Raw genomic sequence first — 113,217 nt, forward strand, 5'->3', positions numbered from 1 at the left:
CAGGCGTTCGTTGATCTGGGTCAAGTTCTGCGGGGGTCTCGCCCCTAACCTGCGCTCATGGAATAACTTTCTGGAGCGCAAACCGTGACTCAACCGCGCGTAAAACAAGGTCTAGTGCTGGGTATGAGCACGCTGGCCTTCACCGTGTGCTTTATGGTCTGGATGATGTTCGCCGTGCTCGGCGTGCCAATCAAGGAACTGCTGCAACTCAACGAAACCCAGTTCGGCCTGCTGGCTGCCACCCCGGTCTTGACGGGTTCCCTGGTGCGCCTGCCCCTGGGCCTGCTGACCGACCGCTTCGGCGGGCGCATCGTCTTCTTCGTATTGATGATGACCTGCGTGCTGCCGCTGTACCTGATCACCTACGCGACGGCCTATTGGCAGTTCCTGGTGCTGGGGCTGTTTGTCGGCCTGGCCGGTGGTTCGTTCTCGGTGGGCATCGCCTACGTTGCCAAGTGGTTCGACAAGGAGAACCAGGGCTTCGCCATGGGCGTATTTGGCGCCGGTAACGCCGGTGCGGCAGTGACCAAGTTTCTTGCGCCTGCCTTGATTGCCTTTGGCACCTGGCACCTGGTGCCCAAGGTGTTCAGCGCGATCCTGTTTATCACCGCGCTGCTGTTCTGGTTCTTCACTGCCGAGAATAAGACCCACCGCAGTGCCGGTGGCGCCACCTTGCGCGAGCAGTTGCTGTGCCTCAAGGACCCGGCCGTGTGGCGCTACTGCCAGTACTACTCGATTGTCTTTGGCGGCTATGTGGCCCTGGCGTTGTGGATGACCAAGTACTACGTCCAGGAATACGGCTTCAACCTGCAAAGTGCTGCACTGCTGGCGGCCTGTTTCTCCTTGCCGGGCGGTGTGCTGCGGGCGGTGGGCGGCTGGATGTCCGACCGCTGGGGCGCGCAAAGCGTGACCTGGTGGGTGTTGTGGGTGAGTTGGGTCTGCCTGTTCCTGCTGTCGTACCCGCAAACCCAACTGCAAGTGCAGACCGTCAACGGCCCGCTGGATTTCCATATCGGCCTTAACGCCACGGTGTTCACCGTGCTGCTGTTCGTGATGGGCATCGCCTTCGCCTTTGGCAAGGCCTCGGTATTCAAGTACATCGCCAACGACTACCCGCAAAACATGGGCGCGGTATCGGGCATTGTCGGCCTGGCCGGCGGCCTCGGCGGGTTTGTGCTGCCGATCATGTTTGGCGCCCTGGTGGACCTCACCGGCGTGCGCTCTTCCTGCTTCATGTTGATGTACGGCGTGGTCTGGGTGTCCCTGACCTGGATGTACTTCAGCGAAATTCGCAAGCAGCCGCTGCTCGGTAAAGCGCCTGCGGCCCAGCCTCTCCAAGGAGAATGAACATGACCCTTTTGCAAAAGCCCGAATCGGGTCCGGTGATCCACGACTGGCGCCCTGAGGACCCGGCGTTCTGGGGCCGCAGCGGCAAACAGACGGCCACCCGTAACCTGTGGATCTCCATCCCTGCGCTGCTGTTGGCCTTCGCCGTGTGGATGGTCTGGAGCACGGTGATCGTGCGCCTGAACGCCATCGGTTTCAGCTTCACCACTGACCAGTTGTTCTGGCTGGCGGCATTACCGGGCTTGTCCGGCGCGACGTTGCGGGTGTTCTACTCGTTCATGGTGCCGATTTTCGGCGGGCGTCGCTGGACTGCCCTGAGCACCGCATCGCTGCTGCTGCCATCGTTGTGGATGGGTTTTGCGGTGCAGGACCCCAACACGTCTTACAGCGTGTTTGTGCTGATCGCCTTGTTGTGCGGCTTTGGTGGCGGCAACTTCGCCTCCAGCATGTCCAACATCAGCTTCTTCTACCCCAAGTCCCAGCAAGGTACGGCCCTGGGCTTGAATGCCGGCCTGGGCAACCTGGGTGTGTCGGTGATGCAGTTTTGCGTGCCGCTGGTGATCACTTTCGGTGTGTTCGGCCTGATGGGCGGCCAACCGCAAATCCTGGAAGACGGTAGCCAGTTGTGGCTGCAGAACGCCGGGTTTATCTGGGTGCCGTTCATTATCGTCGTCACTGTGTTCGCCTGGTTCGGCATGAACGACCTGTCCAGCGCTCGCGCTTCGTTCAGCGACCAGGCGGTGATCTTCAAGCGCAAGCACAACTGGCTGATGTGCTGGTTGTACCTGGCGACCTTCGGTTCGTTCATCGGCTTCTCCGCTGCCTTTCCGCTGCTGATCAAAACCTCATTCCCTGATGTGATTGCTTTGAAATTCGCCTTCCTCGGCCCATTGGTTGGCGCCCTGGTCCGGCCGCTGGGCGGCTGGCTGGCAGACAAGCTGGGCGGCGCACGAGTGACCTTGTGGAACTTCGTGCTGATGATCGTGATGGTGTTCGGCGTGCTGCACTTCCTGCCGCAGAACGGCGAGGGCGGCAACTTCTACGGCTTCCTCGGCATGTTCATGCTGCTGTTTATCACCACCGGCGTCGGCAACGGTTCGACCTTTCGCATGATCCCGGTGATCTTCCGCACCCTGCATGAAAAAGCCAGCGCCGGCCAACCCGCTGAACAGCGCGAGCAAGCCCTGAAAAACGCCAGCAAGGAATCGGCCGCAGTGCTCGGTTTCAGCTCGGCCATGGGCGCCTTTGGGGCGTTCTTTATTCCCAAGACCTTCGGCTCGTCCATGGCTTACACCGGCAGCCCGGCGATGGCCTTCTACATGTTTGTCGGCTTCTACCTGAGTTGCATCGTTGTGACCTGGTGGTGGTACGCCCGCAAAGGCGCCGAGACCCCCTGCTAGCCGACCCCAATTCACCCTTTGCGTGGGCGGGGCGTAGACCCCGCAGCAAGCCTGAGAGGAAAGCATCATGAGTCACTTACTGGATCAACTGCGGTTCTTCAACCGTAAGCAAAACGAGTTCTCCGACGGCCACGGCGAGACCCGCAAGGAGTCTCGCGACTGGGAAAACGTTTACCGTTCCCGCTGGCAGTACGACAAGATCGTGCGTTCCACCCACGGTGTGAACTGCACCGGCTCGTGCTCGTGGAAGATCTACGTGAAGAACGGCCTGATTACCTGGGAAACCCAGCAGACCGACTACCCGCGTACCCGTAATGACCTGCCCAACCATGAGCCCCGTGGCTGCCCTCGTGGTGCCAGCTACAGCTGGTACATCTACAGCGCCAACCGACTCAAGTACCCGAAAATTCGTAAGCCATTGCTCAAGCTGTGGCGTGAAGCACGTCTGACCCTGGCGCCCGTTGAGGCCTGGGCCAGCATCGTCGAGGACAAGGTCAAGGCCGACTCCTACAAGAGCAAGCGCGGCATGGGTGGCTTCATCCGTTCCAACTGGGAGGAAGTCAACGAGATCATAGCCGCCTCCAATGTCTACACCATCAAGCAATACGGCCCGGACCGCATTGTCGGCTTCTCGCCGATCCCGGCCATGTCGATGGTCAGCTACGCCGCAGGTTCACGTTACCTGTCGCTGATCGGCGGCGTGTGCCTGAGCTTCTACGACTGGTACTGCGACCTGCCACCGGCCTCGCCAATGGTGTGGGGCGAGCAGACCGACGTGCCGGAATCGGCCGACTGGTACAACTCCAACTACATCATCGCCTGGGGTTCCAACGTCCCGCAGACCCGTACCCCGGACGCCCACTTCTTTACCGAGGTGCGCTACAAGGGCACCAAGACCGTCGCCATCACCCCCGACTATTCGGAAGTGGCCAAGCTCACCGACCTGTGGCTCAACCCCAAGCAGGGCACCGACGCCGCGCTGGCCCAGGCCTTCAACCATGTGATCTTCAAAGAATTTCACCTGGACAAGCCGAGCGCCTATTTCACCGAATACGCCAAGCGCTTTACTGACTTGCCGGTGCTGGTGATGCTCAAGCCCATGACCGGTTTTGCACCGGGCGCCGGTTTCCAACCGGATCGCTTCCTGCGCGCTTCGGACCTGACTGGCAACCTGGGCCAGGAAAACAACCCGGAATGGAAAACCATCGCCCTCGATGAAAGCGGCGAACTGGTCTCCCCGCAAGGCTCCATCGGCTATCGCTGGGGCGAGAAGGGCAAGTGGAACATTCTGCCCAAGGAAGGCGGCGAAGGTCGTGAGATCGACCTCAAGCTGAGCCTGATCGGTGATGACGTCGCCGAAGTAGCCTTCCCGTATTTTGCCGGTGAAGCACAGGAATACTTCCAACACGTGGCCGGTGATGCCGTGCAATTCCGCCGCGTGCCGGTGCACAGCGTGACCCTGGCTGACGGCAGCGTCGCCAAAGTCGCCACCGTGTTCGACTTGTCGGCGGCCAACCTGGCCATCGACCGTGGCCTGGGCGGCGCCAACGTGGCCAAGGACTACGATGACGCCAGCGTACCGGGTACTCCGGCCTGGCAGGAGCAGATCACCGGCGTCAGCCGTGAGAAAGCCATCCAGATTGCCCGTGAGTTTGCCGACAACGCCGACAAGACCAAGGGGCGCTCGATGATCATCGTCGGCGCGGCGATGAACCACTGGTACCACATGGACATGAACTACCGCGGGCTGATCAATATGCTCATGCTCTGCGGTTGCGTCGGCCAGACTGGCGGCGGTTGGGCGCACTACGTGGGCCAGGAAAAACTGCGTCCACAATGCGGCTGGTTGCCACTGGCCTTCGGCCTGGACTGGAACCGTCCGCCACGTCAGATGAACGGCACCAGCTTCTTCTACGGCCACAGCTCCCAGTGGCGCCACGAGAAGATGAGCATGCACGATGTGCTCTCGCCATTGGCCGACAAATCCCAGTTCCCGGAACACGCGCTCGATTACAACATCCGCGCCGAACGCGCCGGCTGGTTGCCCAGCGCACCGCAACTTAACACCAACCCGCTGCACATCTGCCGCGACGCTGCTGCCGCTGGCATGGACCCGAAAGACTACGTGGTCAAGTCCTGGCAGGACGGTACCCTGCGCTTTGCCTGCGAACAGCCGGACAGCCCGGTGAACTTCCCGCGCAACATGTTTATCTGGCGCTCCAACCTGCTGGGCTCCTCGGGCAAGGGCCACGAGTACATGCTCAAGTACCTGCTGGGCACCAAGAACGGGGTGATGAACGAAGACATCGGCCATAGCAGCGAGTGCAAGCCTACTGAAGCTGAATGGGTCGAAGACGGCGCCATCGGCAAGCTTGACCTGGTGACCACGCTGGACTTCCGCATGTCCTCCACCTGCGTCTATTCCGACATCGTGTTGCCGACCGCAACCTGGTACGAAAAAGACGACATGAACACCTCGGACATGCACCCGTTCATTCACCCGTTGTCGGCTGCCATCGACCCGGCGTGGGAATCGCGTTCTGACTGGGAAATCTACAAAGGTATCGCCAAGGCCTTCTCGGCCATGTCGGTCGGGCACCTGGGTGTCGAGCAAGACTTGGTCACCGTGCCGTTGATGCATGACAGCGTTGGCGAACTGGCCCAGCCGTTTGGCGGCACTGACTGGAAAAGTGCTGGTGTGGCCCCGCAACCGGGCAAGAACGCGCCGAACATGGCCGTAGTGGAACGGGACTACCCGAACATCTATAAGCAGTTCTCGTCGCTCGGCCCGATGCTGGAAAAACTCGGCAACGGCGGCAAGGGCATCAACTGGAACACCGATGAAGAGGTCGAGTTCCTGGGTGAGCTGAACCACCACGAAAATGACGCCGGTATCAGCCACGGTCGGCCAAAAATCGACACGGCCATCGACGCCGCTGAAGTGATCCTGTCCCTGGCCCCGGAAACCAACGGCAAGGTCGCCTTGAAAGCCTGGGCGGCGCTGTCGGAGTTCACCGGCATCGACCACAGCCACCTGGCGATTTCCAAGGCCCATGAAGCCATCCGCTTCCGCGATATTCAGGCGCAGCCGCGCAAGATTATTTCCAGCCCTACCTGGTCGGGCCTGGAAGACGAACACGTCAGCTACAACGCCGGCTACACCAACGTTCACGAAGGGATTCCATGGCGCACCATCACTGGCCGCCAGCAGTTCTACCAGGATCACCCGTGGATGCAGGCTTTCGGCGAGCAGCTGATGAGCTACCGGCCACCGGTCAACACCCGCACCATCGAAGGCGTGAAGGGCAAGCGCAGCAACGGCGAGACTGAAATCGTCCTGAACTGGATTACGCCGCACCAGAAATGGGGCATCCACAGCACCTACAGCGACAACCTGCTGATGCTCACCTTGAGCCGTGGCGGGCCGATTGTCTGGCTCTCGGAAATCGACGCCAAGCGTGCCGGGATCGAGGACAACGACTGGATCGAGTGCTTCAACGTCAACGGTGCCCTGACCGCACGGGCAGTAGTTAGCCAGCGGGTCAAGGAAGGCATGGTGATGATGTATCACGCCCAGGAACGGATTGTGAACGTGCCCGGTTCGGAAACCACCAAGACTCGTGGCGGCCACCACAACTCGGTGACCCGCGTAGTGCTCAAGCCGACCCACATGATCGGCGGCTATGCCCAGCAGGCCTACGGTTTCAACTATTACGGCACGGTCGGTTGCAACCGCGATGAGTTCGTCGTGGTGCGCAAGATGTCCAAAGTCGATTGGCTCGATGGTTCCAGCGGCGATGACTTGCCGCGTCCATTGCCGACCGATATCGAGGAGAACTGAGATGAAGATTCGCTCACAAATCGGCATGGTCCTGAACCTGGACAAATGCATCGGCTGCCACACCTGCTCGATCACCTGCAAAAACGTCTGGACCAGCCGCGAAGGCATGGAATACGCCTGGTTCAACAACGTTGAATCCAAGCCCGGCATTGGCTACCCGAAAGAATGGGAAAACCAGGACAAGTGGAAGGGCGGCTGGGTGCGCAACGCCAATGGCTCGATCAACCCACGCATCGGCGGCAAGTTCCGGGTGCTGGCGAATATCTTCGCCAACCCCGACTTGCCGAGCCTGGACGACTACTACGAGCCGTTCGACTTCGACTATCAGCACCTGCACACCGCTCCTTTGGGCGAGCACCAGCCGACCGCGCGCCCGCGTTCGCTGGTGTCCGGCAAACGCATGGAAAAAATCGAGTGGGGCCCAAACTGGGAGGAAATCCTCGGTACTGAGTTCGCCAAGCGCCGCAAGGACAAGAACTTCGACCAGATCCAGGCCGACATCTACGGGGAGTATGAAAACACTTTCATGATGTACCTGCCGCGCCTGTGCGAGCACTGCCTTAACCCGGCGTGCGCGGCATCCTGCCCGAGCGGTGCGATCTACAAGCGTGAAGAAGACGGCATCGTCCTGATCGACCAGGAAAAATGCCGGGGCTGGCGCATGTGCATCAGCGGCTGCCCGTACAAAAAGATCTACTTCAACTGGAAAAGCGGCAAGTCCGAGAAGTGCATCTTCTGCTACCCGCGTATCGAAGCCGGCATGCCCACCGTGTGTGCGGAAACCTGCGTCGGTCGTATTCGCTACCTCGGCGTGCTGCTGTATGACGCCGACCGCATCAGCGAAGTGGCGAGCACCGCCAATGAACATGACCTGTACGAGAAGCAGCTGGAAATTTTCCTCGACCCTAACGACCCCGCGGTGATTCGCCAGGCTCTGGCCGATGGCGTGCCACAGTCGGTGATCGACTCGGCCCAGCGTTCGCCGGTCTACAAAATGGCCGTGGACTGGAAACTGGCACTGCCGCTGCACCCGGAATACCGCACCTTGCCGATGGTTTGGTACGTGCCGCCACTGTCGCCGATCCAGAACGCTGCGGCTGCCGGCACCGTGGGCATGAACGGGGTGATCCCGGATGTCGACAGCCTGCGCATCCCTTTGCGTTACCTGGCCAATATGCTGACGGCGGGTGATGAAAAACCGGTCAAGCGTGCCTTGAAACGCCTGCTGGCGATGCGTGCCTACAAACGCTCCCAGCAAGTGGACGGGGTACAGGACCTGCAAGTGCTGGAAGACGTCGGCCTGAGCGTGGACCAAGTGGAAGAGATGTACCGCTACCTGGCGATTGCCAACTACGAAGACCGTTTTGTGGTGCCAAGTGCCCACCGTGAAGACGCCATGAGCGATGCCTTCGCCGAGCGTTCCGGTTGTGGCTTCAGCTTTGGCAGCGGTTGCAGCGGCAGTTCCGACACCAACATGTTCGGCGCCAAGAAGGCCAACCGCCGCGACGTGCTGAAAACCGTACAGATTTGGGAGGATTGAATATGCGCATCCTGAAAGTGATTTCGTTGCTGCTGGACTATCCCACCGAGACCCTGGTGGCCGGCCGTGACGAACTGGAGCGGGCGATCATCGAGTCGCGGGAAATCAGCCCCAAGCAGCGCGGCGCGCTGTTCGATCTGCTGGAACTGATCTGCGGCAATGACTTGATGGACGGCCAGGAACACTACGGCGCGCTATTTGGCCGAGGCCGTTCGCTGTCACTGCTGTTGTTCGAACACGTCCATGGCGAGTCCCGCGACCGGGGCCAGGCCATGGTCGACATGATGGCCCAGTACGAGGAAGCGGGATTCGCCATTGGCGTCAAGGAACTGCCGGACTACATCCCGCTGTACCTGGAGTTTTTGTCCACCCGCGAAGACATCGAGGCCCGCGAGGGCCTGGCAGATGTGGCGCACTTGCTGGCGTTGCTGGCGGCGCGCCTGGACGAACGCGAGAGCGGCTATGCCGCTTGCTTTCGCGCGCTGCTGCAGATTGCTGGCGCCGAACCGCACCAGGCTGTTGCCGAGTTGCGGGCGCAAGTAGCGGCCGAGCCTCGGGACGACTCCCTCGAAGCCCTGGACAAGATCTGGGAAGAGGAGGCCGTGGACTTTATGCAGGCCGAGCAGCAGGACCGTTGCAGCTCGATGCCCAGCGCACAGGGCAAGGCTCGCGAGGAAAGCGCAGTGCCACTGCACTGGGTAGATTTTCAGCACGAAGGGCTGGCCGCCGCGCCAGCCAAGGAGGTGGGTAATGTCTAAGTGGAATTTGCTGGTATTTGGGGTTTACCCCTACGTCGCCCTGGCGATCTGCCTGTTGGGCAGTTGGGCGCGCTTTGACCTGTCCCAGTACACCTGGAAGGCCGGCTCCAGCCAAATGCTCAACAACCGTGGCATGCGCGTGGCGAGCAACTTCTTCCATATTGGCGTGCTGTTTGTGCTGGCCGGGCACTTTGTCGGGCTGCTGACGCCGGCATCGATCTACCACCATGTGATCAGTACCGAGAATAAGCAGTTGCTGGCGATGGTCTCCGGTGGCTTCTTTGGTCTGCTGTGCCTGGTGGGCTTGCTGATGCTGGTCAAGCGCCGCCTGGGTGACCCGCGTGTTCGTGCGACATCGAGCCCTTCGGACATCATGATCCTGCTGGTGCTGTTGGCGCAGTTGCTTCTTGGTTTGCTGACTATCGTTGCCTCCACCGGCCATATGGACGGTTCGGTAATGGTGATGCTCGCTGACTGGGCGCAGAACGTGGTGTTGCTGCGGCCGGTGGAAGCGGCAGCGGCGATTGCCCCGGTGAGCCTGATCTACAAGGCCCACGTGGCGTTGGGCTTGACGCTGTTTGTACTGTTCCCGTTTACCCGTCTGGTGCATATGGTCAGCGCGCCGATCTGGTACCTGGGTCGTCGTTATCAAATCGTTCGGCAGAAGTATTGAGGATATCGTCATGACTACTGGATGCGGATGTGGTGGCAATGGTGGCGGTGGCGGCGGCGGTTGCGGATCGTCGGCCAAGGAGCCGGTAATCGAGGTTCAGGTACCCCTGGAGGTTGAGCCCCAGGCGGTAGAGTTGATCGCTAGCAGTGAACAGGAGTGGCCAATCGTCAGCGTCAACGGGGTGCCCGTCACCCCGGAGGCGATGGCTCAGGAACTGCAATATCACCCAGCGCAAAGCCGTGAAGAGGCGGTGTTCCTTGCCGCCCGGGCTTTGGTGATCCGCGAGCTGTTGCAGCAGCGGATTTGCGAACTGGGACTGCTGCTGGACGTGGGGGCCGGCGAGAACGAAGAGGAAGCGGCTACCCGTATGTTGCTGGAGCAGGAGGTCAAGGTGCCCGATTGCGACGAGGCCACCTGCCTGCACTACTTCGAGAGCAATCGCGGGCGCTTTCATAGCGCGCCGTTGTTGGCGGTGCGGCATATCCTGCTGGAATGCGCGCCGGACGACGCCGAGGCACGCCATTTGGCGCACTCCCAGGCCGAGGTGTTGTTGCTGAGCCTGGAAGCAGCCCCCGGCAGCTTTGCTGAACTGGCTCTTAAATATTCGGCCTGCCCATCAAAAGCCCAGGGTGGTTCGTTGGGCCAAGTCAGCAAGGGCCAGACTGTGCCGGAACTGGAGCGCCAGTTGTTCACCCTGGCGCCGGGCATCGCCAGCAAACCGCTGGAAAGTCGCTATGGCTGGCACGTCATCAGCGTCGACCAGCGCATCGAAGGCCAGCCGTTGCCTTACGAAGCGGTGGCGGTCGCTATTCGCACCCAACTGCAGCAAGGGGTGTGGCAGAAGGAGTTGGTGCAATACCTGCAAACCCTGATTGGTGCGGCGGATGTACGCGGTATCGCCTTGCAGGGCGCCGATTCTCCGTTGGTACAGTGACATGAGCCTGGTGGATGGTGTGGGCCGCCCCATTGATTACCTGCGGTTGTCGGTGACCGACCGTTGTGATTTTCGCTGTGTGTATTGCATGGCGAAAAACATGACGTTCCTGCCGCGCCAGCAGGTGCTGACCCTTGAGGAATTGCATCGACTGGCGGCGCTGTTCGTCGGCCAGGGAGTACGCAAGATCCGCCTGACCGGTGGCGAGCCGCTGATTCGACCGGGCATTGTCGAGCTGTGCCGCAACATCGCCGCCTTGCCCGGCCTGCGGGAGCTGGTGATGACCAGCAACGGCTCGCAACTGGGGCGCCTGGCCCGGCCATTGGTGGAGGCTGGCGTCAAGCGCATGAACATCAGCCTCGATAGCCTGGATGAGGAGCGGTTTCGTGCGATTACCCGCAACGGCAATCTGCGGCAGGTGCTCGACGGTATTGAGGCCGCGCGGGATGCAGGGTTTGAGCGGGTCAAGCTTAACTGCGTGGTGATGAAAGGGCGCAACTTCGATGAAGTCCCTGTGCTGGTCCAGTACGCCATCGACCAGGGCATCGACATCAGTTTTATCGAAGAGATGCCGCTGGGGGATGTGGGGCGATCAAGGGGTGAAACCTTTTGCGCCAGTGATCAAGTGCGGGCGCTGATTGCCACCCGTCATGAGCTTCTGGACAGCACCGAAAACAGCGGCGGCCCGGCGCGCTATGTGCGTTTGGCCCGGCATCCGCAGACGCGTATCGGTTTTATCTCGCCCAACTCCCATAACTTCTGCGCCAGCTGCAATCGGGTGCGGATGACGGTGGAAGGGCAGTTGCTGCTGTGTTTGGGGCAGGACAATGCGGTGGATTTTCGCGCGTTGGTGCGCAGGTACCCGCTGGATGATCGGCCGCTGGTTGAGGCGCTGCAGAAGGCGTTGAAGGGCAAGCCGTTGCGCCATGATTTTACGGGGGAGGGTGAGGTGCAGGTTTTGCGGTTCATGAACATGAGTGGCGGATGAGAACAATCATCCAATGCGCTTTTGAAAACTTGACGCTGGTCAATTGCAGCCTGTGCTTTTCTCCGTACCCTTACTGCATGTTGTGTCTTAAAGATTTAAAACACCTATATGTAGTGTCTGGAGTCTCCCAATGCATAGCACGCTGAGCCCCTTGGTCAGTAACCGGTTGCACAAACGCGATGGCAGCCTGGTTGCCTTTGATGCCGATAAAATCCGTCAGGCGCTGATTGCCGCCGGCAACGCCACCGGCGAGTACAGCGAGGCTGAGGTCGACCTGTTGCTCGGCTCCGTATTGGCCCGGCTGCGGGGGGTTACTCGTCTGGATGTCGAACAGGTCCAGGACAGCGTCGAACGGGTATTGATGGACGCCGGTTACTTCTTCTCCATGCGCGCCTACATCGTCTATCGCGAACAGCACGGCCGCCTGCGCCGGGATCGCAAGACCCTGGTGGAAGTCGCAACCTCGATGAACGAGTACCTGGACCGCGACGACTGGCGAGTCCAGGCCAATGCCAACCAGGGCTATTCCCTCGGTGGGCTGGTGCTCAATGTGTCGGGCAAGGTCACTGCCAATTATTGGCTGGACGAGGTCTACAGCGAAGCCATCGGCCGTGCCCACCGCGAGGCGGACTTGCATATCCATGACCTGGACATGCTCGCCGGTTATTGCGCCGGCTGGTCCCTGCGCACCTTGTTGCATGAAGGCCTCAATGGCGTCCCTGGTCGGGTTGAAGCCGGTCCCCCCAAGCACTTGAGCAGCGCCCTGGGGCAGATGGTCAACTTCCTTGGCACCCTGCAAAACGAGTGGGCCGGCGCCCAGGCGTTCAGCTCCTTCGACACCTACCTGGCGCCTTACGTGCGCAAGAATCAACTGAGCTTCCCCGAGATCCGCCAGGCGTTGCAGGAGTTCATCTACAACCTCAACGTGCCGTCGCGCTGGGGCACCCAGACACCGTTTACCAACCTGACCTTCGACTGGGTGTGCCCGGAGGACTTGCGTGAACAGATCCCGATCATCGGCGGCGAAGAAATGCCTTTTGCCTATGGCGACCTGCAGGTCGAGATGGAGCTGATCAACCGCGCCTACATTGAAGTGATGCAGGAGGGCGATGTGAAAGGCCGGGTGTTTACCTTCCCGATTCCCACCTACAACATCACCCACGATTTCCCCTGGGACAGCGAAAATGCTGACCTGCTGTTCGAGATGACTGCCCGTTACGGCCTGCCGTATTTCCAGAACTTCCTCAATTCCGATATGCAACCCAATCAGGTGCGTTCCATGTGCTGCCGCCTGCAACTGGACGTGCGCGAGCTGCTCAAGCGCGGCGGTGGCCTGTTCGGTTCGGCGGAGCAGACCGGCTCGCTGGGGGTGGTGACCATCAACTGCGCACGCCTGGGGTATCTGTTCAAGGGCGATACCAGCGGCCTGTTGCAACGCCTCGACACCCTGATGGAATGGGCGATGGAGAGCCTTGAGGTCAAGCGCAAGGTGATCCAGCGTCACATGGACGCCGGGCTCTATCCTTACACCAAGCGTTACCTGGGCACCTTGCGCAATCACTTCTCCACCATCGGCCTCAATGGCATACACGAGATGTTGCGCAATTTCAGCGGCGACGAGCAGGGCACGCACACCGAGCAGGGCCGCCAGTTTGCCCTGAAACTGCTGGACCATGTGCGGGCCACGCTGCTGCGCTTCCAGGAAGAGACCGGCCACCTCTACAACCTCGAAGCCACGCCGGCCGAAGGCACCACTTACCGATTTGCCAAGGAAGACCTCAAGCGCTACCCGGACATTCTCCAGGCCGGCAGCCTCGATGCGCCTTACTACACCAACTCCTCGCAGTTACCGGTCGGCTATACCGAAGACCCCTTCGAAGCCCTGGAACTGCAGGACGAACTGCAATGTAAATACACTGGCGGCACCGTGTTGCACCTGTACATGGCCGAGCGGATTTCCTCCACGCAGGCCTGCAAACAACTGGTGCGCAAGGCTCTGGGGCGATTCCGCCTGCCGTACCTGACGGTGACGCCGACCTTCTCGATCTGCCCGGTCCACGGCTACCTCGATGGCGAACATGAATTCTGTCCCAAGTGCGACGAAGTCTTGCTGCTGCGCGAGCAGCACCAGGGCGCGGTGCATTGACTATCGGTTTCCCATCCCCCCCAAGGAGTAATACCACCATGAGTACCACCAAGGCATCGCCCGTTCTAGAACGTCAACGTTGTGAAGTCTGGACCCGGGTCATGGGTTATCACCGTCCTGTCTCGGCCTTCAACCCTGGCAAACAGTCCGAACACCGTGAGCGTGCGCACTTCACGGAAAGCGCGGCTGCGGCCGGGCGCAAATGAGTCGAGCCCTACGGGTCGGGGGCCTTGTGCCCCTGACCACCCTCGACTACCCCGGCATGCTCGCTTGCGTGCTGTTCTGCCAGGGCTGTGCCTGGCGCTGTCGCTATTGCCATAACCCGGACCTGATTCCCCCACGCGGCAGCGAAGAGGTGGATTGGCGCCGGGTATTGTTGTTTCTGCAACGGCGCCAGGACCTGCTGGACGCCGTGGTGTTCAGCGGCGGCGAGCCAACCTTGCAGGAAGGCCTGCCGGGGGCGATGGATGAAGTGCGCGAGATGGGCTTCCGTATTGGCCTGCACAGTGCCGGGATCAAGCCTGCCGGGTTTGCCAATGCGTTGGTCCATGCTGATTGGGTGGGTTTCGACGTCAAGGCCCTGGCCGAGGATTGCCAGCTGATCACCCAGGTCAAGGGCAGCGGCGCCGCCAACTGGCGCAGCCTGGACATGTTGCTCAGCAGCGGCGTGGACTACGAATGCCGCACCACGGTGCATTGGCACCTGATCGATCCGCAGCGTTTGCTGCTGTTGGCCCAGCGTTTACAGGAACGTGGCGTCAAGCGCTTCGCCGTGCAACTGGTGCGTACCGCCAGAATGCTCGATGAGCAATTGCCGAGCGTTTCGGCACAGGCCTTGCTACCTGAATTATGGGAAAAAATGCGCGAGCTGTTTCCGGCATTTGTTTTACGGGGCTGATCCCGTTCGCGGACCCCCTTCAAGCGTGGTGATTGATCTCCCACAGGATTTTCAAAGGTGCCGCCCCTTGGGCAGGTATTCATCAGGGAGCTTATGACATGACTCGACTAACCACAGCCCGACGCATCGCCGTCGGTTTTGCCATTGCTCCGCTGGCACTCGCCGGCATGGTTTTTTACGCACTCGACAACCTGGCCACCCTCAAGGAGCAATCGGTGCTGATCGTCCAGCAGGACTGGCCGAAAATCGCCCCGTTGATGGTCATCGCCACGGGTGTGCGCGATAACGGCCGCAGCACCCGTGACTTGCTGATCGACCAGGAAAATCAGCAGGCCCAGCAGGCTATCGCCACCACCCGACAGCGCATCACCGACGCGTTCACCACCCTGGAGCCGCTGTTCTATGCGCCGGAAGGCAAGGCCGCCTTTGCCGCCTTGAAAACCCATCGTGAAACCTACGTGGCGGCCTTCACTCAGGTGCAAGCGCTGATCCGCCAGGGGGCACGGGAAGAGGGGCTGATGCAGCTCAAGCAAAAGGTGATGCCGGCGGAGCAGGAGGTGTTCAAGAACCTGGATGCCTTGATGGCCCTGCAAGGGCGGATCTTCGCCGAGCGTGAACAGGCCGCGCAGTCCTTGTACAGCGAGGCGCGACGCAACATGCTCGGGCTATTCCTGTTGTGCCTGGCCCTGGTAGCAGCGGCGGCAGTGATTGTCACCCGCAGCGTTACCCGCCCCTTGGGTGGTGAGCCCGATGAGGCGGCGCGAGTCTTGAGCCAGATCGCCCAGGGCGATTTGACCACCGAGGTTGCGCTCGGCGCGAGCCTGGAGGGCAGCGTGATGATGAACATGCATCAAATGCAGCAGAGCCTCAACGAAATGGTCCGGCAGATCGCCGTTTCGGTGGACCATGTTGCCAGTTCGTCCGAGGAATTGAGCGCGGTCAGCAGCCAGACCAGCAGCAGCTTGCAGTTGCAGGGGATGGAGATCGAACAGGCGGCCACGGCGGTCAACGAGATGACTGCTGCCGTGGATGAAGTGGCGCGCAATGCAGTGAGCACCAGCGAGGCTTCGCGGCTCTCGGCGCAAACGGCCCAGCGTGGCCGTGATCAGGTCCAGGAAACCGTGGCCTCGATCAACACATTGGCCGAGGGTGTGACCGATACGTCGGTGCGTATCCAGCAACTGGCCGGGCGCGTGCAGGACATCAGTGGTGTGCTGGAAGTGATCCGCAGCATTGCCGACCAGACCAATCTGCTGGCCCTCAACGCGGCGATCGAAGCGGCTCGGGCCGGTGATGCCGGGCGCGGGTTTGCGGTAGTGGCGGATGAGGTGCGGGCGTTGGCCCATCGCACCCAGGCCTCGACCCAGGAGATTGAACAGATGATTGGCAATATCCGCCTGGATACCGAACAGGCGGTGACGGCGATGCAGGACAGTAGCCAGTTGGTGCAAACGACGTTGGGCGTGGCGCAACGTTCGGGTGAGGCGCTGGAAGAAATCACCCGCTCCATTTCCCAGATCAATGAACGCAACCTGATGATCGCCAGCGCGACGGAGGAGCAGGCGTTGGTGGCGCGGGAGGTGGATCGCAATCTGGTGGGGATTCGTAATTTGTCGGAGCAGGTGTTGTTGGGGGCTCGGCATACGGATACGGCGGGGCAGGAGCTGGCGCAGATGGCCGGGAATTTGCACCTGACCGTGGCGCGGTTTCGCGTTTGACGTTGGGTTGGGTTTACTGCGAGCCCTAAAAGCAAAATGCGCCCATTCGGGCGCACTTTGTCATGTGGCAGCTATCAGGCGATAGCATCCCACGCGCGATCACCATTCTCGTCTTTAATCCGAGTCGGCAACCCCATCATATCCAGCGCCTTGAGGAACGGCCCAGCTGGCAGTTCTTCAACGTTGGCCATGTGTTTCACGTCCCACTCGCCACGCGCAACCAGCAGCGCGGCAGCCACAGGTGGTACGCCTGCGGTGTAGGAGATGCCTTGGCTGTCGGTCTCGGCAAAGGCTTCTTCATGGCAGGCCACGTTGTAGATGAACAGCTCGCGCGGCTGACCGTTCCTGGTGCCTTTGATCAGGTCGCCGATGCAGGTCTTGCCGGTGTAGCCCGGTGCCAGGGAGGACGGGTCAGGCAGTACGGCCTTGACCAGTTTCAGTGGCACCACTTCCAGGCCTTCGGCGGTGGTGACCGGTTTCTCGGAGAGCAGGCCGAGGTTTTTCAGCACGGTGAACACGTTGATGTAGTGTTCGCCGAAGCTCATCCAGAAACGCACGTTGGGCACGTCGAGGTTTTTCGACAGCGAGTGCACTTCATCGTGGCCGGTCAGGTACAGGTTCTGTTCGCCGACCACGGGCAGGTCGTCGGTACGCTTGACTTCGAACATGGTGTTGCTGGTCCACTGGCTGTTCTGCCAGCTCCACACCTGCCCGGTGAATTCGCGGAAGTTGATTTCCGGATCGAAATTGGTGGCGAAATATTTGCCATGGGAGCCGGCATTGACGTCGAGAATGTCGATCGAGTCAATGCGGTCGAAATACTGTTGTTGCGCCAGCGCTGCATAAGCGTTGACGACGCCCGGATCGAAGCCCACACCGAGGATCGCGGTGATGTTCTTCGCTTTACATTCTTCGAGGTGATTCCACTCGTAGTTGCCGTACCACGGTGGTGTCTCGCAGACCTTGCCCGGTTCTTCGTGAATGGCGGTGTCCAGGTAGGCCACGCCGGTATCGATGCAGGCACGCAGCACCGACATGTTGAGGAACGCGGAGCCGACGTTGATGACGATCTGCGATTGGGTTTCGCGGATCAGCGCCTTGGTCGCTTCGACGTCCAGGGCGTTCAGCGCGAAGGCCTGGATGTCGGCGGGCACTTTGAGGCTGCCCTTGGCCTTGACGCTGTCGATGATGGCCTGGCATTTGGAGATGTTGCGCGACGCGATAGCAATACGACCGAGTTCATCGTTGTGCTGCGCGCACTTGTGGGCCACCACCTTGGCGACACCTCCTGCACCAATGATAAGAACGTTCTTTTTCAATTTTTTTATCTCTCCTTTATCCGTCAGCTTACGAGAGGCTAGACAGGTAGTCGTCGTAACCAAATTCACGAACCACCTCGACTGTACCGTCGAGTTGTTTCACTACGATGGACGGCATTTTCAGGCCGTTGAACCAGTTTTTCTTGACCATGGTGTAGCCTGCCGTGTCGATGAACGACAGTCGATCGCCGATGGTCAGCGGACGATCAAATTGATATTCGCCAAAGATGTCTCCGGCCAGGCACGACTTGCCGCACACCATGTAGGTGTGGTCGCCTTCGCTCGGCGCCAGCTTGGCGTTGAGGCGATAGATCAGCAGGTCAAGCAGGTGGGCTTCGATGGAGCTGTCTACCACGGCCAGGTGCTTGCCGTTGTACAGGGTGTCGAGCACGGTGACTTCCAGCGAAGCGCTGTTGGTGATCGCCGCTTCGCCCGGTTCCAGGTAGACCTGCACGTCGTACTTCTGCGAGAAGGACTTGAGGCGCTGGCAGAAGGCGTCCAGCGCATAGTCTTCACCGGTGAAGTGGATGCCGCCGCCGAGGCTAACCCAGTTGACCTTGTGCAGCAGCGCGCCGAAGCGTTCTTCGATGGTGTTGAGCATCTGGTCGAACAGGTTGAAGTCGCCGTTCTCGCAGTTGTTGTGGAACATGAAGCCGGAAATCTGCTCGATCACGCCCTCGATCTTCACCGGGTCCCACTCGCCGAGGCGGCTGAACGGGCGCGCCGGATCGGCCAGCAGGTAATCGGAGCTGCTCACTTGCGGGTTGACTCGCAGGCCGCGGGTTTTGCCTTCGGTGCGCTCGGCGAAGCGTTGCAACTGGCTGATGGAGTTGAAGATGATTTTGTCGCAGTTAGCCAGCATCTCTTCGATTTCATCGTCGGCCCAGGCCACGCTGTAGGCGTGAGATTCACCTTCGAACTTCTGGCGACCGAGCTTGAGCTCGTACAGCGACGACGACGTGGTGCCGTCCATGTACTCCTCCATCAGGTCGAACACCGACCAGGTGGCGAAGCACTTGAGCGCCAGCAAGGCCTTGGCCCCGGACTGTTCGCGCACGTAAGCGATCTTCTGCATGTTGACCAGAAGCTTCTGTTTATCGATGAGGTAATACGGCGTCTTGATCATTTTCAGAGCCTCCGGCAGGGCCAGCCAAAAAAGGACACGCATTGTGCCCGCACTTGGTCCGGATCGAAAGGTTAGTCAGCGGATTTTGCTGGCTCGTGCCCGAAGATGGCCTGGCAATTGATCTTTGTTGCTGTGTAATTGGGTTCACAGTGCTCTGGCATTATCATGAGTAGAACTTGTGATCATCCTTAATAAAATGAGTTTGTCTCACCATCAGGCGAAGTCGACAATAGCTCCCATCGAACACATTGGAGTTGTATGTCATGGCTTTTGCCCATTCCCTTGGATTTCCGCGCATTGGACGCGATCGTGAACTGAAAAAAGCGCAGGAAGCGTTTTGGAAGGGCGAGCTTGACGAAGCTGGCCTGCGCGCCGTTGGCCGTGAACTGCGCAAGACCCACTGGGACTTGCAGAAGAAGGCCGGTATCGAGTTGCTGCCCGCCGGAGATTTCGCCTGGTACGACCAGGTGCTGACCCACTCACTGATGTTCGGTGTGATTCCCGAGCGGTTCCGTCCAACTGATGGTCAGGCCACCCTGCAAACCCTGTTCAGCATGGCCCGTGGCGTCAGCGATAGTTGCTGCGGCGGTGCTCACGCCCAGGAAATGACCAAGTGGTTCGACACCAACTACCACTATCTGGTCCCGGAATTCAGTGCTGACCAGCAATTTCAGCTGGGTTGGGATCAGCTGTTCGAAGAAGTCGAAGAAGCCCGCGAATTGGGCCACACCGTCAAACCGGTGGTGATCGGCCCGCTGACGTACCTGTGGTTGGGCAAGGCCAAGGGCGGCGATTTTGACAAGCTCGACCTGTTGGATCGCTTGCTGCCGTTGTACGGCCAGATCTTCCAGCGCTTGGCGGCCCAGGGCGTTGAATGGGTGCAAATCGACGAGCCGATCCTGGTGCTCGACCTGCCACAGGACTGGAAAAACGCCTTTGAGCGTGCCTACAACCAGATCCAGCGCGAGCCGCTGAAGAAACTGGTCGCTACCTACTTTGGTGGCCTGGAAGAGAACCTCGGCCTGGCGGCAAACTTGCCTGTGGACGGCCTGCACATTGACCTGGTGCGCGCTCCTGAGCAGTACCCGACCATCCTGGATCGCCTGCCGGCCTATAAAGTGTTGTCCCTGGGCCTGGTCAATGGCCGTAACGTTTGGCGTTGCGACCTGGAAAACGCCCTGGCAACCCTGCAGCACGCTGCCGAGCGCCTGGGTGATCGCCTGTGGGTCGCGCCGTCCTGCTCGTTGCTCCATAGCCCGGTGGACCTGGGCCGCGAAGACAAGCTCGACGCTGAACTGAAAAGCTGGCTGGCCTTCGCCGTACAGAAGTGCGAAGAGGTTGCTGTCCTGGCCCAGGCTGTCAATGAACCTGAAGCCGCACTGGTACTGGCAGCCTTGGCGCAAAGCCGTGCCGTACAGGCCAGCCGTGCTGCTTCGCCGCGTATCCACAAACTTGCTGTGCAAGCTCGTGTTACCGCGATTACCGCCAAGGACAGCCAGCGCCATTCGCTGTTTGCCACCCGTATAGAGAAGCAACGTGCCGGCCTGAACCTGCCGTTGTTCCCGACCACCACCATTGGTTCGTTCCCGCAAACCACGTCGATTCGCCTGGCGCGCCAGGCGTTCAAGCAAGGCAAGCTGAGCGAAGCCCAATACACCGAAGCCATGCACAGTGAGATTCGCCATGCGGTGCAAGTCCAGGAGCATCTGGGCCTGGACGTGTTGGTGCACGGTGAAGCCGAACGTAACGACATGGTCGAGTACTTTGCCGAGCAACTGGACGGCTATGTATTCACCCGCTTTGGCTGGGTGCAGAGCTACGGTTCGCGCTGCGTGAAACCGGCGGTGATTTTTGGTGACCTGAGTCGCCCCAAAGCCATGACCGTGGAATGGATTCGCTATGCCCAAGGCCTCACCGATAAAGTGATGAAGGGCATGCTCACCGGCCCGGTGACCATGCTGATGTGGTCCTTCCCCCGCGAAGACGTGAGCCGCGAAGTGCAGGCTCGGCAACTGGCCCTGGCCATTCGTGACGAAGTGGTGGACCTGGAAGCCGCGGGAATCAAAATCGTGCAGATCGACGAAGCGGCGTTCCGTGAGGGCTTGCCGTTGCGCCAGGCGCAGTGGCAGCACTATCTGGATTGGGCCACTGAAGTGTTCCGTCTGTGCGCCTCGGGTGTGCGTGATGAAACGCAGATCCACACCCACATGTGCTATAGCGAGTTCAACGATGTGATCGAGTCCATCGCGGCGATGGATGCCGACGTGATTACCATCGAAACCTCGCGCTCGGACATGGAGCTGCTGGATGCGTTCGAAGCCTTCGCTTATCCGAACGACATCGGGCCGGGTGTCTACGATATTCACTCGCCACGTGTGCCGGATGCCTCGGAAATGGCCAATCTGTTGCGCAAGGCCGCCAAGCGGATTCCTGCCGAACGCCTGTGGGTCAACCCCGATTGCGGGCTGAAGACGCGCGGCTGGCCAGAAACCGAAGCGGCGTTGATCCATATGGTCAGTGCGGCGCGGCAACTGCGTAGCGAGCTGGCGTAACCCCTGATCTGCAGGACCGGGCTTGCCTGGCTTACAAGTACTTGAGCCAGGCAACATCGCGCCGCCGCGCCTTCAGCCCGGCAAACCAGCGCACCGGCAGGTACAGCGCCGCCGTCAGCAAAAACGCCGTCAGCCACATCGCGCCAACGCTGTCGAAACCGAAGTAACTGCCCTGGTTCAAGCCAAAAAGCCCCACACCGATCAGATACAGCACTTTCAGTACATACAAGTGCAGCAGGTAGAAGAACATCGGCGCAGCGCCAAACACAGCAAGTACGCCAATCCACGGCCGCTGTTGCGCACGCTCGAACCCCAGCAGCAATAACAACCCGACACCCAGGGTCAAGGCGAGAAACAGCAGCGAAGGCGGGTACTTGGTGATGTTGAAAAAGCTCATCAAGGTTTGCACATCACTGTCATAGGTCAGCCATTGAGCCTCGCCATACCCGTTGAGCAGGCGCAACGCAACGAAGCCAATCAGCGCGCCAGCCCCCGCCAGCAGTAGATAACGTTGGCGCACGGCAGCGGACATCGATCCAGCAAACCACGGACCGAGGCAATAACCCAGGGCAATCACGCCAATCCACGGCAACACCGGATACGAGGTACGCAAGCGCAGGCCGTCGGTGAATTCGATCCAGCCGCGATCATGCAAAATCGCCCATGGAATATGCATCGCCGAGCCTGGGGCGAAATGCACACTGTCCAACAGGTTATGCCCGGCAATGATTGCCGCAGCCACCGCAAACAGCAGTGGCCGTGGCAGCCAGACCAACACGGCCAGCGCGATCATGCTGACGCCGATGGCCCAGATCACCTGCATGTAAATCACGCTGGGCGGCAACTGGAAGGTCCAGGCGAAGTTCACCAGTGTGAACTCCAGCACCACCAAAAACAGCCCGCGCTTGAACAGAAACGCTGAGACATCGCTACGCCCCTGGTGCCTGGCGCCGTACAGGTACGCCGAAAGCCCCGTCAGCAAGACAAACACCGGTGCACACAGGTGGGCGAGGGTGCGGCTGATAAACAGCGCAGGTTCGGTGGTGTCGATGTTCATCGGGTCGACCACTTGCCGGTGCAGCAGGAAGGTTTCGCGCACGTGATCCAGCAGCATGAACAGGATCACCAAGCCCCTGAGGGCGTCGATGGACAGCAGGCGTTGGCCCAATCGGGCAGGGGAAACAGCATCAGTCATGAGGGAGGGTCGCAAGGTCGGGCAGGGAATTTGTAGTTATCTTATAACATCATATTCGCGAATACTGTCCTTCAAACCCTTGTGTCTGTGCTTCGTCGCCGTCACTGACTATGAAATTGCCAGCACTGCCCGAGCCGGATTAGAATGCGATCAATTCTTAATTACTGCTTGGCCTGGTGCCTGGCGCGCCGGTGATTGCATGTCGTCTTCGCTCAATCTGCATATCCAGGACCTGTACTGCGAACACCATGGATGGTTGCACCGTTGGCTCGACCGCAAGCTGGGTAACGCCAGCGATGCCGCTGACCTGGCCCACGACACTTTTTTGCGCCTGCTGACCCGCCAGCCCCAACTGCTGGGTGTCGAGCCACGCGCGTTGCTGACCCACATCGCCAAGGGCCTGATGATCGACAGCTGGCGCCGCCAGGAAGTTGAGCGGGCCTATCTTGAAAGCATCGCCCACCTTCCTGAGCAGCAGGTGCCATCGCCAGAAACCCGTTGGCTGATCCTTGAGGCGTTGTACCGCATCGAAGCCATGCTGCGGGACTTGCCGCAGAAAACCCGCCAGGCGTTCCTCATGTCGCAGATCGATGGCATGACCTACCAGCAGATCGCCGACGTGCTGGATGTATCGCTGATCACCGTCAAACGCTACATGCGCGATGCCTTCCTGGCCTGCCTGAGCGTGGCATGAGCCCGCCTATTGACCCGCTGATCCTCGGCGAAGCCGCCGACTGGCTGGTGCAGCTGCAATCAGGCAGTGCCACTGATGAAGACCGCCGGGCCATTGCCCTATGGCGTGGCCGCAGCGCCCAGCACGGCCAGGCCTGGCAACGGGCGGAGGCAATCCTTGGCGATTTTTCCAGCGTACCGGGGGCCATTGCCAGCGACACTCTCAAGCGCATCGGCCACAAAAACAGCATGGGTCGGCGTCAGGCCCTCAATCGGTTGGGGCTTTTGCTGTTGGCGGGCCCGGCGGTGTGGCTGGCTTACCGGCAACTGCCTTGGCAGCAATGGACTGCCGACCAGCACACCGCCATTGGCGTGCAGAAAAGCATCACCTTGCCAGACGGCACGCGCTTGCTGATCAACACTGCCAGCGCGCTGAACATAGTCTTCAACAACCATGAACGACGAATCGAATTGCTCAAGGGCGAAGTGCTGATCACCACCGCCAAGGACCCCTTGCCGGTCCATCGTGAGTTTATCGTGCACACCCGTCACGGCACCGCCCGCGCCCTGGGTACGCGCTTCAGCGTGCGGGTCGGTGAGCAGCGCAGCAGTGTCGCGGTGATGGAAGGCGCGGTGCAAATGCTGCCGGAACACGGGGCGCGCGGGGTCATTTTCAAGGCCGGCGAGCAAGGCGCCTTCAGCAGCGACAGCGTGGCCGCCGTCGAGCCGCTGGATGTGAGCGCCTTGACCTGGGAGAACGGCATGATGGTCGCCCAGCACATGCGCCTGGCTGACTTGCTGGAGGAGCTGGGTCGCTATCGCTCCGGGGTATTGCGCTGTCACGACGCGGTAGCCGGGCTGACCGTATCGGGGGCATTTTCCCTGCGTGATACCGACGCAAGCCTGCGCCTGCTGCAGGAAACCTTGCCGATCAAGGTCAGCAGCCTGGCGGGCTATTGGGTGACCATCGAACCCCGCTGAAAACATTTTCAACTTTCGCTGATACCTTTTTCGCCGTCGTCCGGTGTAGGGGAGAACCCTCAACTTTTCTCTGCGCTGACAGGAATGCCGAATGACTTCCAGACTGCACCCGCATTTTTTCCGAATGAATCCGGCCCGTATTCCCATGGCAGCGCTGAGCCTGGCCATTGCCCTGGTGGTGGCGCCGCTGCAAAGCGCATTGGCCGCCGAGCCCGGGCAAAGCAGCACGGCCCGCAGCTACGTCATCGCGCCTGGGCCGCTGGGTAATGTGCTGGCGCAGTTTGCGGCGATCTCCGGTGTGCCATTGTCGTTCGACTCCACGCTGCTCAACGATCAACAAAGCCCCGGTTTGCAGGGTTCCTACACCGCGCAATCGGGTTTCGCGCAACTGCTGCAGGGCAGTGGCTACACCCTCCAGGGCACCGCTTCCAACGGCTACACCGTGGTGCCTGAGGCTCGCGCCGGTGACGCGCTGGAGTTGGGCGCCACTACCATCAGCGGCGAATCGACCGGCGCCCAGGCAGACACCTATGCCGGCGGCCAAGTGGCCCGTACGGCGCGCCTCGGTGTGCTGGGCAATCGCTCCATCAATGACGTGCCGTTCAGCGTGGTCAGCTACACCGCCAAGACCATCGCCGATCAGCAGGCGCGAACCGTGGGTGATGTACTGCTCAACGATGCTTCCGTGCGTCAGTCCGCCGGTTTCGGCAACTTCTCCCAAGTGTTCACCATTCGCGGTTTGCCCCTGAGCACCGATGACATTTCGTTCAACGGCTTGTATGGCGTGCTGCCCCGGCAGATCATCACCACCGAGGCACTGGAGCGGGTCGAACTGTTCAAGGGCCCCAATGCCTTCGTCAACGGTGTCTCGCCCTCGGGCAGCGGCATCGGTGGCAGCGTCAACCTGGTGCCCAAGCGCGCCGAAGACACTCCGACCCGCAGTGTGACCCTCGATTACGCCAGTGACAGCCAGGTGGGCGGCCATCTGGACCTCGGCCAGCGCTTTGGTGAAGACAACCGCTTTGGCGCCCGGGTTAACCTCGCCCAGCATGGCGGTGATACGGCGGTGGATGATGAAAGCAAGAATTCCCAGCTGATTGCCGTCGCCCTTGACTATCGTGGCGAGCGCCTGCGGGTTTCCACCGACTTTGGCTACCAGAAAGAGCGCATCAACAACGGGCGCTCCGTGGTCTACCCCAACGGTACCAAGGTTCCCGATGCACCAAAAGCCAAGCACAATTACGCCCAGAACTGGACGTGGTCGGAGCTGGAAGACACCTACGGCATGGTCAATGCCGAATACGACCTCAACGACAATTGGACGGCCTACGCCGGCGGTGGCGCCAAGCACACTCGGGAAAACGGTCAGTATTCGTCGCTGTATGTCGGTAACGACGGCAGTGGCAAGGTCGGTTTTCTCTACTCGCCCCATGATGAAGACAACAAAAGCGCCATGGCGGGGTTGAACGGCCACTTCAACACCGGACCTGTCACCCATCAGATGAACTTCGGTTTGTCGGGGGTCTGGGGGGAGCAGCGCTCGTCCTATGAGGCAATCCAGCAAGCTAATCGCGTGCCCGGCAATCTGTACAACCCGATCCAGGTGCCACGCCCGACCGTTACTTACTTCGGCAGCGACATCCATGACCCGCGTATCGTCGGCAAGAACCGCATCAAGAGCGCTGCCGTTTCCGACACCCTGGGTTTTATTGATGACCGGGTACTGCTGACGGTCGGTGTAAGGCGTCAGACCATCGAAGTCGACGCCTGGGATACCCGCACGGGTGCGCGCAACGCCAACTATGCCGAGACGATCACCACACCGGTGTACGGCCTGGTGCTCAAACCCTGGGAGCACGTTTCGTTTTATGCCAACCGCATCGAAGGCCTGGCCCAGGGCCCTACAGCCCCTTTGGTCAACGTCACCAATCCCGGCGAAGTATTCGCGCCCAAGCGCAGCAAACAGACAGAGGCCGGGGTCAAGCTGGACTGGAACAGTTTCGGCGCGACCCTGGGTGTTTACCGCATCGAACAGCCGAATAACTCCACCTCGCGCACGCCGGGCAAGGCCCTGGACACCTTCAGCGTCGACGGCGAGCAGATCAACAAGGGCGTGGAACTCAACGTCTTCGGCGAACCCCTCGACGGCCTGCGCCTGCTGGTTGGCGCCACATGGATGGACACCGAACAGAAAAACACCTCCAACGGCGCGAGCGACGGCAACCGTGCCGCCGGCGTGCCACGCTTCCAGTACAACGTTGGCGCCGATTGGGACGTGCCGGGCATCCAGGGTGCAGCCGTCAGCGCACGGATGCTGCGCACCGGTGGTGAATACGTCAACGCCACCAATACCCTGAGCATCCCCGCCTGGACCCGGGTCGACCTCGGCGCCCGCTACGGCTTCAAGGCCGATGACAAGTACGTCACGCTGCGGGCCAATGTCGAAAACGTGGCGAACAAGGCGTATTGGTCATCGGCGTCCACCAGCAGCAACTACCTGACTCAGGGCGAGCCGCGTACGGTAAAGCTGTCGGCGACGGTGGATTTCTAGGCACGCGCGCGGGCTGATGATGTTTCCAGGTGTTAGGGTAGGGCGCATAGCCTTTAACGACCCCGGCACCCATGGAGGACATCATGAATGGCTCAATAGGCATCATCGGTGGCACCGGCTGGCTGGGCCGGGCAATCGCCACGGCCCTGGTCGACACCGGCTTTGTGGGGCCTGAGTCGCTGACCTTGTCCAGCCGCGCGGGCCAACTCAGCGAGCCCAAAGGTGTGCTCGATGGCGTCCAGGTTACCGACGACAATCAACGCCTGGTGCTGCGCAGTGACGTGGTGATCCTTTCGGTGCGGCCGCAGGATCTGGGCGGCGTGCATATCGACGTGGGCGAACGGTTGTTGATCTCCCTGGTGGCCGGCGTCTCGCTGCGGGACATCGAGGCGCTCACTGGCGCTCGAAGAGTGGTACGGGCAATGCCCAACGCGGCCCTGGAAATTCGCAAGTCGTACACCCCTTGGCTGGCCAATGCCGAGGTCGACGGGGCCGGCAAGACTTACGTCCAACAACTCTTCGAAACCTGTGGCGAGGCTGACGAAATAACCCGCGAGCAGGACCTCAATTACCTCACCGGCCTGGCCGGGACGGGGCCTTCCTATCCGGCATTGCTGGCCCGCGCGCTGTACAACTGCGCCATTGAATATGGCTTGCCTGCATCTGTTGCAGGGCGTGCGGTGCACGGCGTGGTGGTCGATGCCAGTCAGTTGATTGGAGAGCAACGCGGGTTCGACGCGTTGCTCAACACCTTGATCGGCTACCGTGGCGTCAGCGCGGCCGGCATCGAAGGGATGCAGGCGGGCGGGCTGGAGGCTAGTGTGAAGGCGGGCCTGGATCGTGCCATGAGCGTGGCTTCATCCAATCTGTCGGCCCCTGCCGAAATGGCGACCGTGGGCGCGTCGCAGGCGGTCATTGCCTTTTGGAAACAGGCGGGGCCCAAGCGCTGGTTCAAAAAGGATGAGGCGTTCGATAACGCCTTTCGCGACAAATTCCAGGTGGCCCACTTTCAAGCCGCCAGGGGCGAACTGGAGCACTGGCTGGCAACGCCGCAAGGGGCGTTGGCGTTACTCCTGCTGCTCGACCAATACCCGCGCAACACGTTCCGGGGCACTGCCCATATGTTCGCCACCGATCCGCTGGCGCGCGCCTACGCTCGCCGAATGGTAGAGGTTGGAATGGACAGGTTGATCGAGCCGTCATTACGGGCGTTTTGCTATTTACCCTTTGAGCATTCGGAGTATATGGAGGATCAGCAACTGTCCCTCGCCCTGAACAAGGATCTTGATGCCAATACCTACAAGTGGGCCAAAGAGCACGCCGACATCATCGATCGATTCGGCCGCTTTCCGCACCGCAATGACGTCATGGGAAGGGTGTCCACCGACGAGGAACGGGCTTTCCTGGAGGCGGGAGGGTTTGCTGGGTAGAGGCGACTGCACAGGGTCCCAGCTCAATAAGCGTGCTTCGGACAGTCTATCAGCGCCTCAAGAAAGGTCGCCTTGTCAGTCAAGGTTCGCTTCGCCACCTCGTCCTGGTACTGCACGGCCTGAGCGGATGTAAGGTTTGTGCATTGACCAAACAACTCGTTGGATTGCTTGATCACCGCGACTTTGTCCGCCGGGGTGACGATGATCGATTGATCAAACCAGGCGGATACAAAGTTCAGCGCAGCCGTTCTTCTCTGCGCAGTGTGTGCGGCGCTGTCCTTGATGTTCGCCACATAACTTCTCGTATCGCTCTTGGCTTCGGCACTTTCCAGGCTGGCTTTAATGGCGCCAATCTTCTCGGCGGTGATCTCCCGGCTGCCAGCATCGGCGTCCAGTTGGGTTTTCAAGGCGGAAAAAACCAACTGCTGGGAGTCATTGACCACTGCACCCTCGGCCTTGCGCACCTCCAGCACCACATAGGAGTTGTCTCGGTATTCACACCCGTCTTGGGGCGCACGCAAAGCCAGGCAGCTGCCCTCTTTTCTCATCAGTCGGCCGGTAGAGGTATTGAACACCAGTGTGTCCCAAGGCGGCGGCGCGGTGCGGTCTTCGGTGCGTATCAGCACGTAATCACCGGTCTCCAGGTAGCCCGTTTTCGGGTTCATCGGGTCTACGCGGTTTTTCACCCCGACCAGATCAAATGAATAAGTGAAGGCGTTGTCATCCTGATCATCTTTGATAAACGTATCGGCAAGGGCGGAAAGCACGTTCGCCGCAGGGTGAGCGGGTGGGTAGAAGGTTTTACCCAGGCTTGCCAGACTGCCCAGCATTTGCCGCACCTGGGCGCCACCCTCATCCAGTTCAATGATATGGATATCCAGTTTGAACGGATTGCCATTGTAGGTAATCGGGCCGTAAACGTTATTGAGGTTGGAGAGGTTCAGGTATTGATTCTCCCGCACATCATTTGAGTAGTAGATGACTTTCGAGCTTCGGATGCCCTCTGGCCCGAGTTTCCTGTCGCAGGGGCTCTCACAGGTGCTGGCGACGATGGCGACATCACCGGTGGCGGGCTCAAGACGGGCCATGCGCAACGGGCTTTTCCACTCGGTCAGGTGCTTGATGAAGACCTGCTTGAGGGTGATGGCGATCGGGTCGCCTGCTTTGAGGATATGGGTGGCGTCGATGGCATAGATGTTCCGCGCGCTTAACGCTCCGTCCGTGGCGCCAGGGCGGTTGTAGCGATAGTCCACGGCGCCCTGGTTGGTAATCGCACAGCCACCGAGCGTGACTAGGGTAGCGGTCACCAGTAGATTGACATTGGGTCGCAATGCTCGCATTTGATCCTCCTTGACAAGTATTTACTGGCGGGGCGCCTCGGCGAAGAATAGCCAAAGGCCATTAAAATGCCAGTGGGCAAAACGCATCTCGTGTGACGGCCGTACAGGCCGGTTTCGACGCGTCATCACGGGGTAGGGCGTGGTATTCCCAGCAGGAATATCTCCATAAAAATCCAGCATTTTATTTATGGCGATGTATCTCGTAGCGTGCCCCTTCACCTATGGAGATCACGCCATGAACAATCGCCCGCTGCGCCTGTATGTCGACGCTCAGCTCACCAGCCCCTACGCTATGTCGGCCTTCGTGACTCTTCGCGAGAAGGGCCTTGAGTTTGAATTGAGCACCGTGGACCTCGAAGCGTTGGAAAACCAGTCTGAGGATTACACCGGTCTTTCATTGACCCAGCGAGTGCCGACTCTGGTGGAAGGCGACTTTGCCTTGTCCGAATCTTCGGTGATCACTGAATATCTGGAAGAGATTTTTCCGCAATCACCGGTGTATCCGCAGGGAGCAGAACAGCGGGCGCGGGCGCGACAGGTCCAGGCCTGGTTGCGCAGTGACCTGCTGCCGATTCGCCAGGAGCGATCAACGTTAGTGGTGTTTTATGGCGTCCAGTCACCGCTCTTGTCGCCAGCGGCACAGTCGGCAGCCGGCAAACTGATCGTCGCCGCACAAGCGTTGCTGGCCGACGGCCGCGAGTATCTGTGCGGCCAGTGGTCAATTGCCGATGTGGACCTGGCTGTGATGCTCAACCGGCTGATCCTCAATGGTGACAGCGTACCCGCCCCGTTGGTTGAGTATGCCCGGCGTCAATGGCGACGGCCGTCAGTGCAGGAGTGGGTCAATCTGCCGCGGCCTGCGCTGTAGCGATTTCCACCAACTGCTCAACCCGGCGATCCAGATCTTCCCAGTCCGCCATGCCGAGCACCCGGGTTGTGTTCAGGCCGCGCAAGTAGCCGCGAAGTTGCTGGGCGGCTGCGCTGGTTTTATCAGGATCAGCCGCCGCGTCCTGCAGCACGGTTTCATACTCGAGCAGGTAGTCGGCAACCCGTTCGCGATACTCCGGCAGCACTGCTTCGCGGATGCGGTCAAAGGTTCTCTGGTAGGGCTTCATGGATTGATCCTTATAAGTTTTGTGTGGTGCGCAGCCTGCGCGACAGTATTGGTTTAGATAATAGTCACCATCAAGGATTGCTAGTTCTGTTTTTGCGGGAAAGGCGGAAAATCGCCCCATCGAAGATGCCGCCCAAGGAACTGCGCGATGAGGATTTTTGCCCAACTGGTTTTGATGGCCCTGATGCTGGGCCATGCGTTGGCTGCCAACGTGGCCTTTGCCGATGACGCTCGGTCCTGCCATCTATTGCCCATTGCCGGCAGCGTGGTTTCCCTGCAACACGGGCAGTCGGTAGGTGTGCTCTACAGCGAAAATACCGTCGACAACCTGCACTATCTTGAACGCTATCACGCCATGGCAGTGAACGGTGCCAAAGATGCGCTGGATGGACGAGTTCGCCAGGCCTTCGTCAACAGCTCCGACCCGGAGCTGGCCATCGACTGGCTGATGAATTCGCTGCAGAGCACGTTCCTGTCGGTGACGGCCTATGACAACCTCGATGCGCTGGTGCAGGCTCACCCGGATGTGGTGGTGATGCTTGACACCTACAATCAACTGCTGACCCCGCACAACAGTCAGGTCCGGGCACGTTTCGTTGCCCGGTTCTACGACGCCAACCTGCAATACATCGCCAAGGCTGAAGGTTCGGTCGAGCAGCAAATGCCTTCGGTTTGGGTGCATGGCAAGGCCGCGTCGGAAATCGCCATGCAAATCGATCAGCAGCGTGATGTGCAACTGACGGCGTTGAAACAGTTCGACGCCTCGCTCAAAGCCTTGGTGACGGCCGGTTAATCGAAGCCTTAGTTCGGAGCCTGCTCCCGACTGAACGCATCCACTGCCTGCACCAGCCCCTTGGTCGCCAATGCGACCAATTCACCGCCTTTTTCCGGTGTCGCCAAACCCGGGTCTGAGCCCATGCGCCCGTCCGGGAAGCGTGCACGGAAGTCCAGGGCTTCGCGGATAGGTCCTGAGCCTGCGATTTGTGGCGAGTAGGCCGCCGACTTGATCGACTCCGGGTAGGCCCATTGCGTGACCGCGATCTCCGAAGGCGTGGCGTGGCTGCCGTGGCCGGTGGGGAATTGTTGGTGAGCCAGTGCGCTGACGCCTTCCAGGTCCCACCAATTGACCAGCTTCAGGGCGAACCCGGCCGGGCGGCGGGCGAAGCTGGCTTCGGCGTAAAGTTCGGAGAACGCTGCCTCAATCGAGGCAATATTGCCGCCGTGGCCATTGAGAAAGAGGATTTTCTCAAAGCCATGTCCGGCCAATGAGCGCACCCAATCGCCAATGGCGGCGATAAAGGTGGAAGGGCGCAGCGAAATGGTCCCTGGAAACCCGAGGTGATGCTGGGCCATGCCGATATTAAACGTCGGGCCGATCAGGATGTCGGCGTTTTCCTGGGCGTGATGGGCAATGATTTCCGGGCACATCCAGTCGGTCCCCAGCAGGCCAGTAGGGCCGTGCTGCTCGTTGGAGCCGATGGGAATCACGACAGTGCGGCTGCGTTCAAGAAATTGGCCAATCTCGATCCACGTTGACTGGTGCAAAAGCATTTGAGGTTCTCTCTTTTGTCAGGCTTGGCCTGACGGATACTACCTCAACCGGCACTGGCTATCTGGCGTGGCTTGCAATTGAGGTAGGCCGAGGACTTCAACCAGCGCTGGTCGGGGTACCAGGAAAACATGAACTGACCATCCTTGAGTTTATCCACCACCTGGCGCGCCACTTGCGGGCGCACGGCCGGGCAACCCTGGCTGCGGCCGATGCGGCCTTCGCGCTTGCTCCAGAGCGGGCTTACGTAGTCGGCGGCGTGAATTACAATGGCGCGATCGCGGGCCAGATCATTGAACCCCGGCTCCAGGCCATCCATGCGCAGTGAGTAGCCATGGGCGCCCTGATAGCTTTCCTGGGTACGAAACAGGCCGAGGCTGGACTGATAACTGCCTTCGCGGTTAGAGAACTGCGTGGCGAAATTTTCCCCGGACTTTTGCCCGTGGGCCACGAGGTCGCGCAGTACCAGGGTCTTTTTACGCAGGTCGAAGATCCACAGGCGACGGGCGGTCGAGGGTTGCGAATAGTCGATCACCGCCAGGCGTTCGGAACGTTCAACACCATTGTTGACCGCGCATTGCATGGCGCTCAGGGCGCTTTTAAGCACTTGGGGATTGAGTTCTGGAGCCGTGAGCGCCAGGCTGTTATACAAAGTATGAGGCTTGGCGCTGTCTGCGAGGGCAGCATTGCACAGCGCGGCCAGGGTGACGGCAGTCAGGGCGAGTCGGCAGCAAAAAGTCAGCATCTACAAAACATCTCCGCCATGGAATGGAGCAACGTCATTGTTCAAAAAACACGCATATTACTTGAGCATTTGCCTGCTCGTTGCACCATTGGTCGCGACAGCCGAAGGCCTGCTGGTGGAATCGCCCGCCCCGGTGCAGTTGGTGCTCGGGCAATTGTCCAGTGTTTGCCCTGGTTTGGCCGGGCCGATCGATGCAGCCGCCCAGACGCGGTTGCAGGCGTTTTACCAACAGCAGGGCAATGCTTCCCTGTGGACTGCCAGCGAGCGCCGGTTGGCATTGCAGGCGCAGTTGCAACTGTTGGCCGATGATGGCCTGGACCCGGCTCACTATCGTCTGCCCCTGGATACGGCGACCAGCAATGTCTTGTGTACTGATATCGAGATTAGCTGGAAATATCTGCAAGCCTTGCACGATCTGCATTATGGCCGCTTGCAGCAAGCTCATTTCGAGCCCCTTTGGCATGCACAGCCGCCGACGCAGGACCCAAGTATCGAAGTCCTGGCCATGGCCGGGCAGCAGGACATCGCCCAAGCGTTTGATCAGGCCCGGCCCAGCGCTGAGTTGTACCGCACCCTGCGCACGGCCTACGCCGCACAGCGCCAACAACCGTTGCCGCAGTGGGATGCAATCGCCAGCGGTCCGTTGTTGCGCCCAGGCAAGGATGATCCAAGGGTTCCCGAACTGGCGCGGCGGCTGTTCAGCGAAGGGTATCTGGCAGGTCAGCCGACCGGTTCCGGGAAGCAATACAGCGAAGACCTGGTCAATGCCGTGAAAAGCTTCCAGTTGAGCCATTCCTTGCAGGCCGATGGCGTTATCGGGCCGGGCACTGTCACGGAGCTGAACATCAGCCCGGCGGTACGCCGCGAACAACTGCGCATCAACCTCGAACGCTTTCGCTGGCTGGCCCAGGATTTGGAGCCCGAGGGCGTACTGGTCAACGTCGCGGCTGCGCAACTGAGCGTCTATCAGGGCGGTGTGCCGGTGTGGCAGACCCGTCTGCAAGTGGGCCGTGCGGAACGCCAGACACCGTTGCTCAAGTCGCGTATCACCCGGCTCACCTTGAACCCGACCTGGACCGTGCCGCCAACCATCATGCGCGAAGACAAACTGCCCGCCATTCGCCTGGACCCGGCCTATCTGCAGCAGCAGAACATGCAGGTGCTGGACAGCGAGGGCCACCCGCTGGACACCAGCACCATCGATTGGGATCGTCCCGGTAATATCCTCCTGCGCCAGGACGCCGGGCCACGAAACCCCTTGGGCAGGATCGTCTTGCGCTTTGCGAATCCGTACTCGGTGTACCTGCACGATACCCCCAGCCAGCCGCTGTTCACCAAAGGCCCGCGAGCGTTCAGCTCGGGGTGTGTGAGGGTTGAGCAACCGTTGTTGCTGCGCGACCTGCTGGTGAGCCCGGCCGAGCGTGCGCGGACCGAGGAACTGCTGGCCACCGGCGTGACCCACGAATTCCGGCTCACCACGCCGGTGCCGGTGCTGTTGGGCTATTGGACGGTACAAGTGGACAGCCAGGGCGCGCTGCTCTACGCGCCGGATATTTATGGGCGCGATCCAGCGTTGATAAAAGCCATGAAGAGCCCGCTTTAGAAGCGGACGAACCGCTTGATGACTGCGGACCTTTTCAGCAGGTCAAACCTTGCCCCGCGGGGTTAAAAACTCCTCAGTGATCGCTGCCACTGCCTGCGCAGCAGACTTCAGCGCGGTATCGATGGTCAGCGCAGTGTTATCCCACGGCTCATACTCATGAGCCAACACCGACTGCCAGGTGGGCGGGGTCAGGCCGGGAATATCACTCGTGCGTGTCTCCACACGTCGCTGGTGTTCCTGCCTGTCCGAGCAGATCACCTCAATATTGACCAACGCAGCTCCCGTGCGAATGGCGACCTCACGCCACGCCTCCCGACTTTCGCTGACCGGATTGACGCAGTCAACGACCACCCGGTGACCCAAACCAAGATTGCTCGCCGCCAGCCCGTGGGCAACCCGGTAACCGCTGGTGCCCACATCCCGCGCGAGAACCCCGGCATCACGGATGGCCTGTTCGATGGTATCGATGCGCAGGTACACGGCGTTTGTCTGGCCGGCAAGGTCTCTGGCAATGGAGGTTTTCCCGGTGCCGGGGAGGCCGCTGAAAACAATGAGCATCGTCGAACCTTAAAATATTGATAAAAGGGTGGCGGTCGCCAATTTCAATAAGCTGCTGTTTCATCGCAGTCAATTCTCGGTTACTTAATATCCATCACCATCTCATGCCAAACCATGCCGCCATGGTCAGAAGCCGAGGGCTGAACATAGCGATAACCCATTCGTTTATACAACTCGACATGGCGCTCTTTACACATCAGATGAATCGTCTTCTTGTCCATCGTCTTCATGCGCTGGACAAAAACCTCCATCAGCTTGCGTGAATAGCCTTGGCCCTGGTGAGCCGGGTCAACCACCACCGACATGATCACCACGTTCGGCGCATCCGTCGAGTGCCCCACCAACTCCTTGAACGACTCATCCGACATGACCACGTCGTGGGCGCATCCACAGTTGATAAAGCCCACCACAACCCCATCGACCTCCAGGATCAGAAAGCCTTCCGGGTATAGAGCAATCCGCGTGGCAATCTTCTCCTGGGTAGCAGCTTCATCACCTTCGTAGGCCGAGATTTCGATGTGGTAACAGCGAGTGGCGTCTGTTGGGGTGGCGTTGCGAAAACTGAGGGTGGGCATTGCGATTCCTGAATGCTAAAGGGGTTGATTGGGTACGAAGAACATAGATTACTTGATACGCTCGACGCAGGCGTATCAAACCCGGTCAACCAACAACCCAGGCCCAACTTCATGCCCATCATCCGCGTCATGACCCTGGACGATTACGACGCCGTCCTCGACCTCATGCAGAACACACCCGGCATTTCCCTGCGTGACGCCGACTCTCGCGAGTCCACCGCCAGGTACCTGGAGCGCAACCCCGGCATGAGCTTCATCGCCGAAGTCGACGGCATGCTCTGTGCCTGTGTCATGTGTGGGCACGACGGTCGTCGCGGCTATCTTCAGCATCTGCTGGTGCTACCCGACTACCGTCGCCAAGGCCTCGCCAACGCGCTGGTGGCGCGCTGCCTTTCAAGTCTTGCGCAGCAGGGCATCCACAAATGCCATCTTGACGTGTTCAAGACCAACGACAGCGCCGCCCGCTATTGGCAAGGCCAGGGCTGGCAGTTGAGGACGGACATTGACCGCTATTCGTTCACCCAGCGGGGTAACGAGAACGCATGAATGTGCGCGCCAGGATTGATAGTCAACGGAGATTGAAATGTTAGAGATCAGACGAGCCACCCCAAACGATGGCCAGGTGGCGTTCGATATTCGCCTTCAGGCCATACGCAGCCAATGCATCGGTGCCTACACCGAAGAGCAGATGCTGGCCTGGACCAGAGGCTCGGCTGAGGACGGTTACGGCGCGCTGATGGACAAGCACTTTTACCTGGGCTGCATCGAGGGTGAGGCGGTAGCCACGGGCATGCTGGATCTGGATAACGACGAAGTCGGTGCGTTGTTTGTGCTGCCCGGTTTTATCGGACGGGGCATTGGCAAAAAGATCCTCGATCACCTTGAGTCCCTGGCGCGGGAGCTGGGGCTCAAGAAGGTCATTCTGGATGCGACACTGAATGCGGGGGACTTCTATCGGCGCTGCGGATATACGGGTAGCGAACAGGCTATCTATCATTCGCCTTCGGGGTTGCAGTTGGCGTGTATTCCTATGGTGAAGTCACTCCTTTGACGAGGCTTGTGCCGAGGGTGGACAGCGCACGTTATCCCAAGGCAAGCCATGACTAAGCGCTGAAAGCCTCCCGCAAGCGCTCGATCACCTGTTGTATCGGCGGCCCCTGAACAGGCGGCGGAGTAGGGCTTTCACCGAACTCACGCCAAATGAACAGTGTTAGCTCGGCACCGTCGGTGAGGGTTTCCCCCTCATCGCCCGGCGCGAAAGTCTGCAGCAGCCGGTAGCGCTCGTCCTCCCAGAACAGCCCCTCAACCCAGTCGTACACCGGGATGAAATGAAAGTGCAACGGGAATCCCGGCATGTGCCCGAATCGGCTGATGTAAAGCCACTTGGGCTGGAGCTGCACCTCCATGATCCGTTGGGTGTTGGCGAGCAGGCCACCCAGCTCCGCCAACGCCTGTTCCGGTAGATCCGCCAGTGAGCTGATGGGCGTTTTTGCGCCCAGCATCAGATAACCCGGCAACGCCGACCCCAGGTGATGGTTGACGAGCCAGTGCTCGGTCTCGTGGAGGATGAAGGCTGGATCGATTTTCACAAGCGGGCGTCCATGCGGGTTAGCGCGTGAGGATAACAAGCACGCCCTGTATCAAACAAATACAGGCCATCTGTGTCTACCCCGCGTGCCATCGGCTGGATACCGTCCACCGAGGCACTTTTATCGCTGAGGCAACCATGGATCTGACGGCAATCCCCTTTGGCACCACCGACTGGTCGACCATCGAGCCGGTCCTTCACCCCGGAGAAACAGGCAGCGCCTGGTGGCGCACCTGTCAGTTCGGTTCGACCCGTGTGCGGATGGTCGAATACACCCCCGGCTATCTGGCCGATCACTGGTGCTGGCGAGGGCATATCCTGCTGTGCCTGGAAGGCGAGTTGCACACGGAACTGGAGGATGGCCGCCAGTTCACCCTGACGGCCGGCATGAGTTATCAGGTGGGCAATGACATGGAGGGGCATCGCTCATTTACCACCACCGGTGCGAAGTTGTTTGTGGTGGATTGAGGTCAGGCAGCTCAGTGCATCATGCTGTGGTCGGAACTGCCCAGCGCACGGGCCGGAGCCTTGACTTCAATCGACTGTTTTTCGCCCTTGGCATTTTCCACGGTCAGGGTCAGTGGCACCCAGTCGCCTTCCTTGATCTGGCCCTTCAGGTTGATCAACATCACGTGATAACCGTCTGGATCGAGCTTGACTGGCTTGCCCGCCGGCAGGGCCACGGAGTCCACCGGCCCCATGCGCATCACGTCGTCCTTCATGCTCATTTCATGAATCTGCACCAGCTTGGCCACCGGCGACTGCACGCTCAGCAACTTGCTGTCGCTGTCGGCGGTGACGGTCATGAATGCACCGCTCGATTGCTGCCCCGGTACCGTGGCGCGCACCCAGGCGTCGCTGACCTGGGCCTGGGCCTGGGCGTTGGCGTGTGCTGCCAGGCCCAGCAGGGAAAGGCCGAGGGCGATGCGCTTGAGGTGTTGAACGGCAGTCATTAGCAGACCTCCATGACGGTGAGCAGGTCTTCTGCGCACTCTTTGGCGTTAAGCGATGCTGACAAGCCCAGGCGCAGATTGCCCCGGGTGTCGAATACAAAACTGGTGGCGGTGTGGGACAGGGTGTAGCTGTCGCCTGCGGGGATCTTTTCATAAAAGATCCCGAACTCCCTGGCGGCCACGGCGACTTCTTCCGGGGTGCCGTAGAGCGCTTCGAAGCTGGGGTCGAAGGCCTTGACGTAGGCGTCGAGCACTTGCGGCGTGTCGCGCTCCGGATCAAGGGTGATAAAGATCACCTGCATGATCTCGCCGTCGCGACCCATCAGCTTCTTGGCCTGGGCCATTCTCGCCAGGGTGGTCGGGCACACGGCCGGGCATTGGGTGAAACCGAAGAACACCACCGGCATCAGGCCCCGGAAGGAGCTGAGGGTGACTGTTTCGCCCTGGGTGTTCTTGAGCTTGAAGGTACGGCCCATGATCTTGTCGCTCAGGTCCTTGCCGTACTTGAAATTCAGCTTGGGGCTGGTGTCACAGCCGCTGAGTAGGCCCAGGCCCAGCAAGCTCATACCGGTGAGGACTTTGCGGCGGGTAAATAACATCGTCATGCAATGTGCATCCTGTGAAGCGCCTGAAGATTGCGCAGGGCTTACCAATCAGGCCTTGAAGAGCGAGAGCGGGGAAGGCAGGAGGGCTGCCGCCGCGGCTCGTGCTCGATCATCTGCGACTTAACGCCACAGAACGGTGCGTTACCTTAACAGGCCGGGGCGGTGGGTGAGTCTGCGGCAGACTGTCGCACGAGGCGAGCGTTCCAACACAATAGGACGAGCACGCGCTGTCAGGACACCGCCGTCCTTGACCCGTATCAAGGCGCGCGCCACGACGTATCTGGCACAGTGGTTGGCATAAGGGCCAGTCCACCTGCGAGGTTTTGATGCTCTATTTCCTGTTCCTGTTGGCCCATCTGTTCGCCGCACTGATCTTTATCGGCACGGTGTTTTTTGAAGTGCTGATCCTCGGCGGTCTGCACAAACAGCTGCCGGTGCGGGTCATGCTGCTGGTGGAGCAAGGCATTGGCCGTCGCGCCAGGGCCTTGATGCCGTGGGTGTTGCTGGTGCTGTTCGGCGCCGGGGGCGGCATGGTCTGGTTGCGATACCTGCCGGTGCTGGCTTCGCCTTCGAGTTCTTCATTCGGCGCCTTGCTGACCCTCAAGCTGATCCTCGCCACCAGCGTGCTCATGCATTTCCTGTTGACCATGCTGTTGATGCGGCGCGGGCAGGTGACTGCTGCTTACTTGCGGTTTGTCCACGTGAGCCTGTTTTGCCATATGGTCGCCATTGTGTTGTTGGCCAAGGGCATGTTCTACGTGACCTGGTAGCCGTCGGTCCGTTTCATGCATAGATTCTTGCGGTCTTGATGCATATCAAGGTGCGCTGTCCGGTCGCACCGGACAATGGCCTACCGTAGCCAGACCCGGAGACCGCCATGCTCACCGTCATTCATCCCCACCGCGAGTGGCGCTTGCGCCGTGACCCAGGTGTGCTGGATCAGGGCAAGGTGGACATTGGCAAGTTTCACAGTGGCGTCGGCTCCCTGGACCTGTTGCGTGCCTTGCGCGACAGCCGCCAGCGGCAGCGACCCCTGGCGCTGAACCTGCAATGGCCGGCGTCCCACGCTTGCGACGACTACCTGCGTTACCTGGAGCAGGAAATCCACCTAATCGGTTGTCACCTGGGCAGCCGTCAACCGGTGGATCAATTCCATCTGGGTGGCGCCACTCCGGCAATAGCCGACCTGCAACGCTTGATGGCGCACCTGCGCAGCCGTTTGCATTTTCTTGACCACGATCAGGGTGACTACAGCATCGACCTCGATCCCCAGCAAATCGACTGGGCAACCATGGGCGTGTTGCGCGACCTGGGCTTCAACCACGTCAGCATCGGCGTGCCCGATGCCAGTGACGACGTCGAAACTCCGCTGGCAGGCGGCTACCAGGACCCGGCGCCGATCCAGTCGCTGATTGACGCGGCGCGCACCTTCGGTTTTCGCTCGGTAAACGTCGACCTGGGCTACGGCCATGCCTGGCAAACCATCGCCAGTTTCGAGGCGAAGCTTTCGAGCCTGATCGCCCTGGAGCCAGACCGCCTGCAGGTGTTCGACTACGCCCAGGCGTCATGGCGCTATCAGCAACAGGCACCGCGAGCGCTGTCGAGCGATGCGGATAAAAGCGCCATGCGCCAAAGCGCTTTCCGGCACCTGGAAGCGGCGGGTTATCACTACATCGGCCTGGGGCAGTTCGTGCGGTCCGACGATGACCTGGCGCTGGCTCAGGAGCGTGGGTGCCTGAGCCGCAATTGCCAGGGCTTCACCCGCCATGGGTACTGCGATCACATCGGTTTTGGCCTGGGCGCGATCAGCCAGATCGGTACGTTATATGCCCAGAACAGTGACGATCCGCAGGTCTACCGTCAGCAGTTGGACAACGGCCTATTGGCCACCGCCCGCGGCTGGCGCTGCGAGGCCGGCGACCAGATTCGCCAGCACGTCATGGAGCGCCTGGCCTGCGACCTGGAGCTGGACATCCAGGCAGTCGAGCGCCGTTACGGGCTGATTTTCCCCCGCTATTTTTCGACTATCTGGCCGCTGCTGGAGCAGTTGCACCGCGATGGCCAGATCGACTTGTCCGAGCGCTTTCTCTGTGTGTTGCCTGCCGGCCGCCGCCAGGTGGACGCGCTCTGCGCGCTGTTTGGTCGCACCGGCAGCGTTGTCCCTCCTTGCTCCAATGACGAGACCATCGACCATGACTGCGTTTGAGTTCAATCGGGCCCTGGTGCAGAAATACGACCGCCCGGGGCCGCGCTACACCTCGTACCCAACGGCGCCACAGTTTCACTCAGCCTTTGCCCTGGATGACTACCACCAGGCGGTGCAGGCCAGCAACCAGGCCGTGGCGCCCAAGGCGCTGTCGGTGTACATCCATATCCCGTTTTGCCAGAGCCTTTGCTACTACTGCGGCTGCCACAAGATCATCACCCGCAAGACCCATCGTGCGGTGGAGTACCTGACTTACCTTAAGCGGGAAATCCAGATGCAGGCTGCGTTGTTCGACCGTTCGCGGCCCCTGACCCAGTTGCATTTGGGGGGCGGCACGCCGACGTACCTGGACGATGAGCAGTTGGCTGAGTTGATGGCCAGCCTGGGGGAGGGCTTCAACCTGGATGACAGCGACCAGCACGAATTTTCCATTGAGGTGGACCCGCGCACCATCAGCGTCGAACGCATCAAAAACCTGCGCCGGCTGGGCTTCAATCGCTTGAGCTTCGGCGTGCAAGACTTTGACCCGGATGTGCAGGCGGCGGTCAATCGAGTGCAAAGCGAGGAACAGATCCTGCAACTGGTGGCAGCGGCCCGCGAGGCGCGGTTCAAGTCCATCAGCGTCGATTTGATCTATGGTCTGCCGCTGCAAACCGTGGCCAGTTTCGACGTGACCTTGAGCAAGCTCATCGCCCTGCGCCCCGACCGCGTGGCCGCGTACAGCTACGCCCATTTGCCGACGCAGATCCGCGCCCAGCGCATGATCCGCCCCGAAGACATGCCACCACCGGAGCGCAAGCTGGAGCTGCTGGAACTGACCATTCGCCGCCTGACGGAGGCCGGCTATGTCTACATCGGCATGGACCACTTCGCCTTGCCCGAGGATGAGTTGGCGTTGGCTCGGGCCAATGGCACCCTGCAGCGCAACTTCCAGGGTTACTCGACCCATGCCGATTGCGACCTGATTGGCCTGGGCGTATCGGCCATTGGCAAAGTTGGCGACAGCTACAGCCAGAGCGTCAAGGAACTGTCCCAGTACTACGCACGTATCGACGCGGGTTTGTTGCCAGTGCAACGCGGTTATCGGTTGAACGCCGATGATGTGCTGCGCCGCGAGGTGATCAATGGCTTGATGTGCCACGGGCGTATTGAATTTGCCGGGGTCGAGGCGGGGCATGACATTCGCTTTACCGAGTATTTTGCCCAGGCGCTTTCACTGCTGGATGAGCAGGTAGGGGATGGCTTGTTGCAGATCCACGATGACGCGGTGCAGTTGCTGCCTCAGGGGCAGTTGATGGTACGCAGTGTGGCGATGGCGTTTGATGCGTATTTGGGAGGGGAGCAGAAAGGCCAGTTTTCTCGCACGGTTTGAAGGCTGTCGCAGATCAAAGGCCTGAGTACCTATCCGTTTCTGCGGTAACGGATAGGTACTCAATACCCCCTGGCTCGCCTTCAGTGCGACGTCCCCTGCGCAAACTCAATCTTGTTCCCCACGTTGTACTTGCCTGACGGCTTGTTCATGGGAATGCGCTTGATCTCCTTGAGCGTCTGGCTGTCATAGACAATCAGCGCACCCTCAGTGTCCCAAATGCTCAGCAACAGATACCGGCCATCACGGGTGAACTCAACGTGGGCAGCAGTCTTGCCGGGCATCGGCCGCAGGGTGTGGGCGATTTCCAGGGTCTGTTTGTCGATCAAGTGAATGGCGTCATTGTCCGGCCCGAAGAACACATCGCTCCACACATAGCGCGAATTGATATGGCTGCGCCTGAAGAAGCCAGGCCCCAGGGTGGGGATCTCCTTGATCAGCTTCCAGGTCTTGAGGTCCAGTACCGAAATCTGGCCCTTGCTGATATTGGGCGTGGCAAACACCCATTGGCCATTGCGCTGCCAGTAGGTGCCTGAACCCAGGTGCGGCATGCCCGCCAGGGGAATGTTGGTGACCACTTTGCCTGAATCCAGATCGATCACCTGACCACCGCCGGCCTTGCGCGATGTCGCGAGCAACTGGCGGTAATCCGGGGAGAACGAGAAGTCGTCGAGCACGTCCTGGGCCTGGATGCGCCGGGGTTCGAAGCTGGGCTGGGCGTCGGTATAGGACAGCTCCCAGACTTCATTCACGTCCTTGAGGGCGACGATAAAACTGTTGCGGGGCGGCGCGGTGTAGACGGCACTGACCCGTGAATGTGTGGGCAAGGTTTTGACCAACGACAGGTCGCGGGCATCCAGCACCACCAAATTGCCCGGCAGGTAGTTGCCCACCAGTACCCAGCGGCCGTCCTTGCTCACCGCCAGGTTGCGGGTGTTGAGCCCGGCACGGATTTCGGCGATCAGCTTGAGGTTGTGCAGGTCGTAAAGGCTGATCCAGCCGTCACGGGAAGCAAAGTAGACAAAGCGGCCATCGGGAGAAAATTTCGGCCCGCCGTGCACGGCAAAGTGCGAGGCGAAGCGGTCCAGCACTTCAAAGCGGTCACCGTCGAGGATGTCGATGTGATGATCGCCCGATTCCACCACCACAAACAGGTTCAGCGGGTCGGCGTGGTGCTGCGGGATGCTCGGCAGTTGCCGCAGATCGGCCAGCAAGGCGTGGCTGCTGCGGATGTCCTGTTCGTTCCAGGTGGCAGGCGTGGCCGGGGGTTGTTGCAGGAAGCTCACCAACCCGTCGATTTGCGCAGGTGCGAGCACCGAGGCGAATGCCGCCATTTGGCTGGCGGGGCGACCCTGTTGGATCACCTGGCGGATTTCGGCCGATTTGATCCGCCCCAGGCTTTCCGGGAACAGGGCCGGGCCTGTGCCGCCGACGCGATTGATGCCATGGCAGCTTTCGCAGTGTTCTCGATAGTCCGCGGCGGCATCCAGTGCGCCATGGGCGCCACTGACCCACAACAGCGGCACCAGCAGCAGGCGTTTCATACCGCCACCCTGGACTTGGCTGGTTGTCCAGGCGCAAGGCTGGCCGGGTATTGCAGGGCCGCATCGGCAAACAGATTCACCACATGACCGATCACCGTCAGCGTCGGCACGCCGGGTTCGCACGCCATGGCCATGGCCGGCAGTTGGCGCAAGTTGCCGCGATTTACCTGCTGATCGGCGCGAGCGCCATTGCTGATCAATGCCGCCGGGGTATCAGGGGGTAAACCTGCGGCGATCAATCGGTCCGAGATCAGCGCCAGGTTCGACAGCCCCATGTAGAAGACGAGGGTCTGGCTGCCGTCCGCCAGGCTGTCCCAGGGCAGATTCAATGCCCCATTGCGTTGCAGGTGCCCGGTGACAAACCGGCATGAATTGACCAGGTCGCGGTGGGTCAGCGGGATGCCAGCATAGGCGCTGCAGCCGGCGGCGGCGGTGATGCCCGGAACCACTTGGCAGGAAATGCCCCGTTGCAGCAAGTACTCCAGCTCCTCGGCGCCACGGCCAAAGATAAACGGGTCGCCGCCCTTGAGCCGCACCACGCGCTGGCCCTGGTCAGCCAAATCCGCCAGCAATTCGTTAATCTGTTCCTGGGGCAGGCAGTGGTAGCCGCTGGCCTTGCCGACGTAGTGGCGGGCGCAAGTCGGGGGGATCAGCGTCAGCAGTTCGGCACTGATCAGCCGGTCGAACACCACGGCGTCGGCCTGCATCAACAGGCTCCAGGCCCGCAGGGTCAGCAGGCGCGGGTCGCCAGGCCCGGCCCCCACCAGGGCCACTTCGCCGGGGCTGAAGGAACTGTGCAGGACGCTCGGTATTACAAGGGGAGATGAGTGCATGAGACTTCCTTGGTTCATCATCAGGTTTGCCGCCCCCGGCTGTTTCGCCAGGTAGTCGGCCGGTGGTTCAGCATGCCGAGCAAGGAATGAGGTTGGGCAGTGTTCGGGTGATTTCTGTGTCGCTGAGGTGGCAACCGGGGTCCTGGCCCCAGAGGTCGCCGTCGGCCCAGGCGCGGGTTCGGGTGTTGCCATTGCAGATGTCCAGCCAACGGCAGTCGGCGCAGCGGCCGCCCACCACACGTGGGTGTTCGCGCAGGCGCAGCAGCAACGGGTCAGGCTGATCCAGCCACAGGCTGCGGAACGGCGTGGTGCGCACATTGCCCACCGAGTGTTGCCACCAGTAGGTGTCGGGATGCACCTCACCGGTGTTGTCGATATTGGCGATGCCGCTGCCTGAGGCGTTGCCGCCCCAGGCGTGCAACAACTGTTCAAGTTGCGGGTAGTGTTCCGGCAGGTGGCGGTGTACCCATTGCAGCAACAGCACCGCATCGGCGTCGTTGTTGCCGCTGACGAAATCGCTGTCCACGCCGTTTTGGATATCGCTCCAGGCCTGCTGGAAAATCAGCTCCATGGCATCGCGGCTCATTTGCCGGTGGGCATCGAGCTGACGGCTGCGTTTACCGCGCCCGCTGTAGTTGAGGTGCGACAGGTAGAACTTCTGCACATCGTATTCACGCATCAGCGCCAGCAATTGCGGAAGCTGGGCATGGTTTTCCTGGGTCAGGGTAGTGCGCAGGCCAACACGGATACCGACCTGGCGGCACAGGTTGATGGCGTGCATCGAGCGCTGGAAACTGCCCTGTAGCTGGCGGAACGCATCGTGGGTCGCCTCCAGGCCGTCAATGCTGATGCCCACATAGTCGAAGCGGGCGTCGGCGATTTGCTGGATATTCTGCTCGTCGATCAACGTGCCGTTGCTCGACAGGGCGACAAAAAAACCCTTCTTGCGGGCGTAGGCGCTGAGTTGGAACAGATCGTCGCGCAGTAGCGGCTCGCCGCCGGAGAGGATCAATACCTTGACCCCGGCTTCATGCAAATCGTCGATCACCTTGAGGGCGGCGGCCGTGTCCAGCTCATCGCGAAACACACTGTCGGCGCTGGTGGCGTAGCAATGCTTGCAGGTCAGGTTGCAGCGCCGCAGCAGGTTCCAGATCACCACCGGGGCACGGTTGCTGCCAGGGGACGATAGGCGGGGCGGCGGGCATTGGCCGGCGAGGGTGCGCAGGTAATGACTGATCCTCAGCATAAGGTGTTCCTTCTAAAGCATGCAATTCAGCATGGCGCAGGCGTCAGGCGCAGACCGGTCTTTTTCAGGATGCGGCTGCTCACCAGCATCTCATCGGCGGTACAGGCATCCCCCAGCAAAAAACGCAGGTGTTCTCGGTAGCTGTCGATTTCTTCGCGGCTGCGGCCGTGAACCATGGCGAACAGGTTGTAGCGCCAATCGGTGCGCCGTGGCCGCCGATAGCAGTGGCTGACAAAGGGCTGGGCGCCGATCAACTCACCGAGGCGCGGCATCTGCTCATCGGTCACGTCCCAGACGGTCATGCCGTTATGGCGATAGCCGATGCGGTAATGGTTGGGTACCGCCGCGATTCGCCGGATCGCCCCTTCGCCTTGCAGGCGCTTGAGCAGGTCGAGGGTGGATTCGACGCTGATGTCCAACTGTTCGGCGAGCCAGGCCCAGGGATCTTCCAGTAACGGCAGGCCGGTCTCGGTCAATTGGATCAAGCGTTGCGCCAGGGTTTCGTCAAACCGGGAAATATAGACCGACATGATAGGTTTGCTCCTTGGGCAGGTTGAGGACCTCCAGCCCGGTGATGGTTTCGATATGCGACAAGGTCTCGGCCAGGTCCTTGGCCGTGCTGCATGCCAGCACGAACCACATGTTCCAGGGGTGCTCTCGGCGGTAGTTGTGGGCCACTTGCGGCAGTTCATTGAGCTGGGCGGCCACCTGCTCGAAGCGAGGTTCTGGCACCGCCAGCGCGGCGAGGGTGAAGGCTCCGCCGAGACGCTCGATGTCGAACATCGGCCCAAAGCGGGTGAGCACACCGTCTTCCAGCAACAGGTGGACGCGGTCGAGCAATTCGTCCGGTGTGCTGTGCAGTTCCTCGGCCACGACTTGCCAGGGATGACGCACCAGCGGCAGCCCCAGTTGCAGACGATTGATTAACAGCCGGTCGAGGTCATCCATGGGCTCATACCTGTGACGAGGGGGGTGCAAAACGCCCGCCGCATTGTTTGAACGCTTGAGTGGTGAACAGCAGTTGATGGGGCAAGTCGCCGAGCAATTGCTCTTTCAACATGGCCTGGATGTGCGCTTTAACTGCTTCGCGTTCCCGACCGTGGACCATGCAGAACAGGTTGTAGCGCCAGTAGGGCAGGCGTCTGGGACGCTGGTAACACAGGGCAACACCCGCTGCACGGCCCAGGCGTTGGCCGATTTCATCGATCAGCGCATCGGGTACGTCAAGCACCAGCATGGCGTTGGCGACAAAGCCCAAGGCGCGATGGTTGAGCACCAGGCCGACCCGGCGAAACAGGCCTTGCTCGTGCCATTGCTGTACCTGCTGCAACACCTGATCCTGATTGGCACCGATCCGTTCAGCGAGGTCCTGATAGGGCCGTGAAACCCTGGGCAAACCTCGCTCCAGGCATTGGCGCAGGTCGAGTTGTTGTTCTTGGTTGAGCGGGGTAATCACGAGTGGACTCCCAGGGAAAATCCCAGGTCGATACGGTAGGCGCTGAGCATAGGCAGATCGAGGGGAGTAAGACCGGTGTCTTTTTCCAGCTCGTCGAGGACCTGTTCCAGGTGCTGGCGGTTAGGCCCGGTCAGTACGAACCACAGGTTGTAGTGATGCTCGCGGGCATAGTTGTGGTTGACCTCCGGGTACTGGCTGATTCGCGCTGCCACCTGTTCCAGGCGCTCGGCGGGTACCGCCAGGGCGGCCAGGGTGCTGGCGCCAGCGCGGGTGTGATCGAACACTGGCCCGATGCGCGACAGGGCTCCCGCCAGTTTCAGGCGTTGCAGGCAGGCCATGACCTCGGCCTCGCTGCAATCCAGGCTCTGGGCCATCTCCCGGTAGGGTTCGGCGCACAGCGGCATGTTGTGTTGATAGCGGTCGATCAGGCGACTGCTGAGTTCATCCAATTCCATCTTTAATACCCCATTTTTTGTGCGCGACTGCTGAAGAAAATTCCACTGGGACTGTCTGCTGGCAGGGTCTTGAGTAAGGTCAGACGATAGGAGTCCCAGACCTGCACCTGCTGGCCGTCGCGCACGGATAACCACAGTTGCTCGCCGCGCCCGGTGAATTCCATATGCAACACGCCGGGGCCGGGCCGCAGGTCGGCGACTATCTGGTGGGTTTCGCTGTCGAGTATTTGCACTCGGTCATTGTCCGGGTAGGCGAAGTTGACCCACAGTTGGCGGCCATCGGGGCGGGCGGTGACAAAAATCGGCTGGCCAGCCACCGGGATCGCGGCAGTCTGTTGCCAGGTGCGGGCATCCATCACCAGCACCTGATGACGACCCACGGCGGGCACGAACGCCTGGTTGTCGGCCACGGCCCAGCCTTCCAGGTGGGGCATTTTGTAGACTGGCAGCTTTTCCTGGCCTCGGCCGTAGTCGGCCAACACGCGCTTGACCCCGTGCTCCGGGTACCACAGGTCGAGCTGGGCCATGCCGTCTTCGCCAAACAGCCCGGCCATGTAATAGCGGCCGTCGGCGGTGATCAGTGCGTCATAGGGTTGCTGGCCGATGCCCTCGAAACGGGTGATGGCCGGGGTGTTGCCCTGGCTGAAGTCGGCGCTCCAGATTTCGCCCGTATCAAACAGGCTGAACACAAAGCGCTGGCCCGGCGCATCCACCAGGCCCACCACCCGCGAGCGCTTGCCATCGGCTAGGGGCGTTGCCGGAATATCTGCCACTTGCTGCAAGGTCACGGCATCGAACACCTTGACCCCGCCTGGCTGGTAATTGGACACGGCGATCAAGCGGCCGTCCTGGCTGATGGCGCCGCCGATGCTGTTGCCGCCCTGGATGATGCGTTTATCGATGCGCTGCCCCAGCAGATCAACCTTGGTCAGCCCGCCGTCGCGCCCGAAGATATAGGCGTAGCGCTGGTCCCGTGAGAACACCGCCGAGGCATGGGACAGATCACCCAGGCCGTCGATGTGTGCCAGCGTGGTTAGCCCACTGCTTTCAATAATTTGCAGGCTGCCCGTGGCGCGTTCCACCACCAACCCCAGGTCGCCGGAACCGCGCAACGGCGGTTGCACACAGGCCGACAACAACAGGCCCGCGGCCATTGAGACAAACAGTGGACGGATCATGGTGCAGAGGTTCCTTGCAGGAGGCGATCCACCAGCCAGGCAATGTCGTTGCTGCTGAGCAGGGGTGCCCAACCGGGCATCGCAAGGGCAGGGCGACCGTAGGTCACGGTGGCAATCAATGAATCGCGGGTTTGCCCGGCCAAGGCCTGGCGAGTCAGGGCTGGGCCCAGGCCACCGGTCAGGTGCAGGCCGTGGCAGGCGCCACAGTCCTGGGTCAGCAGGTGTTCCAGCTGGACTTGGCGTGACGGCGCCGGTGCTCCATGCACCGGCGCAGGAATGAGGAAGAGCAACGCCATTGCCGAACCGATCATCGATGTTTTCATGGCGTGCTCCTTGTGTTTATTTCAGGGTCAATACCCACTGGGCCAAAATCAGGGCTTCGTCATCCGTCACCGGATTGGCCGGCATTGGAATCGGGCCCCAGTTGCCCTGTGTGCCGTTCTTGATGCGGCTGGCCAGGGTGGTGGCAGCGTCCTTGACGCCGACGTTCTTCGCAGCGACTTCCTTGAGCGCTGGCCCCACCATCTTGGCGTCGATGGTGTGGCAGGCCGCGCAGGGTTTGCTCTTGAACAGTGCCGCGCCATCCTGGGCGAATGCGGATGGCAGGCTCAGCGCAGCGCTGAGGGCACACAGAGCAAGCAGGATATTTTTCATTGGGTTGCCTCTTGTTGATGAAGCTCAATAAATGTCGAATTGGGTGTTGTAGACATTGAATTTTCCAGTCGGCGTAATCAGGCGCTTGTCCTTGATCACGTTCTTGAGCTTCAAGGTCTTGTCATCGATCACTACCAGCGCCGATTCCTCTTCCTGGCCGCTCCATACCGAGAACCACACTTCATCGCCGGCCTTGTTGTATTCCGGTTGCACCACGCGCATTGCGCCTTGCTTGATCCCTGACCACTCGGCAATCGGCAGCACGGTGTAGCCAGCGTCCAGATTGTCGATATTGAACACGGCGACCGACTGGCTGAGCTTGGTGTCCGGGTTCAGGGTGGTGTCGACGTACAGGTGCCGCGAGTTGGGATGGGTCTTGATAAACAGCGAGCCGCCGCCCTGGCCCTTGAGCGAGACCACCTGTTTCCAGGCGTACTGGGCGTGCTTGATCGGGTCGGTGCCGATCACCGAGATGCCACCGTCACCCAGGTGGCTGGTGGCCCAGACTGGGCCGTATTGCGGGTGGATAAAGTTGGCGCCACGGCCGGGGTGCGGGGTCTTGCCGACGTCCACCAGGGCGGTGAGCTTGCGCTCCCTGGAGTCGATCACCGCAACCTTGTTGGAGTTGTTCGCCGCCGTCATAAAGTAGCGGTGAGTGCTGTCCCAGCCGCCGTCATGAAGGAACGGTGCGGCGTCGATGGTGGTGATGGTGAGGTTCTTGATGTCCTGGTAATTGACCAGCATCACCTTGCCGGTTTCCTTGATGTTGACGATAAATTCCGGCCATTCATGGGAGGCGATGATCGCCGCCACACGGGGCTCGGGGTGATATTCCTGCTTGTCGACGGTCATGCCACGGGTGGAGACGATCTGCTTGGGCTCCAGGGTTTCGCCGTCCATGATGGTGAACTGCGGCGGCCAGTAGGAACCGGCAATCGCGTACTTGTCTTCATAACCCTTGAATTTGGAGGTCTCTACCGAACGCGCTTCGATGCCCACTTTGATCTCGGCCACCTTGGTCGGCTCGGCGGGCCACAGGTCGATCATGTCGATCTTGGCGTCGCGGCCGATCACCAGCAGGTAGCGGCCCGAGGCGGATATCCGCGAGATGTGCACGGCGTAGCCTGTGTTGATCAGCTTGACGATTTTCTTGCTGTCGCCATCGATCAGGGCGATTTTGCCGTCGTCGCGCAGGGTCACGGAGAACAGGTTTTCCAGGTTCAGCGTGTTGAGTTGTTTCTTCGGGCGGTCTTCGGGCTTGACCAGTACTTTCCAGGTCTTGAGGGTTTCGGCCATGCCCCATTCCGGCGGTGTCGGCGCGGTGTGCTGGATGAAGCTGGCCATGCTGGTGATCTGCGCCTTGGTCAGCGCATTGGAGGTGCCCCAGTTCGGCATGCCGGCGGGGGAGCCGTAGGCGATCAACGCTTCCAGATAAGCCTGGCCCCTGGCCTGGGTGATGTCCGGAGTCAGTGGCTTGCCGGTGGCGCCCTTGCGCAACACACCATGGCAACCGGCACAGCGCTCAAAGTAAATCTGTTTTGAAGCGTCGAACTCGGCCTGGCTCAAATCCGGCGCGCCGGGGCTTTTGACCATGGGCATGGCAGCCGCCGGTTGCGCGGCGAAAGCGTGCGTCGAAAGGGCCAGGGCCAATGCGCAACTCAGGTTGGCTAGGCTCAGGGCGAAAGGTTTTCTGTTGCGAGTCAGCATTCCATATCTCCTCAGGCAAGACCTTTGCGATGCCCGGCGACGGCAGGGTAGAGCGCAGGTTCTTAGTGCCATAGGAGACTATGACGAGGCGGGTGATTGCTCGCTTGACGGCGATCAAGTTTGCTTGGTGTACGGCTTGCCAGGTTGTCGCAGGCGCCCGTAGCGTGGCCCTCAAACCCGCGTCGATCCAAGGTGTGCGATGACTCTCCCCGAACCGCTTGAACCCTTCTACCAACCGCTGAACAACGAACAGGTCCTGTTCGAACATGCCTGGCGCCACGGCATGCCGGTGCTGATCAAGGGCCCCACTGGCTGCGGCAAGACCCGCTTTGTCCAATATATGGCCCACCGGCTGAAACTGCCGCTGTACACGGTCGCTTGCCACGACGACCTTAGCGCCGCCGACCTGATCGGCCGCCACCTGATTGGTGCCCAGGGCACCTGGTGGCAGGACGGCCCGCTGACCCGCGCCGTGCGCGAAGGCGGCATTTGCTACCTCGACGAGGTGGTAGAGGCTCGGCAGGACACTGCCGTGGTCCTGCACCCGGTGGCCGATGATCGCCGCGAGCTGTTCCTGGAACGCACCGGCGAAGTGCTCAAGGCACCGCCCTCGTTCATGTTGGTGGTGTCTTATAACCCCGGTTACCAGAACCTGCTCAAGGGCATGAAACCCAGTACGCGGCAGCGGTTTGTGGCGATGCGCTTTGGTTATCCGGCAACGTTGGAAGAGGAGCGGATTGTGGCGCGTGAGGCTGGCGTGGATACCGCGCTGGCTGCCCAGGTGGTCAGGTTGGGTCAGGCCTTGCGTCGCCTTGATCAACATGATCTGGAAGAAGTCGCGTCCACCCGCTTGCTGATTTTCACTGCGCGCCTGATCGCCGCCGGGATGAACCCCCGTGAGGCCTGCATGGCCTGCCTGGCGGAATCCTTGAGTGATGATCCGCAGACCGTGGCCGCGCTGATGGATGTGGTTGATGTCCACTTCGCCTGAGGCCACGGTCCAGCGGCAGCTGCCGGGGGATTTGGCGATGTGGTTTTTCATCCTCGCTGAGCTGTCGGTGTTTGCCATTCTGATCCTGGCGTTTGCCGTGACCCAGGTGCTGCGGCCCGAGGTGTTTGCCGAGGGGCGAGGGCAGTTGGATGCCTCTACCGGGCTGGCGATGACCTTGAGTTTGTTGACGACGGGGTTGTTGGCGGCGTTGGCGCAGCAGCAGGTTCGTCAGGGGCACTCGCGCCTGGCTGGCGGGTTGTTGGTCCTTGGCTTGCTGGTGGCCGGTGTTTATGTGGGGATCAAGCTCGGTGAGTACGGGCACTTGGTTTCTGTTGGACTTGGGTTGGAATACAGCACTTTTTTCACGCTGTATTGGATTTTGACTGGGTTTCATTTTTTGCATGTGTTGTTGGGGATGGTGATGTTGGGCTGGATGGCGCTGGGCTGTCGGCGCAGGACTTATCCGGCGGGGCGGCAGACGGGGTTCGAGTCTGGCGTGCTGTATTGGCACATGGTGGATTTGGTATGGGTGGTGCTTTTTCCGTTGGTGTATGTGATTCGTTGAGGTGGCGATGTCTGTTTCTCAGCTGGTGATTGTTTGCTGGGCCGCGCTAGTGGTCCTCAGTGTGGGAACTGTGATGCTGGGCGCGCCGGGGCTATGGGAGATGGTGCTGGTGTTGGCGGTGGCCAAGGCCTGGGTGATTGCTGACGGGTTTATGGAGCTGCGGCATGCGCCGGGATTGTGGCGGGGGCTGTTGTTGGGGTGGCCAGTGGTGTTGGTGGGGGTGATTGCGCTGACGCGGTTTTAAGGCCGCCTGCGAGCTAATGTGGGAATCGTGCAGCCTTATGACCCGAAACTTGCTCTTGCCCGGTGAGGCTCAAGACGGTATCTACGCCCATTCCTTCTTTCGAAGATGCGTAGATACCTGTGGTTGTTGCAGGGATTACCCCGTCAGAAAGTGTACTCAACCACCCCCATTACCGATGTTTGCAACCTACGCTCGACAATCGGGCTCTTGCCTGCGTCATTGGACAAATATTGCACATCCAGCAGGGTGGAAAATTGGGTGTGGTCGCTGATGGGCAGGCTCCAACTCAGGTTCATGCCTCGGCTGACCAACCCGCCCTTGGCGTCATAAGCGCGAAAGCGGCTTTGCGCAGCTTGCCCGGTGGTGACGCCGTACCAGGTCTGTACGTAATTGCCGTCACCAAACCGACTGTTGAGGCTGGCGTCCACGGTGCCGTAGTCGCCGTCATACAGGTTGGTGCCGATGCTCAGTTCCAGGCTGGTAAAGGCTTTGCCGGCGTCTTTTTTATCGTCCTCCTCCAGCGCATGTTCCAGGGTCGCGCCGAGGATCACCGAGCCCAGGGTATAACTGGCGCTGAGGCCCAGTTGCGCCCGTGACTTGATCTCGCCCATGCCCTTGAGTCTGTCAGAGCCGGCATGACCGCTTTTCTTTTTATCCTTGCGCCCGGCACTGGGGCCCACGTAGGCGCTGAAACTGGCATTTTCCCCTTCATATCCCCAGCCCAGGCCCTTGTCGGTGCTGAGGAAAATCCCCCAGGGGCTGACGATTTCACCTCCCAGCAGCGGCGTGGTCACGCGTTCGTTACTGCCGCTGTAGCGGGGCAGGTTGGCGACACCACCTTTGAGGCTGTATTGCCAGTCTTCGGCCAGTGAGGTCTGGGCGCCGGTGGCCAGGCACAGTGAGGTCAGGGACAGGTAGATCGTTTTTGAACGCATGATGGCCTTCGTTTTGGGTTAGAGGTTCAAGGGGTTGTGGGGTGTGTCGGTGCGCTTGAAGTGGTAGCCGGAGGCGCTCAGGCCATTGATCTGGCGGCTTACGGTGTCGCCCAGGCCATAGCCGTTACCGGCGAGCACGGCATGGGCGTTGTCCACCGGCAGCAGGATGTAGTCGGTCAAGGGCTGGTCGTGCAGTTGGCCGCGAATCACCAGAAAGCCTTCTTCCAGGCGCACGCTGATGCCACTGAGCGGTGCGTCGGGTTCATGGGTGCTGAGCACCTGATAGGTGCCGATGGTGTTGGCCCAGGCGCCGGTCAGCGGCGTCGGTTCAATGCGTTCGCCCACGGGCACGAGCTGGCCGTGGCTGCGGGCGGTGAGCATCTGCCGGCCTTGAAGGGTCACTACGTCCAGTTGCACACGGCCCAGCTCACCTAGGTCCTTGAGCCAGAAGCCGAGGAATTTTTTCTGTGCCCGCAGCCAGCCGTTGTCGTCGCGCAACAGTTCGAAGCGGTCGTCGGCCAGTTCACCGTACAGCTGGTTGTTCTCTTCCTTGATCCGGAAGATGCCCCAGGCCGTGGCGTAAAAACCGGCCAGTCGCTTGCGGTCCATGGCGGCCGGTACGTGGCGATGATCAAGGCCGCCGGCGTGCGCCTGGCAATCAGCCGGGCAAATGGCCTCGCCACTCTGGGCCTGGAGCATCAGGCGCAGGGTTTGGGTGGTGAGGGTGGCGACCATGTCTTCGGCGTTGCTGTCGTTGCTCATGACGATCACCGCCAATTGCTGGTCCGGCAGCATCGTCAACTGGGCGGCGAAGTCGTCGCTTGCGCCGCTGTGCTGGAAGGTTCGCACCCCGGCGCTGACCGGTTCGTCGCCACAGGGCGCGAGAAACCAGGCCAGACCGATCTGGCAGTCGAAATCCAGGGCGTTGCCGGTGTTTTGCTGGCTGAGCATCTCGTTGATTGATGCACTGCTCAGCAGCCGTTTGTCTTTGTAGGTGCCTTGGGCGAACAGCATCTGCACGTAATGACTGAGGTCCTTGGGGCTGGCCCACAAGCCGCTGGCGGCGAGGTCGCGGACCTGGGCATCGGGGCTGATGGCGCCATCCTGATAGCCCTGGGCCCGGTACACCTGTTGCGTGGTAGTGCCGACAAAGCTCGATTGCTCCATCTCCAGGGGCTTGAGCAGACTGTGTTGCAGCTGGTTTTCGAAATCCTGACCGGCGCTGCGCTCGATGGCCGCGCCCACCAGCGCATAACCCAGGTTGGAATAGGCCACCTGGGTGCCCGGTGGCGTACTCAACCAGACCCCCGAGACGCGCATCGGCATCTGGCTCATGGCGAAGCTGCTGCGCAGGTCCCGCAAGTGTTCGCTGGGCAGCCCGGACTGATGGCTGAGCAAGCGGCGCAAAGTGATGTCGCGGTCGGCGGCGCTCTGGTCGGCATGAAAGCGCGAACGTACGTAGAACTCCTTGAGGGTGTCCTGGATCGGCGCATCGAGGGCCAGCCGCTGTTGCTCCACCAATTGCAACGCAGCGGTAGCGGTGATCAGCTTGGACAGTGGCCCGGCGCGGAACGCCGTGTTCGGCGACACCGGAACGCCCCGCGCTTTGTCGGCAAAGCCGAAGCCACGGGCCCAGATCAGCTCCTGGCCGTTGACTAGGGCAATGGACAGTCCCGGCACGTTATGGCGGGCCATCTCCCAGGGAATGCGGGTTTGCAGGTAACGAATGATTGCGCGGTAGTCGCCCTTGGGGATCGGCGGCGCAGCCGGTGGTTGTCCGTGGCAACCCATACTGCCCAGCAGACAACCCAGCAGCGGAAGACTGCGCAATGTGCGAAACATGGCAAGCACCCAGCAGGTAATTTGGATGCTTGAATGCTAGGGAAGGGGTGTCCAACAGTCTTTGAGAGCTTTGTCGGGAAACTGTCAAAGACTGTTAAGTGAGCGTCTGTGGCATCAACACCTGTTCGTGACTTCGGCGGGGCCTATTGGTCCATTGCTTTCAAGATAGCGTGGGCCGCTTTCACCCGTTCCGCATTCGGGTAGTTCTTGTTCGCCAGGATCACGATGCCGATGCCTTTGCTTGGGACATAAGCCACGTAGGCGCCGAAGCCGCTGGTGGAACCGGTCTTGTTGACCAGCGTGTCGGCCCGAGGGGGCTGCGGTGGTGTCAGCCAGTTGACCTTATGCGGTTCCAGGATCATGGCTGTCGAGTTACCGGCGAGCAAGGCGTCCAGTGTGATCGGGTAGGAGTACATCTCCCAGCCCAGGCCTTGGATGGTGCCATCAACGGTATAGAAACCCGTGTGGGTGTTGGCGATGGCCTGCTGTAGCGGTTTTTCCAGATTGGCCGGGTGCATATTCACACCGACGTAGTGGATCAGGTCCGATGGGCTGCTTTTCACGCCATAGGCTTCACTGTCCATCGCGCCAGGGCCGACGCGCACCGGCTTGTCATCCTTGCCATAGCCTTGGGCGTACAGGTTCATCTGCTCCTTGGGCACCGTGATGTAGGTGTGCTTGAGGCCCAGTTTCGGGAGCAGGGTCTGTTCCATCAGCCGGTCGAACGGCTGCCCCAGGCTTTGCGCTGCCAAATAACCGAACAGGCCCAGGCTGGGGTTGGAGTACAGGCGGTGGGTGCCAGGGGCGAAATCGGGCTTCCAGTGCTGGAAGTAGCTGATCATCCGGTCGGCGTTGTCGGCATCGCGAGGAAACTGCAACGGCAGGCCGCCAGCGGTGTAAGTCCCCAGGTTGAGGACGCTGATGTGGTCAAATTTGCTACCGCGCAAGGCTGGCAAGTACTGGCTGGCCGGAGCCGACAGGTTCAGTTTGCCGGTGGCCTGGGCGTACCCTGCCAGGGTCGCGGTGAAGGTTTTGCTGACCGAGCCGATTTCAAACAGGGTGTTTTCGGTCACCGGTTGCTGGCCGTCTTTTGACGCAACGCCGTAGTTAAAGTATTGAGCCTTACCGTTCTGCACGATGGCCACCGACAGGCCAGGGATAGCCTGCTGCCGCATCAGCGGTTCAATGGTGTCATCCACCATCTTGCGCAGATCGGTGGCGGCCATGCAGTTGCCTGCGCCGAGCAATAAGGTGAAGATTGCGACGTTGCGCATTTTAAACAAAGTCTTTTCGTACATGATTGAGTCGCTTCCATGAGGTTGATCTTGAATACTGCTACCTGCGCAGGCGCTGCAAATCTAGGCACTTTTCCCCGGATCGACAAACGATGATATCTAGCGGCAGCCATTAGAAAAATTTGGGGTTAGGTCATGCTTCGTTCTCATCTACCTCTCAATGCCCTGCGAGCCTTTGAAGCCTCGGCGCGGCATTTGAGTTTTACCCGCGCGGCCATTGAATTGTGCGTGACTCAGGCGGCGGTCAGCCATCAGGTGAAAAGCCTGGAGGCGCAGCTCAATGTCATTCTGTTCAAGCGCCTGCCCCGTGGCCTGATGCTCACCCGAGAAGGCGAAACCCTGTTGCCGGTGCTGCGCGAATCCTTCGACCGTATCGCCCAAACCCTCGGCCAGTTCGAAGGCGGGCATTACCGCGAAGTGTTGACGGTGGGCGCGGTGGGTACCTTCGCCGTGGGCTGGCTGCTGCCGCGCCTGGGGGATTTTCAGGCACGCTACCCGTTTATCGACCTGCGCTTGTCTACCCACAACAACCGCGTCGATGTTGCCGCCGAAGGCCTGGACTACGCGATCCGCTTCGGTGCAGGTGCCTGGCACGGTACCGACGCGGTTGAGTTGCTGGAGGCGCCGCTCACGGTGTTGTGCGTGCCGCAGATCGCTCGGCAATTACACACGCCCGCGGACCTGTTGAAACACACCTTACTGCGTTCTTATCGTGCCGACGAATGGACTCAGTGGTTCCAGGCGGCGGGCTTGCCTGCCGACACTTTAGTGCCTCGTAGCGTCGTCTTCGATTCCTCATTGGCGATGATGGAGGCCGCGCTGCAAGGCGTCGGTGTGGCCCTCGCTCCGGCGATGATGTTTTCCAGGCAACTGGTCACGGATGCGATCCAGCAGCCGTTCGACGTGGGGATCACCACTGGCAGTTACTGGCTGACGCGCTTGCAGTCACGGGCCGAGACGTCGGCGATGCTGGCGTTCAAGGAATGGTTGCAGGAGGTGGTGGAGGCGCCACAATAAGCCCGCTCGCCACAGGTTCTGTGCCTAAACCAGATACTTGCCAAACCACCCCAAGGTCCGCTCCCAGGCCAGGTTCGCGGCTGCTTCGTCATACCTGGGCGTGGAGTCGTTATGAAAACCATGGTTGGCGCCCTTGTAGATAAAGGCTTCATAGTTCGTGCCGGCCGCTTTCAAGGCTGTTTCATAGGCTGGCCAACCCTCATTGATCCGCGTGTCCAACTCGCCGAAGTGCAACATGATCGGCGCCTTGATGTTGGGCACATCCTTTGCCTGCGGCTGGCGGCCATAAAACGACACCGCGGCCCCCAGTTCCGGATAGGCCACGGCCGCGGCATTGGTCACGCCGCCGCCATAACAGAAGCCGGTAATGCCGACCTTGCCGGTGCTGGCGTCATGGTTCATCAGCCATTCGATGGCGGCGAAGAAGTCGTTCATCAGTTTGGTCGGGTCGACGGTTTGTTGCAGCGCCACGCCTTTTTCATCGTTGCCGGGATAACCGCCTACCGAGGTCAGGCCATCAGGTGCCAGGGCGATAAACCCGGCCTTGGCCAGGCGCCGGGCGACGTCTTCGATGTAGGGGTTAAGCCCACGGTTTTCATGCACCACCACCACAGCCGCAAGCTTACCGGTGGTTTTGGCCGGGCGAACCAGATAGCCGCGGACCTCGCCATTGCCCTTGGGCGAGGGGTAGGTGATGTAGTCGGCGACGATGTCCGGGTCAGTGAATTTAACCTGCTCGGCCAGGGCGTAATTGGGGCTCAGGGAGGCGAGCAGGGCCGAGGCGGTCAACCCGCCGAAGGTGAACAGCGCCGCACGGTCGAGAAACTCTCGCCGGTTGATCTTGCCGTGGGCGTAGCCGTCGTAGAGCTCCAGCAGTTCAGGGGCAAAGTCTTTGGCGGTCAGACGAGTCATCGGTGCATTCCTCTTCACAGGGACCGTTCAGCAGATGGCGTTGAATGTAGACCACTATCAGGCTTGCCGACCATGGGCCGCGGCTGCCAACTGTCCGATATCGACCCGCACGAAGATTGAGTCACCAATCGCCGTCAGCACGCCATCGGCATACACCTCGCAGACCACCCGGCTCTTGCGCCCGACTTCGCCCTCGACCTTGGCCCGCAAGGTCAGTGGCACGCCCATGGGGGTTGGTTTGATGAACTTGATGCCGAGGTTGCCGGTCACACAGTCGATGCGCGGCAGGCTGCCTGGGGTGCGATTTTCAGCCTGGTAGTGATAGGCCATGGCGGTCCAGTTGGAATGACAGTCCACCAGCATGGCGATCAACCCGCCGTAGACCAGGTCTGGCCAGCCGCAGTATTTGGTGTCGGGCTGGTGTTCGGCGATGACGTGGACGCCGTCTTCGTCCCAACGGCTCTTGACGTGCAGCCCGTGCGGGTTGCTGGCGCCGCAGCCATAACAGACGCCGTCCGGCGCGGTGGTGTCTTGCAGGGAAGGGGTGTGCATCGTGGTTCCTTGTTTTTGTGGGTGAATGTGACTCCCATCATCCGACGAGCCTAATGCCAGGCACTGGAATAAATCCAGCAACCTGAGCTAGCGGGCAAATTTCTTCGCCCCGGCCACGCACATAATCACCGCCACCGTCACCCCCAGCATGCCTAGGCTGACCTGCTCATGGAGCAAGGTGGCCGCCAGCGCCAGGCCGAAGAACGGTTGCAGCAACTGCAACTGTCCCACCGCAGCGATGCCACCCTGGGCCAGCCCGCGATACCAGAACACAAAGCCAATCAGCATGCTGAACAGCGACACATAGCCCAGGCTGAGCCAGGCTGGCAGGCTGATGCCCGAGAATGAGTCGGGTGCCAGCACGGCGGTCAGTGGCGCTACCACCGGCAGCGACAGTACCAGTGCCCAGCAAATCACCTGCCAGCCGCCCAGGGTTTTGGACAGCTTCGCCCCTTCGGCATAACCCAGCCCGCAGGCCAGTACCGCCAACAGCATCAGCAGGTCGCCGATGGGTGCCGCGCTGAGCCCTTGGGACACGGCGTAACCCATCACCAGCAGGCTGCCCAGTATCGAGAATAGCCAGAACACCGGTCGCGGCCGTTCGCCGCCGCGCAGCACGCCGAATACGGCGGTGGCCAGGGGCAGCAGGCCGATAAAAACGATGGAATGGGCGGAGGTCACGTACTGCAACGCCAGGGCTGTCAGCAACGGGAAACCTATCACCACACCCAGGGCGACGATGACCAGTGGCATTAATTGGCTACGCGCAGGGCGCTTTTCCTTGAACCGCCAGAGCAGGCACAGCCCAAGCAGGGCGGCGATGGTCGCTCGGGCGACGGTCAGAAACACCGGATCGAACTCCAGCACCGCCACCCGCGTCGCCGGCAGCGAACCGCTGAAGATCAGCACGCCGATAAAGCCGTTGATCCAGCCGCGGGTGCTGTGTTCAGCGGTGCTCAGGTGAGAGGTACGTTCCATGAGAGTTGCGCTCGATAGGTGGGTTGCATTCAGCGCATCCTATGATCGAAGATTAAGACAATCAAAAAATTGTCATGGATACATCGCCTATGCCTCGCGCTCGTTACAAGTCGTTGGTCGATACGTTTGCCAGGGATATCCGCAGCGGGGTCCTGGCGCCTGGCACCCGCTTGCCGACACACCGGCAGTTGGCTGCCAGCCACGGATTGGCCTTGGTCACGGCGAGCCGGGTGTATACCGAACTTGAGTCCATGGGCCTGGTCAGCGGCGAAACCGGGCGCGGCACCTTTGTGCGGGAGATATCGCTGTCGCCGGGGCAGGGCATTGGCCAGGTCGCCGTGGCAGCGGGCATGATCGACCTCAACTTCAACTATCCGTCGGTACCCGGCCAGGCCGATCTGCTGCGCACGGCGTTGCGGCAGTTGGCGCTGTCCGGCGACCTGGAATCGCTGTTGCGCTACCAGCCCCATGGCGGCCGGCCGCATGAGCGGGCAGCGATGGCGCGTCATCTGCGCAGTCGAGGGTTGACGGTTGCCGCCGAGCAGGTACTGATCGTCAGCGGTGCCCAACATGGCTTGGCGGTGGCGATGATGGCGTTGCTCAAACCCGGTGATGTGGTGGCGGTGGATGCGTTGACCTACTCCGGCTTTAAGGTGCTGGCCGAGACACTGCACCTTGAAACCGTGGCCATACCAGTCACTGCGACGGGGCCCGATCTTATCGCCCTGGAAAAGCTCTGTCGCACCCGCTCAGTGCGAGCCGTGTACAGCATGCCGACCCTGCATAATCCGCTGGGTTGGGTGATGGGAGTGGAGCAGCGCCAGCAACTGGTGGCTATCGCTCGCGAGCATGATTTGATCCTCATCGAGGACGCGGCCTACGCGTTTCTGGTGGAGGATGCGCCGCCGCCACTGGCGCAGTTGGCACCGGAAAGAACGGTGTATGTCTCAGGGCTGTCCAAGAGCGTGGCCACCGGTTTGCGGATCGGATTTGTCAGTACGCCTGCGCAGTGGGTGTCTGCCCTAGAACGCACCCTCATGGCCACCGTCTGGAATACCCCAGGGGTGATGACGGCCATTGCTGCTGCCTGGATCGACGACGGCACCGTCGCCCAGCTTGAAACTCATAAGCGCCAGGACGCCCAGGCCCGGCAAGCCCTGGCCGCCGAAGTATTGGGCGACCTGCATTACGTCAGTCATCCGTCCTCGTATTTTCTGTGGCTGCCACTGCCGGAAGACGCGCGGGCCGACCAGATCGCCATGGCGCTGATGCGCGAAAATATCTCGGTGTCGACGGCCGAGCCGTTTGCGATCTCGGCCAATGTGCCCCATGCACTGCGCCTGGCGCTGGGGTCGGTGGGCATGGCGGCATTGCGAGAGGCGCTGGTAAAGGTGCGGCGGTTGGTGCAGGCGTACTAGGCCGTTTGCCGGCGCATCGTCAACAGCATCGTCCCGAAAAAGATAAAGGTGGAGCCGATCACGCGATTAACCCATTTCGAAAATCCCGGCCGGGCCAGCAGGCCTTTGGTTTGGGAGGCGAGCAGAGCGTACAGGGTCAACGACAGCGCCGACAGCGTCATGAAGATCAGGGTCAAGACCAGAAACTGCGGCACCAGGGTCGAGTGCCGGTCAATGAATTGCGGGAACAGTGCGGTGAAGAACAGCACCGCTTTAGGGTTGGTGACGGCGGTTAAAAAGGCTGACTTGAACAACTTCATGGGTGACGGGCTGCTGACGCGCATCGGGACTTGCGGGTTATCTGAAAGCGTCGGGGTTGTCTTCAACAGATTCTTCGCCCCCAGGTAAAACAGATAGCCGGCACCCAAGATCTTCACGGCACTGAAGATCCACTCGGAACTGAGGATCAGTGCCCCCAGCCCCAACATCGCCGCCGCTGATATGCAAAACAGTCCGCTGACATTGCCCAGGGAAGACCACAAGGTGGATTTGGCTCCGTAAGTGAGGCTGTTATTGAGCGCCATTAGAGTCGCCGGGCCAGGGCTGGCGATGGCAATGCCGGCGACGAGGGAGTAGGTCAGTATCGAGTGAATGTCCATGTTCAGTCTCGTGGATGTTGAAGCGCAGATAGGAATAACAGATTGGCAGTATAGGTACCTAAACGCCCCGTGGAAACTCTGTTCACTGCCCGGAATTTCGCGTTCGCCGATATGGAGGTGCGCTTCAGATCACTGGCAACGCCTGCCAAAATAGCTGAGGCCGTCGTGCCGTGGGGTTAAGGCGTGTCCTTCACGAACTGCGTCTGCCCCTCGCTTTTGATTAGCCCGGCCTTGGGCACTTGCAGCGTGTGGAAGGACTGGCCCGACGGGTCTCCCGGCTCGCGTTTGAGCAGGTAGAACATGTCGTCTGATTCCGCTACCTGGCAGGCGGTGTAACGGTCCAGGTTACTGAAGGTCAGCGTGCGTTCCTGGCATTCTTTTGCTGTTTCGAGGGCTGCCTTTTTACCCGACTCCAGAGGGACGCTGACGGTGAAGTACCAGGCGGAGTAAGCCACGGCGGCGAGGGCGATACACACCCCAAGGAGCTTGAAAGGCGTGCTCAATTCGCTGGCACGTCGACGCCGGTTGTCGATCCATGTGGGCAAGGTTCTGGCCGGTGGAGGTTGTCTGCCGGGCTTTTCGCTCAGGGCGATGAGCATCGTCATGGCAAATACCAGAGCAATCATGAACAGGATGGCCGCGATGACTGAACTCAGCCCCGCGCCACCATAAGCGGCCAGTTTTTGTGCGCTGAAGTTCAAGCGGTCAATGGGCACGTCCAGTACCAGGTAGTACTTTTCCAGGTGGGCATAGCCGTTCAGGATGAATGCGCCCAGCATGCCGGCGATCAGCAGCGCCGCCTCGATCCTCAGGTACTTTCTATAGCGAGCCAATACGGGTTCATCCGGACTGTCCATGTTTTTATCTCCTTGTTTAATCCGCTGGCTTGCGGCGCGCTATGATTGCCCAACTCAGGACGTTGTAGGGGAAAAAAGATGGATTTTGACTGGCATAGCAGCTCTATCACTCGCGATACCGCAGTCTCCAAACACTATAAAAACACCCAGAACGTGCGCCGTTTCATGCTTGAGCACTGCGGCGCAGGGTTCAAGTTCGACCGGGCGTTCATGGCGTGGATTGGCAACGACACCCCCAAGACCATGGGCGATGTCGTTGACGAGTGGCAACGGCGGAACGGCAGTCCACAACCGTCTGCTGGCCGGTAGTTCCGGCACAATCGGCATTGAGCACTCAGATTCGCAGGCTTGAGAAGTTACTTGGCCAGCGACTGTTGCGCAGAACCGCTGCTACAGAGTGTGTAGCAGCGGTGCCAGTCACGTTTAGAAGCTGTACTTCGCCGTCAATCCATAGCTGCGTGGGTTGCCGTAGGTTTCGGTAGACCCCCAGGTAGGGCTGGTGCCAATCGCTGCGTAATAGACGCGGTCGAAGATGTTGTTGGCGTTCAGTTGCAGGTCCAGATGCTTGCTGACCTGATAACCCGCCATCAGGTCGGCGACGGCGTAGCTGCCTTGTTCGAGGCGATAGGTGCCATCGGCCACGGCCACGTCGTTGTACATGCGGCTCTGCCAATAGACGTTGCCACCGATACGGAGTTTTTCCAGAGGGCCCTGGAGGTGGTAAACGGTCGAGACCTTGAACAGATGCTCAGGCGTGTCGGGGTCGAAACGCTGCTTGTTGTTGGCCGGGTTGGTGTCCTTGATGAAGTGGGCACGGGTGTAGGTGTAGCCGGCACCGACTTGCCAGTTCTCGGTGAGCGCGCCTTGCAGTTCCATATCGATCCCTTGACTGCGGACCAGGCCGGACGCTTCGTAGCAGGTGAGCACCGGGCAGCCAAGCTGTGTAGCCGCTTCGGTGGCACGGTTTTTCTGGTCGGTCTGAAACACCGCCAGGCTGGCGTTGAGGGCACCGTTGAAGTACTCGCCCTTGATGCCGATTTCGTAGTTTTCCCCCACGATCGGGTCCAGCATTTTTCCGGAGAGGTCCTGGTTTGATTGCGGCGTGAATATGTCGGTGTAGCTGGCGTACACGGAATGGTGATCATCGAGCTTGTAGATCAGGCCGGCGTAGCGCGTGAGGTTGCGGGTAACCTTGTAGTCGTTGTCGCCTGCGCGGTCGTCGGAGTCATACCAGTCCAGGCGGCCGCCGAGTATCAGTGTGAGCGGGTCGGCCAGGCTCAATCGGGTCGTCAGGTAGACAGCGTCCTGGGTGGTGATGGTGTGGCTTTTACCGTCGCGCACGAAGTCCGGTTTCGGTGCGCCGATCGGCAATCCGGTGTCGTAAGGGCTGTAATCCTTGGTGGTGTTGTCGTAGATGCGCTTACTGGCGCCGACCACTACTTCATGGGTGCGACCGAAGGCTTCGACCGGGCCGCTGGCATAGGTGTCAAAAGCGCTTTGCTTTTCGTCTTGCCTCGATTGGTAGGCGGTGGTCTGCATCGGGCCGTTGTAGCGCGACAGGTAAGTACCCGAGAACAGGCCGTCCAGAGTCGAGGTGGAGCCTGCTACGTGCAGTTTCCAATCGTTGTCGAAACGATGTTCTACATCACCGAACACAGTGTCGACACGCAGCTTCTTGTTTTCCCAATCGGTGCCGGGGTAGGTGGAGCGGGGCAGATTAAGGTGGTGGCCGTCGGTGCCGATGGGCAAGCCGCCCCAGAAGAAGTTGGTCTGGTCTTCCTGACGGGAGAAGCCCAGGCTCGCGGTGGTGCTGTCGCTCAGGTCGGCTTCCACGATCCCGTAGAACAGACCGTGATCGCTTTCTTCCTTGTCGCGAAAGCTGTTGGCATCGCGATAGGAACCCACCACTCGCCCGCGCAGGGTGCCGCTATCGTTCAGCGGGCTGGAAGCATCGAATTCGCCGCGGTAATCATCCCAGCTACCGGCGGCACCGGTCAGGGTGACCTGTTGGTCGGCAGTGGGGCGCTTGCGCACCATGTTGATGGCCGCCGAAGGGTTGCCGGCGCCAGTGACCAGGCCGGTGGCGCCGCGAATCACCTCCACGCGATCAAACATCGCCAGGTTCGGCTGCACGCCCATGGTCCAGCCCGAATAGGCGCTTGGCAGGCCGTCATACATGATGTTGTCGATGTCGAAGCCGCGAGAACTGTAAGTCTGGCGGCCGGGTCCGCTGGACTGGCTGAGAAACAGGCCGGGCGTGTTCTTGACCACATCGTTGACGCTGGTCATGGCTTGGTCATCCATGCGCTGGCGCGTAATGACCGTCACTGCCTGTGGAGTTTCGCGCATGGTCAGTGGCAACTTGGTTGCGGTCTGCATGGCGCCGGTGGTGTAGGACCCGGTGCCTTCGGTAGTGATACCCAGCTGTTCACTGGTTATATTGGTGGCGCCCAGTTCCAGCGTGGCGGGTGGTTGTCCGGACGGGTCTTCGGTAGATTGGGTTTCGGCGGCAATGGCTGCCTGAGTGCTGACGATGCAGACGGCCATGGCCAGAAGGCCAGGTGAAAAACGCTTACGGCTTTGCAGTTGATGCCCCGGCATGAATCTGGCTCTCCCCGAAGCCGTCCCTGGCAAATAGTAATGGTGTTGATAAGTATTCTCATTAGTATGGCAGATTGTTTCGGCTCAAAAAAGACTCTGCGCACAGATACTTAACAAAGTTTTCACATTTACCGGGAGCGGTGGCCTGTTGTCGCAGAGGGGTAACTGCGTATTGACCTTGATTTCAGAGGAGAAGCAACATGGATCGATTCACGGGTGGTTGCCTGTGCGGCAACGTTCGAATTGAGGCGGCGGGACGGCCATATCGAGTCGGCCTTTGTCACTGTCTCGACTGTCGCAAACATCATGGCGCGCTTTTTCATGCGTCTGCGGTGTTCCCTCAGGATGCTGTGACGATAGACGGCGAAACACGTGATTACGCCGGACGGTTTTTCTGTCCACGCTGTGGCTCACCAGTTTTTGGCCGCACCGGCGACGAAATCGAAGTGAACCTGGGCTCCCTGGATGCCCCGGACCAACTGGTGCCAACCTACGAAAGCTGGATTGTTCGTCGCGAGTCCTGGTTGCCTCCGTTTGCGCTGACGAGACGATATGATCGCGATCGCGACGCCACGGGGCGCTTTGAGGAGTAGGGACCTCCGAGGGTAGCGTCATTACATATTCTCCAGCACGGCTATACTCCAAAACTCCTTGCACCAGACCTCAAAAAGTCGCTCCGTGGTGTTGTTCCCGTCGTCTCAGCGCCGTTGATCTCAGCCGTTCCGCTTTTGGGCCAGGAGCGGTCACATCTACACGTCAGGTGCCTGGCAAGGGCTGCAGTCAATGCAGCGCAAGGAAAACGGACAACGGGAGGTAGATTCATGAACATGCTGCTGGCACGGAACCAGAGTGGCGATGACGTAGCGGAACTTCGCAAGCAACTGGCCAGTGCACTGGCCGACGACGAGCGAGGATTTCCCGGCCTTGCAGGAGGAAGTGATTTCGACGCATTGACGGAATCGGCGGTCCGTCACTGGCAATCGGGCATCGGCATAGTGGCGGACGGAGTGGTCGGTCCTTACTGCCAGAGCCTGCTGGGTCTGCGCAAGCTCAAGGCGCTGGCCATGGAGCTCAGCGTGGATACGGTGAAGCTTCTATTCCCCGCAACCAAGGCTTCGAACATCCAACGCTACCTTCCCTATGTCGCTGCGGCACTGGCAGCTGCCGACCTGACGGACAGGCCGATGATACTGGCCGCGTTGGGCACCATTCGCGCCGAGACCGAAGGCTTCGTGCCCATTTCGGAGTTTCCCTCGAAGTTCAATACCAACCCGGGCATGCCGCCGTTCAGCGCCTACGATGGCAGAAAGGACCTCGGCAACACCGAGCCCGGTGATGGCCGAACTTCCGCGGCCGTGGCTTCGTACAACTGACTGGGCGCCACAACTATCACGTCTATTCAGAGAAGATTGACCTGGATATCAAAGCGCAGCCGGACCTTGCCAATGCTCCCGAGGTGGCGGCCGTCCTCCTGGCGCGATTCCTTGCCGACCGGGCGTCCAGGATTCGTACCGCCCTGGGCAGTGACAACTACCGCGCGGCCCGCAAGGAGGTCAACGGCGGCTCCCACGGCCTCGACCGTTTCAGTGATGTCTTCAGACTTGCAGAGCTGATGCCACAGCCGACTCGCGCCCGTCAGGTCAAGGGCGCGGCGGCGAAAAAGGCTGCAGCGGCGCCAGCGCCAGTCGCGCGTCAGCTCAATGCCAGCAAGGACCCAGTGGACCTGCGTGACCGCACCTACATGCCACCACCCTCAAGCCTGCCCGATGCCTTTCCCAGTGACGATCTGATCAAGGAATATCTGCCGCGTTACACCCAGTCAGGGTTGATACTCGACCAGGGCCGGGAAGGAGCCTGCACCGGTTTCGGGCTGGCTTGCGTGATTAACTATCTGCGCTGGCGCAAGAACGGCAACGGCAAAGTTCCGGAATCGGTCAGCCCGCGGATGCTTTTCAACTACGCGCGACGCTACGACGAGTTCGCCGGCGAGGACTACGAGGGCTCCAGTTGCCGTGGCGCCCTGAAGGGCTGGCACCACCACGGCGTGTGCCCGGAGTCCGACTGGCCCTACGATGACCAAGACACCCTGCCGCCGAAGTTCGGTTATGCAACCCGTGCAACCGACAACACATTGGGCATCTACTATCGGATCGACATCGGTTCCATCACTGATCTGCAGGCCGCCATCTGCCAGGTCGGGGCGATCTATGTGTCCGCTTTCACCCACGACGGCTGGAACCAGGTTGCAAAACCCAAGGGCAAGGTCAACGGACATGGTGCCCTGCCGGCCATTCCGTTCGACGGTAGGCCGTCGCAGAGCGGCGGACACGCCTTCGCCCTGGTCGGTTTCAATGCCACCGGCTTCATCGTGCAGAACTCCTGGGGTACCACCTGGGGTGGGGGCGGTTTCGCCCTGCTGAGCTACGCCGACTGGCTCGCCAATGGCATGGACGCCTGGGTTGCAGCCCTGGGCGTACCGGGGGTGATGCTCGGCCAACTGGCCGCAGGCGGCAGTACGGCAATGGCTGCGGCCGCTGTCGATAGCTCCCGGTGGTGGGATGAACCCAAGGCCTATGAGCACAGCGTGATCTTCGGCAACAACGGACGTATCGATCGCCACCTCACCCAGGATGAACTGAGCCGTTCACTGCTGTACCAGGCCTGCGGGCTGCCGGACCAGTGGTTCCGTTCCCAGCCGGGCAAGACCAAACGCTTGGTGCTCTACGTCCACGGCGGACTGAACGACCAGGCTGCCGCCATCGAGCGTGCGAGGGCGATGGGACGCTACTTTCTGGGCAATGGCTGCTATCCGCTGTTCATAGTCTGGAAGACCGGTGTACTTGAATCCATCACGGACATCATCACCGACATGTTCCAGCGCGAACCGGCCCGTGCCGGCGGTTTGCGCGAGAGCATCCAGGACGGAGCCGACATCCTCCTCGAGCGGGGAATTGGCCGCCCCTTCGCCCGTCCGATCTGGAGCGAGATGAAAGAAAATGCCGAGTTCTCCAGCCTACCCACCCGTGGCGGCGACAAACTGGTGACGGCCCTACAGAACCTGGCCAGGACCTGGGGCGACGATCTGGAAGTCCACCTGGTAGGACATTCGGCCGGCTCGATCTTCCTTGGCCATGTCATCGACCTGTTCGCCACACGCGGCCTCGAAACGAACGTCCGCTCGCTCCACCTCTACGCACCAGCCTGCACGGTGCAGTTTGCCAATCGCCACTTCGCTCCCCACGAAACGCTGATGCAGAACCTCTACCTGGACATCCTTTCGGACCGCAATGAGCGTGACGACAGCATCGGCCCCTACGGCAAGTCGCTGCTCTATCTGGTGTCCAACGCGCTGGAAGGCGACCTGCGCATGCCGATCCTTGGCCAGGCCAACGTGCTCGACCCCGAGTACAAGGGCTGGGACGGCTCCTCCAGCACCGGCGAGGCACTGGGCAAATGGCGCCAGACCGTCCAGTTGGCGGGCCTGGCCAGGCGCAAGCAGATCGAAATCCTCGACGCAGGCACGGTGTTCAGCTACCGATCAGACAGGCCCGACAACCGCTCCAACGTCACCATCAGGTCGACCCACGGCAGCTTCGACAACAACGTGGATGTGGTGAGTCGGACGCTCAAGCGCATAACCGGAACCGAGCCGAAGCAGGAACTCAAGTTGCCGGTGGATGATCTGCGGGGCTTCTGACAGAGGCCCCGTATTCGCCTTTAGCCCGATGAGGAAGACATGAACGGCGTCTCCCGTGGAGCCACAACATGGAAGGACTCTACCCCGCTAACACGGGAAAACTTATGAGACTAGAGGCTCCCCAATCCCTCCGCTGATTCCAGACAACCACAGCCAGAAACGGCCGTTGCCCAGGGACTGCTTCCGGCCGATTCTGTTGAAAACAGTCGGCCATGGTTTGCGCGGCAGAAAAGTATGCGTCCGAGATTGAAATCTTTACTTTCGACAGAGGCTTCCGGACTCTGATTCCACGTAGCAGCGTGCAAAAAAGGCGTTTTCACCAGTCAATGATCAGGTTGTTTGGGCGGACCGACTGTTTTCAACAGGCTAGGTACGTCTACATTACTTAACATGATGGCGGTTTCACCTTGTGGCCGAGATGATCAATTGTGGAGTAATGAGAGATAGTGATGTGGCGCACGAAGTCAGCTACGCATCTGATACAGCGTTCAGTTGAGTATATATATATTATGCTTTGGTCACTTGTTTGGGGAGGTGCACAGCGAAGCTATTAAGTGAAATCGCTTTGCTTGAATGCACAGCGAGATCAAAAAAGAACCGAAGTGAAAAAGCTCGAATTTGTATTTGGTTACGCTAAGTAATCTTGAATATCCAGGAAGTGCCACTATGTAAAAAAACATGGGCGCTTCACAGTTTTGTGAGGGCGTGATAAAAAATCTTTAATGCAAATGAAACTATTAACAACCCAATACCACCCATGATCAGCTTGTTGTCCCTGGGGTCGTATGAGTCTACTACGGTAAGCATTTGCTTCAGATCTTCACTTATGTCGTCGTCAATTGAGGTCATTGCATGGGAGTACTTTTCCAGAATTTTTTTCTGGATGGTATAAAGTGCTCGCCGCTGAGTTAGGATAGTATATGTTGGCACCAGCATGATAAATCCGCTAAGGGCGCCACAAATATCTGACAACACCTCAACACCCGCAACTAATCCAAGTCCAAGCATGTTTTCAATCACCTCTATCACCATGCAGGCTGTTCAGGTCGCTCACTATCCAGGCTGTCCAGGTCACTGTCTACATCAACATCACAGTTAACTCTGAGGCTTAGCCCCATATCAGGCAATTTTATAACAACTTCACTCAAGCTGGCTCCCTGCTCAAGATCCAGCCCGTTCTCGACCGCAAGATGCATTAGTATTTGCACCTGCTCATGGCCGCCGACGAGGTGATTTTTTTTATCAAAAAAGTGGCGATTTATCTCACCCCCATTTGCAAAGTACTCAAGAGCGGTATGCAGTACATCAAGCACGGGACGATTCTCAATGACAAAAGTCATCATGGCGTCTCTCTCGTTGCGCGGGAACGCCTCATCTAGCGCTTTCTTCTTTGTTCTATTCATGTGCTTCACCTTCGGCACTAAGGTATCCGGCTACAAGCTCTCTGCTCAGGGGGGACATGACCAGTTAACCATCCGTTACTTTCCACATCGCATACGAGGACATCCCAGCAACTGTTTGGTCCCTCTGAATACTTAACCGCTACAGTTTGCGCTAACGTTTTATCAGAAAAACTCCCTAGCCAATACTCAGCAACAAATAGTCGCCCATTATAATGTTGGGCACTACTTTGACGAAGGCCCGTCATGTCTTTTGTTCTGCACCCAGCAACCGCATCAATCCATGTGACTGTAGATGCAACTTGCTGCGTTTTTGTGCCATGCGCCAGGATCATATTTCGTTCGCGCTTAGCATCGGGATGAATTGAGTTTGGTGCACACATGATCAATCACTCTTAGAAAAAGCCTTGTTAAGTTTAATCAAACCATACTGGTCAACTACGTTTCGTATCAAGCTTCATAAATTTACCAAAGCATAGTTACTTTGAGGGGGTTCAAAATATTTTTTTGAAATAAGCGAATGCCATTTAAGCTTCATTTCAGGATTCCGCACACTTGATGGGAGTTGCTCCGGTTTTCCTAGGCGCACCCGACCGGCAGCTATCGGTAGAGGCTGTGTAAAAGCGCAGACACAGTTTTGAGGTCTGCGTTGCTACGTAAGATCTGCCAGCGTTTGGTTGGTCAGCAGGAGAGTTTCAGATTAAAAAAGCTCTAAAAATAAAACACATGGCCACTATTGTGATGACAATGCAGTAGTTGGATTTTAGCCTCATCTGAAAACGACTTTATATAAACATTCTCATCTACTCTGATCACGCGATTCCTGCGACGCTGCGGATCGCGTGATTCATCGACACCGGCGATCACCAGCACCAGCGCGAGCACGGCAATTGGCGCATGCATCAGGAACACCCACTCCCAACTCGACAACACCACGATAGCTGCGCCGATAATCGGACCGAACCCCAAACCGATGCCGAACACAATCCCCCAGGTATTGAAAGCTCTGCCGTGTGCAGGCATAGATGGGTGCCCTCGCTTACATTTCGCGATGGCAGTTGCCAGGTCTAGCGTGCAGCGCTCGATGTCACCGGGCATTACGCGCGCCTGCAGGTGCGGCGCACTCCGGCCACAGCGGTGCGCTATATTGACGAGTGAAGGTAGACAACGTTCAGGCGATCCACGGCATGTCCGGCGGTATCGCCTGACCATTGATCAAGGAGTCATGCCATGAGCATTGAGCGGTCTTACAAGGGCAGTTGTTTTTGCGGCGCAGTCGAGTTCACCGTCAGCGGCGAACCGGCCGCGATGGGTTATTGCCATTGCGAGTCGTGTCGGCATTGGTCAGCAGGACCGGTCAATGCCTTCACGCTGTGGAAACCCGAGGCGGTGCAAGTGACTCGCGGTGCTGACAACATCGGTACATTCAGCAAGACACCGCAAAGTTACCGCAAGTGGTGCAAGACTTGCGGCGGGCACATCTTCACAGAACACCCGGGGATGGGGCTCATCGACGTGTATGCCGCGGTCATCCCGGATCTCGCGTACTCACCAGGCCTTCACGTCCACTATCAGGAGACCGTGCTGCGCATCAAAGATGGATTGCCCAAACTGAAGGATGTCCCCAACGAATTAGGGGGATCGGGCATCAGCGTGGACGAATAGCGTTTGGGCGAGCGGCTGGCGCTGCGCTATCGACCTGACGTGGTGATCCCCGCAGGATTCATCAACCTGCCCTCTATACAAGCAATGGACAAAAGCCCCGGCCCAGAATAACTACGTTGTTTGACTTGCGGCTTGCAGGTTACTCAGCAACCACTCGCTGAAGCTTTGCGCATTGCTCTCACTGTCACGATGGGTCAGCAAGGCCCAGTTCGGGCCGCGAATGGTTTGCTCGACCAAGGGTTGCAATAATCCGTTGGAGCGCGCCTGGCAACTCAGTAATTGGCTGACCAGGGCGATACCGAGTCCTGCGCACGCGGCGTCCAGCAGCAGGCCGGGATCGGAGAAGTTCAGCCCCTGATCCTTCTGACCGACATCGATGCCTGCCTCCACCGCCCAGTGATTCCAGTCCATTTCACGCTCGCCGTGAAGGGTTGTGCGCTGTTCGCGTGGTAGCGCCAACAGGTTCGGGTGACAAGCCGGGTAGAGGCGGTCTGCGTGCAGCACTTTGAAGCTGCACTCGGCTTGGGAACTGATGTCATCGCGCACAGCAATGTCGATGGTCTGGCTGGTCATGTCCGGGACTTCATCGGTACTGAAAATCCAGAGATCGACTTGCGGATGCTGACGGCGAAAATCCCCCAGACGCGGCAGTAGCCAGTGACGGGCGAACGCCGGGGTGGTGTTGAGGACCAGTTGGTTGGGTTTCTGGTATTGCCCAAGGCGGCGAATGCCGACGGCCAGTTGCTGTAGCAGCGCCTGGGTGGTGCTGAGCATGTCGTGACCAGCATCGGTCAGGCTGACGCTGCGCCCACTGCGAAAGAACAAGGGTTGTTCAAGGTACGCCTCAAGGCTGCGGATCTGCTGACTGATGGCCGACTGGGTGAGGTGCAACTCGGCGGCGGCCTTGTGGAAACTGCCCAGCCGGGCGGCGGCTTCAAAGCCGCGAAGGGTGCCGAGCGGTGGCCAGTGCTTGAGCATATTGATAAGTTCTCCTAATCATTTTTCTGCAAAATCCATCGTTTGTTCCCCTGGATTTACAGCCGTAGCATGCATGCCAAGACCGCCAAGGCAGTTTTCATTGAACACAATGACTTAACTTAAAGGGCTTTTTATCATGCAGCATGTCATGCAGCAGAATGAAATTCAAAACAGTGGTTGGTGGATGCCGGCAGAGTGGGTCAGGCACGCCGCGACCTGGATGGTTTGGCCGCATAACAAGGCTCTTTGGGAGTCGGGTTGGGGCGTGACATTGGCGCTGGTGCAAGAGGACTTCGCTCGCGTGGCCAACGCCATTGCCCGTTTCGAACCGGTGAAAATGGTTGTCGACCCCTCTGCTGTCGCGAGCGCCAAAGCGTTATGTGGAGCCAACATCGAACTGATCGAGTTGGCGGTGAACGACAGTTGGTGCCGTGACTCCGGCCCGAGCTTCGTCTGCCACCCGAAACAAGGCTTGGCCGGTGTGAGTTGGCGTTTCAATGCGTGGGGCGGCAAGTCGGCGCATGACTTGGATGAAAGCCTGGCACGCCGCGCACTCAACCACCTGAGCGTACAGTGCTTTGGCACACCCTTGAGTAACGAAGGCGGCGCCATTCATGTCGACGGCGAGGGCACGCTGATCACCACCGAGTCGGTATTGCTAAACCCCAATCGCAACCCGGGCATGAACAAGGCTGAGATGGAGGAAGTTTTTACGCGTCTTCTGGGCGTGAAGAAAACAATCTGGCTGCCGGGCGATCCGGACTATGTGACCGGCGATATGACTGACGGTCATGTCGATGGTGTGTGCGCGTTCGCGCGCCCTGGCGTTTTGCTGGTGGACGCCACCCACGACAAGAGTTCGGTGTATGCCGAAGTTATACGGGAAAACCGTCGCGCGCTCGAACTGGCCACTGATTCCCGGGGCCGACAGTTTGACCTGATCGAGTTGTATGAAGCCTCCGAGGCCGTGGACACCGACGCTGAAGTGTTCTGTGCCTCCTACACCAACTTCTATATCGCCAACGACGCCATCATCATGCCGGCCTATGGCATTGATGCCGACCAGGCGGCTGCCAAAGTGTTGAGTCAGGCCTTCCCGGACCGTGAGGTGGTGCCGGTGCGGATCAATCATCTGGCGCATGGCGGCGGCGGTGTGCATTGCATCACCCAGCAACAGCCTGCCTGGCTATTGGAGGGTTGATGCCGATTGCCACCGCGAAATGAATGCGGGCCGCTGTCCAGACAGCCAGCCTTCGCAAACCATGTAATAGCAACAAACATTCAGGGAACAATACATGTCGACTCGTCGCGAGTTCATTAAGCAGGTCTCGGTCGTTACCAGTTTGGGCGCAGCAGCGTCCATCGGGCTTGGCCTGACGCCCTTGCACGTGCAAGCAGCCACCCAAGGCCGTTGGCGCATGCCGGATGAGGGTGACAAACACCAGCGGGCCTTTGTCGCGTTTGGCGCACAGGAGGCCATCTGGGAGGATTTTACTCCCCACGTGCAAGAGACCATTGGCCTGATCGCTCGCACCATCGCCGGCTATGAGCCGGTGACCGTGTTCTGTCGCGAGAGTGAGCAGGATCTGGCCAAAGAGCACTGCGGTACGGCTAACATCACCTACGTCACCACCGAACTCGACGACATATGGATGCGCGATATCGGGGCCAACTTTGTCATCGATGGGGAAGGTGGGCTCGGCGCCGTGGATTTCAACTTCAACGGTTGGGGCAACAAACAGCAGCATAGTGAGGATGCGCAGTTGGCCGCTTTGGTTGCCAGCACCGTGGATGCCCGTTATCTGCGCAGCGAGTTGGTGGGCGAGGGCGGTGGTATCGAAGTCGATGGTCACGGAACCGGGATCATGACCGAAAGCAGCTGGATCAATACCAATCGCAACCCCGACTGGAGCAAGGCCGAAATCGAGCAAGAGCTGAAAGCGCGCCTGGGCTTGCGCAAAATCATTTGGCTACCTGGCATTAAAGGCAAGGACATCACTGATGCCCACGTCGATTTCTACGCCCGGTTCGTCAAGCCAGGCGTCGTGATCGCCAACCTCGACAACGACCCCGAGTCATACGACCACAGAGTGACGCTGGCCCACCTGGATATTCTCAAAAATGCCACGGATGCCGATGGCCGCAAGCTACAGGTGCATACCGTGTCGCCACCGCTCAATCCGCGCAAGAGCACGTTCAGCAACAACAACCCGGACTTTGCTGCTGGCTACATCAATTATTTTGTAATCAATGGGGCGGTCATTGCGCCCGAGTTTGGTGACCGGGCGGCAGATACAAGAGCCTTTGATCTGTTGTCTGAACTCTACCCGGACCGTGATGTGGTGCAGATCAACATCGACGCAGTCTCGGCCGGTGGTGGCGGTATCCACTGTGTGACCAGCCACCAACCGTTGGTTTAGCCTGTTTCAAGGTTTCTTCCTCTGGAAACGCAAGTGCCAGAAGCGAACAAGGCATGCAAGGTGCCTTGTTACCCAAGGCAGACCATCAGACTGCCTTGCAAACATGGCCATTACGCCAGCATTCACGGGTATGTTTGCAATGCTGTGTCAGACTGCGTCTCGGTAACTCGATATAGGGTGTACCATCGGGCTCTGTCCATCAGATATTAGGCAGTCATGCCCACGCTAAGCGAAGAGAGCCGCCAGATCGTAGCTTCTCTGGCGCACCGTGTTGGTCCCAACGCTGACATTGCAAGAATCGCCGAGGCGATCATTTCGATATTGCAGGATATGGACGCAGCACTCACGCCTATCATCGGCCAACTAGGGGTTGTCGCGCTGTATCGCCGCAGTTTCCATCTGTGCGCCTCTACCCATCCCCGACTGGCCCGCACTTATGACAGCGCGCAGGCCGCGCTTGATCTGGTTGCCCTCAAATCCGTACTGGTCGAACAAAGCGAAGTCGATGCACTGTTTTTCGGTGAAGTGCTGCTGACGACGTTTTACGAGTTACTGACCTCGCTGATCGGGCCCTCGCTCACCGCCCGTTTGCTTCGTGGTGTGTGGGAACCCTCTTTGAGCGACACCCCTTCGCAGGAAAAATCGCCATGAGCACCAAAGTGACTATCAACCGTCTGGCCACCGGTGTGCCAGGATTGGACGAGGTGCTGGGCGGAGGATTGCCGGAGTTTTCGTTCAACCTGATCGCCGGCCCCCCTGGCTGCGGCAAGACCACCCTGGCGCATCAGATGATGTTTGCCCTTGCGACGCCTGAACGCCCCGCGCTGTTCTTTACCGTACTCGGCGAGCCGCCGCTGAAGATGTTGCGTTATCAGCAGCAGTTCGACTTTTTCGACAGCGAAGCGATCAACCAATCGATTCGCTATATCAACCTGGCCGACGACACCCTGGCTGGGAATCTGGACGAGGTATTGCGGCGTATCGTCAGCGAGGTGGAGGCTCACTCTCCGTCGCTGGTGTTTGTCGATTCGTTCCGTTCGGTAGTGCTGGCCAGCCAGACTCAGGACAATCCCAACAACAACCTGCCGCAGTTCGTTCAGCAGTTGGGCATGTTGATGACTTCCTGGCAGGCGACGACCTTCCTGATTGGTGAATACTTCACCGAAACCGATACGAACCCGATTTTTACCGTGGCCGACGGCCTGATCTGGCTGCGTCAGAGTGTTGAGCGCAACTCGATGGTGCGCAAGATGGAAATCATGAAAATGCGTGGCCAGCCGACATTGCCTGGCCTGCACACCTTTCGCATTGCAACTTCCGGGATCAAGGTTTTTGCACCCGCAGTACTCAGCCCGATTGAAACGCCGCTGAAGTTCCCGATCAATCGCCTGAGCATAGGCGTGCCGAAGGTTGACGAGATGCTCGGCGGCGGCCTGCCTAGAGGTTATTCGTTGCTGGTGGCCGGCCCGTCGGGTTCAGGCAAAAGTATTCTGGCGGCGACCTTCCTGGCTGAAGGCGCGCGCAATGGCGAAACCGGTGTGATCGCGGTATTCGAACAACGCCCCAACCACTCGCAAAACACCACGTTGGCCAATTTGATCAAGAGCGGCCAGGTAGGCTTGGTGGATAGCCGGGCACCGGACTTATCCATTGACGAAATCGTCCACTTGCTGATTAGCGAGATCGGTCGACTGAAAGCTACCCGTGTGGTGATCGACTCGCTGTCGGGCTTTGAGCTGGCGTTGGCGCCAACCTTCCGTGAAGACTTCCGTGAGTCGCTGTCGCGCATGGTCACCGCGTTGACCCGTGCCGGGGTCAGCGTGTTGATGACCTCGGAGCTGGAAGACCGCTACACCGACCTGCGTTTTAGTCCTTACGGCACAGCGTTTCTCACCGACGCGATCATCGTCCAGCGCTATATTGAAGTACAGAGCCGCTTGTTGCGGATCATGGCCGTGGTTAAGGTGCGCGCCAGCGCCCACTCCGATGAGTTGCGCCAGTATCACATCGACGATAATGGCCTACAGGTCGGCGAGATGCTGCCGGATCAGGAGGGCCTGCTCGGTGGTCGACCAACAAAACGGAGTTCAGGGGCGGTACGCACAGGAGATAAATTGTTTGAGCCTGACGCATGAGTAAAGTCGACGACAAGAATGGGAGTGAGGTGGCCAATGCCGCTCACGAACTCTTTCTGCTTGGCCAAAAAACTGTTGAAGCACGCGCCATATTGGCAGCCCTGCAGAAACAGTTGAGCGACGCCAGCAGTCGGCTGGTGGATACCCAGCAGGTCGAGCAAGTGATCGAGGCCAATCAGCAGTTGGTGCTGGCAATGCTCCTGGCGCAATCAGACGCGGTAACACCCCCTCGCATGGAGGAGCAGCGTTTGTACCAGGAGCTACGCGAGGCAAACGCGCAACTGGTCATCGCTGCGCTCAGCGCTCAAGACCTTCAGGCTACTGCCGAGCGTGCGCTGAACCAGCAGAAAAGCATACTTGCGATGGTGGCCCATGAGCTGCGAAACCCACTAACACCCATCAGCATGATTGCAGAACGTATGGTACGACTGCCTAGCGATCAACTGCCGCGGATGCGTGAGTTGATCGAGAGCCAGGTACAGCATATTTCACAGTTGGTCGACGATCTGCTCGATGTTTCCCGCGTCAGCACTGGCAAGTTGCGAATCAATCGCTGCGATGTCGACATGATGCAAATCCTGAGTGGCGCTATTGATGCGTGTGGCCCTGTGATGGTTGCGCAAAAGCAGCATTTCGACGCCCATCTTCCCGATGGCGTCTTGATGGTGAATGGTGACCCAGGACGCCTCGCTCAGATTCTCCACAATCTTCTGGCCAATGCGGCCAAATACACGCCAGCCAACGGCAGAATCAAGCTGTCTGTAACCGTAGAGACCGACGTTTTGAGGATAAGTATTTCCGACAATGGAATCGGCGTTACGGCTAAAGCACTCCCTTTTATTTTTGACCCTTATGTTCAAGACGCACACGCCATAGGTTTCAACGGGGCCGGCTTGGGTATTGGGTTGACCGTAGTTCGGGAGCTGGTCGAAGCTCATGGTGGCACTGTGACCGGCATGAGCGAGGGGGACGGTAAAGGAAGCGAGTTTGTGGTGACGCTACCGCTTCTGACCGAATACGCCGGGCGGACCTAACCCGCGTCGTCCACTCCTGGCCAGATCAGCCGCGCAGACAGGTGTTACCAGCCTTTCACTCCGCTCATATCCGGCAGCTTGTGAGCGATGCCCTTGTGGCAGTCGATGCAGGTGGCCTCACCGCTGGCCAGAGACGTCGAGTGCATGGCCGCGGCGCGCTTGCTCTGGCGGGTGAAGTCCATGAAGTCGAAGTTGTGGCAGTTGCGGCACTCGCGAGAGTCGTTGGCCTTGAGCCTGGCCCACTCATGTTCGGCCAGTTCGCGACGCAGGGTAAGAAATTTGTCGCGCGTATCAATGGTGCCGAAAATTTTGCCCCACACCTCCTTCGAAGCCTGCATCTTGCGCGCAATTTTATGGGGCCATTCGTGGGGGACGTGGCAGTCTGGGCAACTGGCGCGCACGCCGGAACGGTTGGTGTAGTGGATCGTGTCTTTCAACTCGACGAATACGTTGTCCCGCATCTCATGACAGGAGATGCAGAATTTCTCGGTATTGCTCAGCTCAAGCGCGGTATTGAATCCGCCCCAGAAAATGATCCCGGCAACAAACCCCCCAAGCGTTAGAAAGCCCAGGCTGTAGTAGATGCTCGGACGACACAGGATGCCCCAGTAATCCTTAAGCAGGGCGAACAGTGCTTTCATGTTGCCTCCTCAGGGTTTCTGCGCAGCGTTGGCGTCGTCCTGCAGTATTTTGTCGATGGTCTCGAAGCTGTTGCCCACCAGGGGTTGCACGTCTTTTTGCGTCACGTGGCATTGGTTACAGAAGTACCGACGCGGTGAAACCGCCGCCAGCGCCTGGCCGTCGCGGTCCATGTAGTGGGTGATGCTGATCATCGTCGCCTGGCTCCGCGCGCTGTTGGCACGGCTGTGACAGGAAAGGCATTTGTTGCCGTTTTTGTCGATCTGATAACCGCGAATGCTGTGGGGGATGGTGGGAGGCTGGTCCGGGTAATTGCGTTCGCGCTTCAGGTCCTTGTTTTCATCGTTGGCAATGGGCGGGGCCGGCATGCTTTGAGTCAAGGTGCCGCCGGGTCGGCGCCCATCCGGCCCGGACGCATCGAGGGGGTAGTCGATTTCTGCAGCGATCACCACGCCAATCGCGGCGAGCAGGAGCAACGGCAGGATTCGAAAAGGCATGACGATTCTCCTCAGGCCACGCTGACCAACTCAATTCGTATCGCGCATTTTTTGTAGTCGGTTTGCTTGGATATCGGGTCGGTGGCATCGAGCGTGACCTTGTTGATCAACTTATTGGCATCGAAAAACGGCACAAATACCAGCCCTTGAGGGGGTTTGTTACGCCCGCGGGTTTCGATGCGCGCACGGATTTCACCGCGCCGGCTGATCAATTTCACTTCACTGCCTCGCCGTGCCTTCAATGCCTTGGCATCTTCGGGGTGCATGTAGACCAGCGCGTCCGGCACCGCTTTGTACAGTTCCTCGACGCGTTGGGTCATGGTGCCGGTGTGCCAGTGTTCGAGGACGCGCCCGGTGCTCAGCCAGAACGGATAGTCGGCATCCGGGGCTTCGGCTGACGGCTCGTAGGGGAGGGCGAAGATGATCGCCTTCTTGTCGGGGTAGCCGTAGAACTGCACCTCGCTGCCTTTCTCCACGTAGGGGTCCAGCCCCTCGCGGTAACGCCAGCGGGTTTCCTTGCCGTCGACCACCGGCCAGCGCAGACCCCGTTCGCTGTGGTAGCGATCGAATGTGGCAAGGTCATGACCATGGCCGCGACCGAACTGGGCGTACTCTTCGAACAAGCCTTTTTGCAGGTAGAAGCCAAAGGCTTGGGCTTCATCGTTTTTGTATCCGGCTTCCATTTGCTCGACCGGGAACTGGTCGACCTGGCCATTCTTGTACAGCACCTCGAACAGGGTCTTGCCCTTGTGCTCAGGCGCCTTGGCCAGTAACTCGGCGGGCCAGGTTTCATCGGTGGTGAAACGCTTGGAAAACTCCAGCAATTGCCACAGGTCCGACTTGGCGTCTCCCGGCGCGGTCACCAACTGATGCCAGAATTGCGTACGCCGTTCGGCGTTGCCAAAGGCGCCTTCCTTTTCCACCCACATGGCGCTGGGCAGGATCAGGTCGGCGGCTTGAGCAGAAACGGTGGGGTAGACATCGGAGACAATCACGAAGTTATCCGGGTTGCGCCAACCCGGCAGGACCTCCTGCATGATGTTTGGCCCAGCGTGCATATTGTTACTGGCCAGGGTCCAGTAAACGTTGAGCACGCCGTCCTTGAGCATGCGGCTCTGTTCTACCGCGTGAAAACCAGGCTTCTCCTGAATGGTGCCAGCGGGCAGTTTCCAGATTTTTTCGGCGATGGCGCGGTGCTTGGGGTTGGTCACGACCAGATCGGCGGGCAACCGGTGGGAGAACGTCCCGACCTCGCGCGCCGTTCCACAGGCCGACGGCTGTCCGGTCAACGAGAAAGGGCTGTTGCCCGGCTCGCTGATCTTGCCCGTGAGCAGGTGGATGTTGTAGATCAGGTTGTTGGCCCAGACGCCGCGGGTGTGCTGGTTGAACCCCATGGTCCAGAACGACACGATCTTGCGCTTGGGGTCGGCATACAGCTCGGCCAGGGCCTTGAGCCGTTCAGCTGGAACTCCGGTTTCCCTGGCGGTTCGCTCCAGGGTGTAAGGCTTGACGAAGGCGGCATACTGCTCGAAGGAAATATCAGTCCAGGTGTTGGCCTTGCCGGCATTTTTTGCCTTCATTTCCCGTGGGTCGTCAGGGCGCAGGCCGTAGCCGATGTCGTCAGCGCCTTTGGCGAACCGGGTGTGTTTAGTGATGAAGTCCTGGTTCACCGCGCCGCTTTCAATGATGTGATTGGCGATGTAGTTGAGGATCATCAGGTCGGTTTGCGGCTTGAACACCATGGGGATGTCGGCCAGCTCGAAACTGCGGTGCTCGAAGGTGGACAGCACCGCCACTTTCACGTGAGGCTGGCTCAGGCGCCGGTCGGTGACCCTGCTCCAGAGCACCGGGTGCATCTCAGCCATGTTCGAGCCCCAGAGCACGAAGGCGTCGGTGGCTTCGATGTCGTCGTAGCACCCCATAGGCTCATCCATGCCAAAGGTTCGCATGAAGCCCATCACCGCCGAGGCCATGCAGTGCCGGGCGTTGGGGTCGATGTTGTTACTGCGAAAACCGCCCTTCATCAGCTTGTTGGCGGCATAGCCTTCCCACACGGTCCATTGCCCCGAGCCGAACATGCCTACCGATTCGGGACCTTTGCTCTTCAAGGCTTCCTTGAATTTCACTTCCATGATGTCGAAGGCCTTCTCCCAGCTGATTGGCTGGAATTCGCCCTGCTTGTCGTACTGGCCATTCGTCATGCGTAAAAGCGGTTGGGTCAGGCGATCGACGCCATACATGATCTTTGAAAGAAAATAGCCTTTCACGCAGTTCAGCCCGCGATTGACCTCTGCCTTGACGTCGCCATGGGTGGCGACCACCCGGTTATCCCTGGTTGCGACCATCACGCTGCAACCGGTGCCGCAGAAACGGCACGGCGCCTTGTTCCAGTCCAGGGTGACCATGTCCGCTTCAGTCACCAGGTTACTGGCGGTGGTAAAAAACGGCAGGCCGGCAGCGGCGGCTGCAATAGCGGCGGCCTGGGCCTTGGTGAACTCGCGGCGCGTCATGCTCATTCGATATCTCCTGCGGGGTCGAGGAGTTCGTGATAGATCAACGCGGCGTTGAGTACGCCCGGCATGCTGTTGATCTGTTCGATCCGTTGCAGGATCTGGTTTTCGTGTGTGGCCTCAAGTACCACCACCAGTTTTCCGGCAGCACTTTCCTGATGCAACTCCAGGCCGTCCAACAGGCGCAGGTTTGCTTTAACCGCGTCAAAATATTCAGGCCGGGCAAGTACTACCAGGCTGGCGATATGCAGAGCTTCGTCCATGCGCTGGCTCCAGGAAACTTCAGGAGAGGTGCTGTCAGCTGGGTGGCCCGTAGAGCATTTGGGAAAACCAGATGATGAAACCGTAACTGCCGACGATAGCGACTGACAGCAACGGAAAGAGGCAGGCGACGAGAAAGACGAACAGCCGGGTCTCCTTGCGGCGCTCAGATTTTCGTTCTTTATCCAGTGACATGGAGCGATCTCCAGCCGAACTTGCATTGATACTAGATCACGAGATTTTGGAGAGGCCCCTGTCATGATCTTTCTCGACCGACGGTTAACCTTCATGCCTCGGTGCGAACCACGTAAAGGCCATGTGCGAGCACTCACGTCCTGGCCGTGCAGGACCGAGAAGGCCGGCAAGGATCGACATACGGGTCATTCCAAAATGATATTACGTAATTTCTGATGCTTACTACTATCTCCAGCGATGGATCAATCACTGGAGCAATCATGGACAGATTATCGTCAATCTCATCGTCTCAAACGGCCGTTACGGTCGTTCCTGAATCCAGATTCATGCAGAACTATCGCATCGCCAGTGCCGTTCACGGTGGCAGCTCGGCGTCGGCGATCATGAACGGGAACGGCGACGTGGAGCTGTTTACCAGCGGTACCGATACGCTGGTCTGGAATATCTACCCCGACCCCGCCAGCGAAACCGCCAGCTCTTCCACTCAGACGGGACTGGCCGGCGAGGTGATTGCGACAGGGCTGACACCGTCGGGCAATATCGTGTTGTTCGTCGCCCAGGGCACCAACCTGTTGTACACCGTCGAACAGCCGCAATCGAAGAGTCGCTGGTCGCCGGCAAAAATGATTGATGTGCCGCTGCCGTCCAAGGCCCAGCGCATTGCGAAAATTTCCACGGCGCAGATTGGCAACAAGCTGTACATCGGTGTGCTGGTCGAGGCCGTCGGCAGTGTCGGTATCATCTACAACCTCAGTTGGGGGGTCTGGGACGCCAATGCGCCTGTTGCGCTCAACCGCACGACCTTGCAGCTTCAGACCCTGAACGCGGTCTGGACCGGCAATGCCGACGCCAACGTGGCCTTCAGCGTCTACGACACAGTCATCTTGCAGTACGTGATCAGCTCCGGGCAGCTGGTTCGGCCAAAGATTGCCGCGAACTTTCGCAGTCTCGACGTGGCCGCCACGACGGACTCAGCGGGCAACACCCAGGTCCTGGCGATCCTTGCCGATGGCAACGCCTACACCTTGGTCGGTGGCGGCGCGCAACCGTTCAGTTGGGCACAGGTGAGTATCGGTGCGTCCTTCAAGCAGGTCTCCTTGCTGCCCTCCCGCCCGTTGCTTAATGGCCTGTTGCTGGGGGCGGACAACACGCTGCATCACACCGTGCAATCCAGCCAGGCCACCGCCGGCTGGCTACCACCGGCGCCCGTGTACAAGGGCGTCCAGTCGTTTTGCGCAACGCTGGATGAGGATGGCCTGGAGGTGTTTGCCCTCAAGGCGCAGCAAAACACCGTGACGCATCTTACGAGGGACAGCCAGAGCACCAACTGGGAAATCGCCGCGCTGGAGATTCAGGCCAGTGGCAGCATCGAGGATTTCCCTTCGTACAGCACCGATGTGGCGTTGTTCAGCCAGTTAGGAACACCGCTGGTGGAAACACCTGTCCAAGTCTGGACAGCCGAAGCCTCGCGCCTGTCGATCAACGGCAGTGTGTATTACGTTACGCCCCGGCGCCCCATCCGGGTGCTGACCAACAGTGCCGGGGTCTTGTCCATCGCCCAGCAGACTGGCGCGCTGGCAATCCCGTCGGTGCTGATCAATGTGCCGAGCCTGATGTCGCCGGGCGAGTCCATCGAGATTCGCCAGAATGCCGATGTGCAGGATTCGTTGAGCAAGACCACCGGCAGCGAGTTGATGAATGCCAAGCTGGCAAACGGCAAGCCCTTGTTGACGGATCAGTACCGTAAACCGGACACCGCCAATGCGGTGGCCGAAGCCGTATCTCGCAGCATGAACCTGGCAGCCCCGGCGTTTCTTCTGGCACAGGTCGGGACCCCTTATCTGGATGCCCGCAGGCCCAGGGCGGGAGTTGCGCTGCACACCGAAAACGGCGCCCATCAGGCGCTCAACCTCGCGGCCATGCCGGAGCAGCATTGGCAGCTGTCAGTGAAAAACGGCGGGCTGGTATTTACCGACCTGTCGGCGGATTCGGCGCTTGGCACCTTGCTGACTCTGCGCAGTAGCGCCGTCTCGGCGGGCTTTTTCGATTGGCTGGAAGACATCGGGGATTTCATCAGCGGGGTCGCCGAGGGCATCATCCAGGTGGTCGACTATGTCGTCAGTAAAGTGGTGGGCGGGATTCAAGCAGCTTTCCACTTTATCGTCGACGGCGTGACGTATCTGTTCGAAACACTTATCGACACGGTGGAGAAGGCTTTCGATCTAGCCGAGGCGGTGTTCGCGGCTGTCCAGGTGTTCTTCCAGGAGCTGTATGAGTGGCTGGCATTCCTGTTTAACTGGAATGACATTTTGCGCACCCACGATGCGCTGGCCCACGTCATCAACACCGGGTTCGACTTTCTCGCAGGCGCCACGGGTGGTATCCAGAGCAATGTCGACAAGGGTATCAATACGTTACAAGGGCAGTTGCAACAATGGTTCGAGCAGGCCAGGAGCACGATTGCCGGCAGCCACAGCCTGGGCGGCTATGAACGGGCCAATACGCCGGACGATCCGACCACCAGCAAGTCGGTGGCCAACAACATTGTCTACAACGGACTGGTGAACAACGCGCCTTCCGCGTCGTCGTCCCAAGGCACCTTCCTTCTGGCCAACGAGTTGGGAGATCCGCTCAGTGACTTCATCGCCAAGCTCTCAAGTCTGGTGGATTTCACCGAGTCGTCCCAGGCCTTTGCCCAAGCGCTCACCTACATCAAGGACCTGGGAAGCAACCCCGACCAGATTTTCCACAAGTTGCTGGCGGCGCTGATGAGCGTGGTCGAAGGGGTGCTCCAGGCGATCCTGTCCGGTGTTCAGTTGGTGGTCGACGCCATGCTGCAACTGGTACAGAGCTTTGTCACCAGTATCAAGGGCCTGCTCAATGCCGAGTGGAACATTCCGTTTGTCAGTGACCTCTACCGGCTGGTCACCAACGGCTCGAAGCTGACCACGCTGGATCTGGTGGCACTGGTGCTGGCGGTGCCTGGCACGATTCTGTTCAAGGCGCTGAAAAGCGCTGCACCCTTCCCGGACAGTGCCAGCGTTGCTCAATTCAAAACCAGTCTCAACGCGCAACGGCTGCTGGCCGCTACTGGTTTGAGTTCGGTGTCCGGGCGGGCTCGCAACCGGGTGACCGATGATCCGTGGACCGGCTTCCTGCCCAAGGAGATGGCGCTGGTCACCGGTTTGCTTGGGTCCATTTCGTACTTCTTCTATGGGGCACTGACGGCCTTGGGTGACGGGATGCCACCGGAGTCGGCGCCGCCGCCGGTCATTGGCTATGTCGCGTACATGCTGGAGGTGTCGGCGCAACTGTGCAGTTGCCCGTGGATCCTGTCCGCCGGCTCGCCGGGATGCGCGACCGCCGATGGCGCCGGGCGCACGCTGTGGATCTACACCTGGCTCGGCCTGGTGCTGGACGGGGTCTTCCTCGCCCAATGGAAACGCATGCCTGAAAACAAGGACGATATCGGTGTGATCGCCACGTTCATCTACGGCCTGGGCCACCTCGGGGTGGCGATCCCGGCCTCCATTGGTCAAAGCGGTACGACGGTGGCGTTGAATGTCGTGCCCTGCCTTCCGGAAATCTGCAAGCCACTACGTTTGACCAACGTGGTCGCGGCCACCGAGGGCTTTTCCCTCGCGGGGCAAGCGGCCCTGGATGCCATTTGCTACACCTCCACCACCGTCCTCAACATGTTGGCGGTCAATGCTGCAATCAATCCCCCCACCCAGGATGTTGCGCAGACGCGTACCACCATCCTTCCTGCCTGAGTCAAAAGGAGTTTGACATGTTAATTGTCTCTAAAAGCCCAGCTGCGGTAGGCCATGGCCGCCTGCTTCGCGGACCTGCCGCCTTACCGTCGGTTGATGTACAGAGCCTGGCGGCGACCTACAACCAGGGCATCTACATGCGGCCCAACCAGAGCAACGATGGCTCTGTGCCGGCGGGCTCGCCGCTCTCTGCCTGTCCCGACATCTGGATCGCCGGGATGCCAGTGGCCAACTACCAGAGTGCCCTGGCCACCGCGACCAGCTACGCAACCCAGTCCGCCGACAACATCACTCAAGGACGTCCCAATTACATCTACATTCGTGGCAAAAATGGCACCGCCATTCCCTGTACCACCAAGGTCCAGCTATATGGTGTGCCCTGTGCGGCCATCCAGTGGCCGGGCAACTGGGTGAACTTTGCCATCCCCACCGACCAGGATCACCCGGACGGTACGCCGCCGCTCTACGCGTCTTCCATGGTCAATCTGGGGGCCGGCACAATCGGCGTCGCGGCGGACACCTTTGTCTGGGCCAACCCGCAGCCGCCCACCGATGGCAGTAGCCACTATTGCCTGATTACCTGGCTCAATAATGCCAACAACGCGTTCCCGGATGTGTTCACGCAGTTGGACATGTCAGCCCTGGTCACGAACAACCTGCAGTTTGGCTGGCGCAACGTGTCCATGCAGTCTGCCCAGTCGCCGACGATTCAGATCAGCACTCAACTGATCATCCCGGACGATGTCAGCCCCGGCAGCCGGGAGTATTCGCTGCAGGTCACCAACAATGGGTTCGCGGCCAATACCGATGGCCGCGGCTGGACCTTCGACCTCACGTGCAGCCGCACCGATGCCAAGGGCAATCCGATTTCCATCGTCAATACAGCCATGCCTGACGTGGGGCATTTCGCCGGTGTGCGCTGCTGGCTGGAGCCAGGCTACAGCGCCAGCCTCACGTTGAACCTGTATCGCAATAGCGGGCCGGTCTCGCAGCCGGGGGCCTCGATGGATGTCACGCCTTCCTACTACGCAGATGGCACAAAGGCGGAGCTGGAAGAAGCACTGCAACGGGGACTGGTGGATTTTTCGCTGTCCCATGCCTTGCACAGCGCCTATCGCGGCGGCAACAGCGCCGGCATCCGGCCACGGGCTGTGGTGCTGTTGGGCGCTGATGGTCTGCGAATCAAATAATCGAACAAGGAGTTCACGTCATGAGCGAAGCCGTCGTTAATTTATTCAGCCGCAGTACCGCAGGCGCCGAAGACATTTACCTGCGCAACAACCTGGCGTCCAAGGGCAGCGTGCCGTTCTTGCCGCCGTTGGGGCTGTGCCCTGACATCATCCAAAGCGAAACGCCGGTACCGGGATTCGAGGATGAGTTCAGCTCCGTCGACAGTTGGCAGAGGTCCTATAACGTCGAGCCGGCGGGAGGGCGATCCAACTACTATTACGTGCGCGGCATGAATGGTAGCAAGACCACCCCGACCGACTCGTTATCCCTGTATTACAGCCAGGCGCAGGTGTTCATGCTGCCCGCCAGCTTCAAGGGCAACCTGCTGAGTACCGAGTCAGGCGCCGAGGCGTCCGCTGTCACGGCGCCACCGGGGCACATCGGGGTCGGCGAAGAGGCGTTTGTCTGGACCCCGCCACTGGTCAATCGTGACGGTTACTTCAACCTGATCGCCCAGCTCAACAGTGGCAGTCACCCCGACCCCGTACCGCCGGTGAGCAACTGGCTGGACCTGGCGAAACTGATTGGCCAGACCCCGACCTTCGGTTTTCGCAACCAGGCTGTCGTCAGTGGCAACCAGTGGGTGCGTCGTCAGGAGCTGCGGGTTCCGGCCAGCTTCGCCTCGACCGCGATCACCATTACACTGTCCGCCGCCGGCTTGACCGGCACCACCGTCTGCCTGTTGTGCGACACCGTGGCGCCCAATCAGAAGCCGATTGTACTTGGGCCGTTAACCATCCCGGCAGATGGGCAACTGACCGGCGCGCAGTTCACATTACCGGCGGGATATACCGCCAACCTGGCGGTGCAGTTCTGGAACCTGGACAATGTACAGGTTGCGCCAGGCTCCACTCTGCGGGTGACGTTTGGCTATCCGGTCACCACAGGGGCGGAGTTTGAGCGGGCCGTGCAGGAGCAACTCGTCAATCATTCATTCCACGACGAGTTGAGCCAGCCGATCAGTGCATCGATCCAACCCAAGGCCATGGCCATTGTCAGCCAACTGACCTTTACGACAGGGTCATAACGGTCAGGCACGCCCGGCAGAGTGAAGAATGCCCGTATCGTGAGGTATGGGCATTCTTTATGGGGCAGTATTTTTGTGTTGAGGGGCGCAACAGTCAATTGATCACGCCGGATCAGGTGCCGACCTTTGAACAGCACTTTAAATAGTGTCAAAAGGGCGCGTGGCTCGGCCACCTCCAGCTTCACCGGTCTGGACGCGATTGCTCTGCCTATGGCAAGGTCGAAAAATAACAGGCCATATAACTGCTGAGACCAGAACAATGTTGGGGGGTGATGAGTACGGAGCAAGGGCGTCGATGGGAACGCTGAAAGCATTCAATCTTTGTGTGCTCCAGCTTGCTCGTCTCGCTCGAGAGCGTGGGGGGTCTTATTTCATTGCAGACGGCCTGCAGGTATTTCGCCAACTGGTGCCTTTCGCTTCCGCATGGTGGGGCGAGATGTCTGTGTCAGATGCCAGTATTCCCCCAAAAAGCTGGATGCACGGGCGCATTGATCTGCCCGAGTCGTTTGCCGCCGAATGGCACAAGGTAGCGAGCAGTGACAGCTTCTCCCATGACACGTTGACTCAACCAGGTGAGGTCGTACGCGCAAGTGAGTACACCGACCCCTGCGAGGAGGTGAACGAGTTTGCACGGCGCCACGATCTTTACCACTTGATGTGCATCACCTTCGAGTTGCCCGAAAGCGGCTTGATGTTCTTCGTCTGTCTCTATCGTGGTATGCATGCACCAGCGTTCAATGACAGCGAAGCTGATTTGTTTTCGGCCTTTTGCGACCATCTTTTGCAATTGTGGCGATTCCAGGTGCAAGACATGATCCGGTTCGACACCGACAACGGGGTGACAGACTTCGCAGTCGCGCGTATGGACGGCAGTCTGCTGTACGTGGGGGCAAGGTTGTGCGCAGCAATCCAGCGCGAGTTGCCCGGATGGAATGGCTCAGTCCTTCCCGCAGAGGTGATCGCGCAACTGCAAAAGGCGCCCTGCGTGATACGCCTGGGCCGCTCTGCACTGACACTGTGTCCTAACGCAGAGCATGTGATTCTGTCACTCGAAGCGCAGTCGCGCGGCGCGGTACTTGCACCGCGCGAGCGAACGGTAGCCCTGCTGTTCGCCGCCGGCCATTCCTACAAGGAAATTGCCAAAATCCTTGTGTTGAGTCCTGCGACAGTGCGCACCTATCTGCGCAACTGCTACTTGCAACTCGGCGTCAAGAGCAAGGTAGAGCTCGGTTCGGCCCTGCGATCGCCGACCCCACCTGCGGATGCTACGCGCCGCGATTAACTGCGGCGGCCTGGGCCTTCAATTAATTTCCTCACCCTCCTCATTTGTAGAGGTCCATACGACTCCTGCGCTCTATATGGTGTGCCTTGCATATTGAGGGGTTGTACGGCACAGGCTCATACCCGTGTGAGTCGTAATCGGCGATGCGTAGCGAGGACTCACTCATCTCGTCGCTAGCCCAATAAAAACAATAAGGGGTTTCGATGCAACGATTTATTCCAAGCGTGTTGGCTGCTGCACTGGCCTGTTCCTCGCTGCAAGCCATGGCCGCTGCCGATCTGGTACTCACCAATGGCAAGATATTTACCGGTGTTCCCGGCCAAGGCCTGGTTCAAGCCGTTGCGGTGGAAAACGGCAAAATTCTTGAAGTTGGCACCGATGCACAGATCAACGCACTCGCTGATGCACAAACTCAACGGATCGATCTTGCCGGCAAGGTTTTGATGCCGGGCATGATTGACACCCACAGCCACCCGGTGGTGGCGGCCTTCGACGGTCTGGGGGCCACACTGTTGGACGAAGAAAAACCGTTGCCCGAGCTTGAGCAATGGATCATCGAACAGGATAAAGCCGGTAACGCACGCGCTGGGGACGTCATCGTTATTGCTGGCACCAGTTCGGCCTATTGGGATAAAAGCCGTGACCTGGGCAAGATTTTCAACCAGGGCCGCTGGGCCGACCAGCCGCTGGTGCTGAGCGGTATTGACGGTCACACCGGCTGGGCCAACAACGCCATGCTCAAGCGGGTAAACATCGACGCTGCCAGGGTCAAAGGCCTGCCAGAAAACGAGCGTGCCTATGTGGGCCATGAAAAAGACTTCACTCCCACCGGTTATTTTGCCGAGTCTGTCTGGGACCAGGTACGCAGCCAGATTCCAGCGCCAACCAAAGAAACCATGATGAAGGCCGCCCGCGAAGCGGTGAAAGTCAATAATGGTTATGGCGTCACCGCCTGGATGGATGCCGCGTCGAACGCTGGCGGTTCCGACTCCCTGTTCGACTTCACCGCAACGGAGCAGAGTTACGGCGTACTGCCGTTCTACCGTGAACTGGCAGAGAACGGCGAACTTAGCGCCCACGTCGCCGCCTTGATGCTGACCAACTCCAAGAGCAAGCCGGCTGACCTGGAAGTCCTGGCCAAAGTGGTGAAAAAATTCGAGGGCGTGCCCAATCTGACGTTCCCCGGTATCAAGATATTTGGCGACGGCGTTCTGGAGTTTCCAGGACAGACCGCAGCCGTCATCGTCCCTTACAAGAACAGCAATAAAAACGGGCAGTTGTTGATCGAACCGGAGCATTTTGGCGAACTGGTGGTCGCGGCTGAAAAGCGCGACTGGATCGTGCACGTGCACGCGGTCGGCGACCGTGCCGTACGTGAAGCACTCAACGGCTTTGAATACGCGCGCAAGCTAAATCCTGTGCCAATGGCCCATAGCATCAGCCACCTGCAACTGGTCAATCCAAAAGAGTTCCCGCGCTTCAAGGAACTCGGCGTCATCGCCTCCATGCAACTGCTGTGGGCCACCAGCGAGAGTTATACCGAAGCGCTGGTAAAGCCTTATATCAGCGCGTTTGCCTACGGCTACCAATACCCCGCCAGGTCGCTGCATGACGCGGGCGCAATCATCGCTGGCGCCAGTGACTGGCCGGTGTCGAGCCCCAACCCATGGAGCGCCATTGCCCAGGCCAGCACTCGCAAAGGTCCATTGGGCGTGCTGAATGCCAAGGAAAGCATTGATCGCCAGAGCATGTTCTATGCCTACACCATCAACGCGGCCAAAACCCTGCGTCTGGATAAGCAGATTGGTTCCTTGGAGCCCGGCAAACAGGCTGACCTGATCGTCCTCGATCGGGATGTGTTCAACGTCAGCGACGATGATCTGTACGAAACCAAGGTCCTGAAAACCTTCTTCGCCGGCAAGCAGGTCTACGCCCCCGACGCCTGACCCCTTACGCCAAGCAACCGCCTGACGCCGCTCTCTGCGCGGCGCTGGGCACTGCTGTGCCTGAAATACCCCACAAAACTCCATAACAATAAGAGAAACCCCATGAAAGCACTTTCCATCTTCATGCTGGCCGGTCTCGCCCTGACGCCACTGATAAGCGCCCAGGCGCTGGAACTCAATGACAACTTCGAGCTCATCATCACGCCAGCGCTGACCACTGACTATCGCGTCAGCGGACTCTCGCAAACCCTGGGCGACCCTGCCGCGCAACTGGCGGTAACCCTTAGCCACTCCAGCGGTTTGTACGCCGGCATCTGGACCTCGAATGTCAACTTTGGCTACGGCTCGAAAGCGCGCCAGGAGATCGATTATTTCGCAGGCTACTTCTGGCAGATCAACGACAACATCAGCCTGGACACCTTCTACACGCAGTACGAATTTCCCCGTGAAAGCGGATACAACCAGAGCGACATCCGGACCCTCCTTGATGTGTACGGCGTCCTGCTCGGCGGCAAATACGTCAAGAACATGAAAGGCCCTGACTACGAAGATGAGGAAGGCAACTTCCACAAGGGCAAAAAAGACGAAGACCTGTCTTCGATACTGATCGGCTACCGCACCGTACTGCCCGCCGAGTTTGGCCTGGAAGCACGCTATGAATACGTCGACTATAAGGACGACGTATTTTTCGAGGAGAACGGCAAAAGTCGCGCCGACTACTACAACTGGGAAATCAAACTCAGCCGTGAGTTTGTCGGCGTGAACTGGGCGCTGAGCTATATCGACACCGATCTCTCAAAAGAAGAGTGCTTGAGCTTTACTGGCTTCGATGACACCTGTAACGCTACCGTCGTGGCCAGCGCCAGCAAGACCTTCTAACAACAAAAACACCTGTCTGCCCCTTACAAGGAAAGCACCGTTATGACCAATGCCTGCGATAGTCAGCAGCGAAGTTCCCTGATCGAGACCCGTTCGATCGATTACATTCCCGAGGCCGAGCGCCACGGCAGTCTGTACAGCCAGTTCACCCTGTGGCTCGGCGCCAACCTGCAGATCACGGCGATCGTCACCGGCGCCCTGGCCGTAGTACTGGGCGGCGATGTGTTCTGGTCACTTATCGGCTTGCTGATTGGCCAGCTGTTTGGCGGTGCCGTGGTTGCTTTGCACGCCGCACAAGGGCCCAAGCTTGGATTGCCGCAGATGATCTCCAGTCGCGTGCAGTTTGGCGTCTACGGTGCGGCGATCCCGATTGTGCTGGTGTGCCTGATGTATCTCGGCTTCAGCGCCACCGGCGCGGTCCTGTCGGGGCAGGCCATTGCTCAGTTGATCGATGTCAGCGATAGCACCGGCATCCTGATGTTCTCTGCCAGCATCGCGTTTCTGACCATCTTCGGTTACCGGGTCATCCACCTGGTGGGGAAGGTGGCCAGCGTGCTGGGCATTATTGCCTTTGCCTATCTGTTTACCCGGTTGATAACGCTCAACGATATCGGCCTGTTGCTGGAGAACCGCCACTTCGGCTGGAGTTCCTTCCTGCTGGCGGTGTCGCTCTCCGCGTCCTGGCAGATCGCCTTTGGCCCCTATGTAGCCGACTACTCACGCTACCTGCCGAGCAAGACCTCGTCCTGGAAGACCTTCACCGCCGTCGGCCTTGGCACGGTCGTGGGCGCCCAGGCGTCCATGGTGCTGGGGGTGTTCGCCGCGGCGTTGGCGGGCGCGAATTTCCGCGGTCATGAAGTGGCCACCATCGTCGGCCTGGGCAGTACCGGCGTGATGGCCTCCCTGCTGTACTTGAGCATCATCTTCGGCAAGGTCACGGTGTCGACCCTCAATGCCTACGGCAGCTTCATGTGCATTGCCACCATCCTCAGTGGCTTCAGGAGCCGCCTCGAAATCACCGCCAGACAGCGCATGGTGTTTGTACTGGTGATTGTCGCGGCGTCCACCACCTTCGCCCTGTTGGGCCAGGACTCGTTCCTTAACACCTTCAAGTACTTCATCCTGTTCCTGCTGACCTTCTTCACGCCCTGGAGCGCGATCAACCTGGTGGATTATTACTTCATCAACAAGGGCCGTTATGACATCAAGGCATTGTCCGACCCACAAGGTCGCTACGGTCGCTGGAACGTATTGGGGATCAGCGTGTATGCCGCCGGCGTATTGATTCAACTGCCCTTCGTCGACAGCCACTTCTACTCCGGACCGATGGTCGCGCAGCTCGGCGGTGTGGATATTTCCTGGATTGTGGGGTTAGTGGTACCGGGTGTTCTCTATTACCTGCTGGCCAGGACATCAGTCCAAGCCGTGTCGCCTAAACTCGTAAAGCAGCCTGAATAAAGCACAGGTTGTAAAACTCTCTCGCTGAGGCCAAGGCAAGTGGTGTTACTCGATTATCGGGCAGCGTCGTCGCGGCGGGAGGCTTCCCTGGGGGCTTAGTGGGTATTTTAAGTAGCATTTCTGTTGTGACCGTTTGAAGGGCTGCTTTTGGCTGATTGCTGCCTGTTGTGAAGGGCTACTTTCGGCCAAAAGTAATCAGTCGCCTATCAGAAACTGATTGTTGGAACGATTTGGGATAGGCCCCTTGTCTGCCGACGTGCCCGAAATCGATTCAGTCAGCGTCGCAAGCCGATCTGCATTTCAGGGTGGCTATCACGGTCACTTCAGTCACCATAACTCTAGACCGGGCCGGAACGTTCTGCGCCAACTGAACCTTGAGCGGCTGGCAGAGTTTGACTTTGGTCACTCGGTATATTTCTGATGCGAAGGACATCTTCAAGTACCTCCTTGAAAATCGGTGCTGCAATCGCTCCCCCGAAGTAACCCTTAGCGGTGGGCTCATCCACCAATACAGCCATAATGAACTCAGGTGCGTTGGCCGGAGCGATACCCACGAACATGGCTCTATATTTATTGCTTTGATATCCGCCACTGGATGCCTTGCGTGAGGTTCCGCTTTTACCCGCTATTACATAACCTTTGATTGCTGCGCGCTTTCCGCCTGCTCCAGGTCCATCGACTGCATGCACGAGCATGTCCAGAATACTGTTGGCGACCTCCGGGCTTATGACATTGCGGGGTGGCGGTGCCTCACCTTTGATTATCGATAATGGAACCAGGTTTCCATTATTTGCAAAGACGGTATAAGCCTGAGCCAGTTGAGCCAAGTTGACCGACAAACTGTATCCGTATGAAAGGCTAGCTGTGGCGATATCTGACCATGCCCTCTTGGTTGGAACAGTCCCAACACTTTCCCCTGGAAAGTAGACCGAGGTGTTATTTCCGAATCCCAGCTCAATCAGCAATCGAGAAATGACTGCTCCACCTGTCGGAATCGCGACCTTGCTCATGCCGACATTTGACGAGCGGCGGATGATGCCCGGCAGGTCTAACTGATTGTCCCTACCCACATCTCGAATCGTATACCCATTAATTTTTACGAAGCCTGGTGCTATTTGAATGATGGCATTTTTGTCAACTATGCCAGCGGTCAGAACGGCGGCCATACTGAATGGCTTTATCACGGATCCCGGTTCATATACGTCAGTAAATACGCGGTTTCGAATGACGTCCGCACTAAAGCTTTTACGTGCATTGGGATTGAATGAGGGCATCGTGGATAATGCTAATATCTCTCCTGTTTTGGCGTGTATAAGAATTGCACTTGCCGACCGGGCTGCATTGTTCTTAAGTCCTTTCAATAGTGCTTTTTCAACGTAGTACTGAAGGGTGGAGTCAATTGTTAAATATAGATCCTCTCCAGGGGTGATGGGCTTGTGCACAAGGATTTCGCTAGTGACTCGCTTGCGTAAATTCAAGGTGAGTTCTTCTAGGCCAGATATGCCTGAAAGTTTATGGTTATACATTAATTCGATACCTTCAATGCCCTTCTGGTCAATGTTGGTGAAGCCTAATGTCTGAGCCAGCATCGAAGACTGCGGGTAAAATCGCTTGTATTCCTGGCGCTCATAGATGCCTGGGATAGATAATTTTATTATCTTCCTTGCGACCTCTGGATCAACCCTTCTGGCTAAATAAGCGAAGGATTTGCCTTGGGTGTTCAATGCCAAATGGCTAATCAGCGAGGCGTCAATATCAAGATGCTCGTTTAATATTACTGCCTGCTGTTTAGTTGGGGTGAATTGTTTAGGATTTACCCACAAGGTGCTGACGGGTGTGGAGACCGCCAAGGGCTGTTTGAATCGATCAAATATAGTGCCGCGGACGGGAACTGTTTCAATCAGTCTCGTTGAGCGTTTGCGGCCTTCGTTATTCAAGAACTCATGAGAAAAAATTGTAAGGTGAGTAATTCTTGCCACAAGTACCATTGAAAGGAAATAAAAAATAGCTAGAATTATCGTAAATCTTGGATTTTGCGCTAGGAGACTCATACAGCTTTCCTGATTTATACGTACGACGAAAAAGCAGCCTAACTAACTTATTACTATTTTGCTTGGTATTATTAAGAAACAGTTTTTCATGAGTTGCGGGAAAATAATTACGGTGAATCAAGAGTGAAATGCAGATATTTCAAACGAGTCTAGTCCCTTGCTACTTCGTAATACCGTACCAGTTCGCAGTAACGGCGCTGATCCCTGCGTTTTTCATACCCTGTTAAAAGACGGTGAGAGAAATCGATGTTTTCGAAGCTGAATGACCGGTTTTGGCCGAAAGCCACCCCCTCAATAAAAGCAGCCTTCACCCCATCCCTCAAATCCGTGCCAGTGCCTGAGCCAAGTCCGCCTGCAAATCCTCAACCGCTTCCACGCCCACCGACAACCGCACTAACCCATCGCCGATGCCCAACTGCGCCCTGGTTTCGGCCGGGATGCTGGCATGGGTCATGATCGCTGGATGTTCGATCAAGCTTTCCACGCCTCCCAGGCTCTCGGCCAAGGCGAAGATCTTGACGTTTTCGAGAAAGCGTCGGGCCCCGGCCAAATCGCTGTTCAGGTCCACCGATATCATCCCGCCGAAGCCGCGCATCTGCCGGCGCGCCAGTTCGTGCTGCGGGTGCGAAGGCAGGCCCGGATAGTAGACGCGTGCCACCTGCGGCTGCTGCTCCAGCCATTGCGCCAGTTCCAGGGCGTTGCTGCAGTGGCGCTCCATGCGCAGCGCCAGGGTCTTGACTCCGCGCAGGGTGAGGAACGCGTCGAAGGGTCCGGCGATGGCGCCCACCGAGTTTTGCAGGAAGCCCAGGCGCTCGGCCAGTTCCGGGTTTTGCCCGACTATCGCGATGCCGCCGATGACGTCGGAGTGGCCGTTAAGGTACTTGGTGGTCGAGTGCACCACGATGTCGAAGCCCAGTTCCAGCGGGCGTTGAATCCACGGGCTGGCGAAGGTGTTATCGGCGACACAGAGGATGCCCCGGTCGCGGCAGATGCGTGAGATGGCGCCAAGGTCGGTGAGGCTCAGCAGGGGATTGCTCGGTGTTTCGACCCAGACCATGCGCGTGTCGGCCTGCAATGACGCTTCGAAAACCGCCAGGTCCGTCAGGTCGACGAAGCTGAAGCGATGCCCGGCGCTGCGTTGGCGCACCTTGTCGAACAGGCGGAAGGTGCCGCCGTACAGGTCATTGCCGGAGACGATATGCGAGCCTGCATCAAGCAGCTCAAGCGCGGTGGAAATCGCCGCCAGCCCGGAAGCAAAGGCGAAGGCCTGGGTGCCGCCCTCAAGGTCGGCCACGCAACGTTCCAGGGCAAAGCGCGTGGGGTTGTGGGAGCGCCCGTAGTCGAAACCCTTGTGCACGCCGGGGCTCTCTTGCAAATAGGTGGAGTTGGCGTAGATCGGCGGCATCAGCGCGCCGGTGGTGGGGTCTGGCGTTTGCCCTGCGTGGATGACGCGGGTGGCGAAGGCGCTTTTATCGTGCTGACTCATGCAAGGGATCTCCGTAAATGATTGAGCAGGTCGACGCGGGTAATCAGGCCATGGAAGCCTGTGGCGTCGGCGATGATTGCCACCAGGCCGCGGTCCAGTTCTGCCTGCAGTTGCGCCAGGCTGGCGCTGGGGGCCAGGGTTTGCAGGGTGTTGGTCATGGCGCTGGCCACGGTCATGTGAAAGTGCGAGGCGTCGTGGTGGATGCCGAGCAAGATGTCTGACTCGTCGATTACGCCTACCAGCCGCTGGCCGTCCACCAGCACCGGCAGTTGCGAAACATCCGCCAGGCGCATGCGCTGAAAGGCGGTGAGCAGAGTGTCGTCCGGGCCTACGCTGATCACCCGGCCATCCTCGAAGCGCCGGGCGATCAGGTCGCGCAGGTCGCCGTAGTGTTTGTACTGCAGCAGCCCCTGATCGTTCATCCATTGGTCGTTGTAGACCTTGGACAGGTAGCGAGTGCCGGTGTCGCAGACGAAGGTCACGACACGCTTGGGCTCGGTTTGCTCGCGGCAGTAGCGCAGCGCGGCGGCGAGGAGGGTGCCTGTGGAGGAACCGCCGAGAATACCTTCGGCGCGCAGCAGTTGGCGGGCATGGTCGAAGCTTTCTTCGTCGCTGATGGAGTAGGCCTGGCGCACACTGGACAGGTCGGCAATCGATGGAATGAAGTCTTCGCCGATGCCTTCTACCGCCCACGAACCTGGTGTGCCGAGGGTGGCGCTGCGACTGTATTCGGCAACCACCGAACCCACCGGATCGGCCAGGACCATGGCCAGGTTCGGTTGCACGCGTTTGAAGAAGCGGGTCAGCCCGGTTAGTGTGCCGGCCGAGCCGACACCGACGACGATAGCGTCCAGGTCATGCTGAGTCTGCGCCCAGATCTCCGGCGCGGTGCTGGTCTCGTGGGCCAGCGGGTTGGCCGGGTTATTGAACTGGTCGGCGAAGAACGCATCGGGAATGCCCAGCGCCATCCGCGCCGCCACGTCCTGGTAGTACTCGGGATGGCCCTTGCCGACGTCGGAACGGGTGATGTGCACCTCGGCGCCCATGGCCTTGAGGTGCAGGACTTTTTCCGTGGACATTTTGTCCGGTACCACCAGCACCACTCGATAGCCCTTGGCCCGTCCCACCAGGGCCAGGCCCAGCCCGGTGTTGCCAGCGGTGGCCTCGACGATAGTGCCGCCGGGTCGCAGCCGACCATCACGTTCGGCGGCATCGATCATCGCCAGGCCGATGCGATCCTTGATCGAGCCGCCGGGGTTCTGGGATTCGAGCTTGAGGAACAGGGTGCACGGGCCAGTATCGAAACGGCTGACACGCACCAGCGGCGTATTACCGATCAGTTCGAGCACCGCGGGGCGGGAATCGTTCGGCATGTCTTCACCTCACTACGGGGGTAATCGTATTGGATCGACAGCAGCCTGCGGGTGGTGGTTGCAGACAATGCACTGTCTGGAACATAGGCCGGTATCGCGCCACCTGCAACCGTATGGGTTCTCCATGCGGCACCGAAAGCAGGCCTCACTGCGTCATTCGGGAGCATTTTCCTGAGCGGTCAACGCTCTTGAACTCCACCAAAACCTTGTCTTAATTGGCTCGAGTGCGTGAAACAAGAATGGTCGGACTAATCCGGACTGCCGACTCATTTACGTGGATAAGAAAAGTTACGCACGCCGGTGAGAATGTAGACTTTAATGTCTGGGCAACTCCCCCGTGCACAGCGTCCCTATGCACTTTTCTGTTCAAGGAAGATAACAACATTGAAAACAGCTTTCGGCGCCCTGCTTTTAATCTGCCTGTCAGCCAATGCACTGGCTGGCGATAATCCTGTCGGTTTCCAATCCGCCACACTGGCGGACACGCACAATGAGCGTCCGTTGGAGTTGGTTGTCTGGTACCCCAGTACGACGACTGCCACCGCTCAGTTGATCGCCGACACCGTGGTGTTTGTCGGTGCTTCTGCTGTTCGCGACGCGCCGCCGGAGGCTGGCGAGCATCCATTGGTGGTGCTCTCCCACGGTTTCAGAGGCAACTGGGGCAATCAGACCTGGTTGGCGAGTGCGTTGGCCCATAAGGGTTACATCGTCGCGGCGGTCAACCATCCCGGCAGCACGACCCATGACCGCAGCCCTCAAGCGGCAGCGCAGTTGTGGCAGCGGCCCGTCGACTTGCGCCGAGCCATTGAGGCGGTCACGACTCAACCTGAAAAATTTGGCGTGGTCGCTCAGCGCCAAATTGCCGTGGTGGGCCATTCACTCGGCGGCTGGACCGCTATGGAGATCGCCGGTGCCCGTTTCGACCCAGACCTGTTTGCCCGTGACTGCAAAGTCCACTCGCAGTTAACCAGCTGCACCACCTATCAACAGATGAACCCCGCGAGCACTCCAGCACTGAAGGCTAAGTTGGCCGGCGATTTGCGCGATAAACGCGTCACTGCCGTGGTTGCATTGGACCTGGGGCTTTCACGCGGGATGACCAATGAAAGCCTTGCGGCACTCTCGGTTCCGGTGCTGGTAATCGCCGCTGGCGTACCGTCGCATGAGCTACCCGCTCAGTTGGAGTCCGCCGATCTGGCCAAACGTCTGCCCCGGACGTCAAGCCGTTACGTCGAGATCAGCGATGCCAGCCACTTCAGCTTCCTGTCATTGTGCAAACCTGGCGCGGTGGCATTACTCGAAGAAGATGTACCAGGCGATGGCATCATTTGCGGGGATGGGGAGGGGGAGGGCGCCCGCCCGCGTGAGGTGATCCAGCAGCAGGTTACATCGCTGATCACCGAATTTCTGGCGCAGTCCTGGGCACTAAAAATGACGTTGTAAACCGTTGACACCAGGCCTGTAAAAGCAAGAAAAAAGCTGTTTATCATTGCCCAAGACATGCAGAGGCGTTGGCGGACAGCGATGAAGCAATTATCGATGCGCTGGATGATTTGAAAGACGAGTCGTAAGGCCAGACCAGAGCAGAAGACCGGGCTGATTTTCGTCTGCCATGACCGGCTCAGGGTGTTGCCCGGACGGCTACACCACTTCTAAGCTAGACAAGCACTGACAGGGCGACAAGGAGCGTTATACGACAAGCCATTGCAACAAGAAACGTGACATGGCATGTCGCCTAATTAGTAGTTAGACCTCAGGAGAGATCCCCGATGCCCAGAGAATTAGAGCTCATTACGTCCGTGCCAGTCCCCTCGAGGTCCGGCATCTACCACCTTTACAAGTCGATGAACCTAGCGGACGCTTTTGCGATTCGGCTCCCTGCGGGCACATCTAGCAATCCAGATTTGTTAGCTCGATTCATCCTTTCCCACCAGCCATCCTGGATCGGATGGCTCACGAAAGTCCGAGACACTATCGTTGCCTGTTTTGGTCTCAAGACAGCCAAACACTTGGCATCACTTGCTAATCGGATTGGACCCTTCAAGGTCTACAGCACGAACCAGACTGAAATCGTGTTGGGAGAGGACGACAAGCACCTCGACTTCCGGATATCGGTTCTATGTTCTGGAGAGGCAGAGCCAGAAGGCAGTCACCAACTCGTTTTTTCAACCGTGGTCCAGTGCCACAACCGTCTAGGCCGGGCCTACATCTTCATCATTGCCCCATTTCACCGCTTGGTTGTTAAGGCCAGCCTCCTCCGTGCAGCGCGCGTCGGTTGGCCTCTGGCTACCTGCCCCTGATGCGCGAGCTTGAAATCGTGAGTAAACAGCCAGGGTCATATGCTTACAAACGAGCAACGGTTGAACGACTGGATATCCCGAACATCTTGAATCGGGAGTTCGATGTCCCGGCACCCAACCAGGTGTGGTGCGATGACATCACCTACATTTGGGCCCAGGGGAAATGGCATTACCTGGCGGTCGTACTGGATCTTTGCGCGCGCCGGGTGGTGGGCTGGGCGTTGTCGGAAAAGCCGGACGCCGAGCTGGTTATCAAGGCGCTGGATATGGCCTACGAACAACGTGGAAGACCTCAGGGCCTGCTGTTTCACTCGGATCAAGGGTCGGTTTATGGGACGACCTGCAGGCTGGATGCAGAAGCTGACGGGGCGAGGAGCGAAGCGATGCGTTCGCCAGGTGCGCTGGAGTTCGCAGCGTCCAGCAACCGAAGATAGCGACGTTGACTGCATTGTTCGGCCGCGTTCTCGCGGTACGTGCCATCGGAATACCTAGATCAGCTCTCAGAGGAAATGATTGAGTCGTGACTGGGTTCAGCAGCTAGTTTCAATTGGTCAGCTTTACTAATGTATTTAGACTTGCTTGCCGGTGCCAATTTGGCACTAGCCTTTTTGGCGTGAGCCTTTAAGAGCTGCTTTATTTTTTTACGACGATTCATGTTTTTCTACTCGGTTTGTAAGGTAATCCCCCATTTCTAATACACATCAGAAATAGAGGTCAGGCCACCAGGGCCAACCTCTGTTTAGGGGCAATGCCGCCAAGGGCCATATTCGGGCGCTCGTGATTATATGTCCAGATCCAGTTCGTACCGTAGTCCTGAACTTCAGCTATCGACTCAAACAAGTAATGGCCTAGCCAATCGTAACGTACCGTGCGGTTATAGCGTTCGACGTAGGCGTTCTGCTGTGGATTGCCTGCGGTTTTCCGCGCCATTCAATGACCTGATCCAGCGCCCGCACCACGCGTTCAGCCGCAAGCGACAAATCAATTTCCATGCTCAGGGCTTCACGGTTGAAGCCATCAATCAGATGGAACACCCGAAAACTGCGTCCGTCCACTAATTGATCGTGCATGAAGTCCATTGACCAGCACTGGTTAGAGGCCTCAGGAATGGCCAGCGGCTCAGGCTTCTCGCGCACGATGCGCTTGCGTGGTTTGATGCGCAGATACAGAAAACACAAGCCAAATCCCCAGTTACGCTGGTTGTAGGTGAGTTGGATCAGTTTGTCGACGATCTCGGCGTTTTCAGGCGCCAAGCGGGCCATCAGCGAGGCGTCCATACCGCCGAACTTGGTACGCCACTTGTAGAACGTAGCCGAACTGATGCCATGGTCGCGGCACAGCTCTGGCGCAGGAGTTCCAGCCTCGGCTTGCTTGAGGCTAACCATGATTTGACTGTCTGAAAAACGCGATGTCTTCACGCAAAATTTTCTTGATCCGGTCAGGAGAAAATTCTACTTCTGATGAGTGCTTTTTTCAGGAGGATTACCCAGCCAGCAACTTCAATGTTCTTGCCCCCCTGAATCCTCAGCAACTCGAGCGATTGGGAGCACGCCAGCCGTTCAAACAACGCATGAAAAATTGGAACTCACCATACCCATCTGTTCACTCACTGATCCAGACGTCGATGCATTCCATCGCAAGTCTGTAAGACAAAAACAATGTGGAAGGTGGCTAACATGATGAAAAGAGTTTCCAATGCGGCATCCCTCTCGGACGGTCTGAGTAACAATATAAGCGAGGGTGCTTCTAAATTTAATTCTATACAGTCGTTAGGCGTAAAGCTTGGAACCGGAAGTCAGAAAGATGTTTACCATTCTCAGCAGGATGCTGGGCAGTGTGTCTGCCTGATCCGCGCCGGCACCACGGGCAATATTCCAGCGAGTGATTACGCAGAAAAAGAGATGCAACTGACCAAGCAGCTTAAAGACCTAGGTTTTCCGGTGGTCGATGCGCATGCGTTGGTTGACTACAATGGCCAAGTTGGCCTTTCAAAAGACTACATTCACAACGCGCTGGATTCTGAAGACGTGATTCATAACCGCAAGAGCCTGCCTAGCAACGTAACCTTTAATACAAACGTCCAAAAGAACTGCGACGCTATCATTGCCAAGCTGAAAACCCATCACGTGCACATCGAGGACTTACAGTTCATTATCGATGGTTACGGACGGGTGCTTATCAATGACCCCCGGGATGTGGTGAAATCTTCGCCGGAAAAAAGTATTAATAAGGTTCGCGAATTGCGGGCCATTGCGTTGAACAACTTGCTCGACGACAGCGTCTGACGGTTTGGGCGGATTTTCCACCCAAAAAGCATGCGTTCGCTACCGGGCCTACTACGCTGAGCGCTAATTAACCGACGGAGCGGGAGCAATGCAGATGCATGAAGTAGGCGAGCTCGAAGAGGTGCTGTATGTGAGCGAAGGCAACCAGTTGCTCGCGGTATTGCCGCGAGTGGCACTGTCCCGGTATGTACCCTGCGTTCCCTGAGGGAGCCGAAGACTAAGTATTAATAACGCCGCTTATGTTCAAAAGGCCCCCACACTGACGCCAGGTGTGGGGGCCCTTTTATGTGCCGGCGCAAACCATACCCCCCTGGTATGCCACCACCCCCTACAGTGGTTTTACGCAGCCCTGATCCTTACTTGAAAAGGAATTGACCCCATGCTGATGTATGCCTCGGGAAGCCCCTGCTCCTTGATCCCGTAGAACAGTACCAAGGCCGGCAGTCGAGGCTTATCGGCTGCCAGCCGCAGATTTCAAGCCGTTACTGGCGTTGCGGCCAACGATCCTGGATTTCGTACCACGAGGCTTTGGATGTTACCTCTATGTGCTTTTGTTTGTCGGCGATGAACTCCGTGTCCAGGGTCCCCAACGCTATCGAAATCCAGTCAGCGTATTCGCCTTGGCTTGTTGACCAGAACAGCGACGAACCGCACTGGGAGCAGAACTTGCGCAGTACTGATTCAGAGGACGGGTAGGACCGGATGCTATCGCCGCCGCAGACAATATTCAGATCGCCACGCAGTACGCTGCCATAACTGGCGAAAGCCGCACCGTGGCTTTTGCGGCATTGGCTGCAATGGCAATGGGAAAGCGCCTTGGGTCGCGACCGGATCTCGTATTTAACGGCGCCGCAAAGGCAGCTTCCCTGAAGGGCGTCAGTCATTGGATTTCTCAGCAACCGCCCAACGCCAATTGCCGACGCTCGGCCCCAAAGAAAAACGGCCGCAGACGCACGCCCACGCTATTACCGATAAACGCAGCCACTAACCATAGCCAACCATGCAGGCTGCCCGAGGCGATGCCACTGAAGTACGCGCCGATGTTGCAACCGTACGCCAGGCGCGAACCATAACCGAGCAGCAGGCCACCAATGACCGCCGCGAACAGCGAACGGGCCGGAATTTTCAGGTTGGGTGCAAAACGCCCGGCCAAGCCTGCGGCCAATAGCGCACCGAGGATGATGCCGATGTCCATGACGCTGGTGATGTCTTCCCACACCGGCGCGGCCAGGGCTTTGGCATTACTCGGGATCTGCCAGAACACCCAACTGCCGACATCGACGCCCAACCCGCTCGCAACCTTGGCGCCCCACAGCGCGAACGCCGAAGTAATGCCCCACGGCCGCCCGGCCAGCGCCAGAGTGGCGTAGTTGAGCAGGGCCAATCCAATTGCACCCCATACCAATGGCCACGGCCCGCGCAAGAAGCGGCGCAGACCTTGGTGCTCGCTGGTCACGCCCTTTTCAAGCTGCCCATGACGGCCCTTTTCCAGCCGTACGGTCACAGCCGCAATCATCCCGAACACGGCCAGACTCACGAGCAATGCCGGAACCACGCCGAAACTTTTGACGATGGAAGTCGCCGGGAACGAGGGCAGCGAAAACCACCAGTCAACGTGGTGAGTGGCGATCAACGAACCGCAGATAAAGAAGAACAAGGTCACCAGCATGCGCGCATTACCGCCGCCCACGGTGAACAAGGTGCCTGACGCACATCCGCCGCCCAACTGCATGCCGATGCCGAAAATGAACGCACCGAACACCACCGAAATCCCGGCCGGCGCCACCAACCCGACCACTGGCTGACCGAACAGAGTGCCCGCACCCAGTGCAGGGAAGAACAGCAGCACCGCCACCGCCAGCATCACCATTTGCGCACGCAAACCCGCGCCACGCCGATCATTGATGAACACCCGCCAGGCCGACGTAAAACCGAAGGCTGCGTGATAAAGCGTCAAACCCAACGCCGCGCCGACCACCAGCAACAGCACTTGGCGCGAGCCGACGCTGTTTTGCAGGAAAACGGCGCCAACTAACAGGAATACAAAAGCCACCAGTGGCGCGACCAGCTTGCGCTCAGGTGTCATAGAGAGAGAACGGCTCATGAGGTATCTCAGTTCATTTGAGTTTGGTTAATTTCGATGGCGCCGAGTATAAACCCAGGAGGGTGTCTGATCTTTGTGTAAATGGTCATTAGGCGCCCATTGTCTTTCCCAAGGAGTCTCAACGACCTGACCCAAGTACACCAAACGAGTTAAACCCGATCCTGATACCAGGGGAACCATGCGTTTGGAGCAACCGCGTCCCGAACGCGTGCACGGAACACCACGGCATCCGGTTCGACCCAGTTGGCCTCGGCGTTCACTTCAGTGCGGGCAGGCTGCTTTCGGCCAAAAGCGGTCGCTCGGCAGGCCCTGGATGGGCAAGTGGTACTCGACTGGTAATGTTAAACGAACATCACAATGAATAGGCAATCCCTTCGCGCGATTTTGAATTTAAAGCCGATTGGTTATGATGGGACAATTACGACAACAATGCCAAAACCCCTGTAACCGCAGCAGTTACTGAGGTCGTCATTTCAGCCACAGTTTTTGCTGCCTCCAGTATTCCATCAGCAGAAAGCTCATACCATTTCCTCCTAGGAGTAGGAGAGATAGCTTCCGATGTAAAAGCCTCGAGGTCTCTAGAAAGGACCTCAGCAGCATCTGATGGCAATTTCGACGCCAACTTAGCAACTTCAATACTGGCCGCTTCAACTTTCTCCTTAAGTTCAGGTTTAACATCAGTCCCACGCACTTTATTAAAGCTATTTTCAATTCTCTCTGCCGTTACCAAATTGAAATCACCTTGAACAGAGATATTACCCATCTGTATATTTGTATTCATGACATTACCCTGAATATTGTTTATGATCATGGACGAACTCCTCGATCTAGCTATATATCCTTCAACCTTATTGACAACCTGCTTTCGCATATGACTCAACGTAGCTGAATCGCCCTCCAGAGCAAAATCATAGGCCATGCAAGCAGCATTAAGAATTGATGTCTGATCAAAGCCAAACCTTGAAGATTTTTGAATTGAGCGCAATGAATCATTCAAATATTGCTGAACTAAATCCGAGCAATCTGGATTATTCTCAAGATCAAACCTATCATTTAGCACTTGAGAAAGTACAATTCTCAAACCCTCTCTTTCCGAATGTATACGAGAGAGGTGAATCCTCAGGCGTCTAGAGGTTTCTGTATCGGTTCCGGCACCAGAGATGAACCATACACTGCATAGCGTTTGTCCAATTTTCACCCATGCATGAAACAACGAAGTATTGCCAAAACCGGAAATTTGTTTTCTGTTGCGGGGGACCATCCCATTTAGAGGATCATGTATCATTACCAAAGGAGTTCCGCAAGCCACCCACCAATTTTCAAGACTTGACTTTCCCAAAAAATCTTTATGGGTAGTCGTAACCATATAACGCTTAGCCAATTGCTTACCAGCGCTAGAAATAGTTGAGGAGGCCACAGCACCCGAAACAGTTATACGAATAGGCAGAGTCAAAATATTCTGCAATATACCAACCCCATCATTGCCCCCGCATGACACAGATTTTCTATCAAGTTCGAATTTAATCCCAACTTGAAATCGCCCTACAATACCGTCAGAATAAAATCTTCTAGTCGAACACCTAAGTAAACCGTAAACTCCATCACTCGCACCATATCTAACGCGCCCCAATCTATTTTTGAAGCGCAGTGCCTCAGTGGCATCTACGTATATATTTTCTCCTGCCCACTCATCAACCCCTCCACGAGCGCGCCTCTTTACAACTCCAGTAGCACGGATAAAGTCAACTCCTGGAGTTGCTAAGGGAAGAGTAGGCTTGACTAGACGTCCACTACTTTTAAGGAACGCCCGCATGTCGATAAGAGGATGCTCAATGAGGAGAAACATAAAAGCCTCTCTCTGAAATTAAAGCCCCCTCGGACGAACCAAAGGGGGGAGCCTATTGAGGGCGACTCGCCCTCATCTATCGAGATTTACGTGATAGTAGGACTTGCTACGCTACGAGGCAGAGTCCTGAGTCTAATTGCTCAAGCCCCGCGACGGCGTAAATTGAAAGTAGTTGAGAAAGCGCAACTGCGCCAGGAAAGGTACGAAATACAAAAAAATCCAACCTAATCTCAGACGCAGAGATTTTTCGATTTTCCACCACAAAGGAAAAGGGAGGTTTGTCCTACTACCATGCTGCTTCTCCATGCGAGCGACCAGGGCGTATTCATTTCAGGCTAGATCAGATTCCGTACGTTGCGTTGCGTTGCTAGACTGCTTCCCGAACCATTCGGAAGGTGCCGAAAACGACAGGCTCCTGAGCCTTTCGCCCAACATTCCCGACGACCGGCTACTGCCGTACTGGCAGTAGTACCATAAGCGTGTCTACGCTGGAAACGTGCAATCGCAAACAGCCATTAGATGAGTGCGATTGAGGATGCGGCTTCAGCTGTGCCGCAATGGACTGTACTGCAGCGCGCGGAGCCCCGGCCCATGCCTAGCACCCAACGATTTCTCGTCAAAATACTGCCCGCGCCGAATAGCGCGAAGTTATCTTTGGCCGGCAGACAACTTAACGTCCTCCCCCTATACCAATGTAATTTGCAGGCACAACCCGGCATAGCGGCGCAGCCCGTATGGCATTTGGTCAAATCCAGTACCCCTCTCGACACAGTCAATCCGTGGGATGCCTGTCACGCATTCGTCTCCGCCGGCATGGGTATACCCTTCGGACCGACCAACCGCCTACCAACATCTCGCTTTCTAGAGGCTGGCGCAGCAACCCCATCTACTTTGAGATTGATTTCTGAACCGCGTGCCTTCGGCACGTACGGCGTTCACTCAGGAACAGGGTAACGATATCTACAAAGGATATTTGGCGCCTTAATGGCACGGAAAAAGGGCTGGTTCACGAGCTTAGCTTTCCTCTGGGAGGGGTCTTTTCATGGGTTTTCACGTAATACATATGTTCCTCGGAATGGGCCAAGGGGCACGATATGAACTCGATGCTTAAAAGCATTCAAGTTGCCACGATAACAAGTTTACTGGCGAGTGCTTGCGGCTGTAGCTGGATGCAGATTCATAACGAAACGAGAGAAAAGCAGGGGGTTGAGGCCAAGGAGTCTTGGTCCAAAGTAAACACCGAAGCGGTAATCGTCGTGGAGCGCGAAAATTTAGCGCAGTTGTTGAAGACAGAACTGGACACTCAAGACAAACTCGCTCTTGCGATTCGCGACCATACCCTACGAGAGATAGTCGACAGCGATTCGATCAGCGATTCTCTGTTCACAAAAGTCGATGGTGCGTTGGAGAAGTTAGTCGGCCCCGATGGTCTTGCCACGGTTGATTCTGCGAGAACAATTCAATCTTCGCATCGTGCCTGGACCGCAAAGCTTGCAGATAAGCAAGATACGTGGAGTCAGGTGAGCACTCTTCAGCCTCCACCCCAATGTACAGACGTATTGGACTCTGAGAAAACTAAGGCGCGGCGTTTGGCAATTAAAGCCGCCGTGACGCCATCACCGGCGGATTCAGCCGAAACCATCAGGAACAAGAGACTGGCAGAAGCAACGTTGGAAGAAATAGAGAATACCTGCCGAAGAGAACCCGATGCGACCCCATTCAGTAGCATGGGCGGCGCGATGGAGTCTGCTCACCTGAGACACGCGACAGATACTGAGGAAGCTGCCGCAGCCAAGGCTAACTTAAGTGTTCAAGCAGCAGAATACAACGCTGCGGTAAAGTCGTACACAGAGGCCCTTAAGACCACTAACGCGCAAGCAAGCACCAAAACCACCGAAGCATTTACCCGCCTCCAAACGGCGATTAATGCCCTGGAGAGCGCACCAGATGCCTGGTCCCGACAGTTCATAGCCAAAGAACGATTGGACTCGTTAAACAACTTTGTCGACGCCGTAACCCAAACTACCAAGGACGGCAAACTGCCCGAAGGGGCCAACAAGGCGACGGTGGCGTTCGTGTTATTTCCAAAGCTGGTCGATGACGCGAATAAGTCCTTAAATGACGCCAAGGCACCTCTCGCGCTGCCACTTCTAATTCAACGCAACTATGAGCAATTACAGCTAGAGGCCGTGACGCGTGAAGTGGAAGCAAGGGAGTCGATGGTACGAATTTCCGGGGCGATGGAAGATACAATTTTCGCTCAAGCCAAACAGCTTGCAATAGCCAAGAGTGAACTGGATAAAGTCAAAAACATCAAGGAGGTCAAAGGCCAATCGACGGCCGACGCTTTCAAAAATACGCCGCCTAAGTACCGCACATCTCTATATCGAGGCACCGCACTCTACCTGGATGCGCTAAATCGGCTGGAGGCGCGGCGATATAAACTGGAATACCAATACATCGCTGCTCAGCATGAACTGCAACTTGCTTATGCCGAAGTCAATGCCAAGCAATGGTCTTCCTTGATCGGTGCCACCGTCGACCAAGTCGCGGCCGCGAGCGCTGGTGGCGTGAAACCCGAGCGTGTGGTTGCGTTGCTCAACATGTTGGGCATCTTCTACATCGGGTACGGAGTAAACAAGTGATGTCAGACAGACTCTTCACTCCTCGCACCCGATTGGCTTTGATGCTTGCCTGTACCACCTGTATAGCGACGATGCAGGGATGCGGAACACCCCAACCGCTACTCGATCAGGCAAACCATGGCGCGGCACTGTCGATTTCGCTGCAGACGGAAATGGCAAACTTTCGCGCCGCACAATCGGCAATTGCCCAGCAGCGGCTCAACTCCGTGCGTCGGCAGCTCGCCAGCATGTCTACCTATCAATCCGAATCTGACTTTGATGAACGGGTAAAAAAAGCAGCTGGTACTGCTACAACACAACTCTACACCGAGCTACGAACACTGGCTGACAGCCGCATTGAGGACGAAAAAGTGATGGCACAACAATCCCAGCGGGTTGATGCAGATATAGCGAAATTATTGTCTCCCCTACCCGACATTACCCAAGCGCTCGGCAACACACAGAAGGCCCTCGCCGTTATAGGCGAAGAACTCTCAGCAAGAGACCGCATGGACTCTGCGGCTGATTTCGCTAAACAAATCAAGGCAGGGATAGAAGACAACAAAGCGAAGATAGAAGCAGCCAAGGCAGCTACCACCACTGCTCCGGTTCAGTCAGCTGCCGATCATTGATCAACGCCCTCACTTTTGGAATCCGTGATGACAAAGTTAAACGACTGCTCAGACAAGGAAGTTCTCAACTTTCTCCACTTGTATTTTGCGACAGTGGATCTGCTGACGGAAGCACAAGAGAAGTACCGGCGGCTTGCGGAGATATCCAGCACCACCAGTTTGCGGAGTAAATACCGTGCGCTAGCGCTTGAATCGGAGCGCGATCTGGAGTTGATGAAAAATCAGCGTAGAGCGTTTCTAGCCAACCAGCTATCCATTAAACCTCCCAGTGAGGCGACCGTTAAAAAGACCAAGCTGATGGCGGACGAACTTGCGAAGATCCTTGTGAAGGAAGCTAACGCCGCCGCAATCATTGAACTGGCCATCAAAGGGCTGGACGCATTCAACCAAGTCACGACAGCGTAACACCGACATCTCGTTAACGAAGCGAACACGAATTTGAATGCGTTCCCACGAAAAGTGGTTTGCTGATGCCCAAGGATACTCACACCATGAATTTTCCAACCGTTTCTACAAGCACTTCGCCCTCGTCTCAGCAATAACACTGGCAGCCATCATTTTGCTATCGATCCTTTGGCTACCGAGGTCCTTTTTCGCAAATGCCCTCTCTGGCGGAACGAAGGAAACCGCGAAGGAGGCTTTAGGGGTCATGAAGGAATGGATGGTATGGATGGCCAGCATTCAGACTGCAACGATTGCCGCACTAACCGATCACCGTCTTCCTGAGCCAAGGTAATGATCCACGTTTAAGGGGATATCAGCTCCTGCCCTCGTGAGCCACCATTACCGCTCGATTCGTTTCGTAATATTCCTTGATTAGAGTCGATGCGGATCATAGCAACAAGTCTCGAAGAAAGGTCGCGCAGGCTGCCGCGCTTTCGGTCGGCCAGTTCACTTTGACAGTGCCGCGCGGGTGCTCGATTTCAACACAGATATTCGATGATGCAGCTTGCGAATTTGCTCCGGCCAGCGGCATGGGTAACGGAACGAAAGCAGGTTGCAGCTCCGTGGTTTTTTGCGTTTGCACCCGAATCCATTTGTGGACGAGGTTCGCGTTGAGGCTATGGCTCAGCGCGATGCTGGCAATCGAGGCACCAGGCAGGGCGCACTCTTGAATGACTTGGACTTTGAAGGATTTGGAGTAGGAACGGCGTTGTGGCTGCATGAAATACCCGCTTAAAAGGCTAGAACTGGTGCCCACTTAAATTTAAGTGCACACCATGTCTTGGCTTTGCAGGGCTGGGTAGATGACTTGGCCGGACGGATACCGACCACGTGCAAGAGTGACCGGCTTTGTA

General features: G+C 58.8%; 104 protein-coding genes and 4 pseudogenes. 58 read left to right on the forward strand and 50 right to left on the reverse strand.

Annotated features, from left to right (window positions below):
* Positions 1–84: 84 nt before the first annotated feature.
* From ACZRKZ_RS17275 to ACZRKZ_RS17330, 12 genes are all read left to right on the forward strand, one after another.
* Positions 85–1,347, forward strand: coding sequence for an MFS transporter (locus tag ACZRKZ_RS17275; protein WP_463968700.1), 1,263 nt, complete (start codon positions 85–87; stop codon positions 1,345–1,347).
* 2 nt (positions 1,348–1,349) lie between these two features.
* Positions 1,350–2,747, forward strand: a complete 1,398-nt coding sequence (locus tag ACZRKZ_RS17280; protein WP_463982212.1) for a NarK family nitrate/nitrite MFS transporter — start codon at positions 1,350–1,352, stop codon at positions 2,745–2,747.
* A gap of 67 nt (positions 2,748–2,814) precedes the next feature.
* Positions 2,815–6,588 carry a nitrate reductase subunit alpha gene (locus ACZRKZ_RS17285; protein ID WP_133100992.1) on the forward strand — a complete coding sequence of 1,258 codons (3,774 nt, stop codon included), beginning with the start codon at positions 2,815–2,817 and terminating at the stop codon, positions 6,586–6,588.
* 1 nt (position 6,589) lies between these two features.
* Complete coding sequence (gene narH / locus ACZRKZ_RS17290; protein WP_350616910.1) at positions 6,590–8,128, forward strand: nitrate reductase subunit beta; 1,539 nt, start codon at positions 6,590–6,592, stop codon at positions 8,126–8,128.
* A 2-nt stretch (positions 8,129–8,130) separates the two neighbouring features.
* Positions 8,131–8,886: a nitrate reductase molybdenum cofactor assembly chaperone gene (gene narJ, locus ACZRKZ_RS17295; protein ID WP_463968699.1), complete on the forward strand. Its 756-nt coding sequence runs from the start codon at positions 8,131–8,133 to the stop codon at positions 8,884–8,886.
* Positions 8,879–9,559: a respiratory nitrate reductase subunit gamma gene (gene narI, locus ACZRKZ_RS17300; RefSeq protein WP_149412437.1), complete on the forward strand. Its 681-nt coding sequence runs from the start codon at positions 8,879–8,881 to the stop codon at positions 9,557–9,559. Before narJ ends, narI begins: the two co-directional genes overlap by 8 nt.
* 10 nt (positions 9,560–9,569) lie before the next feature.
* The gene (locus tag ACZRKZ_RS17305) at positions 9,570–10,493 is read left to right on the forward strand and encodes a peptidylprolyl isomerase (protein WP_463982213.1); all 924 of its coding nucleotides are present in this window, start codon (positions 9,570–9,572) and stop codon (positions 10,491–10,493) included.
* Position 10,494: 1 nt separating this feature from the next.
* Entirely contained in the window at positions 10,495–11,481 is a 987-nt protein-coding gene (moaA, locus tag ACZRKZ_RS17310; protein WP_463982214.1) for a GTP 3',8-cyclase MoaA, read from the forward strand.
* 130 nt (positions 11,482–11,611) lie between these two features.
* Positions 11,612–13,627: a ribonucleoside triphosphate reductase gene (locus tag ACZRKZ_RS17315; RefSeq protein WP_463982215.1), complete on the forward strand. Its 2,016-nt coding sequence runs from the start codon at positions 11,612–11,614 to the stop codon at positions 13,625–13,627.
* 38 nt (positions 13,628–13,665) lie between these two features.
* Positions 13,666–13,833 carry an anaerobic ribonucleoside-triphosphate reductase gene (nrdD, locus tag ACZRKZ_RS17320; protein ID WP_463968695.1) on the forward strand — a complete coding sequence of 56 codons (168 nt, stop codon included), beginning with the start codon at positions 13,666–13,668 and terminating at the stop codon, positions 13,831–13,833.
* A complete protein-coding gene (locus ACZRKZ_RS17325) occupies positions 13,830–14,525 on the forward strand; it encodes an anaerobic ribonucleoside-triphosphate reductase activating protein (protein WP_463982216.1) in 696 nt (231 codons plus the stop codon). The genes nrdD and ACZRKZ_RS17325 overlap by 4 nt, the downstream gene beginning before the upstream one ends.
* 98 nt (positions 14,526–14,623) lie before the next feature.
* The gene (locus ACZRKZ_RS17330; protein ID WP_463968693.1) at positions 14,624–16,243 is read left to right on the forward strand and encodes a methyl-accepting chemotaxis protein; all 1,620 of its coding nucleotides are present in this window, start codon (positions 14,624–14,626) and stop codon (positions 16,241–16,243) included.
* 74 nt (positions 16,244–16,317) lie between these two features.
* Here ACZRKZ_RS17330 and ACZRKZ_RS17335 read toward each other — a convergent pair whose 3' ends face one another.
* Both ACZRKZ_RS17335 and ACZRKZ_RS17340 read right to left on the reverse strand, forming a co-directional pair.
* Complete coding sequence (locus ACZRKZ_RS17335; RefSeq protein ID WP_463968682.1) at positions 16,318–17,562, reverse strand: saccharopine dehydrogenase family protein; 1,245 nt, start codon at positions 17,560–17,562, stop codon at positions 16,318–16,320.
* Positions 17,563–17,590: 28 nt separating this feature from the next.
* On the reverse strand, positions 17,591–18,688 hold the full coding sequence (locus ACZRKZ_RS17340) for a carboxynorspermidine decarboxylase (protein ID WP_463982308.1): 1,098 nt from the start codon (positions 18,686–18,688) through the stop codon (positions 17,591–17,593).
* Between the two features lie 263 nt (positions 18,689–18,951).
* Here ACZRKZ_RS17340 and metE point away from each other — a divergent pair, with 263 nt between their 5' ends.
* A complete protein-coding gene (gene metE, locus ACZRKZ_RS17345; RefSeq protein WP_463982217.1) occupies positions 18,952–21,240 on the forward strand; it encodes a 5-methyltetrahydropteroyltriglutamate--homocysteine S-methyltransferase in 2,289 nt (762 codons plus the stop codon).
* 31 nt (positions 21,241–21,271) lie between these two features.
* Here the strand turns inward: metE and ACZRKZ_RS17350 are convergent, their stop codons facing one another.
* A complete protein-coding gene (locus tag ACZRKZ_RS17350) occupies positions 21,272–22,435 on the reverse strand; it encodes an acetyltransferase domain-containing protein (RefSeq protein ID WP_463982218.1) in 1,164 nt (387 codons plus the stop codon).
* Between the two features lie 199 nt (positions 22,436–22,634).
* Between ACZRKZ_RS17350 and ACZRKZ_RS17355 the strand changes: the two genes are divergently transcribed.
* The 5 genes and pseudogenes from ACZRKZ_RS17355 (at position 22,635) to ACZRKZ_RS17375 (ending at position 28,069) form a co-directional block, all read left to right on the forward strand.
* On the forward strand, positions 22,635–23,129 hold the full coding sequence (locus tag ACZRKZ_RS17355) for a sigma-70 family RNA polymerase sigma factor (RefSeq protein WP_463982219.1): 495 nt from the start codon (positions 22,635–22,637) through the stop codon (positions 23,127–23,129).
* The gene (locus ACZRKZ_RS17360; RefSeq protein WP_463982220.1) at positions 23,126–24,088 is read left to right on the forward strand and encodes a FecR domain-containing protein; all 963 of its coding nucleotides are present in this window, start codon (positions 23,126–23,128) and stop codon (positions 24,086–24,088) included. The genes ACZRKZ_RS17355 and ACZRKZ_RS17360 overlap by 4 nt, the downstream gene beginning before the upstream one ends.
* A gap of 91 nt (positions 24,089–24,179) precedes the next feature.
* Positions 24,180–26,639, forward strand: a complete 2,460-nt coding sequence (locus ACZRKZ_RS17365; protein WP_463982221.1) for a TonB-dependent siderophore receptor — start codon at positions 24,180–24,182, stop codon at positions 26,637–26,639.
* 83 nt (positions 26,640–26,722) lie between these two features.
* Positions 26,723–27,484, forward strand: a pseudogene (locus ACZRKZ_RS17370) (pyrroline-5-carboxylate reductase family protein); the annotation flags it as partial.
* A gap of 39 nt (positions 27,485–27,523) precedes the next feature.
* A complete protein-coding gene (locus ACZRKZ_RS17375) occupies positions 27,524–28,069 on the forward strand; it encodes a DUF924 family protein (protein ID WP_463982309.1) in 546 nt (181 codons plus the stop codon).
* Positions 28,070–28,092: 23 nt separating this feature from the next.
* Here ACZRKZ_RS17375 and ACZRKZ_RS17380 read toward each other — a convergent pair whose 3' ends face one another.
* Positions 28,093–29,409 carry a hypothetical protein gene (locus ACZRKZ_RS17380; RefSeq protein WP_463982222.1) on the reverse strand — a complete coding sequence of 439 codons (1,317 nt, stop codon included), beginning with the start codon at positions 29,407–29,409 and terminating at the stop codon, positions 28,093–28,095.
* A gap of 235 nt (positions 29,410–29,644) precedes the next feature.
* Here ACZRKZ_RS17380 and yfcF point away from each other — a divergent pair, with 235 nt between their 5' ends.
* Positions 29,645–30,277: a glutathione transferase gene (yfcF, locus tag ACZRKZ_RS17385; RefSeq protein WP_463982223.1), complete on the forward strand. Its 633-nt coding sequence runs from the start codon at positions 29,645–29,647 to the stop codon at positions 30,275–30,277.
* Here the strand turns inward: yfcF and ACZRKZ_RS17390 are convergent.
* Positions 30,252–30,524 carry a hypothetical protein gene (locus tag ACZRKZ_RS17390; RefSeq protein ID WP_463968677.1) on the reverse strand — a complete coding sequence of 91 codons (273 nt, stop codon included), beginning with the start codon at positions 30,522–30,524 and terminating at the stop codon, positions 30,252–30,254. The two genes, yfcF and ACZRKZ_RS17390, sit on opposite strands and share 26 nt — an antisense overlap.
* Before the next feature lie 147 nt (positions 30,525–30,671).
* On the opposite strand from ACZRKZ_RS17390, the gene ACZRKZ_RS17395 reads away from it, so the two are divergent.
* Positions 30,672–31,316, forward strand: coding sequence for an ATPase (locus ACZRKZ_RS17395; RefSeq protein ID WP_463982224.1), 645 nt, complete (start codon positions 30,672–30,674; stop codon positions 31,314–31,316).
* Between the two features lie 8 nt (positions 31,317–31,324).
* Here ACZRKZ_RS17395 and ACZRKZ_RS17400 read toward each other — a convergent pair whose 3' ends face one another.
* Both ACZRKZ_RS17400 and ACZRKZ_RS17405 read right to left on the reverse strand, forming a co-directional pair.
* Positions 31,325–32,074, reverse strand: coding sequence for a creatininase family protein (locus ACZRKZ_RS17400; protein ID WP_463982225.1), 750 nt, complete (start codon positions 32,072–32,074; stop codon positions 31,325–31,327).
* A 44-nt stretch (positions 32,075–32,118) separates the two neighbouring features.
* Positions 32,119–32,817: a murein L,D-transpeptidase catalytic domain family protein gene (locus tag ACZRKZ_RS17405; protein ID WP_463982226.1), complete on the reverse strand. Its 699-nt coding sequence runs from the start codon at positions 32,815–32,817 to the stop codon at positions 32,119–32,121.
* Positions 32,818–32,854: 37 nt separating this feature from the next.
* Here ACZRKZ_RS17405 and ACZRKZ_RS17410 point away from each other — a divergent pair, with 37 nt between their 5' ends.
* Complete coding sequence (locus ACZRKZ_RS17410) at positions 32,855–34,420, forward strand: L,D-transpeptidase family protein (protein WP_463982227.1); 1,566 nt, start codon at positions 32,855–32,857, stop codon at positions 34,418–34,420.
* Positions 34,421–34,462: 42 nt separating this feature from the next.
* Here the strand turns inward: ACZRKZ_RS17410 and ACZRKZ_RS17415 are convergent, their stop codons facing one another.
* Both ACZRKZ_RS17415 and ACZRKZ_RS17420 read right to left on the reverse strand, forming a co-directional pair.
* Complete coding sequence (locus tag ACZRKZ_RS17415) at positions 34,463–34,978, reverse strand: P-loop nucleotide/nucleoside kinase family protein (protein WP_463982228.1); 516 nt, start codon at positions 34,976–34,978, stop codon at positions 34,463–34,465.
* Between the two features lie 80 nt (positions 34,979–35,058).
* Entirely contained in the window at positions 35,059–35,553 is a 495-nt protein-coding gene (locus ACZRKZ_RS17420; RefSeq protein WP_463982229.1) for a GNAT family N-acetyltransferase, read from the reverse strand.
* Positions 35,554–35,664: 111 nt separating this feature from the next.
* On the opposite strand from ACZRKZ_RS17420, the gene ACZRKZ_RS17425 reads away from it, so the two are divergent.
* On the forward strand, positions 35,665–36,099 hold the full coding sequence (locus tag ACZRKZ_RS17425) for a GNAT family N-acetyltransferase (RefSeq protein WP_463982230.1): 435 nt from the start codon (positions 35,665–35,667) through the stop codon (positions 36,097–36,099).
* A gap of 37 nt (positions 36,100–36,136) precedes the next feature.
* Positions 36,137–36,604 (forward strand): GNAT family N-acetyltransferase, encoded by a 468-nt coding sequence (locus tag ACZRKZ_RS17430; RefSeq protein WP_463968669.1) that lies wholly within the window; start codon positions 36,137–36,139, stop codon positions 36,602–36,604.
* Positions 36,605–36,656: 52 nt separating this feature from the next.
* Here ACZRKZ_RS17430 and ACZRKZ_RS17435 read toward each other — a convergent pair whose 3' ends face one another.
* Complete coding sequence (locus ACZRKZ_RS17435; RefSeq protein ID WP_463982231.1) at positions 36,657–37,142, reverse strand: HIT family protein; 486 nt, start codon at positions 37,140–37,142, stop codon at positions 36,657–36,659.
* Between the two features lie 137 nt (positions 37,143–37,279).
* On the opposite strand from ACZRKZ_RS17435, the gene ACZRKZ_RS17440 reads away from it, so the two are divergent.
* Positions 37,280–37,609 carry a DHCW motif cupin fold protein gene (locus ACZRKZ_RS17440; RefSeq protein WP_463968668.1) on the forward strand — a complete coding sequence of 110 codons (330 nt, stop codon included), beginning with the start codon at positions 37,280–37,282 and terminating at the stop codon, positions 37,607–37,609.
* 11 nt (positions 37,610–37,620) lie between these two features.
* Here the strand turns inward: ACZRKZ_RS17440 and ACZRKZ_RS17445 are convergent, their stop codons facing one another.
* Both ACZRKZ_RS17445 and ACZRKZ_RS17450 read right to left on the reverse strand, forming a co-directional pair.
* Positions 37,621–38,094, reverse strand: a complete 474-nt coding sequence (locus tag ACZRKZ_RS17445; protein WP_463968667.1) for a copper chaperone PCu(A)C — start codon at positions 38,092–38,094, stop codon at positions 37,621–37,623.
* Positions 38,094–38,699 (reverse strand): SCO family protein, encoded by a 606-nt coding sequence (locus ACZRKZ_RS17450; RefSeq protein ID WP_463968666.1) that lies wholly within the window; start codon positions 38,697–38,699, stop codon positions 38,094–38,096. The genes ACZRKZ_RS17445 and ACZRKZ_RS17450 overlap by 1 nt, the downstream gene beginning before the upstream one ends.
* Positions 38,700–39,025: 326 nt before the next feature.
* Here ACZRKZ_RS17450 and ACZRKZ_RS17455 point away from each other — a divergent pair, with 326 nt between their 5' ends.
* The 3 genes from ACZRKZ_RS17455 to hemN all read left to right on the forward strand — a co-directional run bounded on the left by ACZRKZ_RS17455 (position 39,026) and on the right by hemN (position 42,277).
* Positions 39,026–39,469 (forward strand): CopD family copper resistance protein, encoded by a 444-nt coding sequence (locus ACZRKZ_RS17455; RefSeq protein ID WP_463982232.1) that lies wholly within the window; start codon positions 39,026–39,028, stop codon positions 39,467–39,469.
* 107 nt (positions 39,470–39,576) lie between these two features.
* The gene (locus ACZRKZ_RS17460) at positions 39,577–40,905 is read left to right on the forward strand and encodes an oxygen-independent coproporphyrinogen III oxidase (RefSeq protein WP_463982233.1); all 1,329 of its coding nucleotides are present in this window, start codon (positions 39,577–39,579) and stop codon (positions 40,903–40,905) included.
* The gene (gene hemN, locus ACZRKZ_RS17465) at positions 40,892–42,277 is read left to right on the forward strand and encodes an oxygen-independent coproporphyrinogen III oxidase (protein WP_463982234.1); all 1,386 of its coding nucleotides are present in this window, start codon (positions 40,892–40,894) and stop codon (positions 42,275–42,277) included. Before ACZRKZ_RS17460 ends, hemN begins: the two co-directional genes overlap by 14 nt.
* Positions 42,278–42,357: 80 nt before the next feature.
* Here hemN and ACZRKZ_RS17470 read toward each other — a convergent pair whose 3' ends face one another.
* The 11 genes from ACZRKZ_RS17470 to ACZRKZ_RS17520 form a co-directional block, all read right to left on the reverse strand.
* Positions 42,358–43,818 carry a cytochrome D1 domain-containing protein gene (locus ACZRKZ_RS17470; RefSeq protein ID WP_463982235.1) on the reverse strand — a complete coding sequence of 487 codons (1,461 nt, stop codon included), beginning with the start codon at positions 43,816–43,818 and terminating at the stop codon, positions 42,358–42,360.
* Positions 43,815–44,651 (reverse strand): uroporphyrinogen-III C-methyltransferase, encoded by an 837-nt coding sequence (gene cobA, locus ACZRKZ_RS17475; protein WP_463982236.1) that lies wholly within the window; start codon positions 44,649–44,651, stop codon positions 43,815–43,817. The genes ACZRKZ_RS17470 and cobA overlap by 4 nt, the downstream gene beginning before the upstream one ends.
* Positions 44,652–44,718: 67 nt before the next feature.
* Positions 44,719–45,897, reverse strand: a complete 1,179-nt coding sequence (nirJ, locus tag ACZRKZ_RS17480) for a heme d1 biosynthesis radical SAM protein NirJ (RefSeq protein WP_463982237.1) — start codon at positions 45,895–45,897, stop codon at positions 44,719–44,721.
* Positions 45,898–45,923: 26 nt separating this feature from the next.
* Positions 45,924–46,427, reverse strand: coding sequence for a siroheme decarboxylase subunit beta (ahbB, locus tag ACZRKZ_RS17485; protein WP_149412375.1), 504 nt, complete (start codon positions 46,425–46,427; stop codon positions 45,924–45,926).
* On the reverse strand, positions 46,402–46,845 hold the full coding sequence (locus tag ACZRKZ_RS17490; protein WP_463968659.1) for an Lrp/AsnC family transcriptional regulator: 444 nt from the start codon (positions 46,843–46,845) through the stop codon (positions 46,402–46,404). The genes ahbB (ACZRKZ_RS17485) and ACZRKZ_RS17490 overlap by 26 nt, the downstream gene beginning before the upstream one ends.
* Before the next feature lie 4 nt (positions 46,846–46,849).
* Positions 46,850–47,353 (reverse strand): siroheme decarboxylase subunit beta, encoded by a 504-nt coding sequence (ahbB, locus tag ACZRKZ_RS17495; protein ID WP_463982238.1) that lies wholly within the window; start codon positions 47,351–47,353, stop codon positions 46,850–46,852.
* Entirely contained in the window at positions 47,350–47,808 is a 459-nt protein-coding gene (locus tag ACZRKZ_RS17500; protein WP_463968657.1) for an Lrp/AsnC family transcriptional regulator, read from the reverse strand. The genes ahbB (ACZRKZ_RS17495) and ACZRKZ_RS17500 overlap by 4 nt, the downstream gene beginning before the upstream one ends.
* 2 nt (positions 47,809–47,810) lie before the next feature.
* On the reverse strand, positions 47,811–48,986 hold the full coding sequence (locus tag ACZRKZ_RS17505) for a cytochrome D1 domain-containing protein (protein ID WP_463982239.1): 1,176 nt from the start codon (positions 48,984–48,986) through the stop codon (positions 47,811–47,813).
* The gene (locus ACZRKZ_RS17510; protein WP_463982240.1) at positions 48,983–49,309 is read right to left on the reverse strand and encodes a c-type cytochrome; all 327 of its coding nucleotides are present in this window, start codon (positions 49,307–49,309) and stop codon (positions 48,983–48,985) included. Before ACZRKZ_RS17510 ends, ACZRKZ_RS17505 begins: the two co-directional genes overlap by 4 nt.
* A gap of 16 nt (positions 49,310–49,325) precedes the next feature.
* The gene (locus ACZRKZ_RS17515) at positions 49,326–49,640 is read right to left on the reverse strand and encodes a c-type cytochrome (RefSeq protein WP_463982241.1); all 315 of its coding nucleotides are present in this window, start codon (positions 49,638–49,640) and stop codon (positions 49,326–49,328) included.
* Positions 49,641–49,664: 24 nt separating this feature from the next.
* A complete protein-coding gene (locus tag ACZRKZ_RS17520) occupies positions 49,665–51,347 on the reverse strand; it encodes a cytochrome D1 domain-containing protein (protein ID WP_463968654.1) in 1,683 nt (560 codons plus the stop codon).
* Positions 51,348–51,546: 199 nt separating this feature from the next.
* On the opposite strand from ACZRKZ_RS17520, the gene ACZRKZ_RS17525 reads away from it, so the two are divergent.
* Genes ACZRKZ_RS17525 through ACZRKZ_RS17535 form a run of 3 tightly spaced genes read left to right on the forward strand, consistent with a single transcriptional unit; the run spans position 51,547 to position 53,147 of the window.
* Positions 51,547–52,338, forward strand: coding sequence for an AAA family ATPase (locus tag ACZRKZ_RS17525; protein WP_133100949.1), 792 nt, complete (start codon positions 51,547–51,549; stop codon positions 52,336–52,338).
* Positions 52,322–52,903 (forward strand): cytochrome c oxidase subunit 3, encoded by a 582-nt coding sequence (locus tag ACZRKZ_RS17530; protein ID WP_463982242.1) that lies wholly within the window; start codon positions 52,322–52,324, stop codon positions 52,901–52,903. Before ACZRKZ_RS17525 ends, ACZRKZ_RS17530 begins: the two co-directional genes overlap by 17 nt.
* Positions 52,904–52,910: 7 nt before the next feature.
* Positions 52,911–53,147 carry a cytochrome C oxidase subunit IV family protein gene (locus ACZRKZ_RS17535; RefSeq protein WP_463968651.1) on the forward strand — a complete coding sequence of 79 codons (237 nt, stop codon included), beginning with the start codon at positions 52,911–52,913 and terminating at the stop codon, positions 53,145–53,147.
* A 143-nt stretch (positions 53,148–53,290) separates the two neighbouring features.
* Here the strand turns inward: ACZRKZ_RS17535 and ACZRKZ_RS17540 are convergent, their stop codons facing one another.
* The 3 genes from ACZRKZ_RS17540 to ampC all read right to left on the reverse strand — a co-directional run bounded on the left by ACZRKZ_RS17540 (position 53,291) and on the right by ampC (position 57,198).
* The gene (locus ACZRKZ_RS17540; RefSeq protein WP_463982243.1) at positions 53,291–54,082 is read right to left on the reverse strand and encodes a MipA/OmpV family protein; all 792 of its coding nucleotides are present in this window, start codon (positions 54,080–54,082) and stop codon (positions 53,291–53,293) included.
* Positions 54,083–54,100: 18 nt separating this feature from the next.
* Entirely contained in the window at positions 54,101–55,924 is a 1,824-nt protein-coding gene (locus ACZRKZ_RS17545) for a serine hydrolase domain-containing protein (RefSeq protein WP_463982244.1), read from the reverse strand.
* 143 nt (positions 55,925–56,067) lie between these two features.
* On the reverse strand, positions 56,068–57,198 hold the full coding sequence (gene ampC / locus ACZRKZ_RS17550) for a class C beta-lactamase (protein WP_463982245.1): 1,131 nt from the start codon (positions 57,196–57,198) through the stop codon (positions 56,068–56,070).
* Between the two features lie 156 nt (positions 57,199–57,354).
* Here ampC and ACZRKZ_RS17555 point away from each other — a divergent pair, with 156 nt between their 5' ends.
* Positions 57,355–58,236 carry a LysR family transcriptional regulator gene (locus ACZRKZ_RS17555; RefSeq protein ID WP_463968648.1) on the forward strand — a complete coding sequence of 294 codons (882 nt, stop codon included), beginning with the start codon at positions 57,355–57,357 and terminating at the stop codon, positions 58,234–58,236.
* Positions 58,237–58,260: 24 nt separating this feature from the next.
* Here ACZRKZ_RS17555 and yghX read toward each other — a convergent pair whose 3' ends face one another.
* The 3 genes from yghX to ACZRKZ_RS17570 all read right to left on the reverse strand — a co-directional run bounded on the left by yghX (position 58,261) and on the right by ACZRKZ_RS17570 (position 60,678).
* Positions 58,261–59,148 carry a YghX family hydrolase gene (gene yghX / locus ACZRKZ_RS17560; RefSeq protein WP_463982246.1) on the reverse strand — a complete coding sequence of 296 codons (888 nt, stop codon included), beginning with the start codon at positions 59,146–59,148 and terminating at the stop codon, positions 58,261–58,263.
* A 57-nt stretch (positions 59,149–59,205) separates the two neighbouring features.
* A complete protein-coding gene (locus ACZRKZ_RS17565; protein ID WP_463982247.1) occupies positions 59,206–59,700 on the reverse strand; it encodes a PaaI family thioesterase in 495 nt (164 codons plus the stop codon).
* Between the two features lie 87 nt (positions 59,701–59,787).
* Positions 59,788–60,678 carry a DMT family transporter gene (locus ACZRKZ_RS17570; protein WP_463968645.1) on the reverse strand — a complete coding sequence of 297 codons (891 nt, stop codon included), beginning with the start codon at positions 60,676–60,678 and terminating at the stop codon, positions 59,788–59,790.
* A gap of 89 nt (positions 60,679–60,767) precedes the next feature.
* On the opposite strand from ACZRKZ_RS17570, the gene ACZRKZ_RS17575 reads away from it, so the two are divergent.
* Positions 60,768–62,096 (forward strand): aminotransferase-like domain-containing protein, encoded by a 1,329-nt coding sequence (locus ACZRKZ_RS17575; RefSeq protein WP_463982248.1) that lies wholly within the window; start codon positions 60,768–60,770, stop codon positions 62,094–62,096.
* On the opposite strand, the gene ACZRKZ_RS17580 is transcribed toward ACZRKZ_RS17575, so the two are convergent.
* The gene (locus tag ACZRKZ_RS17580; protein ID WP_463982249.1) at positions 62,093–62,734 is read right to left on the reverse strand and encodes a LysE family translocator; all 642 of its coding nucleotides are present in this window, start codon (positions 62,732–62,734) and stop codon (positions 62,093–62,095) included. The genes ACZRKZ_RS17575 and ACZRKZ_RS17580 overlap by 4 nt on opposite strands.
* A gap of 176 nt (positions 62,735–62,910) precedes the next feature.
* Positions 62,911–63,591, reverse strand: coding sequence for a hypothetical protein (locus ACZRKZ_RS17585; RefSeq protein ID WP_463982250.1), 681 nt, complete (start codon positions 63,589–63,591; stop codon positions 62,911–62,913).
* Between the two features lie 78 nt (positions 63,592–63,669).
* On the opposite strand from ACZRKZ_RS17585, the gene ACZRKZ_RS17590 reads away from it, so the two are divergent.
* Together ACZRKZ_RS17590 and ACZRKZ_RS17595 are read left to right on the forward strand one after the other, a co-directional pair.
* Complete coding sequence (locus tag ACZRKZ_RS17590) at positions 63,670–63,900, forward strand: DUF6434 domain-containing protein (RefSeq protein ID WP_463982251.1); 231 nt, start codon at positions 63,670–63,672, stop codon at positions 63,898–63,900.
* Positions 63,855–64,073: a LysR family transcriptional regulator gene (locus tag ACZRKZ_RS17595; protein ID WP_463982252.1), complete on the forward strand. Its 219-nt coding sequence runs from the start codon at positions 63,855–63,857 to the stop codon at positions 64,071–64,073. Before ACZRKZ_RS17590 ends, ACZRKZ_RS17595 begins: the two co-directional genes overlap by 46 nt.
* Here ACZRKZ_RS17595 and ACZRKZ_RS17600 read toward each other — a convergent pair.
* Positions 64,015–66,192: a TonB-dependent siderophore receptor gene (locus ACZRKZ_RS17600; protein ID WP_463982253.1), complete on the reverse strand. Its 2,178-nt coding sequence runs from the start codon at positions 66,190–66,192 to the stop codon at positions 64,015–64,017. The genes ACZRKZ_RS17595 and ACZRKZ_RS17600 overlap by 59 nt on opposite strands.
* Positions 66,193–66,392: 200 nt before the next feature.
* Here ACZRKZ_RS17600 and ACZRKZ_RS17605 point away from each other — a divergent pair, with 200 nt between their 5' ends.
* The 3 genes from ACZRKZ_RS17605 (at position 66,393) to ACZRKZ_RS17615 (ending at position 69,889) form a co-directional block, all read left to right on the forward strand.
* A complete protein-coding gene (locus ACZRKZ_RS17605; RefSeq protein WP_463982254.1) occupies positions 66,393–66,785 on the forward strand; it encodes a GFA family protein in 393 nt (130 codons plus the stop codon).
* A 228-nt stretch (positions 66,786–67,013) separates the two neighbouring features.
* Positions 67,014–67,565, forward strand: coding sequence for a peptidoglycan-binding protein (locus ACZRKZ_RS17610; protein WP_463982255.1), 552 nt, complete (start codon positions 67,014–67,016; stop codon positions 67,563–67,565).
* Between the two features lie 83 nt (positions 67,566–67,648).
* Positions 67,649–69,889: a C1 family peptidase gene (locus ACZRKZ_RS17615; protein ID WP_463982256.1), complete on the forward strand. Its 2,241-nt coding sequence runs from the start codon at positions 67,649–67,651 to the stop codon at positions 69,887–69,889.
* A 687-nt stretch (positions 69,890–70,576) separates the two neighbouring features.
* On the opposite strand, the gene ACZRKZ_RS17620 is transcribed toward ACZRKZ_RS17615, so the two are convergent.
* The 3 genes and pseudogenes from ACZRKZ_RS17620 to ACZRKZ_RS17630 form a co-directional block, all read right to left on the reverse strand.
* On the reverse strand, positions 70,577–70,909 hold the full coding sequence (locus ACZRKZ_RS17620) for a hypothetical protein (RefSeq protein WP_463982257.1): 333 nt from the start codon (positions 70,907–70,909) through the stop codon (positions 70,577–70,579).
* Positions 70,910–70,914: 5 nt separating this feature from the next.
* Positions 70,915–71,292, reverse strand: coding sequence for a hypothetical protein (locus tag ACZRKZ_RS17625; RefSeq protein ID WP_463982258.1), 378 nt, complete (start codon positions 71,290–71,292; stop codon positions 70,915–70,917).
* Between the two features lie 801 nt (positions 71,293–72,093).
* Positions 72,094–72,309 (reverse strand): annotated as a pseudogene (locus ACZRKZ_RS17630) (MFS transporter); the annotation flags it as partial.
* A 210-nt stretch (positions 72,310–72,519) separates the two neighbouring features.
* Between ACZRKZ_RS17630 and ACZRKZ_RS17635 the strand changes: the two are divergent.
* Positions 72,520–72,954: a GFA family protein gene (locus ACZRKZ_RS17635; protein WP_463982259.1), complete on the forward strand. Its 435-nt coding sequence runs from the start codon at positions 72,520–72,522 to the stop codon at positions 72,952–72,954.
* Between the two features lie 111 nt (positions 72,955–73,065).
* Here ACZRKZ_RS17635 and ACZRKZ_RS17640 read toward each other — a convergent pair whose 3' ends face one another.
* Entirely contained in the window at positions 73,066–73,932 is an 867-nt protein-coding gene (locus tag ACZRKZ_RS17640; RefSeq protein ID WP_463982260.1) for a LysR substrate-binding domain-containing protein, read from the reverse strand.
* Between the two features lie 148 nt (positions 73,933–74,080).
* Between ACZRKZ_RS17640 and ACZRKZ_RS17645 the strand changes: the two genes are divergently transcribed.
* The 5 genes from ACZRKZ_RS17645 (at position 74,081) to ACZRKZ_RS17665 (ending at position 79,521) form a co-directional block, all read left to right on the forward strand.
* A complete protein-coding gene (locus ACZRKZ_RS17645) occupies positions 74,081–75,133 on the forward strand; it encodes an agmatine deiminase family protein (RefSeq protein ID WP_463982261.1) in 1,053 nt (350 codons plus the stop codon).
* A gap of 94 nt (positions 75,134–75,227) precedes the next feature.
* Positions 75,228–76,352 carry an agmatine deiminase family protein gene (locus ACZRKZ_RS17650; protein WP_463982262.1) on the forward strand — a complete coding sequence of 375 codons (1,125 nt, stop codon included), beginning with the start codon at positions 75,228–75,230 and terminating at the stop codon, positions 76,350–76,352.
* 216 nt (positions 76,353–76,568) lie between these two features.
* A complete protein-coding gene (locus tag ACZRKZ_RS17655; RefSeq protein WP_463982263.1) occupies positions 76,569–77,003 on the forward strand; it encodes a hypothetical protein in 435 nt (144 codons plus the stop codon).
* Positions 77,000–78,487 (forward strand): ATPase domain-containing protein, encoded by a 1,488-nt coding sequence (locus ACZRKZ_RS17660; protein WP_463982264.1) that lies wholly within the window; start codon positions 77,000–77,002, stop codon positions 78,485–78,487. Before ACZRKZ_RS17655 ends, ACZRKZ_RS17660 begins: the two co-directional genes overlap by 4 nt.
* Positions 78,484–79,521 carry a sensor histidine kinase gene (locus tag ACZRKZ_RS17665; protein ID WP_463982265.1) on the forward strand — a complete coding sequence of 346 codons (1,038 nt, stop codon included), beginning with the start codon at positions 78,484–78,486 and terminating at the stop codon, positions 79,519–79,521. Before ACZRKZ_RS17660 ends, ACZRKZ_RS17665 begins: the two co-directional genes overlap by 4 nt.
* 44 nt (positions 79,522–79,565) lie before the next feature.
* Here the strand turns inward: ACZRKZ_RS17665 and ACZRKZ_RS17670 are convergent, their stop codons facing one another.
* Genes ACZRKZ_RS17670 through napE form a run of 5 tightly spaced genes read right to left on the reverse strand, consistent with a single transcriptional unit; the run spans position 79,566 to position 83,623 of the window.
* Complete coding sequence (locus ACZRKZ_RS17670; protein WP_133103418.1) at positions 79,566–80,162, reverse strand: cytochrome c3 family protein; 597 nt, start codon at positions 80,160–80,162, stop codon at positions 79,566–79,568.
* Between the two features lie 9 nt (positions 80,163–80,171).
* The gene (locus tag ACZRKZ_RS17675; protein ID WP_133103417.1) at positions 80,172–80,657 is read right to left on the reverse strand and encodes a nitrate reductase cytochrome c-type subunit; all 486 of its coding nucleotides are present in this window, start codon (positions 80,655–80,657) and stop codon (positions 80,172–80,174) included.
* An 11-nt stretch (positions 80,658–80,668) separates the two neighbouring features.
* Entirely contained in the window at positions 80,669–83,173 is a 2,505-nt protein-coding gene (napA, locus tag ACZRKZ_RS17680) for a nitrate reductase catalytic subunit NapA (RefSeq protein WP_463982266.1), read from the reverse strand.
* A complete protein-coding gene (locus tag ACZRKZ_RS17685; RefSeq protein WP_133103415.1) occupies positions 83,170–83,430 on the reverse strand; it encodes a chaperone NapD in 261 nt (86 codons plus the stop codon). Before ACZRKZ_RS17685 ends, napA begins: the two co-directional genes overlap by 4 nt.
* Before the next feature lie 34 nt (positions 83,431–83,464).
* Positions 83,465–83,623 carry a periplasmic nitrate reductase, NapE protein gene (napE, locus tag ACZRKZ_RS17690; protein ID WP_133103414.1) on the reverse strand — a complete coding sequence of 53 codons (159 nt, stop codon included), beginning with the start codon at positions 83,621–83,623 and terminating at the stop codon, positions 83,465–83,467.
* Between the two features lie 326 nt (positions 83,624–83,949).
* Between napE and ACZRKZ_RS17695 the strand changes: the two genes are divergently transcribed.
* The 7 genes from ACZRKZ_RS17695 to ACZRKZ_RS17725 all read left to right on the forward strand — a co-directional run bounded on the left by ACZRKZ_RS17695 (position 83,950) and on the right by ACZRKZ_RS17725 (position 95,218).
* Complete coding sequence (locus ACZRKZ_RS17695) at positions 83,950–87,396, forward strand: PLL family lectin (RefSeq protein WP_463982267.1); 3,447 nt, start codon at positions 83,950–83,952, stop codon at positions 87,394–87,396.
* 17 nt (positions 87,397–87,413) lie between these two features.
* Positions 87,414–88,586, forward strand: coding sequence for a hypothetical protein (locus ACZRKZ_RS17700; RefSeq protein WP_463982268.1), 1,173 nt, complete (start codon positions 87,414–87,416; stop codon positions 88,584–88,586).
* A 20-nt stretch (positions 88,587–88,606) separates the two neighbouring features.
* Positions 88,607–89,653: a hypothetical protein gene (locus ACZRKZ_RS17705; protein ID WP_463982269.1), complete on the forward strand. Its 1,047-nt coding sequence runs from the start codon at positions 88,607–88,609 to the stop codon at positions 89,651–89,653.
* A gap of 259 nt (positions 89,654–89,912) precedes the next feature.
* Entirely contained in the window at positions 89,913–90,935 is a 1,023-nt protein-coding gene (locus ACZRKZ_RS17710; protein WP_463982270.1) for a helix-turn-helix transcriptional regulator, read from the forward strand.
* A 203-nt stretch (positions 90,936–91,138) separates the two neighbouring features.
* Entirely contained in the window at positions 91,139–92,881 is a 1,743-nt protein-coding gene (locus ACZRKZ_RS17715; protein WP_463982271.1) for an amidohydrolase, read from the forward strand.
* Between the two features lie 102 nt (positions 92,882–92,983).
* Positions 92,984–93,760 carry a TorF family putative porin gene (locus ACZRKZ_RS17720; protein ID WP_463982272.1) on the forward strand — a complete coding sequence of 259 codons (777 nt, stop codon included), beginning with the start codon at positions 92,984–92,986 and terminating at the stop codon, positions 93,758–93,760.
* 42 nt (positions 93,761–93,802) lie between these two features.
* A complete protein-coding gene (locus tag ACZRKZ_RS17725; RefSeq protein WP_463982273.1) occupies positions 93,803–95,218 on the forward strand; it encodes a purine-cytosine permease family protein in 1,416 nt (471 codons plus the stop codon).
* Positions 95,219–95,556: 338 nt separating this feature from the next.
* On the opposite strand, the gene ACZRKZ_RS17730 is transcribed toward ACZRKZ_RS17725, so the two are convergent.
* The 3 genes from ACZRKZ_RS17730 to ACZRKZ_RS17740 form a co-directional block, all read right to left on the reverse strand.
* Positions 95,557–97,269 (reverse strand): peptidoglycan D,D-transpeptidase FtsI family protein, encoded by a 1,713-nt coding sequence (locus tag ACZRKZ_RS17730; protein WP_463982274.1) that lies wholly within the window; start codon positions 97,267–97,269, stop codon positions 95,557–95,559.
* A 319-nt stretch (positions 97,270–97,588) separates the two neighbouring features.
* The gene (locus tag ACZRKZ_RS17735) at positions 97,589–98,755 is read right to left on the reverse strand and encodes a cystathionine gamma-synthase (RefSeq protein ID WP_463982275.1); all 1,167 of its coding nucleotides are present in this window, start codon (positions 98,753–98,755) and stop codon (positions 97,589–97,591) included.
* Positions 98,752–100,128 (reverse strand): pyridoxal-phosphate dependent enzyme, encoded by a 1,377-nt coding sequence (locus tag ACZRKZ_RS17740; protein ID WP_463982276.1) that lies wholly within the window; start codon positions 100,126–100,128, stop codon positions 98,752–98,754. The genes ACZRKZ_RS17735 and ACZRKZ_RS17740 overlap by 4 nt, the downstream gene beginning before the upstream one ends.
* Before the next feature lie 384 nt (positions 100,129–100,512).
* On the opposite strand from ACZRKZ_RS17740, the gene ACZRKZ_RS17745 reads away from it, so the two are divergent.
* The 3 genes and pseudogenes from ACZRKZ_RS17745 to ACZRKZ_RS17755 all read left to right on the forward strand — a co-directional run.
* Positions 100,513–101,571, forward strand: a complete 1,059-nt coding sequence (locus tag ACZRKZ_RS17745) for an alpha/beta hydrolase family protein (protein WP_463982277.1) — start codon at positions 100,513–100,515, stop codon at positions 101,569–101,571.
* Between the two features lie 326 nt (positions 101,572–101,897).
* Complete coding sequence (locus ACZRKZ_RS17750; RefSeq protein ID WP_463982278.1) at positions 101,898–102,428, forward strand: DUF2867 domain-containing protein; 531 nt, start codon at positions 101,898–101,900, stop codon at positions 102,426–102,428.
* Positions 102,425–102,766 (forward strand): annotated as a pseudogene (locus ACZRKZ_RS17755) (DDE-type integrase/transposase/recombinase); the annotation flags it as partial. The gene ACZRKZ_RS17750 and the pseudogene ACZRKZ_RS17755, both read left to right, overlap by 4 nt.
* Positions 102,767–102,921: 155 nt before the next feature.
* Here ACZRKZ_RS17755 and ACZRKZ_RS17760 read toward each other — a convergent pair.
* Positions 102,922–103,083 (reverse strand): DUF2986 domain-containing protein, encoded by a 162-nt coding sequence (locus tag ACZRKZ_RS17760; protein WP_463970578.1) that lies wholly within the window; start codon positions 103,081–103,083, stop codon positions 102,922–102,924.
* A gap of 59 nt (positions 103,084–103,142) precedes the next feature.
* Positions 103,143–103,846, reverse strand: a pseudogene (locus ACZRKZ_RS17765) (integrase core domain-containing protein).
* A gap of 258 nt (positions 103,847–104,104) precedes the next feature.
* Between ACZRKZ_RS17765 and hopBF1 the strand changes: the two are divergent.
* Positions 104,105–104,713, forward strand: a complete 609-nt coding sequence (hopBF1, locus tag ACZRKZ_RS17770; RefSeq protein ID WP_463982279.1) for a T3SS effector protein kinase HopBF1 — start codon at positions 104,105–104,107, stop codon at positions 104,711–104,713.
* Between the two features lie 482 nt (positions 104,714–105,195).
* Here the strand turns inward: hopBF1 and ACZRKZ_RS17775 are convergent, their stop codons facing one another.
* The 3 genes from ACZRKZ_RS17775 to ACZRKZ_RS17785 form a co-directional block, all read right to left on the reverse strand.
* A complete protein-coding gene (locus tag ACZRKZ_RS17775) occupies positions 105,196–105,597 on the reverse strand; it encodes a GFA family protein (protein ID WP_463982280.1) in 402 nt (133 codons plus the stop codon).
* 8 nt (positions 105,598–105,605) lie between these two features.
* Positions 105,606–106,817, reverse strand: a complete 1,212-nt coding sequence (locus ACZRKZ_RS17780; RefSeq protein ID WP_463982281.1) for a YeeE/YedE family protein — start codon at positions 106,815–106,817, stop codon at positions 105,606–105,608.
* A 418-nt stretch (positions 106,818–107,235) separates the two neighbouring features.
* On the reverse strand, positions 107,236–108,663 hold the full coding sequence (locus ACZRKZ_RS17785) for a hypothetical protein (protein WP_463982282.1): 1,428 nt from the start codon (positions 108,661–108,663) through the stop codon (positions 107,236–107,238).
* A 1,094-nt stretch (positions 108,664–109,757) separates the two neighbouring features.
* On the opposite strand from ACZRKZ_RS17785, the gene ACZRKZ_RS17790 reads away from it, so the two are divergent.
* From ACZRKZ_RS17790 to ACZRKZ_RS17805, 4 genes are read left to right on the forward strand one after another with little or no spacing between them, the layout of a single operon-like run.
* Positions 109,758–111,308 carry a hypothetical protein gene (locus ACZRKZ_RS17790; protein WP_463982283.1) on the forward strand — a complete coding sequence of 517 codons (1,551 nt, stop codon included), beginning with the start codon at positions 109,758–109,760 and terminating at the stop codon, positions 111,306–111,308.
* Entirely contained in the window at positions 111,308–111,919 is a 612-nt protein-coding gene (locus ACZRKZ_RS17795) for a hypothetical protein (protein WP_463982284.1), read from the forward strand. Before ACZRKZ_RS17790 ends, ACZRKZ_RS17795 begins: the two co-directional genes overlap by 1 nt.
* A gap of 27 nt (positions 111,920–111,946) precedes the next feature.
* The gene (locus tag ACZRKZ_RS17800; protein ID WP_463982285.1) at positions 111,947–112,324 is read left to right on the forward strand and encodes a hypothetical protein; all 378 of its coding nucleotides are present in this window, start codon (positions 111,947–111,949) and stop codon (positions 112,322–112,324) included.
* Between the two features lie 37 nt (positions 112,325–112,361).
* Positions 112,362–112,655: a hypothetical protein gene (locus ACZRKZ_RS17805; protein WP_463982286.1), complete on the forward strand. Its 294-nt coding sequence runs from the start codon at positions 112,362–112,364 to the stop codon at positions 112,653–112,655.
* Between the two features lie 96 nt (positions 112,656–112,751).
* Here the strand turns inward: ACZRKZ_RS17805 and tnpA are convergent, their stop codons facing one another.
* On the reverse strand, positions 112,752–113,084 hold the full coding sequence (gene tnpA / locus ACZRKZ_RS17810; RefSeq protein WP_463982287.1) for an IS66-like element accessory protein TnpA: 333 nt from the start codon (positions 113,082–113,084) through the stop codon (positions 112,752–112,754).
* Positions 113,085–113,217 lie beyond the last annotated feature (133 nt).

Source organism: Pseudomonas sp. c313, assembly GCF_055407145.1.

Bases quoted from the DNA above. Each gene is read 5' to 3' on its own strand.
- ACZRKZ_RS17610 (WP_463982255.1), top strand. From the start codon at position 67,014: ATGAACATGCTGCTGGCACGGAACCAGAGTGGCGATGACGTAGCGGAA.
- ACZRKZ_RS17460 (WP_463982233.1), top strand. From the start codon at position 39,577: ATGCTCACCGTCATTCATCCCCACCGCGAGTGGCGCTTGCGCCGTGAC.
- ACZRKZ_RS17325 (WP_463982216.1), top strand. From the start codon at position 13,830: ATGAGTCGAGCCCTACGGGTCGGGGGCCTTGTGCCCCTGACCACCCTC.
- ACZRKZ_RS17455 (WP_463982232.1), top strand. From the start codon at position 39,026: ATGCTCTATTTCCTGTTCCTGTTGGCCCATCTGTTCGCCGCACTGATC.
- ampC (WP_463982245.1), bottom strand. From the start codon at position 57,198: ATGCGCAACGTCGCAATCTTCACCTTATTGCTCGGCGCAGGCAACTGC.
- ACZRKZ_RS17390 (WP_463968677.1), bottom strand. From the start codon at position 30,524: ATGAAGCCCTACCAGAGAACCTTTGACCGCATCCGCGAAGCAGTGCTG.
- ACZRKZ_RS17710 (WP_463982270.1), top strand. From the start codon at position 89,913: ATGTTGGGGGGTGATGAGTACGGAGCAAGGGCGTCGATGGGAACGCTG.
- ACZRKZ_RS17285 (WP_133100992.1), top strand. From the start codon at position 2,815: ATGAGTCACTTACTGGATCAACTGCGGTTCTTCAACCGTAAGCAAAAC.
- ACZRKZ_RS17760 (WP_463970578.1), bottom strand. From the start codon at position 103,083: ATGAATCGTCGTAAAAAAATAAAGCAGCTCTTAAAGGCTCACGCCAAA.
- narH (WP_350616910.1), top strand. From the start codon at position 6,590: ATGAAGATTCGCTCACAAATCGGCATGGTCCTGAACCTGGACAAATGC.
- napA (WP_463982266.1), bottom strand. From the start codon at position 83,173: ATGAGCATGACGCGCCGCGAGTTCACCAAGGCCCAGGCCGCCGCTATT.
- ACZRKZ_RS17280 (WP_463982212.1), top strand. From the start codon at position 1,350: ATGACCCTTTTGCAAAAGCCCGAATCGGGTCCGGTGATCCACGACTGG.
- ACZRKZ_RS17540 (WP_463982243.1), bottom strand. From the start codon at position 54,082: ATGCGTTCAAAAACGATCTACCTGTCCCTGACCTCACTGTGCCTGGCC.
- hopBF1 (WP_463982279.1), top strand. From the start codon at position 104,105: ATGATGAAAAGAGTTTCCAATGCGGCATCCCTCTCGGACGGTCTGAGT.
- ACZRKZ_RS17535 (WP_463968651.1), top strand. From the start codon at position 52,911: ATGTCTGTTTCTCAGCTGGTGATTGTTTGCTGGGCCGCGCTAGTGGTC.
- metE (WP_463982217.1), top strand. From the start codon at position 18,952: ATGGCTTTTGCCCATTCCCTTGGATTTCCGCGCATTGGACGCGATCGT.
- ACZRKZ_RS17635 (WP_463982259.1), top strand. From the start codon at position 72,520: ATGAGCATTGAGCGGTCTTACAAGGGCAGTTGTTTTTGCGGCGCAGTC.
- cobA (WP_463982236.1), bottom strand. From the start codon at position 44,651: ATGCACTCATCTCCCCTTGTAATACCGAGCGTCCTGCACAGTTCCTTC.
- ACZRKZ_RS17380 (WP_463982222.1), bottom strand. From the start codon at position 29,409: ATGCGAGCATTGCGACCCAATGTCAATCTACTGGTGACCGCTACCCTA.
- ACZRKZ_RS17530 (WP_463982242.1), top strand. From the start codon at position 52,322: ATGTCCACTTCGCCTGAGGCCACGGTCCAGCGGCAGCTGCCGGGGGAT.
- hemN (WP_463982234.1), top strand. From the start codon at position 40,892: ATGACTGCGTTTGAGTTCAATCGGGCCCTGGTGCAGAAATACGACCGC.
- ACZRKZ_RS17490 (WP_463968659.1), bottom strand. From the start codon at position 46,845: ATGGATGACCTCGACCGGCTGTTAATCAATCGTCTGCAACTGGGGCTG.
- ACZRKZ_RS17790 (WP_463982283.1), top strand. From the start codon at position 109,758: ATGAACTCGATGCTTAAAAGCATTCAAGTTGCCACGATAACAAGTTTA.
- ACZRKZ_RS17565 (WP_463982247.1), bottom strand. From the start codon at position 59,700: ATGCACACCCCTTCCCTGCAAGACACCACCGCGCCGGACGGCGTCTGT.
- ACZRKZ_RS17420 (WP_463982229.1), bottom strand. From the start codon at position 35,553: ATGCCCACCCTCAGTTTTCGCAACGCCACCCCAACAGACGCCACTCGC.
- ACZRKZ_RS17515 (WP_463982241.1), bottom strand. From the start codon at position 49,640: ATGAAAAATATCCTGCTTGCTCTGTGTGCCCTCAGCGCTGCGCTGAGC.
- ACZRKZ_RS17775 (WP_463982280.1), bottom strand. From the start codon at position 105,597: ATGACTGACGCCCTTCAGGGAAGCTGCCTTTGCGGCGCCGTTAAATAC.
- ACZRKZ_RS17590 (WP_463982251.1), top strand. From the start codon at position 63,670: ATGGATTTTGACTGGCATAGCAGCTCTATCACTCGCGATACCGCAGTC.
- ACZRKZ_RS17695 (WP_463982267.1), top strand. From the start codon at position 83,950: ATGCAGAACTATCGCATCGCCAGTGCCGTTCACGGTGGCAGCTCGGCG.
- ACZRKZ_RS17365 (WP_463982221.1), top strand. From the start codon at position 24,180: ATGACTTCCAGACTGCACCCGCATTTTTTCCGAATGAATCCGGCCCGT.
- ACZRKZ_RS17315 (WP_463982215.1), top strand. From the start codon at position 11,612: ATGCATAGCACGCTGAGCCCCTTGGTCAGTAACCGGTTGCACAAACGC.
- ACZRKZ_RS17440 (WP_463968668.1), top strand. From the start codon at position 37,280: ATGGATCTGACGGCAATCCCCTTTGGCACCACCGACTGGTCGACCATC.
- yfcF (WP_463982223.1), top strand. From the start codon at position 29,645: ATGAACAATCGCCCGCTGCGCCTGTATGTCGACGCTCAGCTCACCAGC.
- ACZRKZ_RS17415 (WP_463982228.1), bottom strand. From the start codon at position 34,978: ATGCTCATTGTTTTCAGCGGCCTCCCCGGCACCGGGAAAACCTCCATT.
- ACZRKZ_RS17520 (WP_463968654.1), bottom strand. From the start codon at position 51,347: ATGCTGACTCGCAACAGAAAACCTTTCGCCCTGAGCCTAGCCAACCTG.
- ACZRKZ_RS17785 (WP_463982282.1), bottom strand. From the start codon at position 108,663: ATGTTTCTCCTCATTGAGCATCCTCTTATCGACATGCGGGCGTTCCTT.
- ACZRKZ_RS17395 (WP_463982224.1), top strand. From the start codon at position 30,672: ATGAGGATTTTTGCCCAACTGGTTTTGATGGCCCTGATGCTGGGCCAT.
- ahbB (WP_149412375.1), bottom strand. From the start codon at position 46,427: ATGTCGGTCTATATTTCCCGGTTTGACGAAACCCTGGCGCAACGCTTG.
- ACZRKZ_RS17430 (WP_463968669.1), top strand. From the start codon at position 36,137: ATGTTAGAGATCAGACGAGCCACCCCAAACGATGGCCAGGTGGCGTTC.
- ACZRKZ_RS17735 (WP_463982275.1), bottom strand. From the start codon at position 98,755: ATGAGTCAGCACGATAAAAGCGCCTTCGCCACCCGCGTCATCCACGCA.
- moaA (WP_463982214.1), top strand. From the start codon at position 10,495: ATGAGCCTGGTGGATGGTGTGGGCCGCCCCATTGATTACCTGCGGTTG.
- ACZRKZ_RS17665 (WP_463982265.1), top strand. From the start codon at position 78,484: ATGAGTAAAGTCGACGACAAGAATGGGAGTGAGGTGGCCAATGCCGCT.
- ACZRKZ_RS17505 (WP_463982239.1), bottom strand. From the start codon at position 48,986: ATGATCCGTCCACTGTTTGTCTCAATGGCCGCGGGCCTGTTGTTGTCG.
- ACZRKZ_RS17305 (WP_463982213.1), top strand. From the start codon at position 9,570: ATGACTACTGGATGCGGATGTGGTGGCAATGGTGGCGGTGGCGGCGGC.
- ACZRKZ_RS17740 (WP_463982276.1), bottom strand. From the start codon at position 100,128: ATGCCGAACGATTCCCGCCCCGCGGTGCTCGAACTGATCGGTAATACG.
- ACZRKZ_RS17450 (WP_463968666.1), bottom strand. From the start codon at position 38,699: ATGACGATGTTATTTACCCGCCGCAAAGTCCTCACCGGTATGAGCTTG.
- ACZRKZ_RS17525 (WP_133100949.1), top strand. From the start codon at position 51,547: ATGACTCTCCCCGAACCGCTTGAACCCTTCTACCAACCGCTGAACAAC.
- ACZRKZ_RS17330 (WP_463968693.1), top strand. From the start codon at position 14,624: ATGACTCGACTAACCACAGCCCGACGCATCGCCGTCGGTTTTGCCATT.
- ACZRKZ_RS17715 (WP_463982271.1), top strand. From the start codon at position 91,139: ATGCAACGATTTATTCCAAGCGTGTTGGCTGCTGCACTGGCCTGTTCC.
- ACZRKZ_RS17405 (WP_463982226.1), bottom strand. From the start codon at position 32,817: ATGCTGACTTTTTGCTGCCGACTCGCCCTGACTGCCGTCACCCTGGCC.
- ACZRKZ_RS17580 (WP_463982249.1), bottom strand. From the start codon at position 62,734: ATGGACATTCACTCGATACTGACCTACTCCCTCGTCGCCGGCATTGCC.
- ACZRKZ_RS17640 (WP_463982260.1), bottom strand. From the start codon at position 73,932: ATGCTCAAGCACTGGCCACCGCTCGGCACCCTTCGCGGCTTTGAAGCC.
- ACZRKZ_RS17780 (WP_463982281.1), bottom strand. From the start codon at position 106,817: ATGAGCCGTTCTCTCTCTATGACACCTGAGCGCAAGCTGGTCGCGCCA.
- ACZRKZ_RS17700 (WP_463982268.1), top strand. From the start codon at position 87,414: ATGTTAATTGTCTCTAAAAGCCCAGCTGCGGTAGGCCATGGCCGCCTG.
- ACZRKZ_RS17355 (WP_463982219.1), top strand. From the start codon at position 22,635: ATGTCGTCTTCGCTCAATCTGCATATCCAGGACCTGTACTGCGAACAC.
- ACZRKZ_RS17655 (WP_463982263.1), top strand. From the start codon at position 76,569: ATGCCCACGCTAAGCGAAGAGAGCCGCCAGATCGTAGCTTCTCTGGCG.
- ACZRKZ_RS17675 (WP_133103417.1), bottom strand. From the start codon at position 80,657: ATGCCTTTTCGAATCCTGCCGTTGCTCCTGCTCGCCGCGATTGGCGTG.
- ACZRKZ_RS17375 (WP_463982309.1), top strand. From the start codon at position 27,524: ATGGCGACCGTGGGCGCGTCGCAGGCGGTCATTGCCTTTTGGAAACAG.
- narI (WP_149412437.1), top strand. From the start codon at position 8,879: ATGTCTAAGTGGAATTTGCTGGTATTTGGGGTTTACCCCTACGTCGCC.
- ACZRKZ_RS17725 (WP_463982273.1), top strand. From the start codon at position 93,803: ATGACCAATGCCTGCGATAGTCAGCAGCGAAGTTCCCTGATCGAGACC.
- ACZRKZ_RS17645 (WP_463982261.1), top strand. From the start codon at position 74,081: ATGCAGCAGAATGAAATTCAAAACAGTGGTTGGTGGATGCCGGCAGAG.
- narJ (WP_463968699.1), top strand. From the start codon at position 8,131: ATGCGCATCCTGAAAGTGATTTCGTTGCTGCTGGACTATCCCACCGAG.
- ACZRKZ_RS17800 (WP_463982285.1), top strand. From the start codon at position 111,947: ATGACAAAGTTAAACGACTGCTCAGACAAGGAAGTTCTCAACTTTCTC.
- ACZRKZ_RS17500 (WP_463968657.1), bottom strand. From the start codon at position 47,808: ATGGAATTGGATGAACTCAGCAGTCGCCTGATCGACCGCTATCAACAC.
- napE (WP_133103414.1), bottom strand. From the start codon at position 83,623: ATGTCACTGGATAAAGAACGAAAATCTGAGCGCCGCAAGGAGACCCGG.
- ACZRKZ_RS17510 (WP_463982240.1), bottom strand. From the start codon at position 49,309: ATGAAAACATCGATGATCGGTTCGGCAATGGCGTTGCTCTTCCTCATT.
- ACZRKZ_RS17545 (WP_463982244.1), bottom strand. From the start codon at position 55,924: ATGTTTCGCACATTGCGCAGTCTTCCGCTGCTGGGTTGTCTGCTGGGC.
- ACZRKZ_RS17600 (WP_463982253.1), bottom strand. From the start codon at position 66,192: ATGCCGGGGCATCAACTGCAAAGCCGTAAGCGTTTTTCACCTGGCCTT.
- ACZRKZ_RS17650 (WP_463982262.1), top strand. From the start codon at position 75,228: ATGTCGACTCGTCGCGAGTTCATTAAGCAGGTCTCGGTCGTTACCAGT.
- ACZRKZ_RS17350 (WP_463982218.1), bottom strand. From the start codon at position 22,435: ATGACTGATGCTGTTTCCCCTGCCCGATTGGGCCAACGCCTGCTGTCC.
- ACZRKZ_RS17720 (WP_463982272.1), top strand. From the start codon at position 92,984: ATGAAAGCACTTTCCATCTTCATGCTGGCCGGTCTCGCCCTGACGCCA.
- ACZRKZ_RS17730 (WP_463982274.1), bottom strand. From the start codon at position 97,269: ATGAGTCTCCTAGCGCAAAATCCAAGATTTACGATAATTCTAGCTATT.
- ACZRKZ_RS17340 (WP_463982308.1), bottom strand. From the start codon at position 18,688: ATGATCAAGACGCCGTATTACCTCATCGATAAACAGAAGCTTCTGGTC.
- ACZRKZ_RS17585 (WP_463982250.1), bottom strand. From the start codon at position 63,591: ATGGACAGTCCGGATGAACCCGTATTGGCTCGCTATAGAAAGTACCTG.
- ACZRKZ_RS17805 (WP_463982286.1), top strand. From the start codon at position 112,362: ATGCGTTCCCACGAAAAGTGGTTTGCTGATGCCCAAGGATACTCACAC.
- ACZRKZ_RS17555 (WP_463968648.1), top strand. From the start codon at position 57,355: ATGCTTCGTTCTCATCTACCTCTCAATGCCCTGCGAGCCTTTGAAGCC.
- ACZRKZ_RS17670 (WP_133103418.1), bottom strand. From the start codon at position 80,162: ATGAAAGCACTGTTCGCCCTGCTTAAGGATTACTGGGGCATCCTGTGT.
- ACZRKZ_RS17470 (WP_463982235.1), bottom strand. From the start codon at position 43,818: ATGAAACGCCTGCTGCTGGTGCCGCTGTTGTGGGTCAGTGGCGCCCAT.
- nirJ (WP_463982237.1), bottom strand. From the start codon at position 45,897: ATGCTGAGGATCAGTCATTACCTGCGCACCCTCGCCGGCCAATGCCCG.
- nrdD (WP_463968695.1), top strand. From the start codon at position 13,666: ATGAGTACCACCAAGGCATCGCCCGTTCTAGAACGTCAACGTTGTGAA.
- yghX (WP_463982246.1), bottom strand. From the start codon at position 59,148: ATGACTCGTCTGACCGCCAAAGACTTTGCCCCTGAACTGCTGGAGCTC.
- tnpA (WP_463982287.1), bottom strand. From the start codon at position 113,084: ATGCAGCCACAACGCCGTTCCTACTCCAAATCCTTCAAAGTCCAAGTC.
- ACZRKZ_RS17400 (WP_463982225.1), bottom strand. From the start codon at position 32,074: ATGCTTTTGCACCAGTCAACGTGGATCGAGATTGGCCAATTTCTTGAA.
- ACZRKZ_RS17660 (WP_463982264.1), top strand. From the start codon at position 77,000: ATGAGCACCAAAGTGACTATCAACCGTCTGGCCACCGGTGTGCCAGGA.
- ACZRKZ_RS17575 (WP_463982248.1), top strand. From the start codon at position 60,768: ATGCCTCGCGCTCGTTACAAGTCGTTGGTCGATACGTTTGCCAGGGAT.
- ACZRKZ_RS17705 (WP_463982269.1), top strand. From the start codon at position 88,607: ATGAGCGAAGCCGTCGTTAATTTATTCAGCCGCAGTACCGCAGGCGCC.
- ACZRKZ_RS17605 (WP_463982254.1), top strand. From the start codon at position 66,393: ATGGATCGATTCACGGGTGGTTGCCTGTGCGGCAACGTTCGAATTGAG.
- ACZRKZ_RS17445 (WP_463968667.1), bottom strand. From the start codon at position 38,094: ATGACTGCCGTTCAACACCTCAAGCGCATCGCCCTCGGCCTTTCCCTG.
- ACZRKZ_RS17750 (WP_463982278.1), top strand. From the start codon at position 101,898: ATGCCCAGAGAATTAGAGCTCATTACGTCCGTGCCAGTCCCCTCGAGG.
- ACZRKZ_RS17685 (WP_133103415.1), bottom strand. From the start codon at position 83,430: ATGGACGAAGCTCTGCATATCGCCAGCCTGGTAGTACTTGCCCGGCCT.
- ACZRKZ_RS17795 (WP_463982284.1), top strand. From the start codon at position 111,308: ATGTCAGACAGACTCTTCACTCCTCGCACCCGATTGGCTTTGATGCTT.
- ACZRKZ_RS17570 (WP_463968645.1), bottom strand. From the start codon at position 60,678: ATGGAACGTACCTCTCACCTGAGCACCGCTGAACACAGCACCCGCGGC.
- ACZRKZ_RS17425 (WP_463982230.1), top strand. From the start codon at position 35,665: ATGCCCATCATCCGCGTCATGACCCTGGACGATTACGACGCCGTCCTC.
- ACZRKZ_RS17360 (WP_463982220.1), top strand. From the start codon at position 23,126: ATGAGCCCGCCTATTGACCCGCTGATCCTCGGCGAAGCCGCCGACTGG.
- ACZRKZ_RS17625 (WP_463982258.1), bottom strand. From the start codon at position 71,292: ATGAATAGAACAAAGAAGAAAGCGCTAGATGAGGCGTTCCCGCGCAAC.